At 42.3% G+C, this 115,343-nt stretch carries 107 protein-coding genes, 1 tRNA gene, 1 other RNA gene and 5 pseudogenes (2 of these 114 running past the window's edge); 69 read left to right on the plus strand and 45 right to left on the minus strand.

The genetic code is table 11. The annotated features are described in order from the left end of the window. From xerD to PTE_RS02475, 8 genes are all read left to right on the plus strand, one after another. Nucleotides 1-899, plus strand: partial view of a site-specific tyrosine recombinase XerD gene (xerD, locus tag PTE_RS02440; RefSeq protein ID WP_051477091.1) — the 3' portion only. It extends 13 nt beyond the left edge of the window; only the last 899 of its 912 coding nucleotides appear in the window; its start codon lies beyond the left edge, outside the window; its stop codon occupies nucleotides 897-899. Between the two features lie 23 nt (nucleotides 900-922). Next, nucleotides 923-1,624 (plus strand): bifunctional protein-disulfide isomerase/oxidoreductase DsbC, encoded by a 702-nt coding sequence (gene dsbC / locus PTE_RS02445; protein ID WP_036842905.1) that lies wholly within the window; start codon nucleotides 923-925, stop codon nucleotides 1,622-1,624. A gap of 5 nt (nucleotides 1,625-1,629) precedes the next feature. Continuing rightward, complete coding sequence (gene recJ, locus PTE_RS02450; protein ID WP_036842907.1) at nucleotides 1,630-3,363, plus strand: single-stranded-DNA-specific exonuclease RecJ; 1,734 nt, start codon at nucleotides 1,630-1,632, stop codon at nucleotides 3,361-3,363. Between the two features lie 136 nt (nucleotides 3,364-3,499). Further along, a protein-coding gene (gene prfB, locus PTE_RS02455) for a peptide chain release factor 2 (protein WP_110742751.1) occupies nucleotides 3,500-4,598 on the plus strand; the annotation gives its coding sequence in 2 pieces (ribosomal slippage) (nucleotides 3,500-3,574 and nucleotides 3,576-4,598; 1,098 coding nt in all). 9 nt (nucleotides 4,599-4,607) lie between these two features. Beyond that, complete coding sequence (lysS, locus tag PTE_RS02460; protein WP_036842912.1) at nucleotides 4,608-6,122, plus strand: lysine--tRNA ligase; 1,515 nt, start codon at nucleotides 4,608-4,610, stop codon at nucleotides 6,120-6,122. 152 nt (nucleotides 6,123-6,274) lie between these two features. Beyond that, nucleotides 6,275-6,348, plus strand: a tRNA-Gly gene (locus PTE_RS02465). 242 nt (nucleotides 6,349-6,590) lie between these two features. Then, the gene (locus tag PTE_RS02470; RefSeq protein WP_036842914.1) at nucleotides 6,591-7,223 is read left to right on the plus strand and encodes a CatB-related O-acetyltransferase; all 633 of its coding nucleotides are present in this window, start codon (nucleotides 6,591-6,593) and stop codon (nucleotides 7,221-7,223) included. 712 nt (nucleotides 7,224-7,935) lie between these two features. After that, nucleotides 7,936-9,609, plus strand: a complete 1,674-nt coding sequence (locus PTE_RS02475) for a cyclic peptide export ABC transporter (protein ID WP_036842917.1) — start codon at nucleotides 7,936-7,938, stop codon at nucleotides 9,607-9,609. Between the two features lie 196 nt (nucleotides 9,610-9,805). On the opposite strand, the gene PTE_RS02480 is transcribed toward PTE_RS02475, so the two are convergent. Continuing rightward, on the minus strand, nucleotides 9,806-10,138 hold the full coding sequence (locus PTE_RS02480; RefSeq protein WP_036842919.1) for an NUDIX domain-containing protein: 333 nt from the start codon (nucleotides 10,136-10,138) through the stop codon (nucleotides 9,806-9,808). Between the two features lie 144 nt (nucleotides 10,139-10,282). Between PTE_RS02480 and PTE_RS02485 the strand changes: the two genes are divergently transcribed. After that, nucleotides 10,283-10,543 carry an AbrB/MazE/SpoVT family DNA-binding domain-containing protein gene (locus PTE_RS02485; RefSeq protein ID WP_036842922.1) on the plus strand — a complete coding sequence of 87 codons (261 nt, stop codon included), beginning with the start codon at nucleotides 10,283-10,285 and terminating at the stop codon, nucleotides 10,541-10,543. Continuing rightward, entirely contained in the window at nucleotides 10,537-10,890 is a 354-nt protein-coding gene (locus PTE_RS02490) for a type II toxin-antitoxin system ChpB family toxin (RefSeq protein ID WP_036842924.1), read from the plus strand. The genes PTE_RS02485 and PTE_RS02490 overlap by 7 nt, the downstream gene beginning before the upstream one ends. Before the next feature lie 289 nt (nucleotides 10,891-11,179). On the opposite strand, the gene prpR is transcribed toward PTE_RS02490, so the two are convergent. Next, nucleotides 11,180-12,835 (minus strand): propionate catabolism operon regulatory protein PrpR, encoded by a 1,656-nt coding sequence (prpR, locus tag PTE_RS02495; protein WP_051477093.1) that lies wholly within the window; start codon nucleotides 12,833-12,835, stop codon nucleotides 11,180-11,182. Between the two features lie 300 nt (nucleotides 12,836-13,135). On the opposite strand from prpR, the gene prpB reads away from it, so the two are divergent. From prpB to PTE_RS02515, 4 genes are all read left to right on the plus strand, one after another. Beyond that, on the plus strand, nucleotides 13,136-14,026 hold the full coding sequence (prpB, locus tag PTE_RS02500) for a methylisocitrate lyase (protein WP_036842925.1): 891 nt from the start codon (nucleotides 13,136-13,138) through the stop codon (nucleotides 14,024-14,026). 51 nt (nucleotides 14,027-14,077) lie between these two features. Continuing rightward, nucleotides 14,078-15,244, plus strand: a complete 1,167-nt coding sequence (prpC, locus tag PTE_RS02505) for a bifunctional 2-methylcitrate synthase/citrate synthase (protein WP_036842927.1) — start codon at nucleotides 14,078-14,080, stop codon at nucleotides 15,242-15,244. Nucleotides 15,245-15,299: 55 nt separating this feature from the next. Beyond that, nucleotides 15,300-16,751, plus strand: coding sequence for a bifunctional 2-methylcitrate dehydratase/aconitate hydratase (locus tag PTE_RS02510; protein WP_036842929.1), 1,452 nt, complete (start codon nucleotides 15,300-15,302; stop codon nucleotides 16,749-16,751). Between the two features lie 70 nt (nucleotides 16,752-16,821). Then, the gene (locus tag PTE_RS02515; RefSeq protein ID WP_036842931.1) at nucleotides 16,822-18,708 is read left to right on the plus strand and encodes a propionate--CoA ligase; all 1,887 of its coding nucleotides are present in this window, start codon (nucleotides 16,822-16,824) and stop codon (nucleotides 18,706-18,708) included. A 346-nt stretch (nucleotides 18,709-19,054) separates the two neighbouring features. Here the strand turns inward: PTE_RS02515 and PTE_RS02520 are convergent, their stop codons facing one another. Next, a complete protein-coding gene (locus PTE_RS02520; protein ID WP_036842933.1) occupies nucleotides 19,055-19,234 on the minus strand; it encodes a hypothetical protein in 180 nt (59 codons plus the stop codon). A 71-nt stretch (nucleotides 19,235-19,305) separates the two neighbouring features. Here PTE_RS02520 and PTE_RS02525 point away from each other — a divergent pair, with 71 nt between their 5' ends. Then, complete coding sequence (locus PTE_RS02525; RefSeq protein WP_209435489.1) at nucleotides 19,306-19,977, plus strand: class I SAM-dependent methyltransferase; 672 nt, start codon at nucleotides 19,306-19,308, stop codon at nucleotides 19,975-19,977. A 134-nt stretch (nucleotides 19,978-20,111) separates the two neighbouring features. Here the strand turns inward: PTE_RS02525 and PTE_RS02530 are convergent, their stop codons facing one another. Further along, a complete protein-coding gene (locus PTE_RS02530) occupies nucleotides 20,112-20,789 on the minus strand; it encodes a hypothetical protein (RefSeq protein WP_036842935.1) in 678 nt (225 codons plus the stop codon). 405 nt (nucleotides 20,790-21,194) lie between these two features. Here PTE_RS02530 and PTE_RS02535 point away from each other — a divergent pair, with 405 nt between their 5' ends. Next, nucleotides 21,195-21,563 carry a DUF2946 domain-containing protein gene (locus PTE_RS02535; RefSeq protein ID WP_241826104.1) on the plus strand — a complete coding sequence of 123 codons (369 nt, stop codon included), beginning with the start codon at nucleotides 21,195-21,197 and terminating at the stop codon, nucleotides 21,561-21,563. Between the two features lie 154 nt (nucleotides 21,564-21,717). Then, the gene (locus tag PTE_RS02540) at nucleotides 21,718-23,829 is read left to right on the plus strand and encodes a TonB-dependent copper receptor (RefSeq protein ID WP_198539172.1); all 2,112 of its coding nucleotides are present in this window, start codon (nucleotides 21,718-21,720) and stop codon (nucleotides 23,827-23,829) included. A gap of 140 nt (nucleotides 23,830-23,969) precedes the next feature. Here PTE_RS02540 and PTE_RS02545 read toward each other — a convergent pair whose 3' ends face one another. The 3 genes from PTE_RS02545 to PTE_RS02555 form a co-directional block, all read right to left on the minus strand. Further along, entirely contained in the window at nucleotides 23,970-24,764 is a 795-nt protein-coding gene (locus PTE_RS02545) for a glycoside hydrolase family 16 protein (protein ID WP_036842943.1), read from the minus strand. 277 nt (nucleotides 24,765-25,041) lie between these two features. Next, nucleotides 25,042-26,316 carry a bifunctional O-acetylhomoserine aminocarboxypropyltransferase/cysteine synthase gene (locus PTE_RS02550; RefSeq protein WP_036842945.1) on the minus strand — a complete coding sequence of 425 codons (1,275 nt, stop codon included), beginning with the start codon at nucleotides 26,314-26,316 and terminating at the stop codon, nucleotides 25,042-25,044. Between the two features lie 95 nt (nucleotides 26,317-26,411). Next, nucleotides 26,412-26,822 (minus strand): hypothetical protein, encoded by a 411-nt coding sequence (locus tag PTE_RS02555; protein WP_036842948.1) that lies wholly within the window; start codon nucleotides 26,820-26,822, stop codon nucleotides 26,412-26,414. Between the two features lie 388 nt (nucleotides 26,823-27,210). Between PTE_RS02555 and PTE_RS02560 the strand changes: the two genes are divergently transcribed. From PTE_RS02560 to PTE_RS02580, 5 genes are all read left to right on the plus strand, one after another. Continuing rightward, nucleotides 27,211-28,569, plus strand: a complete 1,359-nt coding sequence (locus tag PTE_RS02560) for an MATE family efflux transporter (protein WP_036842950.1) — start codon at nucleotides 27,211-27,213, stop codon at nucleotides 28,567-28,569. 772 nt (nucleotides 28,570-29,341) lie between these two features. Next, the gene (locus PTE_RS02565; RefSeq protein WP_036842953.1) at nucleotides 29,342-30,088 is read left to right on the plus strand and encodes a Slam-dependent surface lipoprotein; all 747 of its coding nucleotides are present in this window, start codon (nucleotides 29,342-29,344) and stop codon (nucleotides 30,086-30,088) included. Nucleotides 30,089-30,182: 94 nt separating this feature from the next. Next, entirely contained in the window at nucleotides 30,183-31,670 is a 1,488-nt protein-coding gene (locus tag PTE_RS02570; RefSeq protein WP_036842956.1) for a surface lipoprotein assembly modifier, read from the plus strand. A 52-nt stretch (nucleotides 31,671-31,722) separates the two neighbouring features. Next, on the plus strand, nucleotides 31,723-34,722 hold the full coding sequence (locus tag PTE_RS02575) for a TonB-dependent receptor domain-containing protein (protein ID WP_036842959.1): 3,000 nt from the start codon (nucleotides 31,723-31,725) through the stop codon (nucleotides 34,720-34,722). Between the two features lie 74 nt (nucleotides 34,723-34,796). Continuing rightward, nucleotides 34,797-35,597: an energy transducer TonB gene (locus PTE_RS02580; RefSeq protein WP_036842961.1), complete on the plus strand. Its 801-nt coding sequence runs from the start codon at nucleotides 34,797-34,799 to the stop codon at nucleotides 35,595-35,597. Between the two features lie 12 nt (nucleotides 35,598-35,609). On the opposite strand, the gene PTE_RS02585 is transcribed toward PTE_RS02580, so the two are convergent. After that, nucleotides 35,610-36,047 carry a GNAT family N-acetyltransferase gene (locus tag PTE_RS02585; protein WP_036842964.1) on the minus strand — a complete coding sequence of 146 codons (438 nt, stop codon included), beginning with the start codon at nucleotides 36,045-36,047 and terminating at the stop codon, nucleotides 35,610-35,612. A gap of 445 nt (nucleotides 36,048-36,492) precedes the next feature. Here PTE_RS02585 and PTE_RS02590 point away from each other — a divergent pair, with 445 nt between their 5' ends. Next, nucleotides 36,493-38,421 carry an autotransporter domain-containing esterase gene (locus PTE_RS02590; RefSeq protein ID WP_036842965.1) on the plus strand — a complete coding sequence of 643 codons (1,929 nt, stop codon included), beginning with the start codon at nucleotides 36,493-36,495 and terminating at the stop codon, nucleotides 38,419-38,421. A gap of 70 nt (nucleotides 38,422-38,491) precedes the next feature. On the opposite strand, the gene PTE_RS02595 is transcribed toward PTE_RS02590, so the two are convergent. Beyond that, on the minus strand, nucleotides 38,492-38,947 hold the full coding sequence (locus PTE_RS02595) for a GNAT family N-acetyltransferase (protein WP_036842967.1): 456 nt from the start codon (nucleotides 38,945-38,947) through the stop codon (nucleotides 38,492-38,494). Between the two features lie 316 nt (nucleotides 38,948-39,263). Further along, entirely contained in the window at nucleotides 39,264-39,539 is a 276-nt protein-coding gene (locus tag PTE_RS02600) for a FaeA/PapI family transcriptional regulator (RefSeq protein WP_036843492.1), read from the minus strand. 733 nt (nucleotides 39,540-40,272) lie between these two features. On the opposite strand from PTE_RS02600, the gene PTE_RS22610 reads away from it, so the two are divergent. From PTE_RS22610 to PTE_RS02635, 8 genes are all read left to right on the plus strand, one after another. Next, on the plus strand, nucleotides 40,273-40,656 hold the full coding sequence (locus tag PTE_RS22610) for a type 1 fimbrial protein (protein ID WP_051477096.1): 384 nt from the start codon (nucleotides 40,273-40,275) through the stop codon (nucleotides 40,654-40,656). Nucleotides 40,657-41,428: 772 nt separating this feature from the next. Next, nucleotides 41,429-41,920 (plus strand): bactofilin family protein, encoded by a 492-nt coding sequence (locus PTE_RS02610; protein ID WP_165577070.1) that lies wholly within the window; start codon nucleotides 41,429-41,431, stop codon nucleotides 41,918-41,920. Nucleotides 41,921-42,136: 216 nt separating this feature from the next. After that, nucleotides 42,137-42,670, plus strand: coding sequence for a GNAT family N-acetyltransferase (locus PTE_RS02615; protein WP_036842971.1), 534 nt, complete (start codon nucleotides 42,137-42,139; stop codon nucleotides 42,668-42,670). Between the two features lie 82 nt (nucleotides 42,671-42,752). Next, a complete protein-coding gene (locus tag PTE_RS02620; protein ID WP_036843497.1) occupies nucleotides 42,753-43,232 on the plus strand; it encodes a YhfG family protein in 480 nt (159 codons plus the stop codon). Between the two features lie 11 nt (nucleotides 43,233-43,243). Beyond that, the gene (locus PTE_RS02625) at nucleotides 43,244-43,828 is read left to right on the plus strand and encodes a putative adenosine monophosphate-protein transferase Fic (RefSeq protein WP_036842973.1); all 585 of its coding nucleotides are present in this window, start codon (nucleotides 43,244-43,246) and stop codon (nucleotides 43,826-43,828) included. A 1,137-nt stretch (nucleotides 43,829-44,965) separates the two neighbouring features. Beyond that, nucleotides 44,966-45,349 carry a hypothetical protein gene (locus PTE_RS02630; protein WP_036842976.1) on the plus strand — a complete coding sequence of 128 codons (384 nt, stop codon included), beginning with the start codon at nucleotides 44,966-44,968 and terminating at the stop codon, nucleotides 45,347-45,349. 1,387 nt (nucleotides 45,350-46,736) lie between these two features. Further along, the gene (locus tag PTE_RS26780; RefSeq protein WP_274534103.1) at nucleotides 46,737-46,859 is read left to right on the plus strand and encodes a hypothetical protein; all 123 of its coding nucleotides are present in this window, start codon (nucleotides 46,737-46,739) and stop codon (nucleotides 46,857-46,859) included. Between the two features lie 689 nt (nucleotides 46,860-47,548). Beyond that, nucleotides 47,549-48,469 carry an IS982 family transposase gene (locus PTE_RS02635; protein ID WP_051477161.1) on the plus strand — a complete coding sequence of 307 codons (921 nt, stop codon included), beginning with the start codon at nucleotides 47,549-47,551 and terminating at the stop codon, nucleotides 48,467-48,469. An 80-nt stretch (nucleotides 48,470-48,549) separates the two neighbouring features. Here the strand turns inward: PTE_RS02635 and PTE_RS02640 are convergent, their stop codons facing one another. From PTE_RS02640 to PTE_RS02690, 11 genes and pseudogenes are all read right to left on the minus strand, one after another. Beyond that, a complete protein-coding gene (locus PTE_RS02640) occupies nucleotides 48,550-48,852 on the minus strand; it encodes a TA system toxin CbtA family protein (protein ID WP_036842981.1) in 303 nt (100 codons plus the stop codon). A gap of 36 nt (nucleotides 48,853-48,888) precedes the next feature. Beyond that, nucleotides 48,889-49,212 carry a type IV toxin-antitoxin system YeeU family antitoxin gene (locus PTE_RS02645; protein ID WP_036842984.1) on the minus strand — a complete coding sequence of 108 codons (324 nt, stop codon included), beginning with the start codon at nucleotides 49,210-49,212 and terminating at the stop codon, nucleotides 48,889-48,891. A 12-nt stretch (nucleotides 49,213-49,224) separates the two neighbouring features. Further along, nucleotides 49,225-49,695 carry a RadC family protein gene (radC, locus tag PTE_RS02650; RefSeq protein WP_036842985.1) on the minus strand — a complete coding sequence of 157 codons (471 nt, stop codon included), beginning with the start codon at nucleotides 49,693-49,695 and terminating at the stop codon, nucleotides 49,225-49,227. Nucleotides 49,696-49,765: 70 nt separating this feature from the next. Further along, nucleotides 49,766-50,587 (minus strand): DUF932 domain-containing protein, encoded by an 822-nt coding sequence (locus PTE_RS02655; protein ID WP_036842988.1) that lies wholly within the window; start codon nucleotides 50,585-50,587, stop codon nucleotides 49,766-49,768. A gap of 121 nt (nucleotides 50,588-50,708) precedes the next feature. After that, on the minus strand, nucleotides 50,709-51,161 hold the full coding sequence (locus tag PTE_RS02660) for an IrmA family protein (RefSeq protein ID WP_024531274.1): 453 nt from the start codon (nucleotides 51,159-51,161) through the stop codon (nucleotides 50,709-50,711). Further along, entirely contained in the window at nucleotides 51,158-51,610 is a 453-nt protein-coding gene (locus PTE_RS02665; RefSeq protein WP_036842993.1) for a YfjS/YafY family lipoprotein, read from the minus strand. Before PTE_RS02665 ends, PTE_RS02660 begins: the two co-directional genes overlap by 4 nt. 38 nt (nucleotides 51,611-51,648) lie before the next feature. Beyond that, on the minus strand, nucleotides 51,649-52,215 hold the full coding sequence (locus PTE_RS02670) for a hypothetical protein (RefSeq protein ID WP_036842995.1): 567 nt from the start codon (nucleotides 52,213-52,215) through the stop codon (nucleotides 51,649-51,651). Between the two features lie 5 nt (nucleotides 52,216-52,220). After that, nucleotides 52,221-52,596, minus strand: a pseudogene (locus tag PTE_RS26170) (WYL domain-containing protein); the annotation flags it as partial. A 3-nt stretch (nucleotides 52,597-52,599) separates the two neighbouring features. Next, nucleotides 52,600-52,761 (minus strand): hypothetical protein, encoded by a 162-nt coding sequence (locus PTE_RS25555; protein WP_165577064.1) that lies wholly within the window; start codon nucleotides 52,759-52,761, stop codon nucleotides 52,600-52,602. Nucleotides 52,762-53,478: 717 nt separating this feature from the next. Continuing rightward, nucleotides 53,479-53,811: pseudogene (locus tag PTE_RS02685) on the minus strand (transcriptional regulator); the annotation flags it as partial. 212 nt (nucleotides 53,812-54,023) lie between these two features. Continuing rightward, the gene (locus tag PTE_RS02690) at nucleotides 54,024-54,899 is read right to left on the minus strand and encodes a GTPase family protein (protein WP_036843000.1); all 876 of its coding nucleotides are present in this window, start codon (nucleotides 54,897-54,899) and stop codon (nucleotides 54,024-54,026) included. A gap of 347 nt (nucleotides 54,900-55,246) precedes the next feature. Here PTE_RS02690 and PTE_RS02695 point away from each other — a divergent pair, with 347 nt between their 5' ends. Continuing rightward, on the plus strand, nucleotides 55,247-56,986 hold the full coding sequence (locus PTE_RS02695; protein WP_081738134.1) for an LA2681 family HEPN domain-containing protein: 1,740 nt from the start codon (nucleotides 55,247-55,249) through the stop codon (nucleotides 56,984-56,986). 345 nt (nucleotides 56,987-57,331) lie between these two features. On the opposite strand, the gene PTE_RS02700 is transcribed toward PTE_RS02695, so the two are convergent. The 3 genes from PTE_RS02700 to PTE_RS25560 all read right to left on the minus strand — a co-directional run bounded on the left by PTE_RS02700 (nucleotide 57,332) and on the right by PTE_RS25560 (nucleotide 63,463). Further along, on the minus strand, nucleotides 57,332-58,210 hold the full coding sequence (locus PTE_RS02700) for a restriction endonuclease (protein WP_051477097.1): 879 nt from the start codon (nucleotides 58,208-58,210) through the stop codon (nucleotides 57,332-57,334). A 654-nt stretch (nucleotides 58,211-58,864) separates the two neighbouring features. After that, a complete protein-coding gene (upx, locus tag PTE_RS02705) occupies nucleotides 58,865-62,671 on the minus strand; it encodes an anti-phage protein Upx (RefSeq protein WP_036843003.1) in 3,807 nt (1,268 codons plus the stop codon). A gap of 624 nt (nucleotides 62,672-63,295) precedes the next feature. Then, nucleotides 63,296-63,463 (minus strand): hypothetical protein, encoded by a 168-nt coding sequence (locus PTE_RS25560; protein ID WP_157890181.1) that lies wholly within the window; start codon nucleotides 63,461-63,463, stop codon nucleotides 63,296-63,298. 173 nt (nucleotides 63,464-63,636) lie between these two features. Between PTE_RS25560 and PTE_RS02710 the strand changes: the two genes are divergently transcribed. From PTE_RS02710 to PTE_RS02725, 5 genes and pseudogenes are all read left to right on the plus strand, one after another. Further along, nucleotides 63,637-63,876 (plus strand): hypothetical protein, encoded by a 240-nt coding sequence (locus PTE_RS02710; RefSeq protein ID WP_036843005.1) that lies wholly within the window; start codon nucleotides 63,637-63,639, stop codon nucleotides 63,874-63,876. Nucleotides 63,877-63,927: 51 nt separating this feature from the next. Beyond that, nucleotides 63,928-64,218: a helix-turn-helix domain-containing protein gene (locus PTE_RS02715; RefSeq protein WP_036843007.1), complete on the plus strand. Its 291-nt coding sequence runs from the start codon at nucleotides 63,928-63,930 to the stop codon at nucleotides 64,216-64,218. Further along, the gene (locus tag PTE_RS26175; RefSeq protein WP_241826180.1) at nucleotides 64,199-64,534 is read left to right on the plus strand and encodes an RNA-dependent RNA polymerase family protein; all 336 of its coding nucleotides are present in this window, start codon (nucleotides 64,199-64,201) and stop codon (nucleotides 64,532-64,534) included. Before PTE_RS02715 ends, PTE_RS26175 begins: the two co-directional genes overlap by 20 nt. A gap of 43 nt (nucleotides 64,535-64,577) precedes the next feature. Beyond that, nucleotides 64,578-65,171 carry an RNA-dependent RNA polymerase family protein gene (locus tag PTE_RS26180; RefSeq protein WP_245218983.1) on the plus strand — a complete coding sequence of 198 codons (594 nt, stop codon included), beginning with the start codon at nucleotides 64,578-64,580 and terminating at the stop codon, nucleotides 65,169-65,171. A gap of 39 nt (nucleotides 65,172-65,210) precedes the next feature. Then, a pseudogene (locus PTE_RS02725) lies at nucleotides 65,211-68,610 on the plus strand (P-loop NTPase family protein); the annotation flags it as partial. Nucleotides 68,611-68,664: 54 nt separating this feature from the next. Here PTE_RS02725 and PTE_RS02730 read toward each other — a convergent pair. Further along, complete coding sequence (locus PTE_RS02730) at nucleotides 68,665-69,585, minus strand: IS982 family transposase (RefSeq protein ID WP_051477161.1); 921 nt, start codon at nucleotides 69,583-69,585, stop codon at nucleotides 68,665-68,667. Nucleotides 69,586-69,660: 75 nt separating this feature from the next. On the opposite strand from PTE_RS02730, the gene PTE_RS02735 reads away from it, so the two are divergent. After that, complete coding sequence (locus PTE_RS02735; RefSeq protein WP_036843009.1) at nucleotides 69,661-70,029, plus strand: hypothetical protein; 369 nt, start codon at nucleotides 69,661-69,663, stop codon at nucleotides 70,027-70,029. 43 nt (nucleotides 70,030-70,072) lie between these two features. Further along, nucleotides 70,073-70,873, plus strand: coding sequence for a hypothetical protein (locus PTE_RS02740; protein WP_245218984.1), 801 nt, complete (start codon nucleotides 70,073-70,075; stop codon nucleotides 70,871-70,873). Here the strand turns inward: PTE_RS02740 and PTE_RS02745 are convergent. Continuing rightward, a protein-coding gene (locus PTE_RS02745) for an IS3 family transposase (RefSeq protein ID WP_110742753.1) occupies nucleotides 70,853-71,964 on the minus strand; the annotation gives its coding sequence in 2 pieces (ribosomal slippage) (nucleotides 70,853-71,703 and nucleotides 71,703-71,964; 1,113 coding nt in all). The two genes, PTE_RS02740 and PTE_RS02745, sit on opposite strands and share 21 nt — an antisense overlap. On the opposite strand from PTE_RS02745, the gene PTE_RS02755 reads away from it, so the two are divergent. Continuing rightward, nucleotides 71,938-72,192 (plus strand): hypothetical protein, encoded by a 255-nt coding sequence (locus PTE_RS02755; RefSeq protein WP_036843014.1) that lies wholly within the window; start codon nucleotides 71,938-71,940, stop codon nucleotides 72,190-72,192. The genes PTE_RS02745 and PTE_RS02755 overlap by 27 nt on opposite strands. Nucleotides 72,193-72,242: 50 nt before the next feature. Here PTE_RS02755 and PTE_RS02760 read toward each other — a convergent pair whose 3' ends face one another. The 3 genes from PTE_RS02760 to PTE_RS23200 form a co-directional block, all read right to left on the minus strand. After that, on the minus strand, nucleotides 72,243-72,863 hold the full coding sequence (locus PTE_RS02760) for an inovirus Gp2 family protein (protein WP_036843016.1): 621 nt from the start codon (nucleotides 72,861-72,863) through the stop codon (nucleotides 72,243-72,245). 289 nt (nucleotides 72,864-73,152) lie between these two features. After that, complete coding sequence (locus PTE_RS26185) at nucleotides 73,153-73,764, minus strand: recombinase family protein (RefSeq protein WP_131601397.1); 612 nt, start codon at nucleotides 73,762-73,764, stop codon at nucleotides 73,153-73,155. A gap of 345 nt (nucleotides 73,765-74,109) precedes the next feature. Continuing rightward, nucleotides 74,110-74,322: an AlpA family phage regulatory protein gene (locus PTE_RS23200; protein WP_071992923.1), complete on the minus strand. Its 213-nt coding sequence runs from the start codon at nucleotides 74,320-74,322 to the stop codon at nucleotides 74,110-74,112. Nucleotides 74,323-74,621: 299 nt separating this feature from the next. Between PTE_RS23200 and PTE_RS25925 the strand changes: the two genes are divergently transcribed. From PTE_RS25925 to PTE_RS02780, 3 genes and pseudogenes are all read left to right on the plus strand, one after another. Beyond that, the gene (locus PTE_RS25925) at nucleotides 74,622-74,945 is read left to right on the plus strand and encodes a hypothetical protein (protein ID WP_051477106.1); all 324 of its coding nucleotides are present in this window, start codon (nucleotides 74,622-74,624) and stop codon (nucleotides 74,943-74,945) included. 60 nt (nucleotides 74,946-75,005) lie between these two features. Beyond that, nucleotides 75,006-75,434: pseudogene (gene tnpA / locus PTE_RS02775) on the plus strand (IS200/IS605 family transposase). Between the two features lie 81 nt (nucleotides 75,435-75,515). After that, nucleotides 75,516-75,911 (plus strand): annotated as a pseudogene (locus PTE_RS02780) (hypothetical protein); the annotation flags it as partial. A 59-nt stretch (nucleotides 75,912-75,970) separates the two neighbouring features. On the opposite strand, the gene PTE_RS02785 reads toward PTE_RS02780, so the two are convergent. The 3 genes from PTE_RS02785 to smpB all read right to left on the minus strand — a co-directional run bounded on the left by PTE_RS02785 (nucleotide 75,971) and on the right by smpB (nucleotide 78,301). Then, nucleotides 75,971-77,212, minus strand: coding sequence for an integrase (locus PTE_RS02785; protein ID WP_036843019.1), 1,242 nt, complete (start codon nucleotides 77,210-77,212; stop codon nucleotides 75,971-75,973). 192 nt (nucleotides 77,213-77,404) lie between these two features. Further along, nucleotides 77,405-77,768, minus strand: a transfer-messenger RNA (tmRNA) gene (ssrA, locus tag PTE_RS23210). Between the two features lie 50 nt (nucleotides 77,769-77,818). Beyond that, nucleotides 77,819-78,301, minus strand: a complete 483-nt coding sequence (gene smpB, locus PTE_RS02790) for an SsrA-binding protein SmpB (protein WP_015833415.1) — start codon at nucleotides 78,299-78,301, stop codon at nucleotides 77,819-77,821. Nucleotides 78,302-78,458: 157 nt separating this feature from the next. On the opposite strand from smpB, the gene PTE_RS02795 reads away from it, so the two are divergent. Continuing rightward, on the plus strand, nucleotides 78,459-78,893 hold the full coding sequence (locus PTE_RS02795; protein WP_036843021.1) for a type II toxin-antitoxin system RatA family toxin: 435 nt from the start codon (nucleotides 78,459-78,461) through the stop codon (nucleotides 78,891-78,893). Then, complete coding sequence (locus PTE_RS02800; protein ID WP_036843023.1) at nucleotides 78,886-79,179, plus strand: RnfH family protein; 294 nt, start codon at nucleotides 78,886-78,888, stop codon at nucleotides 79,177-79,179. Before PTE_RS02795 ends, PTE_RS02800 begins: the two co-directional genes overlap by 8 nt. A gap of 57 nt (nucleotides 79,180-79,236) precedes the next feature. Here PTE_RS02800 and bamE read toward each other — a convergent pair whose 3' ends face one another. The 3 genes from bamE to nadK all read right to left on the minus strand — a co-directional run bounded on the left by bamE (nucleotide 79,237) and on the right by nadK (nucleotide 82,326). Beyond that, nucleotides 79,237-79,584 carry an outer membrane protein assembly factor BamE gene (bamE, locus tag PTE_RS02805; RefSeq protein WP_036843025.1) on the minus strand — a complete coding sequence of 116 codons (348 nt, stop codon included), beginning with the start codon at nucleotides 79,582-79,584 and terminating at the stop codon, nucleotides 79,237-79,239. 113 nt (nucleotides 79,585-79,697) lie between these two features. After that, nucleotides 79,698-81,359: a DNA repair protein RecN gene (gene recN, locus PTE_RS02810; RefSeq protein ID WP_036843027.1), complete on the minus strand. Its 1,662-nt coding sequence runs from the start codon at nucleotides 81,357-81,359 to the stop codon at nucleotides 79,698-79,700. An 88-nt stretch (nucleotides 81,360-81,447) separates the two neighbouring features. Beyond that, nucleotides 81,448-82,326 carry an NAD(+) kinase gene (gene nadK, locus PTE_RS02815; protein ID WP_036843029.1) on the minus strand — a complete coding sequence of 293 codons (879 nt, stop codon included), beginning with the start codon at nucleotides 82,324-82,326 and terminating at the stop codon, nucleotides 81,448-81,450. Nucleotides 82,327-82,449: 123 nt separating this feature from the next. Here nadK and grpE point away from each other — a divergent pair, with 123 nt between their 5' ends. Continuing rightward, nucleotides 82,450-83,031, plus strand: a complete 582-nt coding sequence (gene grpE / locus PTE_RS02820) for a nucleotide exchange factor GrpE (protein ID WP_036843032.1) — start codon at nucleotides 82,450-82,452, stop codon at nucleotides 83,029-83,031. 51 nt (nucleotides 83,032-83,082) lie between these two features. Here the strand turns inward: grpE and ung are convergent, their stop codons facing one another. Next, entirely contained in the window at nucleotides 83,083-83,763 is a 681-nt protein-coding gene (gene ung / locus PTE_RS02825) for a uracil-DNA glycosylase (protein ID WP_036843035.1), read from the minus strand. A gap of 533 nt (nucleotides 83,764-84,296) precedes the next feature. On the opposite strand from ung, the gene PTE_RS02830 reads away from it, so the two are divergent. Together PTE_RS02830 and PTE_RS02835 are read left to right on the plus strand one after the other, a co-directional pair. Further along, complete coding sequence (locus PTE_RS02830) at nucleotides 84,297-85,310, plus strand: Tle-like phospholipase domain-containing protein (RefSeq protein ID WP_036843040.1); 1,014 nt, start codon at nucleotides 84,297-84,299, stop codon at nucleotides 85,308-85,310. Nucleotides 85,311-85,325: 15 nt separating this feature from the next. After that, nucleotides 85,326-85,913 (plus strand): ankyrin repeat domain-containing protein, encoded by a 588-nt coding sequence (locus PTE_RS02835; protein WP_036843041.1) that lies wholly within the window; start codon nucleotides 85,326-85,328, stop codon nucleotides 85,911-85,913. A 31-nt stretch (nucleotides 85,914-85,944) separates the two neighbouring features. Here PTE_RS02835 and PTE_RS02840 read toward each other — a convergent pair whose 3' ends face one another. Continuing rightward, the gene (locus PTE_RS02840) at nucleotides 85,945-86,133 is read right to left on the minus strand and encodes a hypothetical protein (protein ID WP_036843044.1); all 189 of its coding nucleotides are present in this window, start codon (nucleotides 86,131-86,133) and stop codon (nucleotides 85,945-85,947) included. Nucleotides 86,134-87,167: 1,034 nt separating this feature from the next. On the opposite strand from PTE_RS02840, the gene PTE_RS02845 reads away from it, so the two are divergent. The 9 genes from PTE_RS02845 to lhgO all read left to right on the plus strand — a co-directional run bounded on the left by PTE_RS02845 (nucleotide 87,168) and on the right by lhgO (nucleotide 97,246). Further along, on the plus strand, nucleotides 87,168-88,484 hold the full coding sequence (locus PTE_RS02845) for an aspartate aminotransferase family protein (RefSeq protein WP_081738135.1): 1,317 nt from the start codon (nucleotides 87,168-87,170) through the stop codon (nucleotides 88,482-88,484). Beyond that, nucleotides 88,474-88,971 (plus strand): GNAT family N-acetyltransferase, encoded by a 498-nt coding sequence (locus PTE_RS02850; RefSeq protein WP_036843047.1) that lies wholly within the window; start codon nucleotides 88,474-88,476, stop codon nucleotides 88,969-88,971. Before PTE_RS02845 ends, PTE_RS02850 begins: the two co-directional genes overlap by 11 nt. 11 nt (nucleotides 88,972-88,982) lie before the next feature. Continuing rightward, entirely contained in the window at nucleotides 88,983-89,465 is a 483-nt protein-coding gene (locus tag PTE_RS22625; protein ID WP_051477109.1) for an adenylyltransferase/cytidyltransferase family protein, read from the plus strand. A gap of 25 nt (nucleotides 89,466-89,490) precedes the next feature. After that, complete coding sequence (locus PTE_RS02860) at nucleotides 89,491-90,156, plus strand: HAD family hydrolase (protein ID WP_036843050.1); 666 nt, start codon at nucleotides 89,491-89,493, stop codon at nucleotides 90,154-90,156. Between the two features lie 9 nt (nucleotides 90,157-90,165). Then, a complete protein-coding gene (locus PTE_RS02865; RefSeq protein WP_036843053.1) occupies nucleotides 90,166-91,209 on the plus strand; it encodes an NAD-dependent epimerase/dehydratase family protein in 1,044 nt (347 codons plus the stop codon). Beyond that, entirely contained in the window at nucleotides 91,209-93,476 is a 2,268-nt protein-coding gene (locus tag PTE_RS02870) for a glycosyl hydrolase family 65 domain-containing protein (protein WP_209435490.1), read from the plus strand. The genes PTE_RS02865 and PTE_RS02870 overlap by 1 nt, the downstream gene beginning before the upstream one ends. After that, a complete protein-coding gene (locus tag PTE_RS02875) occupies nucleotides 93,460-94,674 on the plus strand; it encodes an MFS transporter (RefSeq protein WP_036843055.1) in 1,215 nt (404 codons plus the stop codon). The genes PTE_RS02870 and PTE_RS02875 overlap by 17 nt, the downstream gene beginning before the upstream one ends. Nucleotides 94,675-94,685: 11 nt before the next feature. Further along, entirely contained in the window at nucleotides 94,686-95,786 is a 1,101-nt protein-coding gene (locus PTE_RS02880; protein ID WP_036843056.1) for a DegT/DnrJ/EryC1/StrS family aminotransferase, read from the plus strand. A 269-nt stretch (nucleotides 95,787-96,055) separates the two neighbouring features. Beyond that, nucleotides 96,056-97,246: an L-2-hydroxyglutarate oxidase gene (gene lhgO, locus PTE_RS02885; protein ID WP_036843058.1), complete on the plus strand. Its 1,191-nt coding sequence runs from the start codon at nucleotides 96,056-96,058 to the stop codon at nucleotides 97,244-97,246. A 262-nt stretch (nucleotides 97,247-97,508) separates the two neighbouring features. Here lhgO and srmB read toward each other — a convergent pair whose 3' ends face one another. Then, entirely contained in the window at nucleotides 97,509-98,846 is a 1,338-nt protein-coding gene (gene srmB, locus PTE_RS02890; protein ID WP_036843059.1) for an ATP-dependent RNA helicase SrmB, read from the minus strand. A 136-nt stretch (nucleotides 98,847-98,982) separates the two neighbouring features. Between srmB and trmN the strand changes: the two genes are divergently transcribed. Further along, nucleotides 98,983-99,732 (plus strand): tRNA(1)(Val) (adenine(37)-N(6))-methyltransferase TrmN, encoded by a 750-nt coding sequence (gene trmN, locus PTE_RS02895; RefSeq protein ID WP_036843060.1) that lies wholly within the window; start codon nucleotides 98,983-98,985, stop codon nucleotides 99,730-99,732. 36 nt (nucleotides 99,733-99,768) lie between these two features. On the opposite strand, the gene nadB is transcribed toward trmN, so the two are convergent. Further along, on the minus strand, nucleotides 99,769-101,373 hold the full coding sequence (nadB, locus tag PTE_RS02900; RefSeq protein WP_036843063.1) for an L-aspartate oxidase: 1,605 nt from the start codon (nucleotides 101,371-101,373) through the stop codon (nucleotides 99,769-99,771). Nucleotides 101,374-101,576: 203 nt separating this feature from the next. Here nadB and rpoE point away from each other — a divergent pair, with 203 nt between their 5' ends. From rpoE to acpS, 11 genes are all read left to right on the plus strand, one after another. Beyond that, on the plus strand, nucleotides 101,577-102,146 hold the full coding sequence (gene rpoE, locus PTE_RS02905; protein WP_036843065.1) for an RNA polymerase sigma factor RpoE: 570 nt from the start codon (nucleotides 101,577-101,579) through the stop codon (nucleotides 102,144-102,146). Between the two features lie 40 nt (nucleotides 102,147-102,186). After that, nucleotides 102,187-102,843: an anti-sigma-E factor RseA gene (gene rseA, locus PTE_RS02910; RefSeq protein WP_036843067.1), complete on the plus strand. Its 657-nt coding sequence runs from the start codon at nucleotides 102,187-102,189 to the stop codon at nucleotides 102,841-102,843. Next, nucleotides 102,843-103,799: a sigma-E factor regulatory protein RseB gene (rseB, locus tag PTE_RS02915; protein ID WP_036843068.1), complete on the plus strand. Its 957-nt coding sequence runs from the start codon at nucleotides 102,843-102,845 to the stop codon at nucleotides 103,797-103,799. Before rseA ends, rseB begins: the two co-directional genes overlap by 1 nt. Continuing rightward, nucleotides 103,799-104,263 carry a SoxR-reducing system protein RseC gene (gene rseC, locus PTE_RS02920; protein WP_036843070.1) on the plus strand — a complete coding sequence of 155 codons (465 nt, stop codon included), beginning with the start codon at nucleotides 103,799-103,801 and terminating at the stop codon, nucleotides 104,261-104,263. The genes rseB and rseC overlap by 1 nt, the downstream gene beginning before the upstream one ends. Nucleotides 104,264-104,454: 191 nt before the next feature. Further along, entirely contained in the window at nucleotides 104,455-106,251 is a 1,797-nt protein-coding gene (gene lepA / locus PTE_RS02925; protein ID WP_036843519.1) for a translation elongation factor 4, read from the plus strand. A 20-nt stretch (nucleotides 106,252-106,271) separates the two neighbouring features. Continuing rightward, nucleotides 106,272-107,252: a signal peptidase I gene (gene lepB / locus PTE_RS02930; protein ID WP_036843072.1), complete on the plus strand. Its 981-nt coding sequence runs from the start codon at nucleotides 106,272-106,274 to the stop codon at nucleotides 107,250-107,252. Nucleotides 107,253-107,428: 176 nt separating this feature from the next. Next, nucleotides 107,429-108,109 carry a ribonuclease III gene (rnc, locus tag PTE_RS02935; protein WP_036843075.1) on the plus strand — a complete coding sequence of 227 codons (681 nt, stop codon included), beginning with the start codon at nucleotides 107,429-107,431 and terminating at the stop codon, nucleotides 108,107-108,109. After that, nucleotides 108,106-109,014, plus strand: a complete 909-nt coding sequence (gene era / locus PTE_RS02940) for a GTPase Era (protein WP_036843076.1) — start codon at nucleotides 108,106-108,108, stop codon at nucleotides 109,012-109,014. Before rnc ends, era begins: the two co-directional genes overlap by 4 nt. Before the next feature lie 10 nt (nucleotides 109,015-109,024). After that, the gene (recO, locus tag PTE_RS02945; RefSeq protein WP_036843078.1) at nucleotides 109,025-109,750 is read left to right on the plus strand and encodes a DNA repair protein RecO; all 726 of its coding nucleotides are present in this window, start codon (nucleotides 109,025-109,027) and stop codon (nucleotides 109,748-109,750) included. Nucleotides 109,751-109,819: 69 nt separating this feature from the next. After that, on the plus strand, nucleotides 109,820-110,551 hold the full coding sequence (pdxJ, locus tag PTE_RS02950) for a pyridoxine 5'-phosphate synthase (RefSeq protein ID WP_036843079.1): 732 nt from the start codon (nucleotides 109,820-109,822) through the stop codon (nucleotides 110,549-110,551). Further along, a complete protein-coding gene (gene acpS, locus PTE_RS02955; RefSeq protein WP_036843081.1) occupies nucleotides 110,551-110,931 on the plus strand; it encodes a holo-ACP synthase in 381 nt (126 codons plus the stop codon). Before pdxJ ends, acpS begins: the two co-directional genes overlap by 1 nt. 2 nt (nucleotides 110,932-110,933) lie before the next feature. Here acpS and PTE_RS02960 read toward each other — a convergent pair whose 3' ends face one another. The 6 genes from PTE_RS02960 to PTE_RS02985 all read right to left on the minus strand — a co-directional run. Continuing rightward, on the minus strand, nucleotides 110,934-111,194 hold the full coding sequence (locus tag PTE_RS02960) for a YfhL family 4Fe-4S dicluster ferredoxin (protein ID WP_036843083.1): 261 nt from the start codon (nucleotides 111,192-111,194) through the stop codon (nucleotides 110,934-110,936). Nucleotides 111,195-111,647: 453 nt separating this feature from the next. Beyond that, nucleotides 111,648-112,478, minus strand: coding sequence for a phage tail protein (locus PTE_RS26190; RefSeq protein WP_241826115.1), 831 nt, complete (start codon nucleotides 112,476-112,478; stop codon nucleotides 111,648-111,650). A 388-nt stretch (nucleotides 112,479-112,866) separates the two neighbouring features. Continuing rightward, the gene (locus PTE_RS02970) at nucleotides 112,867-113,301 is read right to left on the minus strand and encodes a tail fiber assembly protein (protein WP_036843086.1); all 435 of its coding nucleotides are present in this window, start codon (nucleotides 113,299-113,301) and stop codon (nucleotides 112,867-112,869) included. 44 nt (nucleotides 113,302-113,345) lie between these two features. Further along, a complete protein-coding gene (locus PTE_RS02975; RefSeq protein ID WP_036843088.1) occupies nucleotides 113,346-114,173 on the minus strand; it encodes a phage tail protein in 828 nt (275 codons plus the stop codon). 416 nt (nucleotides 114,174-114,589) lie between these two features. Then, complete coding sequence (locus PTE_RS02980; protein ID WP_036843089.1) at nucleotides 114,590-115,024, minus strand: tail fiber assembly protein; 435 nt, start codon at nucleotides 115,022-115,024, stop codon at nucleotides 114,590-114,592. A 1-nt stretch (nucleotide 115,025) separates the two neighbouring features. After that, nucleotides 115,026-115,343, minus strand: the 3' portion of a protein-coding gene (locus tag PTE_RS02985) for a phage tail protein (protein WP_036843092.1). It continues 510 nt past the right edge of the window; only the last 318 of its 828 coding nucleotides appear in the window; its start codon lies beyond the right edge, outside the window — the gene reads right to left on this strand; its stop codon occupies nucleotides 115,026-115,028.

Raw genomic sequence — 115,343 nt, forward strand, 5'->3', positions numbered from 1 at the left:
AAACTCAGTTGACAAATCCACTGATAGAACAGTTTCTTGATGCTATTTGGCTGGAACATGATCTTGCCGAAAATACCCTTGTTTCTTACCGGTTGGATTTACAGGCGCTGGATAATTGGTTGATACATTATGGTCATGATTTATTATCTGTCCAGGCGATTGATTTGCAGTCTTTTCTGGCAGAACGGGTGGATGGAGGGTATAAAGCCAGTAGCTCGGCACGTTTATTGAGCGCCATGCGTCAGTTGTTTCTCTATTTTTATCGGGAAAAAATGCGCGAAGATGATCCGACAGCACTTTTATCTGCACCGAAATTACCGAAGCGGTTGCCGAAAGATTTAAGTGAAAAGCAAGTAGAAGATTTGCTTAATGCACCTTGCACAGATCAGCCTGTGGAGCTAAGGGATAAGGCGATGCTTGAAGTGCTTTATGCCTGTGGTTTGCGGGTATCTGAGTTGGTGGGGTTGACACTGTCTGATATCAGTTTGCGTCAAGGCGTGGTGAGAGTCATTGGTAAAGGAAATAAAGAACGACTGGTACCTTTAGGAGAAGAGGCCGTTTACTGGCTGGAGAATTATCTGGAGTATGGGAGAGCCGGGTTGCTCAATGGTGCAACGCTGGATGTGCTTTTTCCCAGCAACCGGGGGCGGCAAATGACCCGACAGACTTTCTGGCATCGCATTAAACATTATGCCGTACTGGCTGGGATTGATACTGCACGGTTATCACCTCATGTTTTGCGCCATGCATTTGCAACGCATTTGCTTAATCATGGTGCTGATTTACGGGTTGTGCAGATGTTGCTGGGGCATAGCGATTTATCCACAACACAAATATATACTCATGTCGCAACCGAGCGGCTTAGATTGTTACATCAACAACATCATCCGCGTGGGTGAGCATGGATTTAAAGGAACTGAAAATGAAAAAAAGCGTGTTATGTTTCCCTCTTTTGCTGGCCTTATTTAGCGGAAATGCGCTTGCTGATGATGGTGAGGTTCATGGAGCGATGCAAAAGCTGGGGATCAAGGCAGAAAATATCCAGCCATCACCGATTGTTGGCTTGAATACGGTAGTGACCGAACAAGGTATCATTTATCTGTCTGATGACGGCAAGTATTTATTGCAAGGGCCAATTTACGATGTCAGTGGCAGCACGCCGGTGAATGTCAGTAATCAATTGTTGATGAAAAAGCTGGAGGCGATGAAAGACCAAATGATTGTTTACAAAGCGCCAAAAGAGAAGCATGCTGTTACTGTTTTCACTGATATTACCTGTGGTTACTGCCATAAATTGCATGAAGAGATGAAAGAGTACAATAAACTTGGCATTACTATTCGCTATCTGGCATTCCCGCGTCAGGGTATGCAGCATCAGTCCGCTAAAGATATGCAATCTATCTGGTGCAGTGCAACACCACAAAAATCACTGGATGCAGCGTTCAAAAATGAGGGCGTTTCGCCAATCAAGGATTGTAAGGTGGATATCGCTAACCATTACAAATTGGGAGTCCAGTTTGGTGTACAGGGAACGCCGGCAATTATCCTTAAAGATGGCAGCCTGTTAGGTGGATATATGCCGCCGGAAGCGCTGGCAAAAGCATTAGATCAGCGTGGTAAATAAGTTTAGTGAATATTGAAACACAACTCCGCCGCCGCCCGGCGGTGGATGATAGTCATCTTCCACAACAGATTCATCCATTATTGCGCCGTTTATATGCCATTCGTGGCATCCAGCAAGCTAATGAATTGGAACGCAGTGTCCAGGGATTACTGAATTACCAGCATTTGAGTGGTGTGGAACAGGCGGTAACGCTATTGCTGACCGCACTTCATGAACACTGGCGTATTGTTATTGTCGGTGACTTTGACGCTGACGGTGCAACCAGTACTGCACTGGCGATCCGCTCGCTACGGGCGATGGGCTACCGTAATCTTGATTATCTGGTGCCAAATCGTTTTGAAGATGGTTACGGTTTAAGTCCACAGGTGGTAGAAGAGGTTGTCAAAAAAGGCGCTGACCTGATTATTACTGTGGATAACGGTATTTCTTCCCATGACGGCGTTGTGGCTGCACATCAGCACCATATGAAAGTGATTGTGACTGACCATCACTTGCCGGGAGAAATTCTGCCCGCTGCTGATGCCATTATTAACCCCAATTTGTCCGATTGTTTATTCCCGTCTAAATCATTGGCAGGGGTTGGCGTCACATTTTATCTGATGTCTGCTCTAAGGGCTGCGCTGAGGAAAGAACAATGGTTTGAAAAACAGGGAATTGCGCTGCCAAATCTGGCAGAAATGCTGGATCTGGTTGCGTTGGGCACTGTTGCTGATGTTGTCCCTTTGGATACCAATAATCGGATTCTGGTTTATCAGGGATTAAACCGCATTCGCGCAGGGCGCTGCTGTGCGGGGATCCGCGCATTACTGGAAGTTTCCAAACGTGATGCTTATAAGCTGGCCGCCAGCGATTTGGGCTTCTTTCTCGGGCCAAGGTTGAATGCCGCCGGTCGTTTGGATGACATGTCCATTGGCGTCGCTTTATTGCTCACTGACGATATGGCAAAGGCTCGTCAGATAGCTTGCGAACTGGACAGCCTTAACCATACCCGTCGTGAAATAGAGCAGGGAATGCAGCAGGAAGCACTGCAAATCTGCGACAAATTTGAACGTACCCGCACTGAATTGCCTTATGGTCTGGCGCTCTATCATCCTGAATGGCATCAAGGGGTGGTGGGAATTTTGGCTTCCCGAATTAAAGAGCGTTTTCACCGGCCTGTTATTGCCTTTGCACCGGCAGGTGATGGTATTTTGAAAGGTTCTGGCCGTTCAGTTCAGGGGCTGCATATGCGTGATGCCCTTGAACGACTTGATACTTTAAATCCGGGGCTGATACTGAAATTTGGTGGTCATGCAATGGCTGCCGGCCTGTCACTTGAACAGGATAAATTTGAACAATTCCAGCATCATTTTTCCACGCTGATGTCGGACTGGCTGGATATTTCGCAACTTGAAGGTGTTATCTGGAGTGATGGCGAGTTGACCATTAATGAACTGTCATTGGACGTTGCTGAAATGCTGCGTGATGGCGGCCCTTGGGGGCAATCTTTCCCGGAGCCTGTTTTTGACGGTAAATTCAGGTTGCTACAACAACGCATTGTGGGAGAACGTCATTTAAAAGTGATGGTAGAACCATTAAATGGCGGGCCGATGCTGGATGGTATCGCATTCAATATCGATCCTGCCCGTTGGCCGGATAACAGCGTCCGTGAAGTGGAACTTGCCTATAAACTGGACGTTAATGAATTCCGGGGCAACCGTAATGTGCAGCTTTTGATCCAGCATCTTTGGCCTTATTAAAAAATAGTCACGTATTCTCATTTGAATACGTGACAAATCTATTGAAATGCTATAAACCCTTTGCCAAATCCGTTACAATGCGCGGTTCGAAAAATATCCCATTTATCTACGACTACACAACGTAAGACACTAAAATATGTTTGAAATTAATCCGGTAAAAAACCACATTCAGGACCTGTCTGAACGGACAATGGTTCTGAGGGGGTATCTTTGACTACGATGCCAAGAAAGAACGCTTAGAAGAAGTTAACGCCGAACTGGAACAGCCTGATGTTTGGAATGAGCCGGAGCGAGCACAGTCTTTGGGTAAGGAACGCTCCTCACTGGAAGAGATTGTCAAAACTATTGATCAGCTTGAACAAGGTTTGGAAGATGTACAGGGCTTGTTGGAACTGGCAGTAGAAGCTGACGATGAAGAGACGTTTAATGAAGCTGTAGCAGAATTGGAACAGCTTGAAGGCAAACTGGGTCAGTTAGAATTCCGCCGTATGTTCTCTGGTGAGTATGACAGTGCTAACTGCTACCTTGATTTGCAGGCAGGCTCTGGCGGTACCGAAGCGCAGGATTGGGCAAGTATGCTAATGCGTATGTACCTGCGCTGGGCTGAATCCAAAGGTTTTAAAACTGAAATCATCGAAGAATCCGATGGTGAAGTTGCCGGCTTGAAATCAGCGACCATCAAGATCATGGGCGATTATGCTTATGGTTGGTTGCGTACTGAAACCGGTGTTCATCGTTTGGTACGTAAAAGCCCATTTGATTCCGGTGGTCGTCGTCACACTTCATTCAGTTCTGCATTTATCTATCCCGAAGTGGATGATGATATTGATATTGAAATCAACCCGGCAGATTTACGTATCGACGTGTATCGCGCATCAGGCGCGGGTGGTCAGCACGTTAACAAAACCGAATCTGCGGTACGTATTACCCATATACCAACCAACATTGTGACTCAGTGTCAGAATGATCGTTCTCAGCATAAAAACAAAGACCAGGCCATGAAACAGTTGAAAGCGAAACTGTATGAGCTGGAAATGCAGAAGAAAAATGCTGATAAACAGGTTATGGAAGAGAATAAATCAGATATCGGCTGGGGCAGCCAAATCCGTTCTTATGTTCTGGATGACTCACGGATCAAAGACTTGCGCACAGGCGTTGAAACCCGCAATACACAATCTGTGCTGGATGGTGATCTGGACAAATTCATTGAAGCAAGCCTTAAAGCTGGCTTATGAGGAACTAATATGTCACAACAACAACAGGGCGCAGAACAGGCCCCCGATTTAAATAATGAACTGCAAACCCGCCGTGAAAAACTGGCGGCTTTACGGGAGAAAGGTATTGCTTTCCCGAATGATTTCCGTCGTGAAAACATGTCAGAAGAGTTGCATGCGCAATACGACGACAAAACTCAGGAAGAGCTGGAAGCACTGAATATCGACGTGACGGTTGGTGGTCGTATGATGACCCGTCGCATTATGGGGAAAGCTTCTTTCGTAACGCTGCAAGATATGGGTGGTCGTATTCAGTTATACGTTGCCCGTGACGATCTGCCGGAAGGTATTTATAACGAACAGTTTAAAAAATGGGATCTGGGAGACATTCTGGGCGCTCGTGGCAAACTGTTTAAAACCAAAACCGGTGAACTTTCCATTCACTGTACTGAACTGCGTTTGCTGACGAAAGCGCTGCGTCCATTGCCGGATAAATTCCACGGGCTGGCTGATCAAGAAACCCGTTACCGCCAGCGCTATCTGGATCTGATCGCTAACGAAGAATCACGCAAAACCTTCCAGATTCGTTCTCAGGTTTTGTCTGAATTGCGTAATTTCATGGTCAGTAAAAGCTTTATGGAAGTGGAAACACCGATGATGCAGGTGATCCCGGGTGGTGCGTCGGCCCGTCCATTTATCACTCATCACAATGCGCTGGATATTGACATGTATCTGCGTATTGCGCCGGAACTTTACCTGAAACGTCTGGTTGTGGGTGGTTTTGAACGTGTGTTTGAAATTAACCGTAACTTCCGTAACGAAGGCGTTTCTCCGCGTCATAATCCTGAGTTCACCATGATGGAACTCTATATGGCTTACGCGGATTACCAAGATCTGATCGTGTTGATCGAAGAGCTGTTCCGTACTTTGGCGCAAAATATTTTGGGCAGTACGTTGGTTAAATATGGTGAGCAGGAATTTGATTTCGGTAAACCCTTTGCCAAAATGAGTATGAAAGAAGCTATTTGCCAATATCGTCCTGAAACCAACATGGCTGATTTGGATGATATGGATAAAGCGGTGGCTATCGCTGAATCACTGGGTATTGCAGTGGAAAAAGGTTGGGGCCTTGGTCGCGTTCAGTGTGAAATCTTCGAAGAAACCGCTGAAAGCCACCTGATTCAACCGACATTTATCACTGAATACCCGGCAGAAGTTTCTCCGCTGGCTCGTCGTAATGATGAAAACCCGTTTATCACTGACCGTTTTGAATTCTTTATTGGCGGACGTGAAATTGGTAACGGCTTCTCAGAATTGAATGACGCTGAAGATCAGGCAGAACGTTTTGCTGAACAGGTTCGTCAGAAAGACGAAGGTGATGATGAAGCCATGTTTTATGACGAAGATTATGTCACTGCTCTGGAGCACGGCATGCCACCGACCGCAGGTTTGGGTATTGGTATTGACCGCATGGTAATGTTGTTTACTGACAGCCATACCATCCGTGATGTTATTTTGTTCCCGGCAATGCGCCCACAGAAATAATAGCCAGAATTCAGCTTCACATCGCAACTCCCTATGGCATAGCTGCCAAGGGAGTTTTTATTTTCAACTGCCTGAAATATAGACAACTTAAACAGATAATTACTTGCTGGTGCCTATGGAGTCGCTATAATAAAACGTATTACATCCAAAATGCGGGCGTAGTTCAATGGCAGAACGAGAGCTTCCCAAGCTCTATACGAGGGTTCGATTCCCTTCGCCCGCTCCATCCTAAAAATTCACACAAATAGTTCGCATTAAAAATATATCTATTGATATGATGTCAGTGAGATTAAAAGAATTTACGAATCATAATCGCTCTAAATTAATTATCAGTATTGTCTAATATGAAAAGAATTCCATTGTTAAATCAGCCTCGAGTCAGCTGGAAGTGATGTATTTTTTGGATGCGGATATATCACCATAGAGAGCATTCTATGGTAAATAAATAATTAATAGAGACTGTTTACCATGAAAGAAAAACATTGGTCAAAAACTCAACTTTTACATGAAGTTGTAACCAATCAAAATATTATCATCAAAGGAACCCATAGCTACTATAGTGATTGCTGGAGTGGTGGTTTTGAAGAATCTGTTGTTCGCTATTTGTATGGCGATAAGGTCAGCCTTCAATGGGAGTCTAAGTGGCCAATTGATAAATTGTATATTGGCGATTATGTTTGCATAGCCGCTGAAACTATCATTCTTATGGGTGGAAACAATACACACAGAGCAGATTGGTTCTGTTTGTATCCATTTATGGAATATATCGAAGAGGCCTATGTAGGCAAAGGCGACACGCATATTCATGATGGTGTGTGGCTTGGTATGCGTTCAATGATTATTCCAGGTGTTACCATTGGTGAAGGCGCTATAATCGCTGCTAATAGCGTCGTCACTAAAGATGTTGCGCCATACAGTATTGTGGCTGGAACGCCTGCGAAATTCGTTAAATACCGATTTGAACCGCATGTTATAAATGAGCTGCTTGGATTAAAAATATATGATTGGTCAGAAGAGAAATTTAATGTGTTAAAACCCTATCTCTGTTCTTCAGATATTAAGGCGTTGAAATCTGCTGTAAAATCATATTCAGAAAAATAGTTAATATGTGTTATTAGTGTATCGGCTATCTATCTGTTAGTAAAATCTGCCGTAAACTTTCGCTTAGCTCAGTCTCTTAGTCAGTTCTCCTGATTAAGAGACTGGATAAGGCGATAGTCTTCAACCATGTCCTATCACTTAAACCAACTTGTCTTTTTAATCGGTTAGATTAAACAGTAAGATGATATTTATTTACAGAGAAAGCTTAATACAGTTACGGGCAGGAAAAGATAAAATTATTATATCGTTACAGGATTATGTTACACAAACTATTATTTGTGGCATGGTGAGTGGGACCATTATTCAGTATTAAAACCGGTTGCTATTGAAATTTTAGTTGAAGTTATATTATTGAAATGCTCCGACAAGAACGTTTATTCAAAAAATCGAACTTAATATATCAGGAAATACTCGACATTATACAATATAGCTGTCAATATTTACCGACCTATAAGTGATGGCAATGGGGTGAAAAGCTTTATACCCGTTATCTTTCAAGTTGCCTCTTTGTTGGCTGCGCTCGCTCACCCCGGTCACATAGTTTGCTATGCTCCCGGGGATTCGCTCCCTTGCCGTCGCGATGCATCTTGAAATCTATAAGGTATATCATGTGACTTTCAATTTGTTGATCTGAGAGGATGTATCACTTTATGGCAAAGTAATGGTTGTTAAGGGTTAATGATAACAAAATATTATTTAAGGGTTAATGTTGATGATTTCTGATTTAGTTAAATCCAATCGGTTAAAAATTATTTTCAATAGTATTATTGGTGCTTTTAGTGCTTTCTTTAGTATTTGGTTAATCTCCTTGATTACCGATGATGCATTGGGGCAGATTAATACTGACTTGGTATTATGGGCAGTCAAGTTTTTATCTGGATTAGTTTGTTTATTCATTGTAAGTTCTTTTGCCAACTACCTAATGACAAAATTAAGCGTCAAAATTATTTTTGAAGTTCGCAACACCTTGGTGAGGCGTATTTTGAATACGCCATATGCCATTTTGGATAGAATTGGAGGGCATAGAGTTCAGGCCAGTTTAACATCTGATGTTAATGATATTTCCTGGGCTATTTCTATCATGCCGCAGTTTATTTATCATGTAATTACAGTGGTTGCATGCTTAGGCTTTCTGGCATTTAGATCGATTGAACTATTTATGGTAATTCTGGTAATTTTTCCATTTGGGATTTTGGTTTCGCGTTACTTCATTAATAAAGCTGAAGCTTATGAGAAGATATATCGTGATGATTATGATGATCTTCATAAACAATTCAAAAGTTTGGTGGATGGAGTTAAAGAGCTTAATAACAATAGCAAGCGTAAGAGTTCGTTTTTTAATCGCGGCGTTCTGCCAGCATTAAGAAAGATTAATGAATCTGATCTTAAATCAGAAATTTTTTGGAGGCTGAGTGAAAACTGGGGGCAAATATTATTATTTCTGGTACTTGGTTCTATTTTATTTTCTCATGCTATGTGGGGAATAGGGGAAAGTCACGATATTCTTACCTTTATATTTATTATGACTTTTTTACTGGGGCCTGTTGATTTCATTTTGTCCTCACAGGAGATCATAGTAAAAGCTTTCATCTCTCTGCGTAAGATTGATAGTTTGCAGTTTTCCGAAAATTTATCAATGGAGCCAACTTTAACAAACACAGAAAAACAAGAGGAATGGTCTCAACTTTCACTGAATTCTATAAGTTTTAAATATGTTGATGAAGAGAGTTGTTTTACTGTTGGGCCGATTAATCTGGCTATTCAGCGTGGTGAAATTATCATTATTAAAGGTGGTAATGGCAGTGGTAAATCAACTTTTGCCAAGTTATTGATTGGCTTGTTGAATAAAACTGAAGGTGATATTTTAATAGATGGTAAAGAGATTAATAAAGATAATCTAGAGAATTATCTGAATATGTACAGTGTTATTCACTCGGATTTTTATCTGTTTGATACTGTGATTAATCGCAAAGGTGAACCGGCAGATGATGAGCTGACTCGTCAATATCTGGAAAAATTGAATCTGGCAGAAAAAGTAACGGTTAAAGATGGCAAGTTGTCGACCACTAAGCTTTCTCATGGCCAACGTAAACGCCTGGCTCTTGTGATCTCTTATATGGAAGATGCTCCTATTTGTTTGTTTGATGAGTGGGCGGCGGATCAAGATCCTCATTATAGAAACTTTTTCTATCGTGAATTACTGCCTGAGATGAAGCGCAATGGAAAAACGATCATAGTTATTAGTCATGACGATAAATATTTTGATGCTGCGGACAGAATTATCACTATGGATAATGGTTTGGTAGATAATATTGAAGTCAACACATACCCCAATAAAGTAGAAAATGCTGTTTTAAATTCAGTACATTATACTATTGAATCATAATAGAAGATATATTAGAAGGTTATGATGTTTTAAATTTTTTAAAATCAACTAGATAAGATTCGGGAAAAGTATGGTGGTGATTTTTTACAGGGTCTTGTCTTGGGGACGATATAAATTACGGCTTGATTTTTTTAATTTTGTTTATTAGAAATGTCATGCCGAAATATAAAATCATTTCTTATTCCTTTACCAATTGTTAGTTAAAAGACACAATGTAGTTCGTTGTTTTTCCCAATATTGCGTCAATAACTATATTTGGCATTATTTTCAACGTATGAAGCTCTGTTATTGGCATCCAAATTAACTTTCTTCTTATTCCATTCTCTAAATAAAATGGAATGTCTTTTTCAATATTAGCTTTAAACATGAAGTTTATTTCATGAATAGGGACACCGTTATTTTCATAAAAATTTTCTATTACTTGATGAAATTCAAGCTGTTCTGCTTTCATATAAAGTCCAAGCTCTTCTTTTAACTCCCTGGATGCAGCTTCAATACGCGCTGGTTGATGGAATGCTGTCAGGCGCATCCATTACTGGCTGGATTGCGGCGTATTATGCTGGTGACGTCCACCGCGCCTTGGTTGTCTTTTTGTATATACAAAGTATAATTTTAATGTTGGCGTAACTCCCTAAAATTATACTATGTATAACCAGATTACATAGGAGAACTTATGAGCATAGCAATCAAACGGTGGGGCAATAGCAACGGGGTAATCATACCTGCCCACCTACTAAAACAAATTGGAGCCACTGTTGGTCAAGAACTAGATGTTAAAGTTAAAGATGGAACACTAGTTTTAATACCAAAGACACGTGCCAAACGCTATACATTAGACGAACTGTTACAACAGTGTGATCCGAATGCACCTCTAGAAACCGAAGAAAGTGTATGGGGTAGTAACCAAACGCCAGTTGGGAGAGAAGTATGGTAAGACGCAAAAAAGGATTTGGGCAAGGGGATATAGTCAAGCTATGCCTTAATCCTACCTCTGGACGAGAAATACAAGGAGAAGAAAGACCAGCGTTGATTCTATCACAACATGGATTTAACAATCTTGGTATGGTTCTAGTTGCCCCGATAACACAGGGTGGAAACTACTCTCGATATAACGGTTTTACTGTAACTCTATCGGGAACTGGTTCAAAAACTCAAGGAGTAATCTTAATGAATCAAGTCAAAATGGTTGATCTTGAAAGTCGTAATGGCAAATTTATAGAATCTGCAAATCCTATTGTTGTTGAAGATGCACTAGCTAAACTAATGGCTATTATTGAGTAAAAAAGACCATTCTTTGTTAGCTCCGTAATTAGCAAAAGCCGCCGTAAACCCTCGCCAAATGCGAGGGTGGGGAGCAGTCATATGAATTGACTATTTCAACTGTAATAATGATAGGTGTTTCGTTACCTTGAGATGAGTAACGCTTCTTAAGCAACTAAGTTCCCTGATGTTATTCAAACCATGAGATTTTCTTTGATCTGCCGACTCAATAAAAAACAGCCAGGGATAGCAGAATCATATGATAAATAGCGTTTTGATAAAAACGTTGAACTCTCGTTTTACATCACCATTAATTCCCGGCCATTTCCTGTTTCAATCGTCGCCACAACGTAGTACGGCTGATCCCCAGATGTTCCGCAGCCGCATGGCGATTGCCGGAAAATCGTTGCAGGGTTTTATGAGCTGAAGGTGGGGTAATAGGTGAAGGTGGCATCGCCAGAGGGGGCTTCATATTTTTTTCTATCAGCTTGAGTGCAGGTTGGCGCTCCGGTGAAAGAGCCAATATTAATTCAGGTGTCAATGTATGCTCAGTATGGGCGCTGAGGTATAACGCGATTCGCTCCATGAGATTACGCAGTTCCCGGACATTACCGGGCCAATGATAGGATTGCAATGCCTCCTGACAGGCAGAAAGCTCTTGTACTCTTGACTGCGATACCGGCAAATTCAATGCGGCAAACGCCCGTCGCAGATATTCCAGCGCCAATGTACCAATATCGTTGCCCCTTTCTCGGAGAGCGGGAATATTGATCCGCAATACACTCAGGCGATAGAACAGATCTGTCCGAAAACGTCTTTCTTGAACCCAGGTATCCAAATCGCAATGTGTGGCGCAAATGATCCGAACATCAACGGCAATGGGGCGGTGTCCTCCCACTCTGACGACAGATTTTTCTTCCAGCACTCTCAATAACCGTGTTTGAAGAGGCAGTGGCATTTCACCAATTTCATCCAGAAATAGTGTGCCCCGATGGGCAACTTCAAAAAGACCTGCTCGCCCTCCACGCTGTGAGCCGGTGAAAGCCCCTTCCTCATAACCAAATAATTCAGCTTCCAGCAGGGATTCAGCAATGGCACCACAGTTAACGGCAACAAACGGGCGCTGATGTTTGCCTGCAACCTGACCATACCGGAGGGCATATTCATGGTGAATGGCTTGTGCCACCAGTTCCTTCCCTGTACCGCTTTCCCCTTGTATCAGAACCGTGGCAGGCGAGCGGGCATATAACATGATGGTGTTGCGCACATGCTCAATCACGGCTGAACTTCCCCGGATATCATTGAGGGTGTGGCGGGTGCGCAAGGTCTCCTGTATTGGATAGGCAGAAATTGAAGCCTGGCTAAACTTGGTCATTCTGGCGATATCCAATGCATCATGGAATGCCCGACGAATAGAATCCGCAGAATAGACAAAAACACCGACAAGTTCAGCTTCATAGGCAAGATCGGTAATCAGCCCGGCACCGACAATGACTTTAATGCCGATGGCTTTTAATGCATTAATCTGAGCCCGCGCATCTTCTTCCGTGATATAGCTACGTTGCTCAATACGTAAGTTGAACCGTTGCTGAAATTCTTCCAGCGCAGGCAATGTATTCTGATAGGCGATAACGCCAATGCGGGAGCTGATTTGCCGTGCACGGGCCAGTGCCTGCATAAAATCAAATCCGCTGGCCTCTGCAATGATAACAGGCACTGACAAACGGCTTTTCAGATAGGCGCCATTAGAGCCGGCACAGATCACTGCATCACAATGTTCGATTGTCAGCCGTTTACGAATATGCTGAACCGCATTTTCAAAACCAAGTTGGATGGGAGTGATATTCGCCTGATGATCGAACTCCGGCGTGATGTCACGGAATAGATCAAAAAGGCGGGAAATGGATACCGTCCAAATGATCGGTTTGTCGCTGTTATCACGCCCTGTTGATGGTACTTCTGCCATTCCGTTCTCCTAATATTGTGTGCTGTTTTGTTTTTCCCACCAGAACAATTCTATGTTTCAAAAGTGTTTCAATTATGTTTTTTGAAACGAAATTAATCCATTATGAAACAAGGACGCTTTTGTATCAATGATGCTTTCCTACAAGATTAGTCAATGCGTTAGATATTTTTTTATTTTAAAAACAACATATTAATTTCCATTCCATCTTTATTTTTAAGTTTATTAGCCATTGTTTACTTTGTTGGCACACACATTGCTTTATAACAAATATATTTCATTCTAATAACAAGGAGGTTATGTATGCCGCTTTCCTCTGCTGGTTTGGCGTTTCGTCAGGCTATAGAAGTTGAATCTCCATTACAGATAGTTGGCACCATCAATGCCAACCATGCATTGCTGGCGAAACGGGCGGGCTATAAAGCTATTTATCTTTCTGGTGGCGGTGTATCGGCGGGTTCATTAGGTATGCCTGATCTGGGAATTTCAACGCTGGACGATGTGCTGACAGATATCCGCCGTATCACGGACGTCTGTGATTTGCCATTGCTCGTGGATGCTGATATTGGTTTTGGTTCTTCTGCCTTTAATGTGGCTCGCACCGTGCGCTCAATGATTAAAGCTGGCGCTGCGGGGTTGCATATTGAGGATCAGGTCGGTGCGAAGCGTTGCGGTCATCGCCCGAATAAAGAGATTGTGTCCAAAGAGGAAATGGTTGATCGCATTAAGGCTGCAGTCGATGCCCGTATTGATAAGCATTTCGTCATTATGGCCCGTACTGATGCCTTGGCTGTTGAAGGTTTGGCAGCGGCCCTTGACAGGGCTAAAGCCTATATCGAAGCCGGGGCAGACATGCTGTTTCCTGAAGCGATCACTGAATTGCACATGTATAAAACATTTGCGTCAACAACTGGGGTTCCAATACTCGCCAACATCACTGAATTTGGTGCGACGCCACTGTTCACTACCGAAGAGTTAAAAAATGTGGATGTATCCATTGCGCTTTACCCGCTTTCTGCTTTCCGGGCAATGAATAAGGCCGCCGAGCAGGTTTACACCACACTCCGCCGCGAAGGGACACAGAAGAATGTGATCAGCATGATGCAGACTCGCAACGAGTTATACGAAAGCATCAACTACTACGATTTTGAACAAAAACTGGATGCGCTTTTCTCCCAGAAAAAATCTCAATGACGGACAGCTTCATCACTTTATGTGGCATAAAAAACAGTCGAGGTGAGACCAATGAGCGAACAGAACACAATTACTGAGTCAACTACTTTCAAGCCTAAAAAATCTGTTGCCCTTTCGGGGGTCAGTGCGGGTAACACAGCACTCTGTACAGTTGGGAAAACCGGCAACGATCTGCATTACCGTGGCTACGATATTCTTGATCTTGCAACCCAGTGTGAATTTGAAGAAGTTGCGCACCTGTTGATCCACGAAAAATTGCCTTCCCGCGCTGAACTGGCCGCCTATAAAACGAAACTAAAAGCACTGCGAGGTTTGCCGGGTAGCGTCAAGGCAGCATTGGAAACATTACCTGCTGCCGCTCATCCCATGGATGTCATGCGTACAGGTGTCTCCGTTCTTGGCTGCACATTGCCTGAAAAAGACGATCACAATCTTGCAGGTGCGCGTGATATTGCTGACAAATTACTGGCCTCTCTTAGCTCCATGTTGCTCTACTGGTATCACTATAGTCACAACGGACGCCGTATTGAGGTAGAAACCGATGATGAGTCGATAGGCGGGCATTTTCTTCACCTCCTGCATGGTAAAAAACCCAGTGAATCATGGGAAGAAACTATGCATATATCCCTGATCCTTTATGCCGAACATGAGTTTAACGCCTCGACATTTACCAGCCGGGTTATCGCAGGAACCGGCACGGATATCTATTCCGCCATCATCGGGGCGATTGGTGCACTGAGAGGGCCAAAACACGGTGGAGCAAACGAAGTCTCTTTTGAAATTCAACAGCGCTATGAAAATCCTGACGAAGCAGAGGCAGATATCCTGGCGCGTCTGGCAAGAAAAGAGGTCATTATCGGCTTTGGTCATCCGGTTTACACCATTTCAGATCCCCGTCACAAAGTGATTAAAAATGTGGCTCTGCAACTTTCCAAAGAGGCAGGAACGACCAAAATGTTTGATATTGCGGATCGGCTGGAATCTGTGATGTGGGCTAACAAAAAAATGTTCCCGAACCTTGATTGGTTCTCTGCGGTTTCCTATCACATGATGGGCGTACCGACGGCGATGTTTACACCGTTGTTTGTGATTGCCCGCACATCGGGATGGGCTGCTCACATCATTGAACAACGTATTGATAACAAAATTATCCGCCCTTCGGCCAATTATACCGGGCCGGAAAATCGGGTATTTACGCCAATTGGTGAGCGTGGATAACGTTATTTTTGGTGTGGTGTTTCCTGTATTCATGTTTTTTTAACAAGGAATTATTATGTCTACCTCTGTTGTAAACAACCGTCCTGAATATGATCAGGTGATTGTGGATATCGTGGATTATGTTATGGAATACCCGATCACATCATCCATTGCCCATGAAACGGCCTATTACTGTTTTCTGGATACGCTGGGCTGTGGGCTGGAGGCGTTGGAATACCCGGCCTGCAAGAAACTGTTGGGGCCTATTGTGCCGGGTACGGTTGTGCCTAATGGGGTGCGTGTACCGGGAACACAATTCCAGCTTGATCCCGTACAGGCGGCGTTTAACATTGGTACGATGATCCGGTGGCTGGATTTTAATGACACATGGCTGGCGGCTGAATGGGGACATCCGTCCGATAACCTTGGTGGCATACTGGCGGTGGCTGACTGGCTATCAAGAAATGCCGTTGCTTGTGGCAAAAAGCCGCTCACCATCAAAGCCGTTTTGATGGGCATGATCAAAGCACATGAAATTCAGGGATGTCTTGCACTGGAGAATGCGTTCAATAAAGTCGGGTTGGATCACGTCGTTCTGGTAAAAGTGGCTTCGACCGCCGTTGTTGCTGAAATGTTGGGGCTGAACCGGGAAGAGATCCTGAGTGCGGTATCGCTCGCCTGGGTTGATGGGCAGTCGCTGAGAACTTACCGTCATGCTCCTAATACCGGTTCACGTAAATCCTGGGCGGCGGGTGATGCGACATCCCGTGCTGTTCGTCTGGCTTTCATGGCACAAAAGGGTGAGATGGGGTATCCCTCGGTATTAACTGCAAAAACCTGGGGATTTTATGATGTCTTGTTCAATGGGCAGCCTTTCAAATTCCAGCGTGCCTATGGTGCTTATGTGATGGAAAACGTGTTGTTTAAGATTGCTTTCCCGGCAGAATTTCATGCACAAACTGCGGTGGAAGCGGCAATGAGTCTGCATCAGCAACTGAAAGACACCGGCAAGACTATCAATGACATCACAAAAATCACTATTCGTACCCATGAGGCCTGTATTCGGATTATCGATAAGCAAGGTCCGTTAAACAACCCGGCGGACAGAGATCATTGTATTCAGTATATGGTTGCGGTTCCTTTGATCTTTGGCCGTCTCACCGCTGCGGATTATGAAGATAGTGTTGCGGCAGATCCCCGTATTGATGCACTGCGGGAAAAAATGGTGTGTGTTGAAGATGTTGATTTTACCTGTGATTACCACGATCCGGGAAAACGCTCTATTGCTAACGCATTAACCGTTACATTTGCAGATGGCAGCCAGCTTGATGAAGTTAAAGTCGAGTTCCCTATCGGCCATGCTCATCGTCGCCGAGAAGGCATTCCATTATTGCTGAAAAAATTCAGAACCAATCTGGCACGTCAGTTTCCTGAAACACAACAGAGGAAAATTCTGTCTGTTTCCCTTGACCGTCAGTTACTGGAAAACATGCCGGTAAACGAATATCTTGATTTGTACGTTATCTAATCTGAAATGCCGTCGGCGGTTGCTCTCCTTGAGTACTGCTCTATCATTTTACGCAGTACCAGGAGAGATTATGTTATTCAAAACTTTTTACCAGCAATCCATTGATGATCCCCACTCTTTCTGGGCTGATCAGGCTAAACGCATTTTCTGGCAACAACCTTTTGAACAGGTTCTGGATCACAACAATCCTCCCTTTGCCCGCTGGTTTTGCGGGGGAAAAACCAACCTATGTTACAACGCACTGGATCGCTGGCTGAAAAGCCAGCCTGACGCCAAAGCGCTCATCATGATTTCAACAGAAACGAATAGTGAAAAAGTATTCACTTTCAGGGAATTACATCGGGAAGTGAACAGAACGGCGGCTATGATGCTTTCTCTGGGCGTTAAAAAAGGCGACAGGGTTTTGGTTTATATGCCGATGATTGCTGAAGCGCTGTTTGTTTTGCTCGCTTGTGCCCGTATTGGTGCAGTTCACTCGGTTGTTTTTGGGGGTTTTGCTGCCCAGAGCCTTGCTACACGGTTGGATAATGCAGAGCCTGTGCTGGTGGTGTCTGCGGATGCGGGATCTCGTGGTGGAAAAGTCATCCCTTACAAACCGTTGCTGGATGAAGCTATCGAACTGGCGAACCACAAACCCCACCATGTACTGATGGTTAACCGCGGGATGGCTGACATGGTTTGGCTACCGGAAAGAGATGTTGATTTCGCAACATTGCGGCAAGAGTGTCTTGATGCTGACGTTCCTGTGACCTGGCTTGAATCAAATGAAACCTCCTGCGTGCTCTATACCTCCGGCACGACGGGCACCCCAAAAGGCGTTCAGCGTGATGTTGGGGGGTATGCTGTTGCATTGGCAACATCCATGGATATCATTTTTGGCGGTAAAGCGGGTGAAGTGTTTTTTTGTACGTCAGATATTGGTTGGGTTTTGGGGCATTCTTATATTGCTTATGCCCCTTTGATCGCAGGAATGGCGACAATTATGTATGAAGGGCTGCCGATACAGCCGGATGCTGGCATTTGGTGGCAGATAGTGGAAAAATATCAGGTAACACGCATGTTTTCAGCGCCTACAGCGATTCGTGTACTGAAAAAATACCCGGTTGAATCTATTGCACAATACGATATTTCATCACTGAAATCGTTGTATTTGGCGGGAGAACCGCTTGATGAACATACTGCCCGCTGGATTGCAGAGGCGATCAACACCCCTGTTATTGATAACTACTGGCAGACTGAGACAGGCTGGCCGATTATGGCTATCGCCCGCGCTCTGGATGACAGGCCGAATCGGTTTGGTAGCACTGGCTTCCCGATGTATGGCTTTCATGTCAAGCTGATTAATGAACTGACCGGTGAGGAGTGCGGCGATAACGAAAAAGGCCTGCTCGTTATTGAAGGGCCTTTGCCTCCAGGTTGCATTCAAACTATCTATGGTGACGATACACGTTTCATCAATACCTATTGGTGTCATTTTGACCAGCCTGTTTATTCCACATTCGATTGGGGGATCCGTGACAGTGATGGCTATTATTTTATTTTGGGACGTTCGGATGATGTGATTAATGTTGCGGGACACCGATTGGGAACGCGGGAGATAGAAGAGTGTATTGCAGGCCATGAAGACGTTGCTGAAGTGGCTGTTATTGGTATCAAGGATGCCATCAAGGGGCAAGCCGCAGTTGCCTTTGCCGTTCTCAAGGATGGAAGGGAAATCCAGAATGCTGAACATTTTTCCTCTCTGGAAAAGGCCCTGATGGGCTTGGTGAACAAACAAATTGGCAGCGTGGGCCGCCCAGCACGGGTGTATTTCGTCTCCCAGCTTCCCAAGACGCGTTCAGGAAAAATGTTGCGCCGAACTATGCAGGCAATATGTGAAGGGCGTGAGCCGGGTGATATTTCTCTGATTGAAAACCCTGCTTCACTGGAGGTTATTCGAGAAGCTGTTTTCCGGTGAATAGTTTTCCATGATATTGGGACGCTTTTATTTTTTCCTTGTTGATTTCTTGGAATAAAGAAATTGTTGTGGTCCACTCTATTTTCCGATTAATGAGTGAAATATTTGCATTTGATAATATAAATGGGTTGAAATATCTAGATTGTGAAGTTTATCCGGATGTGATAATAATGATTTTATATGTTAGATAATTAAGGACTAAAATGTTACCTGATGTAATTGTTACTGTGCTGGTTTTATTTGTTTGTGTGTTTTTAATTAGTAAATTAAGTAAGATGAGGCAGCGTAATAAATCAATTATAATTGCTAGTATAATAATCTTCACAGGAAGTACGAGTGAGATCGTTTATAATATTAGGTCTCGTTGTTCTATTGGGTTAGATTGTAACTGGCTTGATTTTGTTGTTTTTGGCTCAATAATGTTAACAGCGGTAGCAGCTTTATTTATATCATTTTCAGGCAGAGTAATTAACACGTCAAAGATAGGTTTTTGCACCCTAAAAGGTTGTAAAAGTACGTTAACCATTTGTGTGCCTGTCCCATAGCAATTGGCTGGTAGAGCATACTTATACTCTTTATAGAAAGTTGTTGACATCAATGAAAATTATGAGATTGCTTCGCACATTTGAATGGCGTGTTCTTCCCATTCTGGCGAAGGGCTTGATCGGAAGTGGTTTTCTCGCTTTGTTGTGTAGACAACGGGAAGATCGTTGGCTGGAGCGATGGCTTCCACTTATTCAAGCCCGAGCCATGGGTTTAGCAGTGCTGGAAATTGGTTGTGGAGATGGGCGCGACACTGCCATTATTCATCGTGCTGGGTTAAAAGTGAAGGCGATCGATATATCTTCTGCAATGGTTAAGCGGGCGAGTGTTCGTGTGCCTTCGGCTGTTTTTTTTGTTCAAGATTTACGAGCTCCTTTTCCAATAGATAGGACCGGCGTGGTGATTTCCAGTTTGTCACTGCATTACTTTTCTTGGGACGAGACTCTGGATATTATTCGGCGAATCAGAGCAGTTTTGTGGCCTGGGGGCATATTATTATGTCGACTGAATTCTACAAAAGACGTCAACTTCGGTGCGAAAGGACACGCTAAAATTGATAATGATTTCTACTTGGTCCATGGAACACCAAAACACTTCTTTGATCGTTCCTTAATATTTAAAGTTTTCTCTGGATGGAAAGTGTTGCATATAGAAGAAAAGGAGACACATCGTTTTATTCTACCAAAAACTATCTGGGAGGTGATTTTGGAAGTGGAGACAAAGTAAAGGGATTCCACTGCCATCTTTGATGTTTTTATGGCAGGAGAAGACATTATCTCTGCCTCGTCAGTGGGTAGATGGCTAGCATCAAAACTAAGCATATCAATTCCTTGATATGCTTAACTCGGTTAGTGAAATGGTTATTGCACCAGGTAAAGTGAATGTTTTGTTGGATAGGAATCGTATTCAGCTAACGGTACCATCTTAATGGATGATTTATTATCTCTGATTATTTTTGGTCCACTTACTGGCCATTTAGCAGACTCAAGAAGAAACGCTGCTGGTTGTCCAGTGGTGCCAATAACAGGAGCACCGACTTTTAATGAAGCTCCATATGGAATGGCGTGGAAAATCTCAGGTGTGACTTCAATGAAGTTCTTAGTTAAGAACTTCATTGGCCGAATTGAATCAACTTGAAAACGTGTTCCAGATACAACAAATGTTAACGGTAAACCAGCTGCTTTAATTCCATAACCTTCGTAGATGTTTGCAATCTGACTGGGGAGCATACTTTCACAGTTCATTCCAGCACTGACATCAATACCAATATGTGCCAAGTTTGTAGGCGACATGCGAGGGAAATTACGCGCAGTCGCATTGATAACATCGATTGGTAGTGTACTGCACTGCCCAGTACTTGAGGCAACTGAGTGCTTATCAGGTCTTGATACAATACCGGGGCCTTCTACAGTAGAGGTACTTAATTGGACATCGTTGTAGATTTTCGTAGAGAAGTCTGGAGGATAAAAGCTTAAAGATAGCCTGGAACCATCATTGTGAGCCACGATCCATGCATTGAGTGCATCTGAGAACTGCATATCGACGCTTACCCAGTAGTTTTGACGGTATTCGGTGTGATTCTCTTCCGTTTTTGTGACGAATCCATTGGGGGCAAGTTCTTCAACTTCACTTTGAAAGGTTGGATCGGGAGATCTTAAGACATATTGTCCACCGCCGCCGTAAATTTTATCTAGGGAATTTGCTCCAGTCGTATCGGTATTGTTGGAAATATGAGCATTATGACAGGCTGAAATTTTAGTCGAATTAATGAAAGCAATTGCGCTGGCTTTAGAAAAACATCAAATTTTGTCGTCAAAGCGACATTCCTGCATAAAGTGTTTTAACATTTGACTGTTAAATACGTACAATCCCCTCCCTGAATGTGTTCTCTACAGAATAGGCTTGGTTTGTCACTGATCCAGATTTACACATCGCGGAGCCGCTTGTCAGCCTGGCTTGGTATATTAGCGATATTGATGTTGTTCATTGCACCCGTGATCTCCCGGTCACTGGAACATGCGCGCATTGGTGAGTCTCATTCTGACATTGCTTCTGCATCACAGGGCACTAACCATCATGATGGTATGCAGATGGGTATGCATGCGGGTGGTGGCATGTCGATGCTGGATGATATTGCCTGTGGATACTGCGTCTTTCTTATCCATGTACCGATGCTAGATTTGGCGAATACACCGTTATTCTGGTCAACTTCGCTGACTTCACGGCCACCACCGGTTCAACCTGTAACTCTCTTCCTTGCGCATTTCATCTTTTCGGATTCGCTGCCTCGCGCTCCGCCTGAACAGATCTAATCTCATCGGTTTAAACATAATAAAACGCTTTGTCCTGCTAACTTTTTAGCCAGGAAAAGTTTGCTTATACCAAAAACTGTTTGGTTGGATTCTATAACGTATTCCGCTTTTGATAGCAATATCGCTTCGGAGCGCGGATGCACATTAAGGAAAGATGATGTTTGAAAAAAATGCTTCTTATAAAAAAAATACGCTAGCCCGTTGTATTAGCTCGGCAATGCCGATTTTTCTGCTGGCAGCTTTTAATGGATATGCGGTTGAAATCTCGCCAGATTCACACGATCATGCGAATGTCCTAAAAACCAATGACGGCGATGTGATTACCGTCACTGCGCCTTTGTATTCGCCTTTATCAATTGTCACGTCACCAAAAACGCCTCGTCAGCCAGTTCCGGCAAGTGATGGTTCTGACTATTTGAAAACCATACCCGGTTTTTCACAAATCCGTAATGGGGGTACCAATGGTGATCCAGTATTTAGGGGAATGTTTGGTTCAAGGCTTAAGATCCTGACTGATGGCGCAGAAATGCAAGGGGCCTGTCCTGGCAGGATGGATGCGCCTTCATCTTATATTTCACCGGAAAGTTATGATTTGCTGACACTGATTAAAGGGCCTCAAACCGTATTGTGGGGCCCAGGTGCTTCCGCTGGGACCATTAGGTTTGAGCGTGAACACCCTAAATTTAATGAGCCGGGGGTGAAGGTCAATGCCAGTGGGTTGACCGGTTCAAATGGTCGTTGGGATGGCAATGTTGATGCCAGTGTCGGCAATGAATTGGGATATTTACGTTTAATGGGGAATACCTCCCGTTCACATGATTATAAAGATGGTAGTGGGTATCGTGTCCCTTCACGCTGGGATAAGTGGAATAGCGATCTGGCGCTGGGGTGGACGCCGGATAAAGATACACTGCTCGAATTGACCGCCGGGAAAGGTGATGGAGAGGCCCGCTATGCGGGGCGTAATATGGATGGTTCACAATTTAAACGTGAAAGCCTCGGCGTGCGTTTTGAGAAATCTAACATCAGTGAGGTTCTTGATAAGGTTGAAGCCCAAGTTTATTACAACTATACCAACCATATCATGGACAATATAACCTTGCGTTCTCCGAACAGCCCTATGTCTATGGGATCGATGGGGAAGATGGGTATGCCTTCCGCGACCTGCAAGCATATGTGTGGTATGCATATGAATATGAACAGTGGTATGTCCATGCAACTGGATCGTCGGATTGTGGGAGGACGGGCGATGGGCACCTGGCTATGGCAAGATTTCAAGCTGGAAAGTGGTGCGGATACTCAAACTAATACCCATCGTAATAAATCAGGCAGCGTGTGGCAAAAGGATGCCCAATTCCGTAATTATGGCTTGTTTGGTGAGTTGACCTGGTATGCCACAGAGCAGAGCGAGTTGATAACCGGTGCCCGTCTTGATCGCAGTCTGGTGAAAAAATTTGCCGGCAATAGCGAGAAAGAACGAAATGATACTTTGCCAAGTGGTTTTATGCGTTTAGAGCATACTCTCACTGATGTTCCGCTGATGTTTTATGCCGGTATTGGTTATACCGAGCGCTTCCCGGACTACTGGGAGCTATTCTCGCCTAAACTCGGTCCGGCAGGCAGTGCCAGCGCTTTTGATGGCGTGAAAAGTGAAAAAACTACCCAGCTTGATATTGGGGCGCAATATACGGGAGAACGCTTTAATAGCTGGGTGTCAGCCTATGTAGGGCGGGTGAATGATTTTATTTTGTTTAGATATAGCCCAACCAATGCTCGCCTCAGCCAGGCTGATAATGTTAATGCCAATGTTATGGGCGGAGAGATGGGCTTTGGCTATCAACTGACAGATCATTGGAAAACGGATGCCAGCCTGGCTTATTCATGGGGTGAAAATACCACAGATAACAAGCCACTGCCTCAGATCCCACCTCTGGAAGCCCGTTTCGGATTGACTTATGAACGTGGTGACTGGAGCAGTACCGGTTTGTGGCGATTGGTTAGCAGCCAGCATCGGATTGCTATCGATCAGGGAAATGTTGTCGGCAAAGATTTTAAAGACAGCCCGGGTTTCGGCGTGCTTTCTGCAAACGTCGCCTATAAGATCAACAAAAATGTCAAAGTTAGCACAGGTATCGACAACATTCTGAATAAAGAATACAGCGAACACCTCAACCTTGCAGGTAATAGTACCTTTGGTTATTCAGCAAACACCTCAGTAAATGAACCCGGCCGAACAATATGGGCTAAAGTTAATGTAACATTCTAATGATAAAATGGCGTCCAGTGATTGGACGCCAATATTTTTCTTACTTGTTTAATATTCAAGGAGAATGATTATCACTGGCTAACCGTATTTATTTTTCCTACGGTCCTAATTTATTGCAGCGAATAATACAGTGTGGATTATTATTTCTGATTACCGACATACGGATAAACTTTCACATAATCAACGTCGAATGTGGCGGTTGTTTTATTTATCGGGCCGTAACCCTGAGCTGGATAACTGCGCGGTACTTCAGAGCTTAAAATAATGTATTGGTTTGCGATTGAAATAGGGACTTGTTCCAGACCAGACAAATATTGAGGAACATCATCAACATAAAATGTGTAGCCATTTGGTGTCCATGCCACCGCAAATTTATGGAATTTACCATCAGCAAGTTTACTCATAGACAATTTCTTTGACCATTGTTTATGAGCGTTGCCATAACCATTCCAGTGAATCGCATGATCATATTGATCTTGTTTAGCCTCAGCTAAGTGTTCAAATACATCAATTTCGACGCCTGATTTTTCTGGATTGGTTAGATCCTTACCCATGGTTGGTGACTGTACCCAGAATGCGACCTGATTACCTTCGGCGCGATTAAATCTGACAGCAGCTTCCCAATAGCCATATGTCTGTAGGAAACTTTTTTGTGTTGAAATCATGCCGCAATAATTTTGTAGCTTGCCGGAAGAACTATCAGAATAGGTTTTTATGGTTAAATATCCATTCCGTACAATAACGGCTGATTGAGTATTAATACAATTATTTCTGACACCTAAACCACGGTAATCCCATTTTTGGCTATTGAGTGTTGTGCCATTAAAATTATCCTCAAATGATGGCGTGGAGCTGAATTCACTTGGGATTTTTGCCGAAGCATACCCACAGAACAATGAGCTTAATAACAACGTATAGGCTAGCTGAACTTTCATCTGTTTTCCTTGTATTTTTTGACGTGAATAGTCGCCATTTGGACGTTATTACACGTTTTCGTAGGGATAGGGGGAGGCCACTTTATCGAATATTAGCGACAGGGTGACCGATTTAATTTGTTATCCCCTGCTTGTTGTTTTAGTAGGTAAAAATAAGGAAATAAAAGTCAGCGACGTTGATTAAGGGAAAATAATTAAAATAGAGACAGTAAAAGAAGCGGTTATAGCAGATAAATAGAACCCCGTTCACCAGAACGGGGTGTATGGCAGTTCTAAATTATTTCGATGCATCCAGAGCTTGGGCAAGATCGGTAATAATATCATCAATATGTTCAATGCCGATTGACAGGCGGATCATATCGTGTGGTACACCTGCTTTAATTAACTCCTCGTCATTTAATTGGCTATGAGTGGTTGAAGCTGGATGGCAGGCGAGTGATTTTGCATCACCAATATTAACCAGGCGCACAATCAGTTTTAACGCGTCAATAAAGCGGGCACCGGATTCCTGCCCGCCTTTAATACCAAAGGAGAGAAGGGCTGATGGTTTCCCATTCATATACTGCTGTGCCAGTTCATGTTCCGGGTGGTCTGGCAATCCTGCATATTTCACCCAACTAACTTGAGGATGATTTTGCAGGTAATGGGCCACTTTCAGGGCATTTTCAGTGTGACGCTCCATTCTTAATGCCAGCGTTTCCAACCCTTGCAAAATAAGGAAAGCATTAAAAGGCGATAGCGCGGCACCCATGTTACGTAACGGTACGACACGGCAATGCCCGATAAACGCGGCTTTACCGAACTGTTCGGTATAGATGACGTTGTGATAAGAGGGATCCGGGTTATTCAGAATGGCGAATCTTTGCTTATGTTTTTCCCAAGGGAAGTTGCCGGAATCAACAATGATGCCGCCAATAGTAGAACCGTGTCCTCCCATGTATTTGGTCAGAGAGTGAATAATAATATCGGCGCCGTGCTCAAAGGGCCGGCAAAGCGCAGGCGTGGCGACGGTATTGTCAACGATTAAAGGAACGCCATGACGGTGAGCCACTTCTGCGAACTTTTTCAGATCAACAACATTACCTGCCGGGTTACCAATGGATTCACAGAATACCGCTTTGGTCCGGTCATCAATCAGTGATTCCAATGCTGCAATATCATCATGGTCAGCAAAGCGTGTTTCAATACCGAACCGGGGCAATGTGTGAGTCAGCAGGTTATGGGTGCCGCCATATAACTTGGCAACAGATATAATGTTATCCCCGGCTCCGGCAATGGATTGAATAGCGCAGGTGATAGCAGCCATACCGGATGCGACCGACAATGCGGCTATCCCACCTTCAAGTAAAGCAACCCGCTTTTCCAGTACATCATTAGTCGGGTTCATAATGCGGGAATAGATATTTCCCTCGACCTTTAAATTAAACAGATCGGCACCGTGTTGGGTACTATCAAATGCATAGGATGTTGTTTGATAAATAGGGACAGCAACGGCTTTGGTGGTTGGATCGGGAGAATATCCGCCGTGGATCGCAAGAGTTTCTGGTTTCATTTTCGGTCTCTTCTCTATATCGGTAAGATTACATGTATCTTTGATGAATAGATGTAAGCGGCTTTTATCAAAACTACAGCGCCACTTACTGCCGTTCACAAGGAATTTAACGTGTACATTTGTTTGATTGATGAACCGTCGGAGTAGGTATCTATCAGCTTAAGGGAATTTCCGGTGATAGAAAATGTGATTTTTTCGTCATTTTCATCAATTCTCCAACGACCAATGTTATCGACGTTATTGGAAGCCCATTCGACACGATCGCCCTTTAAACGACATTTAATTTTCCATAGGGAATTATCACTGGGTCGAATGTAGTGCATATACGTCACATCATCGTTATTTTGACAAAATAGGATAGATGCGGTTGCCTGACAAATTTGACTAAGATGAGGATGAATTTGTACAGTCGTTTTGACAGGTTGAGAAGTCGTTTTATCGGTTGAAATTGTGTAAAGCCCCGTCGCCAGTATCGCTAAAACAATAAAGATTTTATTATTAGACATTATATTTCCGCTAATTCTTTATTAATCAAATAAATAATTTAAAAATGTTACTAATTCAGTGATATATCGGGTGTCGCTATTTTTTAATTATGTGGACATTATCACAAAAAGCAGAAGCTACTTAAGTCGAGTAACATTAACTATTAAAATGGAAAATGAGAACAAAAGACTTAAATAAATATCTAATCTTCTAGAAAGATCACAGAATTTCTTGTGAAGTAGTTCGTTTTCGTTAGGTTGCCTGATTTATTTCTTTCTATTTCCTGAACAAAAATAGAGGATATGCCCATAATTTTAAATTTTTAAAAATTTTTCCGCATGATTTTAGTGATAATTTATTGTTAGTATGATCAACATTGGAGCTAATCAATAAATTAACGGTATTTTTATGGCTAAATTTTCAAACTGGCAGGAATTAAGACAACTGTTCTTACTTTCTTTTCCCATCATTATTGCGCAGATAGCACGTACCGCAATGGGGGTTGTTGATATAGTGATGTCTGGTCACTATGCTACTGCTGATTTAGCGGCAGTAACGTTAGGAAGTAGTATTTGGTTCCCTATATTTGTGTTGGGATACGGGACTATTATCATGCTTGCGGCAGATGTCGCAAAGCACAAAGCGCAAGGTAATGAAGAAGGGGTCAAAGAGAGCCTTAGGAATTATTTGTTTCTATCGATGATACTTTCGATACCAATAATTTTATTGTTAATGTTAATTAGCAAACTTTTTTCATTTATAGGCTTAGATGATAATATCTTAGATATTACACGGGGCTATGTTATTGCTATGGCATTTAGTGTTCCCGGGGTGATGATATTTAATGTTTTTCGTTCATTTCTGCAAGGCTTAGAAGACACGAAAGTTGCTATGTACCTATCTTCTGGTGCCTTATTACTGAATATACCGTTAAATTACATGCTTATTTACGGGAAATTTGGTTTACCGGAAATGGGCGGCGTTGGTGCGGGTATTACAACGGCAATTATTAATAATCTCAGTGCTGTATGTTTAGTTGTTTATTTTTTGTTGAAAAATGAGTATCGGCGATATCGATTTCGTTTAAAATTCCCAAAATATCAAGATTTACTGAGGACTTTTTATATTAGCATTCCTAGTGGATTGGCTTTTTTTGTTGAAATGGTTTTTCTCGATGTGGTTGCTGTATCCGTTGCGCCTTTAGGCACTCAGACTGTTGCCGCACATAATATTATGCTTAATATCGTCACTATCATTTATACCGTCATTACAGGATTTGCGACTGCGACGACGGTAAGAGTGGGCTCCTATATTGGGCAGAGAGATAGAACATCATTAATGGGTGTTATAAGAGTTTCGATTTCTTTGGTATTATCTATCTCCGTAATTTTGGGTTTTCTAATATATTTCTTCGCGGCGCCATTGATTTCACTCTATACTAACGATGACTCAGTGATAATAATCGCACTTAGCCTGGCTTTTTTATTCTGTTTCTTCCAGTTCTTCGACTCTTTTCAGGGAACTTTAGCGGGTATTTTGCGTGGTTTTCATGATACCCGATCGGTATTTTACGCGCCTTTATTTGGTTATTGGTTAGTTGGTTTACCACTAGGGTTTATTTTGGCTTTGACAGACTGGGTAACCGATAGCATGGGAATTGTAGGGTTTTGGTATGGTTTGGTTTTAGGTCTTTTTGTGAACTCTGTTTTATTGTCTATCATATTGAAGATTAGGGCGAGAATGGTCGTTTCTCAATTAACTTCTTAATTTAGTGACAAAGTATCACATCCACATCAATTCCCTGCCAAAAGGTAGGGAATTGATGAACTTATGTAAATAACTTATTCAATTCTTTCATATAAGATAAAAGTAGTATCAATATTTTTATTTGAAAATTTACTTCATAAAAAATTTTCATTGTGAATGAAAGTTTACTTTTTAAATGTGTGGTTATTAAATCCATTTAAGAGGGAGATAATGTTGTAATTGTATTTTAATTCGTTTTGGTAATATGTCTATTTTAGTGTTTTTAGTAAATAATATATTAGTGAAAGTTTTCTGAATAATTATATATAAATTCTTTATAATAATTTATCCCTGCTTAAATAAGATAAATTATAGGCTCATCTTTATTGATTTTAGTTTTAAATTGTCAAATATTTTTTGATTAATTTAGAATCAATAATTATCATCTTATTAGTTACCATTAAAATAGTAACATATAAATTAATTACATTATTAAATAATAACTTGGAAATATATTCATGTGTATTGATTTTTTTACACTTATTGTTAGCTTTATCCACCCAAGATTATTTCCATAATTTTACTATGGTTATGGTAAATATTGATTTAATAATTAAATAGTTAGGTGTATTTATTGTCATTTTATACAAGTTCACATAATCATTTCATGATAATGATTATCATTTCATTTTTTATTAAAAGTACGTTAATATGCGCGTCAGTCTTCGGACAGTACTAAAACTATGTAATAAGCAATCTCTAACATTTAATTAGTTAACATAAGGAATATGCTATGAACAAAGTTAAAGTGTTAATTGCAGTATTAGGTACATGTGGATTAGTAACACAAGCAATAGCTACCCCTGGTTTTGGGCAAACTCAAAATTTTGATCAGAATAAACCCAGCATTAGGGTAAATGTGACTGAAAAGGGGGGGACTGGTCATGCAAGCTCTGGGGGAGAACCGGGGATTGGGGTGCAGTCTATAGCCGGAGGTAAAATTGTCAGCTTCTCGGGCCTTACCCGTTATGCCGCAGCGGATGCCAATGGTATTCATAAAATTTCTATGCCTGGATCAGGTAGCCATGGTGGTATGGGGGTCTTTAACTTTAGTAAAGTCGCTAATGCTGATGTCTACTTTGGTGAATGGTCACAAACCGGTCAGATAAACGATAAGACTCATACTGCCTATTATTCCGGTAAAGACATAACGACTAATTTACCTACTGGTGGCATAGCAACCTATACGGTTAAAGGAATTAACCAATATAGTGGCAGCAATGCTCTGCAAGGGACATTCACTGCTGATTTCGGCCAGAAAAGGCTTTCTGGTTCAATAGCAAATAGTGCATTGACTGTTGGTATTGATTCTAGAATTAGAGCAGATGGCTCGTTTGTTGGGACGGCGACAGCAGGAAATGTTGTCGGTACAAACAACGGCCACTTCTTTGGTGATAATGCGTCGAGTTTAGCTGGTGTGGCTAAATTTAATTCGGATCACAGTAAAGATACCGCCTTTGGTGGGACTAAAAATCCATAATATGAATTTGTGTTAACTGAATAAGGCAAAGTTCATATGGGCTTTGTCTTATTTTGTTTATTTATTGGTCCGACTATTAAGCAGTGATATTCCGATGTTAAATGCCCCCATTATCCGTTTTACCATACTGCTCAACTGTTTGTTTTTTTACCCTTCTTTGGCTCTGGCAGATGAAGATACCGGCAGAAGATTGTGGAATAACGTACAGCGAAATTTGCAGGAACAAGAAAAAGAGATCATCACTGATGAAACTGTGAATGAGAATACTGATCATTTATCGATAGTCCTTAATGGTCAGACTTTCAGTGTTGAGAATAATGTGAATGAGGTTGGTCAGGCGCTGTATTTATCTATTAATCATCAACAAGTTAAGGACGTAGAGCGCTTTTTATTGATGTATCAGAAGTTACCTGGGCATGATATGCAATTGGTACATTTTGCTCAGGCGAATCTTGCACGTTCGCAGGGTAATTTAGTGGCGGCAGAACAGCATTATCAGGCTATTTTGCACCAGCAACCTGATTTTACCCGGGCTAAATTGGAGTTAGCCAGGGTCTATTATGAGAACCAGAAAAATAAAGAGGCAGGTTTACTGTTTAATGAGATTTCTGCGGCGAATCACGATAACGAAAATAAATTACCACCAGCAGTCATTAAGAATATAACCAGCTATCAGGATGCGATTGAATTGCGTAATGCCTGGCGTGGGTCTTTTGCCGTAGGATATATTTTTAACGACAATACTAATATGTCACCAAATAAGCCTCCTGTTTGCCAGAAATATGCTGAAAATGGCAGTTGTATAGCTGAACGTGAGTTGCCTTTGGCAAAGAAGGCAAATGGTATCAGTTATGATGCTACGTTACGTAAGATATACCAGCTAAGTGGTCACCACGGTATATCCTTGCGTTCAATGACTTATGGTGAAAGTTATCGTCATCATAGTGAGGAAAATGAAAATACCACTTCCGCTTATTTGGGATATAATTATAAGGCACAGAAAAATGATTTTCTGATAGGTCCAATTATTGAGTTTAATCATGTTGGTAACCATTCCCGTTATCGCACCACAGGAGTGAAAACTGAATGGATGAATATTCTATCAAAAAATCTGGCATTGAATCTTGAAGGTGAATATAAACAGTTTCGTTATCATAAACTTTATAATCATAATGACGGTAATATGACTTCTGTTTATGCCACCTTATCTTATTATTTAACTGATCAGACAATTACCTTTACTGGTGGTGATTGGGTTAATAAAACCAGTGTTGAGAAAGCGGATGATTATCAACAGAAAGGCATACGAGCGGGTATTTCTACCCAGTTGTATCCGGGAATTAATGCGGTGGTATTTACCGCATTACGACAGAGGCAGTTTGGAGATTACAGTATGCCATTAAGTGCACGCCGTAAAGACAATGAACAACTCTATTCGGCAATTCTCAGTATGCCTAAATTTGATGTTTTTGGCTTAACGCCGGTCATCACTTATCGGTATAGAAAAAACAATAGTAATGTCGATTGGCTATACTCATATAGCAAAAACGAAGTGTTAATTAAGTTTGAAAAATATTTTTGATATTGATTGAAGTAATAGGTTATTTAAATCCGTACTATGGCAGATAATCACTATGCATAAATTAAATAATAAATACAGTAAAATAACATTGGTGGTGGTATTAACTTACAACCTGATACCTTACCGTGTTGATGCAGATACACCAATACCCCCTGTTCAATCAGTGAAACAGCCTGCTGGAGATAAGGCCGACTTAGGCAAAATTAACGTTTCAGCAACCAGTGAAAAAGATCAGGCAGGCTATGACGCGGTGTATGATAAAGATATTACCAATATTTACCTGGGTAAGGATTTGGTAGAACGCTATAAGGGTGCTTCACCTGCGGATGTTTTAAAAAGTGCAGTTGGCGTATTCAGTGGTGATTCCAGAAATAGTGGCGCATTAGATCCTAATATCCGCGGCATTCAGGGACAGGGGCGGGTTCCTGTTACCATTGATGGTACTGAACAGGCCATTACGACCTGGCGTGGTTATAACGGTGCTAATAACCGTAATTATATTGATCCTAATCTGATCAGCAGCATTGAAATAGAAAAAGGTCCGTCACTAACTCGGGGGGTAAAAGGTTCCATCGGTGGGGCCGTAATGATTAAAACCTTGGGCATAGATGATGTGGTACCGGCAGATGAGAGTTTCGGAATTAATCTGAAATTGGAGACCAGCAGCAATGCGGTGAAGGAACGTGTACCGAGTCTGCAATGGGGGCAAGATTATCGTGATATTCCTGGTTTTACTAAGGGATTTAACTATGTTGATCCTGCGTTAGAAATTACACCAAAAAATTCAAAAGATAATAAATTATTTGGTCTGAAAGATAATGCAATACGTCTGGCGATAGGTACTCGGCAGGAATACTTTGATCTCATGGCAGCCTATAGCTATCGTAGTAAGGGAAATTATTTTGCTGGTAAGGGGGGAGCCCATCGCTATGACGCTCCGATCAGTGATAAGGATAAAGTTATACTTGATGGTGGTACCCGGCCGTATGATCCTTATTTACCTTTCGCGGCACGTATATATCGCCCCGGCAATGAAGTGCCGAATACTTCCAGTGAAATGGAATCTTGGTTACTTAAAAATACTTGGCATCTGGCTAATCAACAGACTATCGAGTTTGGTATCCGCGATACCAAGACGACTTACGGTGAAATTATGCCTTCGCGCATTAGTTGGGTTCGAGCTGAGGAGAATATTGTATCGCAATGGCCTTTGGCTAATGTACATCAGCAGGCATTTAATGTGGACTATAAATGGAAGCCTGATGGGAACAAGTGGGTTGATTTTGATATGAAGTTCTGGGTTACCCGTACTATTAGTAATACTAATACAGCTGGGGGGTATCCTCGTGAGCCGCGGGAAAGGGATGAGGTCTGGGATGTGAATGGTAAGGAAAGAGATCCGAATAAAGATGGTAGCTTGGTAGAGACTGCTTCCACTAATGCGCATAATAACCGCTGGGGTGTTGATCTTTCTAATGCTTTCGCGCTGACTGCGGATTTGGATTTAACATTGTCGGCTAATCTGCAACGGGAACGTTTGGGCTCGCATGATGATTATGAAGCAAAGAGTTTCTCCAATTTTCGTGCATTACCAAGAAAAGGGCGTCGTCAGGAAAATAATATTGCCTTTAATTTCGACTGGCGCCCTACTTCATGGCTGGCATTAAGCGCTGGGGCTAAACGGGTGAGCTATTGGTCTAAGGATGATTTTTTAAATGAGCGTTTAGCGGCGCGTGATCATCGTTATAGTAAGGACAAAAAACTGGTTGGTCGGGGGCTGCAATATAAGAGAACACTTACTGAACGTGAAGCTGAATTATTTAAAAAATTTAATGATTGCTCATGGTGTTTGACTGATGATGAATTTGATAAATATTTTGAAAAGAATTTCTCGGAATCAGAAGAGCGAGATTCAATTCTTCGCCCTATGGTACCGGTAGATGTGCTTTGGCAATATCGTGACGATGGTAAGTTATATAAACAAGATAACCCCTATTTCAATGGCGAGCTTGATATGAATGAGCGTGTTATTGATCCTGTCACTAACAAAGAAGTATATAAATATGAATACAGTGATACCCAAGATAATAGCCGTTATAGTGATAGTTCAGGAGAAATATTGAGTAATAGTGATGGAGGTTTAGTTTATAAAGAAAAAAGTGAACAGGAGCGTTGGGCTAAACAACCTAAACGTAAAGATTATGCTTGGGCACCGGTATTTTCCGCAACAGCTTATGTGAGTGATAATGCACGTATCTATGCACGTTATGCCGAAGCGGTACGTATGCCGAGTATTTTTGAAGATACCGTCGGCTTTTCCTCTGGTTTGACTGATAAACCGGCCCGCTCTTTTAAACCTGAACGTAGCAAAACAGTTGAAGTGGGTTATGTTCATGATTTAAGTCAGTTGTTGGGGGCGGAGCATAATGCGGATATTAAATTCGCTTATTACAATACGGTCATAGAGAATGTTTTTGACCGTGATAGTAACTTTAAATTTACTCAATTAGATAAACAGAAATTATCGGGTTTAGAAGTACAAGGGCGTTATGACAACGGGGGATTCTTTACCCAGTTTGGCTTGTCTTACAATCTTAAAAATAAAGTTTGTGATAAAACCTCCGCAGGTATACTAGATCCGACTAATCGATTTGGTGTTCCAGAATGTATTGATGGCGGTTTTCCCGGTGGTTTTTTAAGAACGACTATTCCTCCCCGTTATTCTCTTAATCTGAATATTGGTGGCCGGTTATTAGATGAAGATTTAGAAATAGGGAGCCGGGTGTTGTATCACAGCAGTGTGGAGAATAAGGATGAAAAATGGTTGATGAAAAAAATGCCGGGCACTTATAAAGGGATAAATAATAACCCGATGCGCTGGAATCCGGTAATGACCGTAGATGCTTATATTAATTATAAGGTTACGCCAAATGTTGTTGTTGAATTATCCGGCACTAACTTAACCGATCGCTATTATCTGGACCCGTTAACCCGCTCCATGATGCCGGCGCCCGGACGGACGTTTAAGCTTAGTGTCACCAGTCAGTTCTGACTCTTGACGGGAGATTAACCTGCCTGTAAGAAGGTTAATCTCCGCAGATAACGAGCGGAAAGGTGGCTTGAATTATGATGAAAAATCGTCTTTATATTGGCTTGTTTGCTTCTTTGCTGCTACATGCAAGTGTCATTGTGATTATGGCATCTCATTTATTACGTGATGACAGCGCAAATAATCAATCAGTGAATTCGCCAATAATCAGTATCTCAATAGAAATGGTTGCTTCAGCGGCACCTGCTGGGCAGGAGCAGCCTACGAAGCAGGAACCTCTCCCGCCTCCGTTACCCCCCGAAGTGGTGGTAGCGGAATCACCGCTTGAGGCGAAAATAGCGCTCAATAAGCCAGCGGACAGGCCACGGAAACGAGAGCCGCGGAAACCGCCGGAAGAACATGCCGATGCCAAACCGAGGAACAAACCACAGAAAGAGCCAGTAGAAGATCCCCGGCCAAAACTGGCAGAGCGTGGGCGTAAACCGGAAACGGAGCAAGCAGCGGACAGTTCCCAGGTGGCAGGGAGAGATGTTGTGGATTCACAGGCCGGCGCACGTCAGGCGATGACCAGTCAACCGATGACGGGTTTGGGTTCCGATGATTTACAAGGTTATCAGTCTGCTTTACGTCGTGAAATTGAAAAACACAAACGCTATCCACGTCGGGCGAAAAAGATGAAACAACAGGGTATTGTACAGGTAAGCTTTAGTTTACTGGACAGTGGTGAGCTGACAAATCCTCAATTAGTACGGAGTTCTGGCGCTGATGAATTGGATCGGGCTGCACTTGCGGCTATCCAACAAGCCCGGTCCGTGGGGGTAAAACCGGCTGGTTTGCCGAGGGATCATACCTTAGCGATAGAGTTTAATTTGCATTGAGGAGGTGACTCCTCATGCTTGTTTTCTCATGTGTAATAACGGAAAAGGATTACCCTGGCCGTCAACTTCTGAACGGTTGAAAACGTTAAATCCCTGATGCAGATAGAAATCAACTGCTTGAATATTTTGTTCATTCACATCCAGTTCATTAATACCTAATTCGGTAATACCAAAATTCAGGAGTGTTTTGCCGATACCTTTACCACGGGAATCAGGGGAGATAAACAGCATCTCAATCCGATGCTGAGCAACACCCATAAAACCCTCAATTTCGTTTTTGTCATCTGTTGCTTTATAAACAGTAAGCATTGGCAGATAGGTATGCAGAATCAGTGGGCGCAATTCATTAATATTTTCGTCAGATAAAAAATCATGGGTTGCCCGTATAGAGGCTTCCCAAATTTCGATCAGATTATTGAAATCTGCTTTTATTGCTCGTTGGATTCTCATATTTATTCTGTTTAATTTCTTATTTTAACCAGTCTCTTAAATTGATGATGAATTGACTCTATCACATTTTTTGTGATGGATCGCTTCAGATGCTCATCAAACTCAGTCGTTATCCTAACCAGAATCTTTGATTGTTAAAATTGTTGCTATTTTGTGATCTATTTCATGAGTCGGAGGAGAGAGTTGAGTCTATTTGGTCTAATATTATTTTTTATAGTTAATTGAATTTTAAACGAATTGGTTAGTTGAACTGCCTGGCGACACTAAATTAAAAATGTAAAAAACAATGCAGTATATCTTCGCTTACTAACTATAATGAGGTATTGGTTAATCAGGGCAAGAATAGCGTCATATTTCATCAACGCAGGTTCTGTTTGGATTGATCATTTCAATTGAACGGATAGTTCAATGATAAATATAAAATTATTTTTTGAGGACAATGTTAATGAAACGGTCATTTATATTTGCACCAGGTATATTAGCACTTGCGATAAGTGCAATTTCGAACGCACACGCTTATGACAACCTATATGTTTTTGGCGATAGCTTAAGCGATGGCGGAAATAATGGTCGATTCACGACGGACGGTGAGACAAGTAAATTGTATAACGATTTTATCGCTAAACAATTAGGGATTGAGCTGACCAACTCTAAGAACGGAGGCAACAATTACGCTGCCGGTGGCGCGACTGCTGTTGCCAGTTTAAATAATAAAGACAACACACAGGATCAGGTAACTGGTTATCTGGCAAGTCACGGTGGACATGCTGACCCTAATGGTATGTATGTTCATTGGATTGGTGGCAATGATGTTGACGCTGCATTACGAAATCCAGCTAAAGCGGAAGAAATTATTACTAAGAGTGCGGTGGCGGCTTCATCACAGGTACATGCTCTTCTCAATGCAGGAGCTGGGTTGGTGATAGTGCCTACGGTTCCTGATGTGGGTACGACTCCGAAGATTATGGAGTTTGTTCTCTCTAAGGTGGGAGCTACTCCTGAATATCTGGCTAAAATTCATGTAGCAGTCAACGGGTATCCCACAATTGATAAAGACACCCGTCTTCAAGTTATCCATGGTGTTTTCAAACAGATTGGAGCCAATGTTTCAGGAGGTGACGCCCAAAAAGCTGAGGAGACCACTAAGCAATTGATTGATGGTTATAAAGAATTAAGTAGTAACGCTTCAAAATTGGTTGATAACTATAATCAATTAGAAGATATGGCTCTTAGCCAAGAAAATGGCAATATTGTTCGCGTTGATGTTAATGCCCTCTTGCATGAAGTTATCGCTAATCCTCTACGCTATGGTTTTCTCAACACCATCGGTTACGCTTGCGCCCAGGGTGTTAAGGCGGATTCCTGTAGTTCTAAAGATGTCGGTTTTGATGCCAGCAAGCCCTTTTTATTCGCTGATGATTTCCATCCAACGCCAGCCGCACAGCATATGGTTGGTGAATACACTGTTTCAGTCCTCAATGCTCCGTATCGGGTTATGCTACTGACGAACGCTAACAATGTGCCTGTGAAAGGGGCACTTGCTTCCCTCGACGGCCGTTTACAGCAATTGCGTAATGTGGGTAACGAGCAGGGTAAACTAGGTGTATTCGGTGGTTATAGTGGTAATCACAACCACACGCTGACATTGGGTAGCGACTATCAGATTACGGATAATATTCTGTTGGGTGGCATGATCTCGCGTTATCAGGATAATTCTTCTCCAGCCGATAATTTCCGTTATGATGGCCGCGGCAATGTGCTCACCGCTTACGGCTTGTGGCGTTACTACGATAAAGGTTGGATTAGCGGCGATCTCCACTATTTGGATATGAAATATGAGGACATTACTCGAGGTATCGTGCTCAATGAGTGGTTACGCAATGAAAACGCCTCGACTTCCGGCCATCAATGGGGCGGACGTATTACCGCTGGTTGGGATATTTCGCTGGCATCTGCCGTCACGACCAGCCCAGTCATTCAGTACGCTTGGGATAAGAGTTATGTTAAAGGTTATCGTGAATCGGGTAATAACAGCACTGCCATGCATTTTGGTGATCAGCGCTACGACTCTCAGGTTGGTACGTTAGGCTGGCGTCTTGACACGAATTTTGGTTATTTTAACCCCTATGCTGAAGTTCGGTTCAACCACCAGTTTGGTGATAAACGTTATCAGATTCGCAGTGCTATCAACTCAACCCAAACCTCTTTCGTTAGAGAAAGCCAAAAACAGGATACCCATTGGCGTGAATACACGATTGGTATGAATGCTGTTATTGCAAAGGATTGGGGTGCTTTTGCGTCAGTATCACGCAATGATGGTGATGTTCAGAATCATACCTATGCTTTCAGTTTGGGTGTCAGCGCCAGCTTCTAATCGTGCGTTGGTTAAAAAATTAAGTGATAATGCCCGATTAAATGATCGGGCATTTCCTGGCCACTCGTCATTATCTTTTTGAGCGTTTATAAATATCTGGTCGCGAAAGTTGCCAGAGAAAGTTTTCTTTATTCACTGGGGAATAGCCCAATTTTTCATATAACCAAGGTGCCATAGAAGTGACCAACATAATATCACGAAGTTGTGCTATTTGAGGATGTTCCAGACAACACTCCATTAGCCAGCGCCCTAATCCTAATCCCCGATAGTCCTCTAAAATAAAAACATCAATGAGATAGCCAAAAGTGATGAAATCAGTTATGACGCGTGCAAAGCCTATCTGCTGAGTATTTTTATATAAACCGAAGTTCAGGCTATTTTCTATCGACAGCCTGATTGTCTCTTTATCAATTCCCTCCGCCCAAATGGATTTTGTTAGAAACTGCTGTATGGTTGTAATATTTAGCCTTTTTTTATCTGTACTAATGATATATTCATCTTTTTCCCAACAATGCAATTTTTCCATCTTAGCTTCCTCTTGGGTTAAATAATATTAATTAGTTATTACTTCTCTGTGCTTAAATTATTTATTGAAACTCTTGTAATGAGAAAATAAAAAGTTGATGAATGTAATTATAGCAAAAATAATTGGGAAGATTATCCAGATAAAAATATATTCACCATCGTTAGTGTCAGAGTGAGTTGTAACGTAGTGTATACAAAGTTTCTATTTTAACGAAACATATAGAGTTGTATGTTGTTTTTGTAAATTTAGACTAATGATAGTTCCTGCTGTGCAGAGCAGGAACTTATTTTTTCAGATTTGTTTGAAAGATAAGTCGTTAGATAGGTTTAATTTTATCTTCTGATATATACCATCGAAGAGAATTTTTAATGGGAGACGGAGTTACCATAACTAATCCTTTGTCAGCCAGTTTCAATAGCAGATAACGAGCCTTGTAGATAGTGAAATTGCATTGCTCTGCGACATCACGTGTGCTGGGCCATGATTCTGGTGGTGGCGCCACTTGCATTTCCCGAACGGTGCATAATTTGGATATGACATTAAGTACTTGATCCGTCTGGGAAGGTTGAGTCGAATCTTTCCGGTTTTCCATATTAACTCCAGGCTTTATTGAATCCAGTTGAATACCTTGAGTTACTTGGGGCAATCCAACGGTTAATTTCAACATATGCGAATAATCTAAATGTCCGTTCATAAAGAATTGCTGGGCATTCCTGTTTTCCAAGGTTGGTTTTTGTACTAAGTAGATTGATTATATCGAAAAATTAAAATTTTAGATCTTTTAATTTGATAAATAAATACAATAAAGAATTTTATTCTTATGTAGATGTAATTTGCGACACTATAGATCGCAAATTATAGTATTGAAATGTTATCTAAGTATTTTGTTGTGAAGTTATTTGAATTTGTATTTTTTGTTTTTATTCGTTGAATTATTCTGTAATACTTTGGGCGTCAATAAGGATATTGCTTACGTATAAATGTTTATGGATGAACCGTGTTTTCATTAACTTATTTCTAATTATGATAAATCCAGTGGAGAGCTATCAATGACGTCATTTTTATTTCTCTGCGCTCAATGGATTTTTTATATGTCGTGAATTGTCTGTGGTTTTTTTAACAGCCATATCTATGTCAATGTATTTTGGCATCTCAACTATTTTAGTTAATGGATTCCATTCATAAAAAGCAAAAGATACTAATAATCACAATATCATTCATTTGGGAATTTAATCTGAAATTAAGATTGATTTTTATTATGTGATTTTATTAAGTGTTATAGAGTCTTTTGTGTTTTATTTTTGTCAAAATATTAAGGATTAGAGATGAAACTAAATAAAATTATGATGGTAACCATATTAATATTTCTCATTACCATTGTCAGCGGCTCTATGATTGATGTACCGTATTTCATCAATTCGAACACGTTCGATCAAACTGTGAATCTAGGGACGAATTCCAACTTATCGTTGAAAGGTGAAGGTAGCCAACTCCCTAAAAATACCAAAATTCGTTTGGAAAATTGCAGTTTGGAACCGGTGGTTCAGCGGTTATTGTCTCGGGTAACTTTAAAAGTGTTGCTGGCTCTACCCCGGATCATCAATAGGCCAGATAAACCGCCAAAGCCATGTCGGCGGGAGAAACTTCGTATGTTCAGATTAATGGTAAGTTTTATTCTTGAGTCGTTATCTTTTGATCAGGGACTCTGATTATAAGATAGAGAAAATCGGTCATTTTTAAGAGTAGCCTGGCGTTTAAATTATCCTTCCTATAGATATTCCATATTCCATTTTTAGTGATTGTCATATCAGTCTTATAACATGTACAGATTAATGTAAAGCCAATAGAAATATTATATTTCCTTTTTAAAATAGATTGTTAGTTTTTCATGAAATAATTTATTATTGAATGAATAATAAATTAAGGATGATGCGTGCAATGTATAAATAGCTTTATGAGTCTATTATATTAGGCAGAAAAACATTAGTGGATATTAATTGAGAAGGATTTTCATTGTTAGATTATTTGTAAATAAAATTAAACATTAATAACGTGACTTTATTGTTGAATAATGTTATTAAATACGAAGTTAAAATTTATATTTTAATATTAATTTTTTCTTACTGATTGTTATCTAGGGTCCTGATGGGATAGGCAGCAAGAAGGAATAATGGCGTTAACCGTTTAATAGCGTTACAAATATCGGCTTACCTTTAGCATTGATTGCTATTCGTTCTGTTAGAATAGTGATTTGGTTTGTATTTTCTAACGAAAAAAGTATGAAAAACAATAAGAACGTGAAAGAACATGGCAAAACATCGTTTTTCGGACAATATTTTTCTAAGCTGTATATGGGTCATGTGGAGCATTGCTCTGGGGTTCTATCTGGCGGGTAATCTGTTTAGCTGTACAGTGACAGCGATTCTATCTTTTCTGGCTTTAATATTTTGCTTTATTAACATGAGATCGAGATCAAAAACTATGTTTGGAAAAAAAACAGAAACAGTGGTTGTAGAACCAGTGTCTCAGGCTGGTGATGATAAAAAGAATGCCGGCGCAGAGGCCCGCCGTTGCACTATTGTTGCTAAAAGCTCAGTCTTTAAGGGCGATATTGATGTAGAAGGTGATATACAGATCTGGGGTAAAGTGATTGGGAATATCCGGGTGAAAGAGGGAGCAATCCGCATTATGCATGCCGGGCGGGTTGAAGGTGAGCTTAATGCTCCAGAAATCATAATTGACGGTAATGTTGAAGGGACTTGTTGTGCAGCAACATTGGATATTCTTGAACATGGTGAACTGCGTGGTATCAGTCGCTGTGGCAGTATGTCTATCAAGCGTGGTGGTTTATTCTTTGGGCAATCAGAACAGATTGAAAATAATGTAAAATTAACATCTGAACGTGTTGTACCAATAAAAGATACCAATAATGATAAATCTAAAGATAAGGCTACGGTAAAAACAAGTGCCTGATAAACCAGGCCCGTGTGATGTGTGATTCCGATGATTTCCGGCACGGGCCACTTCCCTGTTGATTTTTAAATTACGTTGTTTTATTCCTCTTTAGCTTTATTCACTATAGCAATTTATCTGTTTAATTGTTTTAATTCTCCTGATTGAAGTATGTGTTTTTCGCACATATAGGCATTTTTTTTAGCTATTGATATAGCTGATATTAAGGAGAATATGATGGTAACACTGGAAACAGAGAGACTAATAATGCGCGCCTGGAAAGAGGAAGATAGGGCACCGTTTTTTCATTTGAATAGTAACGCAGAAGTTATGGAATACTTTCCTGCCACGTTGACGGTTGAACAAAGTAATACAATGGTGGATAGAATTATCCAGAGATTTGAACAGCAGAATGGTTGGGGATTATGGGCCGTAGAGCTGAAAGAGACGGGGGATTTTATTGGTTTTGTCGGTTTGAATATCCCTGTAGCAGAATTGCCATTTTCACCTTGTACTGAAATTGGATGGCGTCTTGATAAGCCATTTTGGGGTAAAGGTTATGCCAGTGAAGCGGCATGTAAGGCACTGGATTTTGCTTTCACTGAATTAAAACTTGAGGAGGTAGTTGCATTTACGACAGTTTCCAATTTCCGATCTCAAAAAGTTATGGAGAGGCTTGGAATGGTGAAAGATGAGAATACTTTCTTGCACCCTTTATTACCGGATGGGCACCCGCTTCATGAGCATGTGCTTTACAGAATTCGCCAGTAATAACTCTATATTCTCTTTTCTGGTTTTAGCGACCTTGGTGTTTTATACTACTGTTGCATATATAAGTATTTTGGGAATTCAAATGAAATATGAATTAGCTGTTATGGCGGCTCTGACTAAATTAGAACATCCCAACACGCGTTCGATTGTGGAAGCGACTGGGATATCTGAGCGTAAAGTGCAACAGGTTTTGCAAATACTGCAACAAGACTTAGAGGTAAAAATTAATTGTATAAGAAACGGCAAAGCCAGCTATTTCGAAGTTATTTCTTGGGGAATATTTGAAAGTGGTCAGGCGATTAACTGTAAACTGACCGATTTAGATCTGGTTAAGTTTAAATATTCCCGTCAGCAAGAGAAAGATATCAGAAACCAAAAAAATAAAAAAACAATAATGACAACTTATAATGAAAAGAAACATTATTTTGACCGTGTAAAACTAAAGAACTATAGAGACAGTATGCGCCTTGAAGGAATAACTGTTGTTATGAACAGCTTGCCTGAAACCCAAAAAGGGCAAGAAAATCTGAGAGATCAATTAATCAGAAAATATAGTGTATAGTGGGGGGGATTATGGTGGATAAATATGGAGCGGGGCAAGATCCTTACACATATCCAGATACAGACACTCTTATTAACAAACTGGGTATTCGTGATTCAGTTGTTCTTGAACAGGCAGAAAGAGAACTTACTGAGCTTGCTATATTGAATATTTCATTCCAGGAACCACCTTACGATTTAGCCTTTTGGTGCTACCTCCATAAACAGATATTTTCTGATTTGTATGATTGGTCTGGTCAGTTGAGAACAATTGATATATCAAAAGGTAATACTCGCTTCTGTCATGCTAAACGTATTGAAACAGAAGGCAGTAAGATATTTAATATGTTAGACTGTGAAAATTTTCTCATAGGATTAAATCATCATAAACTCATTAAAAAGCTTGCTGAGTATTATGCGGAATTAAATGCGATTCATCCTTTCAGAGAGGGTAATGGAAGAACACAGCGCTTGTTATTTGAATATATTGTTATAAACTGTGGATATAATATCTCCTTTGCGTCTGTGGATGCTAAACAATGGATTGAGGCGAATATTTCTGCCTATCAATGTAATTATCAGCCATTAATGAAAATTTTCGGAAATTGTGTTTCTTAAATTATATAGGATGGAGATGATATAATGGTTAATAATTCTCCGGCATTCTGTCATTTAAGATTTTTAGCTACTTCAACTATTATTTATAGGCAGGAAAGTAGTTTTAATTGTGAACTTATTATTAAACATCATATAATAGATATTGTAAATGGATTTTTTCATCTGAGATAACTCGTTGTGGGTTATTTATTTTTTCTGTTATTAATATAATTTAGCCCGACAAGTTTGGCGATTAATTTTCTCACTTAAGTTGAATTAATTTTATTTAGAGTGAGAGGCTAATTAAACTAACTAAATCCATCTGTATTTTCTCTGGCATTTTTTGATAATATTTTCTGTTATTTCTGGTCAGATTGACATATATTTTTCTGTGTTACAGTAAAGTGACAAGAAAAAAATTATCCTTATCACTTTGTTTATTAAATATCTTATTGTTAACTGAATTAAAGACAAATTGTTGCTAGAAAAGGACTAAGGAGAATTACCGGTGCACATATTTTAGCACATTTACCTAGAGAATGTTCGGTTTGAAAACATATATTTGCAGACGCAAAGTTAGGTGTAAAAGAAGTAATACTCAATACTAAAAGACAGGCTGATAACTTTTTCATGGTTTGTACCTTATCAGGTGTTGATTGGAGCTATATAGTTTATCTGAGTTACTAATTATCGTTCAATAATTAACATTGAGTTAATTTTACGCTATTATTTTTGCTGTCTTGTTGAAAATCTGTTGAAGTTATCAAGCTTTCAATTTATTTTTTAATTAAATAAAATATATATTGTTTAGCCAGAGATATCTCTATTAACTCAAATTATTGGTCTATACAATCTACAGATCCAAATTATTTGAGTGAGTAAAAGGATAATTCACATTAAGAAATCAATCTGACATCTTTATTCATTTATAGGTATGGTTGTTAAGAATTAAGAATTAAGAATTAAGAATTAAGAATAAGTACAGATTGGCTACTATAACATTGTATTTAATAACATCATGTTTTATATGGTTTTGATTGTATAATGATATATTGATCTTCACTTATAACCACTAAAATAATAATAAAAATTTGTCATTTACATCATTACATTCATAAAAAAGATATTACTCTAATGAACTCAAGATAGGAGATAAAAATGAAAAAAAGCTTACCCTATATTGCCTTAATGGCTGGATTGATCGCCACGTCAGTTATAGCAGAGAAACTTCCTGAGAAAGGTGGGGTTGCTGCATTACAGTCTAACTCATGTGCGCAAGGTTACATTGCCCAAATCTATGTAACAGGTGCAACAGGAAGTTGGGGTATTCAAGTGACTCCAGAAACTTATCCAAGTAAGACGACACATTTTGTATCTGATGATTTAGTCACTGTAGATAAAGACGCAAGAAAAGCTTTGTTTTCTCTTGCATTAACTGCATTTGAAACACAAAAACGGATTAATATTATTAACCTCAATGATGTAATTAAAGACTGCACTCTACCGAATTCAGAATTCAATCATATTGTTGTATTTAGGTAAAATCGAATGATTCTTTTAAGGTGATTGGTTACTAAAAACAATCGAATAAGTCGTGAATAAGCCGGAATCAATTCCGGCTTAATTTTGACAGTTAGATATTAAAATTTATCAGTGATGTAAAAAGAATAAGATAAACGTAAAGAAAATAAATAGAACCTTTATTCAACAAAAGTCTTCGGTATTTTTTAGGTGATTTTTCATGTGTGGAATTGTTTGTATATGAAAACATTACTGATTGGAATTACCGAGAAAATGAATGTAATCGTTTTATTAAGATGAAAAGTGCGATTGTCATCAAAGTTGGCTAATAATATAAGTGTTATTGATCATTCTCCAATCAATTAAGGAGAATATCTATGTGTAATTGCTCTGGGTGTGATGAACCTCTGGGAAGAGCTAGGTGGAGAGATGGCCGTAAATCATGTCCTAGTTGTTCATTAAGTAGAGGATATCATGTTTTTTATGAGGATGATGCTTTCGGGATGAGAAATATGGGGGATGGTCGGAGGATACTCCAATCATATTGTCATTATTGTCGAGGAAGAGGACGTATTTATCATCCTGCATTTACCTGTAACGCTGATACCGATACTGACTAGTGTATCCTATAATTAGGCTATACAAAAAACGGTGTAGCTTTTTTACGCTGCTGGGTTAGTCTGGCCGGTATCCCATTTGTGGAAGATTGGCACCTGTAGGTTTAACGGTGACTGTCGGAGATTACAAATGCGTTTAGATAGACATAAAAAAAGCTTTCAGCATTGATTCTGAAAGCTTCTTCTATATCGCGTTCCGGTCGAGGTTACCAACCCGATTAATAGCACAAAGACGGATTGCTCTGCTTTTTTGTTTTTAGCCATCTATGATTTTAATCCATTTAATCATCTCAAAATAAACTTATAATCAACAGCTGTTAGTTTGGGATAGCATTCTGGCCTGTGTATCTCTTACGTAAGTTTTCTTAAGTTCTGATAGAGGGGGAAGCAAAGCGAGTTCAGGTAATAGCTTTAATTCTTCAGGCTTAAAGTAGTATAAATTATTTAAAAATGAGATACAAAGGAAAACGAAGCTTGGACGTTATGTCAAAATGGCGGAAGATTTAGCGTGGAATATCATACAGAGGAAATAGCAGGAGATGGAGAGGTAGTTCTCCGATATTATATATAAATAGCTGTGTATGTTTTTGGTATTCAGCATTATTTATTATAACTAATAATTTAATAATAGTTAATCACTATTGTTTATAAAAATAATTCATTGTGTTTTGTTTGAGAACGACTATAGATAAAGTGAATTATAAATACATACTTAAATTTATTGTATTAAATAATTTATTCGGCAGGTCCCTTTTGGAAATAATATTAATCATTAACTTTGAGGAGAACTCATGATTAATATCACTCAAAATACCGCATTAAAATCTGTAAACGGTTGGTGGAAATGTGGTGATACCGAAATAATTTATCAATGGGGATATAATCCGAAAGGAGGCCTTGGACAAATACAATAACATATCCGATCCCGTTTCCTACCGCATTCTTATCTATGTAAGTTAGTGTCTATACCAATGGTACTTCTGCGGATAACTATTCAACAGTTTATGAATTTAATTCTACCAGTGCTGTAATTGGGCGTGACGTTTTAGGTTCATATTGGTTTGCAATAGGATATTAGTTAATATATTTTTACAGTAAAAAATTAATACATTCTACCTTTAGATCTGAAATGAAATTATATTGAAAGCTAGTTAGTGAACTGCTCCCCAAATATTGGGCACTAACCCAAACATAGGGAGCAGTTTTTATGGGATATTCGTTAGAACCTAAATGAGCTACTGTCCGTTATTATCGGGTTAGGTATGAAGAAGAAGAGACTACAGCTAGAAAGTTTGGTGTGGAAAGAACCAACATTCGCCATTGGGTAGCGGCATATGAACATCATAGATTGGATTGATTGATCTCTAACTCTAATTTCTATAAAGAAAAGTGGTTGTGGGTATTAATGTGTTCTAGGTGGATGTGAAGTGGGCATTACCAAAGAAAAAGAGGCTACGTTTTCACGTGCGGCTGGGATTCTGAATTGGTTATGTAATTCATTGAATTTACTTTGGTAACTACTAGTTCAACTTTTCGCTGGTGCCTATTTAACCTGAGGTTTGCTTAAGAAGGGAACTAAGTGCCTGAGGCACGATCAAAGTTTTTGTCAAAGAAAACAAAATCGTGGAGATCCTCAGGCAGGTTTAATTTAGAAGAACTTTACTGCTGCGTCGATGACTTTTGCCAAAAATTTATTCCTCTCTGGTATCAACAGTTAATTGAAAATGGTTTGCTCAAACGTCGCCGCGAAGCTTCCCTTTCTCTCAGTGAAGTCATGACGATACTCATTTTATTCCACATGAGCCATTATCGTGATTTTAAAACGTTTTATATTCAGCATGTTAAACACTATCTTCAGGCCGATTTTCCCCAGTTGGTCAGCTACACCCGGATGTTAACCTTGAAGCAAAGGGCGCTCATTCCTCTCTGTGCTTTTCTTTCGTCACGCAAGGCCCAAACCCAGGGGATCGCTTTTATTGATTCAACCAAAATTGCCGTTTGCCACAATCTCCGTATTCCCCGTCATCGCGTATTTCAGGGCGTCGCACAGCGAGGGAAAACCAGTACCGGCTGGTTTTATGGCTTTAAACTTCATCTGGTTATCAATGATTGTGGTGAACTTCTGGCAGTGAAGTTGACCTCAGGAAATAAGGATGATCGCCATCCCGTCAAAGCGCTGGTACAAGGGTTAACCGGATGTTTATATGGCGATAAAGGGTATTTGTCGCAGGCTTTGTGCGATGAACTGGAAGCAGAAGGAATAACGTTAATCACTCATGTCCGTCATAACATGAAGGCAAAAGAATTATCTCTCTGGGATAAGCTGATGTTAAGAAGGCGATTTTTGATAGAAACGGTCATGGATCAGCTTAAAAATATTTCTCAGATAGCGCATTCAAGACACCGCAGTCAGCTCGGTTTTTTATTGGAAATCGTCGCTGGCCTAATTGCTTATACATTCCAACCTAAAAAACCGAGCTTGAATTTACGGGATTGTGATATCGCTATTTTTAAACGAAGCTGAGGTTATTTAGGTGCCTAAAAATTTTTTCACCCCTTTTTGAGGAGAAATAGAAGAGAGGTAGGGAAGAGGGCTAACATGATTTAAGTGCTCATCAGCCCGGTAGCTCGTCTGGCTCTGAGAATATCGGTCGCGGTCAGAAATGGTGTCTGCTCCTGCCATGTAAACCCTTTGCGGTCAGTGCGCACCAGTTCATAGCGTTCCACCAGGAAATTCACCGCATCAGCAAGTGTTATTCCCGCTTCAATATGTTCCTGAATGGCCGCGTCGTTAAGCGTCAGGCCGTAATGGTGATCCAGCAGATACGTTAAAAGTTGCTGCCAGACCTGTACGGGTGACAAGCGTGACGCAACCGGCACCGTGGCCGGTACAGATGAAATGTGCATGAGTTGAGTCCTAATAAAAGAAGAAGTGAGAAGGTGTCACTGGGTTGGATAAATAGAAATGTAAACGTAGCCGCAGCTACCACGGGTATCAGCTATGCAGGTTAAACTCGCAAGCTGAATGGTCACCTGATGTTGCTGACGTGGATTTAGCTCGTCAGAGCGCAGCAAATTTTCCAGTTGTTCTATAAACAGCGGGAAAGCCCGTTCCAGTTTCTGTAATTGTTCCGAGCTAAAGCTCCCCGTCAACCCGGCCCTGTCAGCCAGGTAATGCAGCCGGTTGCCTTCCTGAACCAATCTTGCGCCAAATCGTGGGGTGATATCGCTTTGTAAACCCCATTCATGAGGTGGTGTTAATGGCATGAAAACCTCCGTTTAAAGCAAACCCTGCTCAGCAAAAGAAACCACTTCATTCCCAACCACAAGATGATCCAGCACTCGCACTTCGACCAGTGCCAATGCTTTTACGATCCGCTGAGTAATATGTTTGTCCTGCTGGCTGATTTCTGTCGTACCTGACGGATGGTTGTGCGCCAGAATTACTGCAGCGGCGTTGTGGCGCAGAGCGGCTTTCACCAGCTCACGGGGATGTACTTCTGTATGGCTGATGGAGCCCGTAAACAACGCTTCGTGCTCAAGTAGGCAATGCTGGTTATCAAGATACATTACGAGAAATACCTCCCGCTCCTCGCGAGCCAGTTGTAGCTGCACCCAGCTTTTAGCAAAACTGGTGGCGGTAAACTGTTTACCCGGCTGGCGCTGATATTTCTCCAGCAAGCGAAGGGTTCGCCGGATAACACGCTGCTCATTTGCAGGAAATGCAGTGGATAAATGAAGTGTAGACATATCAGTTCCTTAAAACACAAAGCCCCGCCGGTTTATCGACAGAGCTTGAAGGGAGTGAGGGTAAAAAGATTCATGAAGCAAGCTGCAGCATATTCTCGGCCATAACCCAAAGGGCGCGGTTAAGCTTCACATCACCTTCGATACCTTTTACAGCACGGGTGTGGGCACGTTTGCCTTTGGTCGTTCTCCCCGACAGCCCGCCTTTAATCAGGTTTTCCTGAATACGCTGGTAAGTGGTCCACAGGTCATTGTTTTCGTCCTGCCAGCGGCGCGGGGAAAGGATCTGTGATTCCGTCACCGGCTGATGCTCTTCACCAAAGCGATAGGTTAATGCCGCTTTTGCCATTGCCAGTTGGGTCGGTGGCGGTAACAGCAGCGACTGCATGGCATCGCGTTTCTCTTCCACTCGGTCAAATATCCCCAGTACTTCGTAAGCCCCTTCAATGACTTTCTCCACCTCGTTACCCTTATGGGGAACACGCACCTCACCAAAACTCTCACCGCAAATCAGACCATTTTGGCAAACCGATCTAAATAGCCCCGGCAGCATCTGGTATGAGCTGGAGCCATCATGGCTGTTAAGCAGAATAATTTCTGGCACTTGCTTGCCTGTGATTTGTCCTTCGCGGCGCAGCCGCAGCATGTGCTTGGTGTGCTCACGCTTGCTTTGGTCCCGCACACGTGTCTGACAGGCAAAGAACGGCTGGAAGCCTTCACGTTGCAGATTATCGAGCAGGGTAATGGTCGGGATGTAGGTGTATCGGTCGCTGCGAGATTCATGCTTTTCTTCACTAAAGACACTCGGTACGTAATGCGCCAGTTCATCACGGGTTAGTGGGCGGTCGCGGCGTACAAGATTGACCGCACCAAAGCGGCTGGCTAATCGGGTCATGGTTAGTTCCTTATTCAGAGATTAAAAACGAAAAGGCCATGCTTCCCGAAGGAGGCATGGCCTGATTTTTAGCGAGGGGATTGTGTTAAGTTAAGGTTTGGTAGATGCAAAGCTAAGCCAGTTATGATGCCTTATTCCCAGCAACCGATACCGGCAGTGGCTGGTAATATTGTGGATCGAATATAGACAGCGGCAGGTCAACCTGATAGCCATTATGCTCTTCTGTTGCCTTCATTATTTCGACTGAACTGACGTTTTCCACGCATTCGTTTTCCAGTGATGCTTCCTGATCGCGCGTGGCATCGCTGTCACCAAACGCGGCTACCTCCATATTCCCCATCGCCAGTGTGTTGCCACTTTTGTCTTTCAGACGCAGGGAAAGGGTCAGCGGGCCGAAGCCCTCGCCGCTGCCGCCGTTATCCAGACGGAACTGGTAGACGCAAACATTGCCTGGCACCCAGACCGTATCCGTGTTGCGGATACTGATATAGCGTTGTTCATTGGCCTGCGCCTGTGCCAGCAAACTCAGAGTCAGGACTGCAACTGAGGTCATGCCTTTCAGCTTCTTATTCATGGATTTTTCTCCTGGTTCTCCGGCAGATAGAGTTTTCCCATTTCCTTGCCATCATGCGAATACACCACCGATTTTTCGCCAGTGTAGCTGTCGGTCTCAATCCGGAAACTCAGGGTGATGTTATCTGCCAGGCACAGGGCAGCCATCAGCGGCTGCACCGTTTTCTGCTGCATATCAGCAATGTAGTAATAATTACCTGACTTACAGTCCTCCGGTGACTGACGGGTTTTCAACACTGTGTATTGCGGTGTGCCAAAGGCATCCTTTTTCACCCACTCCTGAGCAATATCGGATTGATGCGATACAACCTTGCTGAATGGTGGTGGGGTGAGATCATTAAATTTGGCTATCGCTTTCACGCCAGCATCTTCTTTACTGTCGCAGCCAGAGACACTCATGGCACCGATAACTGCCAGAATGGCAAGCATATGCGGGTACAATTTCTTCATAGCGCTTATTCTCTGTTTTTAGTTTTGCTTCCATTGCGTCAGCAATTGCCGGTGCGGCGACATAGTTCAGCCAGACTCTGTTGGGCTACCCATTGCTGCAGTTTTTGATCTGATGCAGAACGCTTCGCAGCCAAAGCAGCCTGCTGCTTTTTGTTGACGCAGTTTTCTGGAATTGCGGCAAGCACCTGGGTGTTGTGCGGTTCATTCGCCAGTTCCAGCTGATACTGAGTGTCGATGATGGTGAAATAACACCCTTTCCCCTGATCCTCGCCCTGATAGACGGAGGTCAGATCCGAGTAGTAGCCGCTGGCAGGTTTTACATTCAGCTTGCGAACAGTATGCGTTTTCTTGTCGGCGAGAAAATAGGCTCCGCCGCCACGGACACGTAGCAGAAACTGCTTTGTCCACGGGTAGTTATCAATCACGCTGGCCTGATAGAGCATGTTGTGCAGCTTATTGTCATCCATGCCATCGGCAGATTTCCAACCGTCAGCCTGCATGTATTGCCAGGCTTTGACTGTGCCGACAGTGTTTCCAGCGCCAGCTGGAAAAACAGCACCAAGGCAAAAACTAGCGGCCAGCACTGTAGTGGTAAGCAATTTCATCGTGATTATTCCTTCTGAGGTATAAGTCCGCCGTCAGTTGCGACAAGCAATGAATGGAAAAAGCGAAAGTGGGGTAAAGCCTGAAGAAAATCCGGGTGAGAGAGGATGTCGCGCATCGCTATATCTGGAGCGAAGCTGCCGTTGTGGAGCGTGACCGCCCGAATATCGGTCAGGGGAAAAACGGCAATCCGGGCCTGATGCTCACCCGTCAGATACCATTCTCCCTCACGCACAACAAGCGATAGGGAGCAGGTCTGTGCAGCGACAACCGCTTCCCAGTAGCGTCACCTTCCGGTGTTCCGATACCGCGCTCACCAGTCGTGTGAACACGCCCAAGTCTGGGGATGACACTTGGGCCACTCCCTGCCAGATAAGCATAGGTATCTACACATCGTCGAACTGGCCCAACACACTTGCGGCTAACCGGGTCAGTTCCTCTGCCGAGTATTCCGACAACAACTGTAACGTGTTTAGCAGCAGTGATAAACCCGCCAGAATAGCCGGCGCGCTTTTGTCGCCCCCGTTTCTGTTGACGTGAAAAGACAAATAATCGCCTTGNCCGAGTTTTTATATTTCNCNCTGTANNCNNCACGATNNCNNNCNNTNCNCNNNATTAACCNCCGAAANCCNNNCGCACTGNGNTGANNCAGGNCCCACNNNATNACCNNCCCNNTNNATCANNTNAANNAANGNTTCNNNGTTCCANNGCCATCTGGTTNATACCATNGCTGNCANCNCATCNNGANNCNTTTCCTGGGGAAGCCGGTTCTCATCCAGCGTCGAGTGACATCCGGTATTGTCCGTCAGTGACTGTGCCACCGGGGCGATTGGCAGACCGGAAGCGGCATCAACCAGCAGGCTGGTTTGCAGCTCATAACCGATATCCCGGGCATGGGTCATCTGAAGACGCTGGGCTTTATGCGGATGTGAGGCAAAATGTAAGCGAGACCAGTCATGAACCACCAACGCATAAGCATGGGAACTCTGAGCGATGCCCTGTCGGGCCAGTTCAATCATCGGCTGATTAAGCTGGCTAAATGAAATACGGTCATTGTTGAGAAAACGCCAGACGGCCTGAGTGGTGGCAAAGGTCGTCTTCTGGGCACTGGCGATATCTTTAATCGCCGGCGCAAGGGAAGTGGCAGGGGTCATATGTTGTTTAACCAAAGATTGATATCGACGGTTGAGCCGGGCATCGAGCCCGGCGATAGAAAAGTTGAAAGCATACTGAATATTAATACCATTTCTGACGAGAATTGTGTAGATACCTATGCAGATAAGGCAGGGAGACTCACCAGGACCGCTCAACAGTGAAGCGACCAGATGGTTATCCATACCAGGAAACAGTGCTTCAACGCCCGACTGGCGAGCAAATGTCATCACAGCCAGCTCTCTCTGGCGGCCACCGGACAGCAAGCGACACTGACCCTTGCGATACTCTAGATCCAGATACATCAGCCGTTCCCGAAAGTCCCGGCGCAGGGTACGAACCGACACGCCAAATTCAGTTGCCAACGTTTCACCCGCCACCAGACGGCTGATAATTAACGACAGCCTGACGGCAAGCCGGTCATGACGGCGTTCAGCCTGAGTCATGAGACAGGTTCTCCAGTGAGATAATCAGCTGAAAATAAAACAGTTATTTTAACGAGGGGGTAGGACAGGGAATGGACACAAGAAGACGTATTTTTTATTGTTGCCGAAATCAACCGTGGCGGGGCGTAAAGAGAAAGTGGACCAAATCCGGCAGTTTATAAAACGTCAGAACGGACAGGGTATGTCCCTGTGATAACCGCAGGTAAGCCAGGTCAGAAGAAAATCCAGTCCCAAACGGCACGGGCAACGGATACTACGGCATCGCGGACTGTACGAATGACCGCTTTTAGTGGCGTGGGAATAAATGATGCCGCTTCCGCAGAATCAAACACCTCTCCCACCGCATCGCCAAACCCCTCACGTGCCTGCTTTTTTACCGATTCACTGCATAACCTCTCGTGCAGTTGCGTCGCCAATGGGCTGGTGGCACGGTCAGGCAGGCTGTACATCATAGTCTCTACCATCTCTTCAATCCTCCATCCGGTTCGGGCCGACACCATGCATACAGGATGGTGTGGCAAAAACAACTGCTGGACTGCGCTCCGCTTAGCTTCAATCGTTAACTGCTGTTCCGGGGAAGGTATGCTGTCGATGATGTTCCATTCGTGGCAGGGTTCAGCCTTGTCGGCCTGATTCACCACAAACACCACTCTGTGCTGATATGCCAGCATTACCTTTCGATAAAAGTGTTCATCCACCGATAGCGCGCGATCGTCAGCTTTGATGACCCACAATACCAAATCCAGTTCGGGTAAGATCCGGCGGTACAGTGCTGTGTACTCATCATCGCGTTGCTCGCTCTCACCGACACCAGGTAAATCGACAATCATCAGACTGTGAGTGCCACTTTTAAGCCGGAAACGCAGCACGTCACGGGTGCAGGGCTCAACATTACTGACTGGTGTTACCTCTCCCTGAAACAGGGCGTTGCAGAGCGACGACTTACCAGCACCGGTTTTCCCCATAATGCCGATCACCGGCTCGTACTGCGTAACTTTTTGAAGATGTTCAAGAATGTGATTGCGAAGGGTATGGGGAAGTGAAACCAGTGGTTTCTCAATGGCCTGAAGGCCGCCAAATTCTTGCATATGGAGTTCTCAGAGTGAAAAACAAAAAAATCCGCAATCCGGTTAGGGATGCGGAAGGTTCACTAAGATAATATCTATCTGAAATTATTTTGATCGACATGGTTATTTCGTGTAATACGAGCTTACGCTATCTGCCAGAAGCACATGTTGAAGCATGATGCTATGTTAATTTACGGTTAAGCGGTCACCTTTCATCATCCTTAACTTAAATGTTAGATTCGCAATATCGAACAAAATACATACATTTTGTGCAATAAATAATTCATAAAATAGTGTACTATGTATTTACCTTTAATATCGAAGTTTGCCATTAAGTATGTATGCATAGTTAAGGAGTCACTTTGTTTATGGTAAAAGATGAACTTGAAGAGTTCAGTAAACTTGCGGATCAATACATCATTACAGGTGATCACGCTTCTTTAGCTGCGTTAGTCGAGAGTTTTACAGAGCGGGAGTTTACTTTTACTCACCCCTTATACGAGGCTCATTATCTTTACTGTTTAGGAAATTGCTATTCAGAGCTTTATGAAAATCGCAAAACAGAGTGGTATTCAGACGATTTGATGAAGTCTGTCGTCTTTTTTAGAAAAGCTTTACATACGCTTTCAAAGATAGATTGGAGAGAAAACGAAAATAGCATACATGCGCATAATAATCTTAGGTCTATGATTGAGACAAATTTAGCTAATCGCCTTTCATCACAAGGTAGAGTACTGTGTTGCATTCCGCACTATGATAAAGCTATTTCTATAGATAATAATGCCGTAGCCATTATATCTAAAGCTAATAATGAACTATTCTTTGGTCATTCACTTTATGATAACGGGCATTCAGAATATCATTACTTTGTTGCTTATGAACTTGTAAGAAAAGGAATTGATAATATCAAGAAACTATATCCTGAACAAAGAATAACACTTGAGGAAGGAGGCCGACTATTTGACTTTAAAAAATGGTTCGAGGAGAATTTTGACACATCGGATTTCGATTATTTCAAAGAGTATACTGAAAGAATTACATCAAAAAAACAGAAAAAGTATTTAGAGTGGTGTGCTAAAAACAGATTATTTCTAAATGACTTGAATGATGCTTGTGAGTACGAGATTACTTATCAGGATGTTTTTGCTTTACCATCATTTATCCAATCACTTAATAGTTCTCTTACCATGCCTGAAGAACTATCCTATCATGGTAATTATGATGAATTAAAAAATGATTACTGCTATGCTCGGTATTTGATTTTTTCTTCAAAAGATATACCAGAAGATGCACCTCATATTTTTAACTCAACATACCAACATGTTGAAGATATGACTTACTCAATTAATAATTTGAAAGTTGCCCAGTATAAGTCAGCATTCAGAATAGTATATTCAATTTTTGACAAAATAGCATATTTAATTAGTCGTTTTTTTGATTTGAATGATATAAAGCATGACAAAAAAATCAGTATAGACAATTTATTTCGTGATTTCACCAGTAAGAATAATGAATGGAAACCCCATAAAAAACTGAAGGATAGCGATAATCATTTTATCCACGCATTATTCTATATATTAAGAGACATTCGAAAAGTAGGCAACTCCGATTTAGTAACTAAATGGTTAGACCCAAATGCGGTGGCATTTGCAGAAATTAGAAATGCGATGGAGCACCGTTCATTAAAGATAGTAGATGATTTTGGCTATGAGCTTGCAACATCACATAATACTTACAATGATGAAGAGTTTAGAAAGTTGAAAGAAGTAGTGAATACGATACCTGATGAAATTAGAGAGATTGAATTAAAGCTTAAACAAGCCCAAGAAAATAATGATTCACATCTATCCAGGCAGCTTAAAGAACAAATTAGTAAGTTGAGCTCAAGACTCATAAACCTAAAAGCAAAAATCTATGAAAAGGAAAAACTATCCTCTCACTCTCTGTTAATACCAATAAGCCAATTTGAATCAAGGCTTATGCAACTTATTGGATTAGCTCGAAACTCAATAATTTATTTATCGTTAGCTATCTATTTTGAAGAGCGCAGGCGTCCAAGTGATGGTATTTACATGCCAAGAGAAGTACCACTAAAGCAAAGTTTGTGATGGCTCCAAAAGCATTTACAATGCCAAGGTTAAACAAAATATTACAGTGGGGAATTAATGCCCCTGACCTTTTTGCTTTAAATTAACATACAACAAAGTTATGTTCGATCTTCGCTCATAGCTGCCGCTTGAGTCCTTCTTGCTGGCAGCTTAGTGCCATAAGTGGACGTACATCTGTTGAGGTTTCATGTTTTAAGGAATATGTCGAAGATGTTCGTCAGGTCCTTAAGCAAAACTAAGGGTGGGAACGTTACGATTTAAACCCCTCACATTTGCTGAGTTATAGCCATCTTCTGCTGGTGTTATTTGATTGCCACTGGTTTGTTAGACCTGTACGTGCTTTAGCTACTTTCTTTTTATATTTTTCAGCAATTTAATCGAACGGCCATCCATTAACTCATCAACTATTCTGGCTAAAGATAAGCCCTTTCTCTTAGGTTTGACAAAATAATCATCCGAGTATTCATTCTCTGTTATCTCAGAGATTAAATAATTATCTTTTAATGCATCAGGTGAGATTATTACACCACCATTATTTTCTGCATTACATGGAGAAGGCATTAAATAAAACTTCCAATCTTTAATCCTCCCAAACCCAATTAGAACCTCAAGATTTCGTTGGGTCAAACCTCTAATCGCGAACTTTCTTTGTAATTTCTTATTATTTAAAAAATAAATGGCGTCTCGCTTAGACAGGAAAAGCGGCATCGTACATTTTCCATCTAAATCATCATCTACCCCATAATATATTGCATCAACATTATCCAGATATTTCTCCATTAATATCCAAAAGGGCTGTCCTATATTATTTTTAGAAGGTAATCCTCCTGCTTTAGCTTGTTCAGCCGTAAGAATATTAAGAGAAGGGATGTCGTCGATGGTTTTCAACTCTATATCATAATGTTTAGCATATTCACATGCACCTTTCTGATATCCCAACTTGCTAACCATTATCCCTTGAATATTCCCTATATCTTCTAACCTACCCCGAAAAATCATTACATCTTTCTTTTCGACTGGCCTACTTAAATACTTGCATTCAATTGCTACCTTATGGATAACTCCGGCTCTTTCGAATTGGTAGAAAACATCAATTTCATGGTTTGTACTTTTCCCTTTCAATACTGCCCTTCGGCTAACAACAACACCCTCATTTTGAAGATTAAGTAAGCATGAGTAAACATATTGCATATAGCTTTCAAGGTCTGTCGGTGTTTCTATCATGATTGAAAGTTCTTACCCGTAAAAAGAATTTAAGATTGCATATCTAAAATAATCTTATTCACCCAAAAGATTATCACCTAATGCATGAGCCATTTCTTAGTAAATTTCATAATTTTGTCTCACGCTTTTATTGCCACCATTATCGCCTCCATCCAGTTGCAGAGGCAATAGTGAAATCAATAAAATAGTTTCAACACGGACAAAAGTGTAAGTATTCCGGCAAAAAACCATTAACTTTTAGATATCTTCCAGCCTCCTCCTGGAGGCAAATGTCAGCTCCTCGCTCAAAGTTGACGTCTTACCCCTCAGCCTGTCCCCTTTGCACCTAGAGCGATGTTACAAATGTCCGAGAGTCCTCCAATTGTGCCATTGAGCTGCTCCTAGGGTTTCGGCTCAGGGTCAGCAGAGAAGAAGTTCAAGGTCAATGGGATGGAAATGCCCTAGTGCAGGGCACCCCATCAACTTACTTGAACGATAACAACACGTGCTAATCACAGTTCGCAGCTTTTGATACTTGACTGATTGTTGCCTGCTTTCCTCCAAAGGAGTGCATATCAGATCATATTGATATGTGAAATACATTCTTACTACGAAGCTCCAATAGGAGGATCAAAAGGCGCGGTCACCAGGGCGTCTGACCGCGTAGCATCTATATCAAAAATTTAGAAGATCGTTTGGGCGACCAACATTGGTACCTGCCAGCGCCTCAATTTTGGATTGGGCATAAGCGATGGGAGAGGCACCACTGAAGACAAGCCATGACACAATCTCAGGATTCTCTACGGAAGTGAACTGGGCAAAATTAGCAATGTTTTCTTTGGCTAGTGATACGCGTTTCAGATGTTTTTTGAGTTTGTCCGGTTTGCCCTTTATATCATCGCCTTGATATTCAGATAGCTGCGAGGCAACTTCTGAGTAATTCCGAGCAAGTGAGAGATCCTTGCACTCGATGATGAGTATCTGATTTCGGTCTGAGCGCCAAGCAAGAAGATCAATGTCGCCCGGATCACCAGGTAGATTTCTGCGAAGAATTTCAGGAAAACCGATTCCGCGCCGAACTGTCCAACCTACTTCACGAAGTTCTGCCTCCAAGGTTTTCTCGAATGTGTGTCCTTCCCGTGCCCCACCTAGCCAAGTGTCTCTCATGCCTTCTGTGAGAAAGAAATCGCGCTTTAATTGCCCAGAATATGCCCCATCGAAGACGTATTTAAGGGACAATTTCAATAGTCCAGGTGCGATGACAATTAATGGATCGTGGCTCTCTTCAATCTGTAACAAGGGACGAACAGCAACTGAAAGACGTCGGCCAAACCTCCAGGGATAGATATCAGAAAGGTCAAATCCATCGGGCACCACATCCCATTTCGGACGCGCGCTGAGGATAAACTGGTTGAGGAACGCATCAATAATTTCATCTGCAAGCCCGGCCGATTTAGCAGCATTCTCTAGTTGGCTTCTTCTCATCTCGAAGATCGCTGATTTTTGCTCTATTCCGATGGACTCAAGGAACTGGATAAATCGCATTCCATCCTCGAGAGTGAAGCTCATCTCAGCCCTCCAGAATGCAAGGAAAATCTCGGTTTCGTTATCGATCGTTGCAACAGCAGAACTATCTTTTTTGTCTCCCCCGCCGGCAGTTATCACATAGTTCTGCTCGAATTGTGCCGCTTGTTCCTCAAATCGTTCGTTGGTAACTTTTGAAAGCATCGGTTCAAGCACCATTTCGCCGAGCTCATCGCGAAAGAGGAGATCTCCCAAGGGGGAGATGCGGATATCAGCTGGCAAAGCTCCGAAGCGCACGGCATCTGACATACCACCTATGCGAAAAAGCAGTGATGCACGCGCAAGAAGCTTACCGAGTGCCATGTCTGAAGGCTCAATTCCGCCGCTTGTCGGGCATGCGCAAACAGCCAGTTCAATGATTAGCCGGGAAGTCAACGCTGCACCCGCGTAGAGAGCCATTTGTCTAGCAATCGTCTCTTCGACAGCGCACTCTCCTGCATGTAAGCCGAGGACAGCTGCTGCCGTACTGCGCCAGTGCACCTCATCGCTACGTGCCTTTATAACGTTTTCAAGTAGACGCAGTACTGTCTGCTTACGGTCAAATCTTGAAAGTTCGTTCTGTATGTCTTGGAGGAGCACGTCAACAACATCATTAAGGAGCTTTCCTACCGCTTTTTTGCCCTGATATCGTGATGGCGCATCTGCCGAAACGGCCCGCCACCCGAGCTCAATCCGAGCTGCGGCTGAGTCAATATCTTCAATAGTTAAAAGGCGATGAGTCAGTGAGCTACGTAAATACTGGTTAAAGTCAAATGTCTGCATTATGTGGAAGCTGCGAGCTTTGTCATTGGGCACCGCCATCTGCTCAACTTTGCCCCCTTTGTTGACCGGCTCTTCCATCCGAATAAGCATGGCAAACGCCGTACCGAGTGCGCGTACAAGGGCTCGTTCTGCACGGTTGTCCGATGCACGAAAACCTGCAAGATACCCATCTTGAAGAACCACGCGAATCGCCCCATGCTCATGGATTCGTTCAAGTCGCCAAAATGTATTCAGATCATCAGGAAGTTTCTCACCATCGAATCGGTCGATATTGTCATTACCTTCAAAATGCAGATACACCTTTAATGATTTTTTTATTGGTTGCTTACTCAAGACCTCCAGTGCCTCGCCAATCCGCCCAATCCATGTTTGAACCATTTTGGCAAGTTCAACGAGGAGCATCCAATCTTCCATTTCTGGGGCTTCGAGCGTTACCCAAAGATTACCTTGCCCCTCATATACACAGGTCAGCCGTTGCGCTTCAAGATCATCAATTGATGCGTAGCACTTGCTCTCACGTTCGGTTGGAAAGAAATCTTCTGCCGAAGGCCTCATAACTCGATGCCATTTGCCATTGTTGTCACTAATGCGGTGTCGGTCATGCCCTGTGTCTGCCGCTATTCGTATATCACGGAGTAAATTCGTGGGAATCATTAGCATTAGCGGGTGTTCCGGCGTGATACGGTCATCTGGCAACTGGTCATGAGGAACCATATGGCCGTCATTGGCACGTATCCATCCAAAAAGGTTTAGGGTTCCGTTCATATTGAATAACCGAACACCAGCTTGCTCGATTGTTTCAGTCGCATCTTGCACACGCCAGAAGGCAATCGGTGACATACCGGATAATGACCCTAGCCGGACAAAGTCCGCACCAGACATCCATTCAAATTTCCAACCACTAGGTAGTTGGGGGGGCATACCTACAAAGCCTGCCCCCCACCCGCAACCAACACGCACGACCATACCGCGTTGGAAGCCGGGTTGTTTGGCGAGCTCAACTGTGGATTTTTCAACAGAGGCATCTAGAAATTGCGCGGTCTCATCATCAAGCTGAAGCATGTTGTTGAAACCTGTGTCGGTATGTTGCTGTATGGAAGGCAAGACGAACTGGAATACCATCAAATGGCCTGCATCTACTAAGGAGGTCATCATCACCGTTCGGGTCATCTTGTACTTCTGCCAAGTCAGTCTTAGCCTCCCGCCATTGCCGAAGACCGGCATCTCGGAGAAGGTACGTTTATAGGCGTTGGCTAACGCTTGGTCTAGAGCGCCCAATTCTTCTGTGCGCTTTGCAAATGTTATCACTGCCTGGCGAAGTGCTATGGTCATGGCAGTGGGAAGCACAACCACAAGACCACCGGGCGTGCGGAGCAGCGGCCGTTGTTCAAGTATTCCTTCCCCTGGGGCTTGATTGCCAAGTGTACTTATCTGAGATGAATCGAGAATGAAAGGTGCCAAGTCAGCGACTGCGACCCCCTCTGCCCGGAGCAAACGATCGGACAACATTACACGTGAACAGAGCGCTTTCGCATCAAGACCACCAGTGTCAAGAGAGCTAGGAAAATCGTCTGCTCCCCCCTGAAAACGGTGTAAGCCAGAGCGGGCACAAACGACATCTGAGAGGCGGAGGAATGCCTGTATCGCACGTTTAAGCGAGCGATAGCGGTGCGTATCCGGCATGGCGGAGACAATATCGACCATCAACTGCGTATAAAAACCTGCGGCCTCCCAAATCCCTTCCAGCACGCGGTAATCGCCCCTCTCGTTTCCAACAAGGGATACGAATACATCTTCTGCTGGATCCTCTCCAATGACACTGCTCGACGCCCCTATAGCAGCATGCCAGCGTCTCGCGTCATCGACCGAGGCTACCTGTTGGCCTTGGCAGTGAATTAGAGCAAGGGTTGTCAGGAGTTCGAAGCGCAAACACTGAGATTGGTGTGCGGGAAGAGTGAGAAGGCTAGCGAGTAAAGCTACCGTGCTGTCTCGCTCAAAACTGACAAGCTCAGCGACAACCAAGACGTTGTTCTTGGCTATATCGTCAAACGAGCGTTCAAACTTTACCCCATTAGTCTGCTCGCCCATTTCTTCAAATAAGGCATGCAAATCTAGGAGAGGGAAATCTTCATTCATGGGAACTCCTAACGAAACGGTTTTTCAAATAGGATTTGAAGACTAATAGCGAGAATGTGCACTTTAAGTCAATGTAAAACCGTTTTTTTACTAATTTCAGCCTCTTTTTCAGTACCTGTGAAAGACTCCTCTTAGCCTGAAGTAGCCTTTTGAAATCTTTTTTCAAATGGTTGGCATTGCTTTGTCAACTCATATCGGCTGGAGACAGTCAGCACGTGTCAGTGTTGGTCAAGGCCACGTGGATATGAGCGAACAACTCAGTTGCGTTTCAGAACTACCCTTGCAACAAAATATTCAAAGGCGACAGTAATAGCTTTGCTTCAGCTATTCATAACAGCTACGGACAACTACTTTGGCATGATTTAAATTTTGTGCCTGATGCTGAGAGAATACCTAACCGCAATATCAAAGAGCTCGGATACCGTAAGGCGATAACTGACCTGCTCGCCGTTGATTAAAATACGGCAATGTTAGTATGCCTATCTTGTACGAGAACAATTGAGAACTTCCGAACCTCGCTCAAAGCAGACCTGAAGCCACAGGCATGAGGTGTACTGAGCAGGCAATAAAATTTCACTGTCAGTGAAATTTTATTGCCTAAACTTGAAGTATATGGTTTACTCATCACAGGTCAGGCGTACCGCCTGAGCCGTGTTCTTTAAAATGATTGTTCTCATCGTAACAGCGAAGGTCTAGCGTAATTGCCTGCTTATCAGGCCGCTCCTTCATCCGGTGTTGGAGATTTTGACGGGCAGACCAGCGTAATCGGTCAGTCTGAAGCACGTTCGTCATGATGGTGATATGTAGCCAGTCGCGATATGCGGCTACTGGGCAACTGCACTATCGGAATAAACGGGGCTTCATCGTCGCGAAGACTGGTGTTGGGCTTGCGCATCGGGTTGGCTCCTTTCGGCCATCGCCTTGTTACGGGGCTTCGGCGTTTTGCCGATTCAAAGGAGAGCAATATGAAACACGATACTTTAAAGAACACCATCGCAACGCTTGAAAAGCTGCGCGATGCTCACTGCAGCCAACTCGATGCTGGCGCTCTGGCAGAGCTGGAAGATGTATTGCGTCAGTTACGCATTCATCGTGACAGCCCGGTAAAAAGCGGGTTCCGGTTTGACGATATTGTCTTCCGGGCACTACGTATTATTGACGTTGTGCTTCGTCTGATCACAAACATTGATGATTGGATGAAATAATGCAACAGAGCCAAGACGCAGCAGGCCCAATATTTATTTGCGGGGTTAATTATGAATATCGGAAAGGCCATCAAGTTATGTCGAACCAGAAGGGGAATATCACAGACGGATTTGGCGCAGAAGGCAGAATGCTCAGTTTCCTATCTTTCCATGCTTGAAAACAATAAGCGTGATCCAACGCTTTCAACTCTTAACAGCATTGCTACTGCTCTCAACATTCCTGTCAGCATTATATTCTTTATTGCTGCCGAGGCCGGTGATCTTAACGGTATTGATAAAGGACTCCAGGGGGAACTTGCACGTACCGCATTGGAGCTGCTTAATGATTCACACTCCGCTTGACTCACCCTTCTACAGTAGACGACGCATCAGCAGTATGACAGCGCTATCAAAAGCGCTGAACATATCTCTTATCGAACTCCTCAGCCTAGCCAGTCGGGCAGATAAGATGTACCGGCTCGCCAGCACAATAACTAAGCCTGACGGAAGTGCGCGCCAGACTTGGGATGCATATGAACCCCTTAAAAACATACAACGCAATATTAGGCGCAACATTCTGGATTATGTTGTATACCCGGCATATCTGACAGGTAGCCTGAAAGGCTGTGACTATAAAATTAACGCATCTTTGCACGCTGGCGCGACAAATTGTTATTAACGAAGATATCACGCGTTTTTTCCCGTCAACTTCAGCCGTAATAGTGCAAAGCATATGGCGGCATTTTTTTGGTTTCGATAAGGAAGTAGCTGAGTGTTTGGCCAAACTGACGACCCGGCAGGGGGAGCTACCTCAGGGTGCAATCACTAGTTCATTTCTGGCTAACCTGGCGTTTTGGAAAGATGAACCGGCACTGCAAGCCAGTCTTCGGGCTCGAGGACTAATTTACTCCCGCTACGTTGATGATATTGCCGTTTCTTCAGTAAACTTTCTTGATAATCCGACTAAAACGGATGTGATAGCCTGTGTTTATGGCATGCTTTTCAGACACGGTTACCAGCCAAAACGAACCAAACACGAAATCAAAACGTCCGGAAAACGGATGGAAGTTACTCGGCTGTCGGTGAACTCAAAGCCCGGTCTCTCTGCTGCCAGACAAAGCCAGATACGCTCGGCGGTGCATCATTTAGAGCTGGCTTTCCTGAGGGGCGAGATAATCGAGTTCGATAAAGGCCCTTATGCACAAACATTGGGCTTGGTACATCTATTCGCCCGGTTCCATCCCGGCAAAGCGAAAAAACTTAAACAGCGCTTACTTGCTCTTAAGAGCGAGGAACGGATGAATGAGTGTCCCTAGTATAAGAACCATGAAAGAAATTTTTACTAAGGTGAAGGCGTGGCAATCTTTGACATTGAAAAAGACGAATTACTTCGGCTCTCCGATACTCAGCTAGAAGAGTTGATTGCTCGGCTTGCGGAAGCTGAAGTGGCAATGCATGGTCATAGCCCAGCGTGTGTAAATTGGTCTGGTTCAATCACAGCCCCTGACGGAGGCGTTGATATCCAAGTTCAGGTTCCAGTTGACCAACTGAAAGTTGGCTTTCTTGTAAGGCCTGATACCGTGTTTCAGGCAAAGAAACATAAGATGCCAAAGGTTGCAATCAAGAAGGAAATGGGCACTGGCAAAGCGCTTTCATCGCTCATTTCTGAACAAGCCCAAAAGCAAGGCAGTTACATCATTGTCAGTTTGGGCGATGATTGCTCACCGTCAGGTAAGGCGGGCCGTCTCAAAGCAATGTGGGATGCAGTAGAAGATGATCCTAACAAAAGCAATCTTCATCTTGATTTCTACGACCGTTCCAAACTCATTCAATGGTTGCGCCAACACCCATCAGTCATGCTGTGGGTAAAAGGGAAGCTTGGACAAGGTGGCAACCGTACGGTGCGTGGAGCAATCCACCACAAGGTGTTACGGACACTTTAATCTCAGCCCCTGGTGTAAGCATTACTTTGCCATCGGGAAAGGGGCAAAAACTCAAAATTGATGAAGCAATTAGTCCAATGCGAGCCCTTATTCGGTCGACGAATAAGGAGGTTCGTATTACAGGATTGTCTGGTGTTGGGAAGACCCGGATCGTTCAGGCACTCTTCGATGAAACAGTTGGAACAGATGCGCTTGACCGGACAGTAGCTATTTATGTTGATACTGGATCTGAGCCAGTACCTTCTGCTACGGCGATGCTTGATAAACTGATCGCTGAGGGCCGACGAGCCATCATGATCCTTGATAATTGCCCATCAGAACTACACGCTTCACTTGCCAGCAAAGTATCAGCCGCTGGAAGAGAAGTAAGTCTCATCACGATCGAGTACGACATTAGGGATGACAAACCACAGACAACTGAGGTCATCCACATAGAGACAGATAGTCCGGAGGTGGCAGAGCAACTTCTTCTCCGTCGCTTTCCTGCTATTGGTCAGAATAATGCCCGTCGGATTGCTGAGTTTGCAGATGGGAATGCAAGAGTTGCTTTGGCTATAGCGGAGAGAGGCGAGGAAGGTGAGAGTTTGGCTCTGCTTTCTGATGCGCAGTTGTTTAATCGCTTGTTTGAACAACGTAATCAACCCGACGGGGATTTACGGGAGCAAGCTGAAATATTGTCTCTGGTATATTCGTTCTCGGTCTCTAGTCCAGATGCTGTTACCGACGAACTAGAAATATTGGGTGTGCTCTTAGGGTATTCCAAAATCCAGTTATTCAAAGCCGTTACGAAGCTGATGGAACGTCACGTTGTCCAGAAAAGAGCTCACTGGAGAGCTATCTTACCTCATGCCATTGCGAATAGATTGGCAGCATCCGCACTTAACAGTATTCCCGTTGCTCAACTTAGGGCGACTTTTGAAGCTCCGGATTGTGAGCGTTTATTAATGTCTTTTTCCCACCGCCTGGGGTTGTTGCACGACCATCCTGTTGCGAAAGAGGTTGTTGAGGCTTGGCTTCAGCCTGAAGGTATGCTGGGGGAATAATCGAATTAAATGATGTTTCGGCACGAATACTTGAGTATATCGGGCCGGTTGCACCTGAAGCATTACTCAACCGAATTGAGGCCGTACTCTCCTCATCTGATTTTAAAGGTATGGAACCGGGCCACAACCCGCAGCGGCGAAGCGTTCTCCGTCTTTTACAAGTATTGGCATACGAACCGAACGCCTTTGAGCGATGCGCTAGGCTCCTTATTCGAATGGCAGACGATGAAGCCGATAATAATGACCAGGATTCTGCTCGAAACATGGTCCCAAGGTTTTTCCAGGCGTACCTGTCTGGTACTCACGCATCCCTGAGTCAGCGTATTGCTTTAATGAACGAATGCCTTGCATCAAGCATGGTTACGCGTAGATCTCTGGGCTTCAAAATGCTGTCAACTGCCTTGGATGGCCCGCCGTGGTCAGGATTTGGGGTAACTGAGTTTGGAGCCCGACCCAGAGACTATGGATACGAACCCAACTATGATGAACTTATAGAGTGGCGCAGCGCCTTCATTGACATTGTGGTCCATTTAGGGACTTCCGGAAATCCTGAGCTTGAAGGGCCCGCACGATCAATCCTCGCTAACGAATTTAGGGGAATTTGGTTTCAAGAAGCGATGCGAGACAAACTCGTCGATGCTGCCCGTACATTAAATGCTTTTAGTCCTTGGGGGGAAGGTTGGAAAGCCGTTCGTTCAACGGTCTATTTTGACTATACCAAGCGTAGCGATGGAGATGATGTTGAGCAATTGCCGGACAATCTTGCTGCCTTAGAGAAGGAATTGGAGCCCACTGAGTTAATTCCAACAATAAAGACATATGTGTTGAGTACAAATCATGATTATTGGGCACTGGATGCGGATTTTGACCATGAGGACTCCAATAAATATGCAGCAGCCGGAAAACGAATGGAAGCCAAAGCACTTCAATTGGGACAGGACTTTGCCTTATCAAATCATGTGCTCGAGGAGTTAGGAGCAGAGCTGTTCTCCATCGGTGGAATGCCCTATCGTGCCGTCTTTGGTCGAGGACTTGCTCGAGGGGCACATGATCTACGTGTTTGTTGGCAGCGACTTGTTGAACAAATAGAAAAGCAGCCAGATGTTAATAAAGACTTTGGAGTCATAGGTGGCTTCATTGAAGAAGTTGACTCTGTCGATCCAGCATTAGCACAGGAGTTTCTCGACCAATGTGTGCAGCATCCTGAACTTAGACAGGTATTGGTTGGCTTGCATCCTTGGGGGAAATTTACGGTAAATGATTTGGATCGCTGCATGAAGCATTTGGATGATCCAGACATTCGCCCTTTCATGTATGAGCCGATTCTATGGCGAGAACAATACGCCAATTTGCCGAGAGTTCGTGTCCTCGATCTTGCTGAGCGGCTCCTAAGTAAAGTAAGCGGAGATAATGTCATTTTGCATGCGCTCTCCATGATACTGCATGGTAAAGATAAATCTGCAGATACACTTGGTGCAGACTTTCGATTGATCGGTCTTGCTGCAGCAATCCGGAGGATTAAAAACAGCGACAGAGGCCAAAGAGGGACAATTGATTATTACATGGAACGAGTTATCGATGCCGCGTTGCGTTTCGATGGTAATGAGGCAAAAAAAATTGAGTGGTTGGACACAATCTTCGGTGTCGTTGATGACTTCTATGGATATATGTTTGATTTTGATAAAACCATTGAAACGACAGTTTCGTTGATGCCAGAAGCATTTCTCAATCGCATTTTTGAAGGTACTGAGGAACAGCAGCGAAGAAGACAGTCTCATCGTCGTGCTGGCTTCGCACTTATCCCCTTGCAAAGATAAATAACCTCAGCTTCGTTTAAAAATAGCGATATCACAATCCCGTAAATTCAAGCTCGGTTTTTTAGGTTGGAATGTATAAGCAATTAGGCCAGCGACGATTTCCAATAAAAAACCGAGCTGACTGCGGTGTCTTGAATGCGCTATCTGAGAAATATTTTTAAGCTGATCCATGACCGTTTCTATCAAAAATCGCCTTCTTAACATCAGCTTATCCCAGAGAGATAATTCTTTTGCCTTCATGTTATGACGGACATGAGTGATTAACGTTATTCCTTCTGCTTCCAGTTCATCGCACAAAGCCTGCGACAAATACCCTTTATCGCCATATAAACATCCGGTTAACCCTTGTACCAGCGCTTTGACGGGATGGCGATCATCCTTATTTCCTGAGGTCAACTTCACTGCCAGAAGTTCACCACAATCATTGATAACCAGATGAAGTTTAAAGCCATAAAACCAGCCGGTACTGGTTTTCCCTCGCTGTGCGACGCCCTGAAATACGCGATGACGGGGAATACGGAGATTGTGGCAAACGGCAATTTTGGTTGAATCAATAAAAGCGATCCCCTGGGTTTGGGCCTTGCGTGACGAAAGAAAAGCACAGAGAGGAATGAGCGCCCTTTGCTTCAAGGTTAACATCCGGGTGTAGCTGACCAACTGGGGAAAATCGGCCTGAAGATAGTGTTTAACATGCTGAATATAAAACGTTTTAAAATCACGATAATGGCTCATGTGGAATAAAATGAGTATCGTCATGACTTCACTGAGAGAAAGGGAAGCTTCGCGGCGACGTTTGAGCAAACCATTTTCAATTAACTGTTGATACCAGAGAGGAATAAATTTTTGGCAAAAGTCATCGACGCAGCAGTAAAGTTCTTCTAAATTAAACCTGCCTGAGGATCTCCACGATTTTGTTTTCTTTGACAAAAACTTTGATCGTGCCTCAGGCACTTAGTTCCCTTCTTAAGCAAACCTCAGGTTAAATACGAACGTTTTAATTGCATGGTGCCACGCCAGAAATGTCCCAGTGCTGGGCCTGCTATAGCTGGTGGCGTAACTCTTTGGTCAAAGAATGGTGAACAGAGTGTACTGACCCTACACGAAGCTGCTATAGAACTGTTAGAGGCCTCACCTGAGCCACTAGCTGTACTGGAGTCTTTTGCTGAGCGCATTACTCCATCTTCCTGGACTGGTAGCCTGGCGAACATAATGCAAGCTAGATCTAGGGCCATCAGTACGTTGAGCAAACACGCGCGTCCAGATATCGCCGAGGCTGCCAAAGTTGTTTGTGAAAAAATGATTCAGTGGGTGGAACGCCAAAAAGAACGCGAACAACGGGAAGATAGGGAAAGGGAACAGCGGTTTGAATGAAGGCTACGAGCCTATACAAACGTTCTGCGATAAGGAGAAAGTGATGGAATCTGCTCGTGATAAACGCACCCGTGAGATCGTCGAGGCTGAGGATCTCTGGCTGCTGGATAGCGTTGATACTGAAGGCTACGTGTGCTGGGGATGTGGTATAACCATGCATCCTGCTGCATGGGAAAAAGATAAAAAAGTCAGAGCCTATTTTAAAAAGAAACGCCATATTCAACATCATCATGAATGTGATGCTGATGCTGAAAGCACAGTAATTCGCCAGGGCCAGAAGGAGAGTGTCCGCAACATACTGGACAGTGCTCCAGGTTTAATGCCCTCGGGATTAAAGTTGATTGAACAACGCCCGGTTGTTGAACCAAGTATCGCAGGTGATGAAAGCAAGTCCAGTTCGACGCGTTCAGCATCCTCAGCATCTGGTGAAGGTAATTCACCCGAACGACAATCCCGGCGTCAAGTGAATGCTATCCGCAATATTTGCCGTGCCTTCATCCGCTTCCCATATGATCGAGGAATATCGCTAAACGTTCCTGGTATCAAGGGGCAAACTTACTCAGAGGTGTTTAAAAAGCTCCAAAGTAAAATTCAGCCCTACCCGGAGCCAAAGATCTTTTATGCTGAACTACTCTGGAACAAATTTGTTGAAGATGATGAAAAACTCATCATCCCGTTGTCTGGCGAGTGGGCGGAAGACGAATCCGGAAAGCGTAAACCTTCCCGAAGTTACCAGATCCATATAAACTGGGCTGGGTGGTCAAAAGCCAAGCGGACTGTGGTACGCAAAGAGTTGGAAGCTGCTCTTGTAAATAGACCCGTTTTAGTTCCATACACTTTTTGAGATCCCGGCCTTGTTATGTTGCAGGCGGTATTCCTCCGGTGTCATGTTATTCAGCGATTCGTGCGGGCGTTCATTGTTGTATTCTGATAGCCATCTTTCCGTCATTTCCCGCACTTCATTCAGGGTTCTGAACAGATAAAAATCGAGTATTTCTGCGCGATACGTTCGGTTAAAACGTTCTATAAAAGCATTCTGAGTTGGTTTCCCCGGCTTGATAAATTCCAGCTTTACCGCATGCATCTCTGCCCATTCAGCCAGCGTCAGAGAGATAAACTCCGGGCCATTATCCATGCGTAGCATTATCGGATAGCCACGGTTTGCCGCTATCCGATCGAGTACACGGACCACTCGTTGGGCTGGTAGATTCAGGTCTATCTCGATCGACAATGCCTCTCGATTAAAGTCATCGACGACATTGAACGTGCGAAAACGACGACCGCAAATCAGAGCGTCATGCATGAAATCAACAGACCAACTCTGGTTTAACGCTTCAGGTGTAGCCAGCGGTGATGGATTACGCACAGGCAGACGCTGTTTACCTTTGCGGCGAAAATTCAGCTTAAGCAGACAGTAAATACGGTGGATCCTTTTATGATTCCACTGGTATCCCTGTCGCCGCAGAATCTGAAATAACTTTGGAAAACCATATCGTGGATACCGTTCGGCGGCAGCCTGTAATGCGAAAATGACAGGTTCATCACGAGTAGTATCCGGGCGGTAATGATAAACAGTTCTGCTCAGATTCAGACTCCGGCAGGCCTGACGAATACTGAGTCCGAATGTCGTTATCAGATGCGTTGCCAGCTCACGCTTAAAGGCTGGTTTCAAAGCTTTTTTTCGATAACATCTTTCAGTGCCCGGTTCTCAAGACTGAGATCGGCAAACATCTGTTTAAGGCGTCGGTTCTCGTCCTCGAGCTCCTTTATCTTTTTAATATCAGAAGCTTCCATGCCTCCGTATTTAGACTTCCAGTTGTAGTAAGTGGCTTCAGAGATACCGGCCTCCCGACAGACATCCTTAACTGTTCGTCCGGCTTCAACCGACTTAATCACGGCAATGATCTGATGCTCAGTAAAACGGGCTTTACGCATAGCGATCTCCTTCGTTGGCAGAGTGAGTATGCCGAAAGATCTCTAAATGTGAATGGCACGATTATGCGGGATACTTACACTCGGACAGAGGCACAGGAAGCTAAAGCAAAAAGATTAAAAGATAAGGCTTGGGTCTTCTTTATCTGTGAGCAAAGCGCTGATAGCCCGGAGATCTTCTACGTCACTGATTACCGGTTAATTTGTGCGATCGTGGGGCATATTACGTAACTCTGACGTAAAAAAAGGCCTTCCCACACAGAGAAGGCCTATTCAGATTGCTATTTCCGGCTACAACCGAAGTTCCTTTCACCCTTCTCGTAAATTTTACTTTCAAGTTTGGTCAGGTAATCCAGGCGCACAAACAGCATGCCATAGTTATAGAGATAATCAGGTGAATATTTGTCCAAAACATATTTGCAGTTCTCAGGAAAATGAACCAGCGCTGGGCAGTCATCCAGTTTCAGATTAAGCGCGCTGTACCAGGCTTTGGTGATCATCCCTTTCAACGAGTCTTCGCTTTTGCCGTCCCCTAAGTAGTAATAAGCCTGCTTGTTGAATACCAGACAGATATGAAAATGGCATTTCCCAGACTCACTGAATTCTTTGGCCCACATACTACGTAAGGTGTTGGGATGAACCCTAACTCCGTTGCGCTCCCTGCGCCACTCGTTGGCTTCCAGTATCTCATGCAATGAGTTAATGAACCGGGATATTGCTCCTGGTTCAAGATTGGGGAAACAAGACGGGGTATCACCTCGATCCCATATTTTTGGATAATGAAGATCAACACGCAAAGCCATGATGCTACTAAATTCGTTATTCGCGTTGTCAATTACCCCAATCATTTGATCAAGATTATCTTCGTTGTGTAATCCGTGTGTTCCTCTGTACGTTTTCATAGTATATACCTGTGTAGTGATCCTACGGTTTTCAGCAGACCGTATTTGTTATTGCCACACAGGCAGGGCTATACTTGCTCAAGATTAGAGGTATATACTGACATCAGATCTTAGTACTGGAATACTGTTATGATCTGACTGGTAATATATCTCTTAGCTAACTATTAACAGGTAGTAAGAGGATATAGCCATTATATTATAATACCTTTTCCTACATCTAAATTTAAGATGAAGTTAGCCCCAGCCTGTGATGACTGTTTAAAACTTACTCTGCAATTAGCTTGCTGAATTAACCGATAATTCCATTTTTCCAGTGACGTTTAACTGTTGAAATACTGATTCCTAATATTTTAGCTGTTTGTAATTGTGTGTGTCCTTTTAGCTTAAGTTTATAGACGCTCATCTCATATTTACTGCCTTTTTTTCTCCCTAGTGGTTTTTTCATTTTTCTGTATCTGCTCCTGGTTGATTTCAGATTGTGAATATCTACTTTTTTTTGAACGGTTATCAAAAATGACATACAGCATCCTTCTGTTGGTTCTATCCTCGTATTAGGGTGATAGCAGTAGATATTTATCTCTTTACGAAAACAAAAAAATAATGCTTCCTCAATGTCTGTGACATTTCTGCCGAGACAGCTTAAGTCCGTAATTATAATTGTGTCGCCACGGTTCATTTTTTCCCTGATTAGTTCCTTCAGTAGGCGTTGGTCTGCAAACGGTTGTTGAATATCAACAATCTCAATAACTACATTTTCTGATGGAACAGTAAAAAATTCGCAGATTTCCTGAAAGGTAAAGTGCTGTCTGACTTCTCTAGCACCATCCGTGTTCGCACAAGCGAAGTAAGCAAAAAAACGCATAGGCAAGATACCGGTATCATTAATTATTTTTTGACACACCAGACTTTTCTAACTTCGAAGGAATGCGCAAAAAAATGATGAAACGGTGATTGGCATACTCGCAAAGTGGTCTGTCTGATAACTAAAAAATTATTTGTCCTGAATATTTTTTGCTTAAGATCTCCTCTCCTCTCTTTACTCCTTAGTAGTGTCATTAATTGATTCTTGAGCTTGCTGAGTAATAGGTTTACTGATTTATTGCTGCTTGATAATTATTTTTCATTAACAGATGAAAGCATCACACCTACAGAGTTTGGTGATAATATCCTGTTTTGAAATGTATAAGTCCTAGACTATTATTGCCTATAAATCAGTTTGTTAAATTGATATGGCGATTAAAAAGACTCACGAATCTACTGGATTGCGAAGTAAAAGCCACTCGTCTAACTCTGCCTCCAGCCAGCCAATAGATTGTTTACCTAGGCGACGTCGTTTTGGAAAAGTTGCATCGTAGCGTGGAGATTTTGGATTTAGCCAATCATAGATGGTTGAACGGGCTATGCCAGTTTTGTTCACGACGTCGGACAAACGAAGGATTCTGACGTTAGATGTGTTCATGTTAAGTTACCTTTCATTAGTTCAGTTTGGTTACGGAAGAGTAATGGTAAATCTTTATACAAAAAATCCGGGTACCAAAAAAACATTTTTTACGAGGGTAACAAATTGATATATAACAATTTTATTTTTTCTTCTGCTGGGTTTTGTGAAGAAATTAGCCGAAAAAGCAAGGAACTCTCTGAAGAGATGTCACACTGTGAGTGGAAGGAATATGCTGAAGTGCTGGATGTTCGCTACCCAGTGATGCAAAAAGAGCTAGCCAGAATGAGGAAGCAATACTGGATTCTAAGAAAGTGGGGATGCGTGTAAAACTGTACTCAGATCCTCACCTCCAGGAATATAAAAATCATATAGTCAATGGTTCATTACAGACAAAAGATGAATACACTGAATTATACGACCCTATACAGGAATGCTGGCGAGACTTGAAAAATCGTATTTATCGAGAGACTTTCTTTCCTTTAATTCGTGAGCCTGTACGTATTGATGACGTCTTTGTCGCACATCTGATTTATGCCTCAATGGCGTATCAATGGGGACAGTCGGTAATGTCGGATAATGAACGCATTGCGTTTGAGGCATTAAATATCTCGTTTGGTTTATTTTTCCATATGAAAGGTTAAAACCACCGACTTTAGTCGGTCAGTTTTAGCTGCGATACTCTATTGCACGAGAGGTGCAATATGGATTACAGATATGGCAGCCACACGGTATTTCAGATTGAGTATCATTTCGTGTGGGTAACGAAATACAGATACAAAGTTCTGATAGGTGAAGTTGGCCTACGGGTACGAGAGTGAGTTCGTCAGACATGTGAAGCGTTTGAAATCAGGATAATAGAAGGAGTCGTGAGCAAAGACCATGTACACATACTGGTGAGTTGTCCTCCGACCTTAGCGCCCTCAGAAATCATGAGGCGAATAAAGGGAAGGACAGCGAACAAGTTGTTTGAAGAGTTTGCTCACCTGAAAAATCGTTACTGGGGTCAGCATTTTTGGGGCAGAGGCTATTTTTGTGCGACGGTAGGTCAATTAACGGAAGAGATGATAAAGGCCTATCTGGAGCATCATTTTGAACCAAACCCGAATGATAACTTCAGGCTGGATAATTGACGCATCGTTCAGTCGATGCGTATCCGGACTTTCAGTCCGTTAATCACTAACCCACCGACTTTAGTCGGTGGTTGTTGAGTTAATAAATGTATCGGAATGGTCTGGTTCAAGGTTTATGCTGATAAACAAAAAGAACTATCACGCACTAGAGTTAAAGTTGGAAAGAAGGGCGGAGAAAGCAAAGCTGAAGTCTACATCATCATTCAGAACAAACTAGTAGATCTTATTAATACGTTTGCCCCAACAGGTGGTTGGAAAAGTAAAGCTGCGGCAGTTAATGCCCTCATTGACCCTTTATGGGAATTCGTTGAAGAGTCGAATTTTGTAATTAATAACCAAAGTAAAAAATACCGATTATCAACTACTAGTCAGGATGCCTTAGCTGATACTATCTTAAAATCTTGGTCAAGAGATGTTGAGAGTGTCAGACAAGCTTTTGATAATAATGTAAGCAGAAAAAAAAGAGTCAGCGAGTAGTAGTAATATTAAATTTGAACTAAAAATACAAGCGCCCATATTAGGCGCCTGTATCTATGTCATCCAACAAGTCTTATTCCCCTAACCCCGTCTTGAATAATGCTCCCACGGTCCGCTGCCATAACAAAATCACCCCACCACTGCATCATCGGACGACGCTGTTCGAGGTAATCGCTACGATTATAAGCACGACGAACCTCATTCTTATCCACATGTGCCAGTGCTGCTTCAATGACATCAGGCGGAAAGCCTTGTTCATTAAGGGCCGTACTGGCAATAGATCGCAGACCATGTGAAACAAGGACGCCACCAAAACCTGCGCGTTTTAGTGATGCATTAACGGTTTGACTGTTCATTGATTGAGTCGGTTTGATACGACTGGGAAAGACAAACTCTCGATTTACGCTTAGCGGTTTCATCGTTTCTAAAACGGCCATTGCTTGATCTGACAATGGAACAGTATGGTCACGGTTCATTTTCATCCGTGATGCGGGGATTTTCCATTCTCGCGCTTCCAGATCCACTTCATCCCAGCGAGCCTCAGCCGCTTCGGCAGGGCGGGTAATAGTAAGAAGTTGCCACATGAACAGGCACCGTGTTGACTGGCTGATGCTGGCTGTCCGCATCGTTTGCATCAACTGAGGCAATTGATCCGGACGAATGCTGGGCATGTTCTTCTTCTGCGGTTTTTCGAAGGCTTTGCCAATATTAACACTTGGAACAGCATCGATCAGACCCGTGTTCTGGGCATATATCATGACTTCATTGATACGTTGGCAAAGTCGACGGACGGTTTCAAGAGCTCCTCTGGCCTGGACAGGTTGAACGGCCTGAACCAGTGTATGAGCTTTAATATCTGTAACGCTGACGTCGCCAATCGCAGGAAAGACATCTCTCTCTAGAGAGCGCCAGATATCATCTGCGTAGCCTTCTGTCACACTGGCTTTCTTCACATTCCACCAACGTTCAGCGACGAGTTGGAAAGTATTGGTTTTGGCTTCAAGCGAACTGCGCAGTTGTTCTTGCTGATGCTCCTGAGGATCGATTTGTTTCGCCAGGAGAGAGCGAGACTCTGCCCGGTGGTTTCTGGCATCGGCAAGGGTAATTGACGGGTAGGGGCCAATACTCTTCTTCGCACGCTTTTTGGTAACAGGGCGAATGTAGCGAAACTGCCAGATTTTGCTGCCGCTGGATTTGATGAGTAACTCAAGGCCATCACCATCATAGAGAACGTAGTCCGTTTCCTTAGACTTGGCGGATTCGATTTCTTTAACGGATAGAGGTTTGGTTTGTCTTGCCATTGCCGGGTTTCCATAGTTTTAGGCACTTCAAAAACAATAATGCTTTATGAGGTGCCTAAAAGGTTCGGATTTAATTAGTGGGTTTCGGACTTCACGGGACAAACTGGAGGCATAAAAAAGCCCGCAGGGCTTGTGCTGTGCGGGCTTTCAGGACTTCATCGGATGACTCTGGTAATCACCGATGGAGAATTTTGGTGGAGCTGGCGGGAGTTGAACCCGCGTCCGAAATTCCTACATCCTCGGTACTACATGCTTAGTCTAATCTTTACATTCGCTTGCCAGCTGCGGACAGACACGCCACTAACAAACTAGCCTGATTAGATTTAACGCTTCAACCCCAGGCAAGGCATCCACGCGATCTCTTTTGGGTTTGACCTCTCTTGATCCCCGTCCTAAGAGCGGAGGCTAGGGAGAGAGGGCTATATGCAGGTTATTAAGCTGCTATTGCGTATTGTTCGTCGTTTGCGACTATTTTTTTGCGGCTTTTTACGAGGCCAACCGCCCCTCGGCATGCACCTTGGGTTTCGCGAATCCCGTCGAATCCAGAATCAGCCCCAAGTATGTTAAAAACAAGTATATCAGAATATTAAACTATAATGCCAGAGATTATCGTCCGGCATTCTTCATAATACGTGCTTTGTCTAATTTCCATTCACGTTCTTTGATATCTGAACGTTTATCGTGCGCCTTCTTGCCTTTTGCTACGCCAATTTTGACTTTGCACCAGGCGTTTTTCCAATAGAGAGATAAGGCAACAACGGTATAACCTTCACGATTGACTCGACCATATAATGAGTCAAGTTCGCGCTGATTAAGTAAGAGTTTGCGTGAACGCATAGGATCACAGACGACATGGGAAGAAGCTACATTTAACGGAGTGATGGTGGCACCAAAAAGATAAGCGTCGCCATCTTTGAGTAAAACGTAACTGTCGCTGATATTTGCTTTACCAGCGCGCAGTGATTTGACTTCCCATCCTTGTAACGAGAGGCCAGCCTCAAATTCTTCTTCAATGAAGTATTCGTGACGGGCTCGTCTATTCATGGCAATGGTTGCCGAACCGGGTTTGTGTGCTTTTTTCTTTGTCATAGTGTATGCATTATACTGAATGCTTTGATGAAAGAAATCTTTTCCCGCAGCATATTTGCTGATTAATGAGTATTTATTGCATTATACGCTGACAGGTTTTTCTTTAATCACGTATAGGTGATATTATTTGCCACAATTGAGCCTTACAGGAAATGATATGCCACAGATTAGTCGCTCTGCGTTAGTACCGTACAGCGTGGAACAAATGTACAAATTGGTCAATGATGTGAGTTCTTATCCGGATTTTCTTCCGGGGTGTGTCGGCAGCCGTGTGTTGAGTATCAGCCGTCATGAGATGACTGCTTCAGTCGATGTTTCCAAAGCGGGTATAAGTAAGACTTTTGTTACCCGGAATATCCTGGCTGATAACCAAAGCATTAATATGCAACTGGTGGATGGGCCTTTTCGTAAGTTGATGGGAGGTTGGCAGTTCATACCTCTGAGTGAAGATGCCTGTAAAGTTGAGCTTCACCTTGATTTTGAATTCACTAATAAGCTGATTGAATTAGCTTTCGGCAAGATTTTTAAGGAGTTGGCCGGAAGTATGATACAGGCTTTTACTCTACGTGCACGCGAGGTTTATAGTGCCTGATATCAATATCGAAGTTGTTTATGCATTGCCTGACCGCCAATATCTGCGTACTGTGAAATTGTCCCAAGGTGCGAATGTTGAGCAGGCGATAGTTGCGTCAGGTTTGCTGACTTTGCGTAATGATATTGATCTGCAAAAAAACAAAGTTGGAATTTATAGCCGTCCCGCCAAGCTGACGGATATTTTGGAAGAGGGTGATAGGGTGGAAATTTATCGTCCATTGTTAGCCGATCCAAAAGAAATGCGTCGTAAGCGTGCTGAACGGGCTAAAAACAATGCTCAATAATTTGTCAATAGACAGCCAGTCATCTGCTTTTATGACTCGCTGTCTATATCTCTTTGATTATTGAAGATTCTCAGTAAATGAGTTTTCGTTTTTAATGTCAGTCAGTACACCTTTACTGTCAAACGTCAGTGTTAGGGTTTGCTGAGTCACTTTTTCATGCCCAGGTTGCTGACGAAACACATAAAACCATGTTTGAGTACTAAACGGGTCCTGTAACATGGGTGTTCCTAATGTATAGGCTACCTGTTGCTGGGTCATCCCCTTGTGGATTTTTGATACATTAGCAGGTGTCAGATAGTTCCCCTGATTAATGTCAGGGCGATAAACAACCCGTTCCAACGTAGAGCAACCCGCAATCAGCATAACGAATGATACAGCAGCGGCAGTCAACATTTTACAGCGCATGGTAATTACATTCCTTTAGGAGTCAGGGTGTTGATAATAATAGACCTTGACGAGATTGAAAACCTCTACAAGTTTTAGCTATGACCCTAAATATCCGTAAAAGTTGTGTCATATTATGCTGCCAGCAGCTCTTTTGCGTTCGCCAGGGTATTTTTTGTGACTTCATTGCCTGCAAGAAGCCGCGCCAGCTCTTGTAATCTGGCTTTTTTGTCCAGTAATTGCATTTGAGTTTCAGTTTCTTCACCATCGGTCTGTTTACTGACATAAAAATGCTGGTGACCGCAACCGGCTACCTGGGGCAGGTGAGTGACGCACATGACCTGTGTGGATTCGCCTAATTCACGTAACAGACGACCGACAATTGCGGCTGTTGGGCCACTGATACCCACGTCCACTTCGTCGAATATCAGGGCTGAGGTTTCCATTTTCTTAGCCGTTATAACCTGAATTGCCAGTGCAATACGGGAAAGCTCACCACCTGAGGCGACTTTTGCCAGTGATTGGTGTGGCTGACCAGGGTTAGTGGTGACATTAAATTCAACTTTATCTGCGCCATCAGCATTTAAGTGTTCAGGCGCAAAAGAGACATCAACGGTCAAGCGACCATGAGGCATGGAAAGCTGATGCATACTGTTAGTAATTAGCTCACTTAACTCTTTAGCGTATTGCTGGCGAACCAGATGTAGCCTTTCTGCTACTCTTAATGCTTGTTTATGGTGTCTGTTAACCTGCTCGCAGAGATGAGCACAATCATCTTCTTGTTGTGCCAGCAGTTGCTGTTCTTCCTGTAATTGTTGATGTAGTGAGGGAAGCTCTTCCGGTACAACATGGTGTTTACGGGCTACTCTGATTTGCTGCGAAATTTTCTGCTCCAGTTCAAACAGGCGATTTGGATCCATATCCAGTTGATCACCATAGTGGCGGAGTTCGTCGCTGACTTCATTAATTTGGATGGATGCTTCTTCCAGCATAGTCAGCAGGTTACCGAATTTATCATCCATTGTGATGAGTTCTGCCAGTTCGTGTTTAGCGTAATTCAACAGACTGATAATATTTTGCTCATCATTATCACTCAGTAGCTGGAGGGCATTCTGACTAACCGATAGGAGCTGACCACGGTTTGCCAGCCGTTTGTATTCATTATCTTGCTCTTGATATTCACCTGGCTGTGGGGCTAATTCATTTAGCTCTTTCAGGTGATATTCCAGTAATTGTTGACGAGATTGGCGCTCAAGAGCCTGTTGCTGGAATTGTGCCAGATCCTGACAGCTTTGGTGCCATTTCTGATAGGCCTGTTTCATCTCATTTTGCAGATTGAACTGATTAGCGTAAGTATCGAGCAGGCGTTTTTGGTGACCACTCTCCAAGAGTAATTGGTGGGCGTGCTGGCCGTGAATCTGAATAAGGTGAGCACCCAGTTCACGTAATTGCGAAAGTGGTACAGCTGTACCATTGATAAAGCCTCTTGAGCGGCCATCTAAAGTTATGGTACGGCGCAATAAGCATTCATTACTGTCATCAAGTTGATGTTCTTCCAGCCATTGACGGGCAGAAGGTGCATCAGAAAGAGAAAAATGGGCGCAAATATCAGCACGGGAAGCGCCGTTACGTACCATGTTGGTCTCACCGCGATTGCCCAGACATAAGCCTAATGCATCAATTGCGATGGATTTACCGGCGCCGGTTTCACCCGTGATGGCTGTCATACCTGACCGGAAATCAATTTCAAGCTCACGAACAATGGCAAAGTTGCTAATAGTTAACTGGGTGAGCATCATGTCTCTCCTGTGTATAAAAACACCCCTGTATTTTCATACAGTATAAACTGGTTTTTTATACAGTAAAGTAGTGAAGCCTGTTTTTTTAGAACATTTTTTTAGACCAGCTTAGTTTTGTGCTTAATGTATTGAAGTAATTATAATCTTTAGGGTGAATGAGATTGAGCTTCTGTTTGCTGCGGCTAATAATAACATCCTCGCCATCCTGTATAGGCAGAACTATTTGGCTATCGCAACTGACTTCATAATCGTTGCTGTTTTGGGAAAATTTCAGTCTGATACTGCTTTCGCTACTGATAACCAATGGGCGGGCAGATAATGTATGCGGGAACATCGGCACCAGAACGATAGCATCCAGGTTAGGTGTTAGAATCGGCCCCCCGGCGGAAAGTGAGTAAGCAGTTGAACCCGTTGGTGTTGCGATAATCAATCCGTCAGAGCGTTGGGAAAAAGCAAAACGTTCATCAATATAAACTTCGAATTCAATCATGTGAGCCACTTTCCCAGGATGGAGAACGACTTCGTTGATTGCGGTACTGATACGGGGTTTCTGGCCGTTTCTTCTGACCTGTGCTTCCAGCAAGAAACGTTGTTCATTCCGGTATTCGCCATCCAGTACTTCAGAAAGTTGTTGCAGAGCATTATCAGGATCTAAATCCGTCAGAAAACCCAGATTACCTCTGTTAATCCCAATGACTTTAATGTCATAACGGGAAAGAACCCGGGCAGCCCCCAGCATATTGCCGTCGCCACCAACAACGACGGCTAAATCAGCTTGTTTACCAATTTCAGTCAGGCCGCCGGTCTGTGCATCTTTTAAACCAATATCTTTGGCTACCTGGCGATCAACAATGACGCAGTAACCTTTGGATTTTAACCAATGATAAAGCATCTCATGAGTGGCGAGTGCTTCTGGGTGACGAGGATGACCAACAATACCAATGCATTTGAATTTTTTATTCATCGTTGTAATTTCCTTCAGCAAGAGGTTTTGTCCTCACAATATGACGGGTTCCCTTGAATCCCCAGTTTAGATCCCCATAATAAGCTAAGTAGCGAGATTAATGCCAAATACGCGGAGATATTCATGAGTAGTAAAGAACAAAAAATGCCTGACGAGCAAGTCTCGGAAGATATGGAAGTTGTATCTGAACAGCAAAGCAGTGCGGATAAAGCAGAAGCATCAGAGACTGAAAGTGTTGTTGAGCCACGAGTCGCAGAGCTGGAAGAACAGCTCAGACAGGCACAACAGCGTGAACGTGACGCCATTTTGCGTGCTAAAGCTGAAGTTGAAAATATCCGTCGTCGTACTGAGCAAGATATAGAAAAAGCCCATAAATTCGCGCTGGAAAGATTTGCTAATGAACTGTTGCCGGTGATTGACAATCTTGAGCGTGCTCTGGAGGCAGCAGATCGCACCAATACCGAAATAGCGCCAATGATTGAAGGTATTGAACTGACGTTGAAATCCTTCCTGGGGGCTGTTGGTAAATTTGGTATTGAAGTTGTCGGCGACACTGATATTCCTTTTAATCCTGAAGTTCATCAGGCTATGACCATGATGGAATCCGATCAGCATGAGCCGAATCATGTCATGATGGTCATGCAGAAAGGGTATACCTTAAATAGCCGTTTATTGCGTCCGGCAATGGTAGCCGTATCAAAGTAATTTTAGCTCAGTGTAGATAATTAATGCCGCTCCAACCGGGGCGGCATTTTTTTACTGTGGCAACTCAGGTGTCCAGTTAATTGGCACCATTCCTTGTTTTTCCAGCAATTCATTGGCTTTTGAAAAGTGTTTACAGCCAAAGAATCCTCTGTGGGCAGACAGCGGAGATGGATGAGGTGCTTTGAGAACATGGTGTTTATTGGTATCAATAAAGTTGCCTTTTTTCTGGGCGTGAGATCCCCAAAGAAGAAAAACTACGCCTGAGCGGTGCTCGTTAATCGCGGCAATGACTTTATCAGTGAAAGTTTCCCAGCCCAGATTTGCGTGAGAGTGAGCGTTACCACGTTCTACGGTTAATACGGTATTGAGCAGGAGCACCCCTTGTTTGGCCCAACTGATGAGGCAGCCGTGATTTGGGTTTTGGAAACCGGGTATATCGGATACCAGCTCTTTGTACATATTGACCAGTGAAGGTGGCGCAGGAATACCAGGTTGAACTGAGAAAGAGAGGCCATGTGCCTGATTAGGGCCGTGGTAAGGGTCTTGCCCAAGTATCACAACCTTAATGTCAGCCAATTCGGTGTAGCGGAATGCATTAAATACATCCTGTTGCGGCGGATAAATGGTTTTACCTGCCTGACGTTCTTTTGCGACATAAGCCAGTGTGTCGAGAAAGTAAGGTTGTTTTTTCTCGTTACCGATCACGTCGTGCCATGTGAGAGATGCGGACATAGCAAATCCTTTTTATATAATTACCAGATGGACGTTAGCTTACCGATTCCAAAATCAGAGGGAAACCTTTAATGAACACTAAAACGAAATTTTTGATAAATATTTCAATATCGTAACGTGTTTTTGAAAATTTATTAAAATAATTTCTCTGTAATTGGGTATAAATATTTATTTAAACCATAAGGTTACAATATATTTATAGTAACTATATGAAATTAACTGAGCTGAATCAATAGGTATCCTCATTCGTGTTGGTATACAAGCATCAGAGATATTGGTTTGACCAAATAACCAGGATGATGTTCTTGATGATTTGGTTTGTTGCATGAATGTGGAGATAGAAATGATGACTGGTATCCAAGTTGCTGATAAATACTAGGTAGAAATTGCGCTAATATCAGAGATGGAAATCACAATTCATTATTTTTATTAACAAAATTTAAACATTTATTCAACCTTATGTTGTTTCCTGCCGATAGATTAATTGCACCAATTAAATAGCTAATTATTTTCAACTATCGTTAGGGAATTTTATGAGTTTATCAATTGGTATCAATCTATCAATAGGTTCAGATTTTCCTGTTTTAAATAATCTTCAGCTTGTTACATCACCTTCTGTTCCAACCGAGAATATTAAGAAAGCGGCCACTGAAGTCTCTTCTCTCTCAGAAACGACTAAAAATAACAATAGAATTTATCAATCGTTAGTTAATGAACAGAGTATTAACATCAATTTAAAATCAATGACAGGAATTAAAGCGGAACAGATTAATGGTAAACAATCTCATGAAATTGATTATATGTTGGCTTTGATTTCTGATGATGTCTATATAAGAACCACTATGGGAATTGGTGATTATGTCCGTCTTTCTGATAGCGAGTTATTAAATGCAGGGATAGAACCTGCAAATTTGAGAAATGAAACAACGGGTTTTCAGGCAGGTATTTATCGTAATGGTGATCTCCATATCGTTGCTTTTGCGGGTACTAACGATTTGAAAGATATATTGACTAACTTACGGCAAGGTTTTGGGTTTGATGAAGCGCAATACCATCAGGCTGTTGATTTAGCCCGTACTGCCAGAATGACGTTTGGGGAAAATATGTTATTTACTGGGCATTCTTTGGGGGGAGGATTAGCGGCAACAGCGGCATTATCAGTTGGAAAGCCTGCGGTGATATTTAATTCAGCTGGTGTTTCCGACAGTATGATGAAAAATCTGGGGCTTTCACCACAAGAGGGCAGAAATAGAGCTGAGAATGGATTGATACGGCATTATGTTGTGGAATATGACGTGCTTGATTCATTACAACAGAAACTGCCAGTGTCTCAGCCGATAGGACATAAAATTTTACTGAAATATAATGGTGATTGGGGCGAATCGAACAAATGGTTTCCTTCTCTGATGCGTGGATTCAATGCACATTCTCTTAAGAAGGTGTTGGAATTATTAACGATATATAAACCTTGGATATCTTTAAATAATGAACAACAAGAGGAGTCTTTGGTGATACTTAACGAACCAAATATAATCGTTTCTGCATAATTGCAAAGGGATATTATGAAAATCTGTGAAGTCGTTGAGTTTGAATCTGAACTGAATTTTCAGCAGGATGTAGAAAATATAAATCCGTTGCAATGGGCGATATTCAATCAGCGAATGAATGATATTAATACTTTGCTGAAAGAGGGAGCTGATCCTGCTCAACCGGGTTTACAACAAGAAAGTGCTTTACATACGGCTGCAAAAATCAGCAATCCTGATTATCTCAAATCTTTATTATCATTCTCGCCTGATGTGAATATTATTCATCCTGTCACTTTAGCAACACCTTTACATGCTGCGGTTCAGGTAGGGAGAAAGATTCAGGTTAAATTACTGCTGATAGCAGGAGCTAACCCCAACTTGGCTAATCGGGTTGGGGATACTCCGTTACATATTGCAGCTAAAATTAATTCACCGGAACTGGCGTTGATATTGTTGAAGTCAGGCGCTGATCCCACATTACAGAATAAGCAGCAGTCAACGTTCCAGATCTATTTCAATCTCACACCACTGAAAATACGTAGCCGTGAGATGCAGGCTGAATATGATAAAGTCAATCATTGGCTGAAAGCGCAGCAAGTCAGCCGATATTATTTAAAGTAAGATAAAAACGGGCTATTTGTCCTAATGCCAGTCAGTTAAGCTGACTGGCCTCTCTTTTTACCGGGTATTTTTGCGGTTTACGCCTCATTACTCTCGGATATTTTCTGTCAGGAAGCTTCGCTGGTAATTCAAACATGCTTAATGTTTCCAATAAGTAAGCATAGCGCTTAGGTAAATTACCTGCACTAGGATATTTTTGCTGAGAAGAGCGAATCATCATGATGAGGTTACCTTGTCAGGAACGACATTGTTTGTATTTTACTCAATTTCGCGATTAAGGGAAGTATTTAGAGGTTCTCGTAAGTTGTTTGGCGTAGAATGTTAAATTATTTATTTTTTCGAGAAAATGTTTCTTTATTTATGACTAATAGGGAAAATATCAAATTAATTTACTGATGTAGCATGTTTTTGTGAAAAATAAATAATAGAACTCGTAATTAACATTAAATAATATTCACTTATTTAAATTATCTTTGATCTTTATCTCAAAAAAACAGTTCATATTTATTTGAGTTTGACTTTGATTTAAATTAAAGGTAAAAAAATAAACTTGTGATAAGTGTTATATTTATATTGCATTCACGCATATAAATTGGCGGTAGCGTGGTTGTTTTGAAAGTAATTTTTCTCTAAATAACTGTTAGCTGTGAAGCGGAGTTTATGGTCTCTTTAAGATTGCTCATTTATTACAGATGATCAAAAATTGGCGTGATTGCCAAAATAAACTTACTAAAATTTAAGGAATTCATTATGGACAAATTTGATCTGAAATTTAACAATAATCTGAAAGAAATTCTAAAACTGGAAAGAGGCATGAGTGAACCTGGTGACATAAATAGCTTTCCATAATACCGATACACCTATGCCTTTTGTTTTATTTTTAAGCAATGTTGGTTCTGTAGCCTATCTCACTGATTCTACGGACTGCTTGGATGAAAAGACTGCATGTCTTAGTACACAAGGGCTGGTTGGAGATGGAGCATAATTATGAAAACTTATTTATTCCTTTGAGGTTATTATATTAATACTTGCTGTTTTTTAAAGAAACCATGTTCATCCATAAGTGAATAGAAATTGGAGCTAAAGTAGTGAACCAAGTAGTAAATTAGAATTATTAAATAGCATACTGAAATAGTAGCTAATTAATTTACTTCCATTAGCGTTGGAAAGAAGAGCTTCATAATTATGAAGCCTTATTTAATTACATGAGATCTCTATTTTGAATAGTTTATTCAGGAGTATTTATGAGGAATTATGATGACAAGAATTAACGAAACACGTGTAGGTAACGTATTGGCTGGTTGGAACCATTTGTCTGTTATCGGACCAATACAAATTCGCAATGCTTCTGGTCCTAGGATACAGCTATTATCGGGTGAATGGTGCGATGATTATATCATGGGATGGGGTTCATGTTTTCTTGGTCATGATAGCTCTGTTATACGAAAGGCTATTACTCATGCACTATCACGTGGTTTTCTTCAACAATATGAAACTGAAAAACATCAATTGTTGAGTGAACGCTTCTGCGCTGTGGTACCGTGCGCAGAAAAATTACGTCTTGTAAATTCAGGGCTAGAAGCCACTATGTATGCAACTCGAATAGCTCGAGCCGCAACAGGTAAACGCATTATTTTTAAATTTGAAGGCCACTTTCATGGCTTAAATGACACTCTTACATGGAATATAGATTCCTCTCCACGAAGTGGCGTTGTTTTTGCAAATGGTGAGCTAGAACGTCTTGAAGGTACTACCGGTATTCCTGCCGAATTAGGTCAATTAACTGTGCCATTGCCATGGAATGACCTAAATGCAGTGCAGAAAGCATTTGAAACATATTCTGGTGATGTGGCTGGCATCATTCTGGAACCGGTGGCTCTGAATATCGGTTGTATCAAACCAGATGAGGGATTTCTGCAAAACCTGCGTGCACTTGCGACAAAACATAAAGCGTTACTTATATTTGACGAGGTGTTAACAGGATTTAGGGCAAATATTGGTGGTGCTCAAAAAGACTATGGTGTCATTCCGGATATAGCGACTTATGGTAAGGCATTTGGTGCTGGAATGTCGATAGCTGGAATTGCTGGTAAAGCTGAATATATGGACATGATCGCTCCGCGTGGGCCTGTACAGATAAGTGGCACAAATACGGGAAGATATCTGTCGGTTTCTGCTGCTTTGGCAGTTCTCGAGCACTTAGAAGATGGCATCCTCTATCAACATGTTGCAAATTTAGAAAGCCAACTCATAAAAAATATGAGAGAAATTTTTAAGCAACACAATATTCCTTGTCATATTGATGGTTATGGCGGAAGAGTTGGGGTTCATATTGGGTCTTCAGTGCGCCCAAAAACAATGAAAGATATAGAAAATACCTACCCTGTGAAATTCGCACATAAATTATTCCGCTTGTTGTCAACAGAATATAAGTTATACGGATTTCTATTACCTCTAACATATTGCCCAGAGCCCGTGACGTTATCTGCTTTGCATACTACCGAAATGATCGATAGCGCATGTGATCGGTTGGATTCTGCTCTGATTAGGCTGGAATACCATGACAATTAAAAGCGCGCGCGCAATTCTTATTCGACGTTTTAATATCTCTGATATGGAAGCGGTTCTTAAACTCATAGCACAAATTGGTTCAGAGGATGATCTAACCCAATCTGCGAGTATTCAATTCATACGTGAATTGGAAAACCCGCATCAAGAGGAGATTCGGTTTGTTGCAACTGAGGGTGAGGAGGTTATCGGGACAATGGGGTGTAGTTTGGGAGCAATACCATCAAAGTATGTTCTTTGGGCTGACTGGTTGGTTGTTGATCAAAGTTATCGTCGATACGGTGTTGCTTCGTTGCTCTATAGCGAAATTGAGGCATTTGCATTAAGTCTCAGGAAAAAATACCTGTGTCTAGATATTGGTAACATTGACAAAGAGCGTGCTGCATATCTCTTTCATCTTCGTAATGGATTCCAAATAGTCGGGCAAGTACCAGATTATTGGGGGAAATCTGAACACCTAAACATAATGGCAAAATATCTTATTTCATAGGAGGCATTGACATGACCGTTTTGAACAGCGTCACCGAGTTAAAAGCTCTTGCTGAGAGCTATCGAAAAGATGGCCTGACAATTGGATTGTGTCACGGATGTTTTGATATCGTCCATATTGGTCACATACACCATTTACGACAAGCCAATTTACTGATTGATCGTCTTTTTGTGTCAATTACCGCTGATAAGTATGTCAACAAAGGTTCTGAGCGTCCCATTTTTTCCGATTATCATCGTGCCAAATTTATGGCATCGATTCGCTACTGCCATCATGTAATAGTGAGCGATTCACCTACTGCCGAACATATCCTCTCCGCTCTTCGTCCTCATGTGTTTTTTAAAGGTGCGGATTACGGTACTAGTACAGATTTAAGACTGAATGCAGAACGAATATTTGTTGAAAGCCATGGAGGACGCATGGCTTTCACTGATGGAAAGGTAATGGATTCAACTTCTCGGATCGCAAACATAATTATGAGCAAGAGTATGTAAAACTCTTAAAAATAGTGGAGCAAAAATGCAAACACTTCTATTGATTGATCTCGACGGGACACTCATTGATACTCCGCACTACGAAGCTTGGTGTAACGCTGCTCATCAGTTCGGGCTAACGGAGCTTACTCATGAAGAATATCTTGCCAATATCGCAGGACGACCTCGATTAGAAGGTGCTTCCAGCCTTTTGGATTTAAAAAAGGCTGGATTGCTTTCGGGTCTGGATAGATTAAACAATGGCAACATAAGTATGCTTGCGGAAATCAAACAGGCTGAATTTCTTAGGCTTTCTGTATACACCCGACTTTTCGATGACGCAGTACGACTTTTAAAGCGAGTAGAATCGTCGTCTCAGGAGGTTAAATTTTATACGGCCTCACAAAATGCATCTTCCCTATTCGACGATATGCTACGTAAGGAAAGCATAACACTCAATCAACAAAGCATAGTAAGGCAAAAACAAGATCAGACTCGAGAGGAGCTGTTTTTGTCTCTCATTGAAGAACGTATCCCAAAAGAGATCACGCTGATTGATGATTCTCCACATTCTATTGACGTAGCCTGTAATCTTGGAATCCGAGCTTATCAGATACATCGCAATGAACTCCTGCCCATGGCTACCGACCAACGCGCTTTTATTATTCCATCCCTCAATGACATCGCTATTCCGATTATCGAAACAATATAAGGAAATGATATGCAAACTAAATATGAAACAATTCTTGTAACTGGTGGAGCAGGATATATAGGTTCGCGACTGGTGCCTAAATTATTGGCTGCAGGCTATAAAGTTAGAATATTGGATGCCCAATTCTTTCCTAACGGACTTAATTTATTTCTTGAACATCCCCATCTGGAATTCGTTAAGGGGGATATTCGTGATAAAACTATTGTTGAAGATTCATTACGGGGAGTAACAACAGTAGTACACCTTGCTGCAGTAGCAAATGACCCTAGTTTTAACTCAGATCCGGAAGTCAGTCGATCTATAAATATTGCTTGTCTTCCTCATCTCATGACAAGTGCCAAGAATCTGGGGTGTCGGCGTTTTATCTACGCATCATCAGCGAGTGTTTATGGTATAAATGATCAACCTATCGTCGACGAAAGTCAGCCTTGTGTTCCTATCACGGACTATAACCGATATAAATCAGCAGGCGAGGAGGTTCTTTTCGGTCTAACGAGCCCAAATTTTGAAACCATTGCAGTGAGGGCAGCAACAGTTTGCGGTTGGTCTCCCAGACAACGTTTAGATTTGACCGTAAATATTCTGACTGCTAGTGCACTTTCACAAGGAAAAATTACCGTTTTGGGCGGGAATCAATACCGGCCTAATGTCCATATTTGCGATTTAACTCGCCTGTATGCAACACTTGTTCAACGTAATTCTCTTGGTTCAGTCAGCGGGCGTGCCATTAACGTCGGTTATGAAAACCATACTGTGAGCGATATAGCATTGCAGGTTAAAGATGTTGTTGATCGTTATTTCAATACCAATGTACCTATTGCTACAACAGCTTCTAATGACACAAGATCTTACCGATTAGATTCTCGTTTAGTACAAAATGAACTGGGTTTTCAATTTGTTTATACAATTCGGGATGCTGTTTTGGAAATATGTGAGAAATGGCAATCGGGTTGGTTTATTAACAGCACAAATGTTCTTATAGATCCTTGCTACCATAATGTGCTGAATATGAAATACACAGATTGGTCTTTCAATGTATTAAGGAGTCTTTGATGCTGACCATCACTTATGGAAGAAAAGAAGAAAATATATCTGAAGTCGGCCCTGATTCGTCAGCATTTATTTCATGTGTGACAACATTAGCTAATAGTTTTATGGGACTGCGACCACACGTACCAAAAGCATCTGAACGAGCTCAGCGGGTTCAGTTACTTATGGACAGGGTATATACATCAGGTGTTGGGGTTTTACGTGAAATAGTATCATTGCCAGCACCAAAAATTCTCCGGCTTTATGATGTCGAAACTGGTGAACCAGCAATTCACAAAAATGGCCGAGCCGCGAAAATTATTTTATCTCTCGATACAGCATTTGTGACCAGCACTGAATATTTGTGCGTAAGAGGAGGAGAATTCGAGTTAATCATAAGGCAGTTTATTGATGTTCCCAATAAGCTTGAAGTCTCAACTGTTATTGAATTACGTCAATTAAATACTGAAATTGGTCCACGGAAATTACGGTTGGATTACGGGCTTGATATTTCTGCAGGTAATGAATACCTCGGTACGGCTCCTTGGCTAGTCGCTCGTCATTATGATATTACTCAATGTTATTCCAATAAAAATGGTTTTAGCGCTATAGTCACAACCACAGAACAAAAATTGCACTATGATGTTCAATTATTTTCTGCCAGATACGCAAGCACATGGTCATGTCTGGGACAGAGTTGTGCAACATCCGTAACCTTCGATTTTTCCCAGAATGAACATCACCCTTTATTTATACATTGGAAGGTACGTTCAGAGGATTGCAGTGTGGGACTTGAGATATCCCCGGAGCCATTTAACTTCATCTCCTCCCAGAATGAGCATCAAGCAAGGTGGGACAAATTATGGGAAGAGCATGATGTGACAATCAATGCGTCCTATAAACCCATTGAACTCGGTATTAAATATGCACTTTTCCAACTTTTACAGCATGGTATTGGTGCATATAACCATGAGTTAGGTTTTATTTCACCAGCTCGGGGGTTGACCAGCCCTTATCATTCAGGAGCGACTTTTTTTGATACTGAACTTCATAAATGTATATTTTGGGCTTGGAATGACCCACGTGTAGCAAAAGCATTCATTGACTACCGATACCATAGTATGGAAAAAGCGATTGAATTTGCAAAATCCACAGGATTTTTTGGGGCGCGTTTTCCAGAGGCTTCTAATGATCATGGTGCTGAAAACGGACCTCACTATGTCCTTTCCTATCCTGATGCTGATATCGTGCGTGAGTGGAGTGTCGATGAAGTATTACACATTTCTGCAGATGTCTGTTACTCCCTATACAGATACTGGTCTGTAACCTACGATGATGCTTATATGAACGCTCGTGGTTATAAAATAGTTGCAGAATGTGCAAGATTTGCTGCATCTGTATTTAAGTGGTCCGATAAAAAACAGGCATATGTCATTAACTCTGTAATGGGACCTGATGAATATCATTATCATGTCGACAATAGTTTTTTTACAAACTATCTTCTCAGATGGTGCATGAAATTTGCACTATCGCTAATTAGCTACAAATGCTTCCCCGAGATTTCTGCAAACGAGATCAAGAATTGGAAAACAATTAGTGAAAATGTCTATCTTCCTTGGATGGTTATTGATGGCGTTTCCATTCCGGAGGAATTCGATGGGTATGCAATTCTTCAAGATACTGAGTTAAGAAACGAAAAAAAACATGGGCCACAGTTCATAGATGAACATGAACGGTATTCTGCCGAAAAACTGCAAAATTTCACATCCAAAATCATAAAACAGGCTGATGTTGTTCTGCTTATGTCTTTATTCCCTGACGATTTCTCTGATGAAGTCAAGCGAGTAGCATTCAACTTCTATGAGCCCCGTACTGTTCATGAATCATCACTCAGTTATGGCCCTCATGCCGTGCTTGCTGCAGATATAGGTAAGATAGATGTCTGTGCCGATTTTATATCACGTGCAAGTCGATATAATCTGGATTTCACTCCTATATTAAATTACAGCAATGGATTACATCTTTCAGCTTACGCGGGTGCATGGCAAGGGCTTGTTGAAGGTTTAGCCGGGCTACGTGTCGCAGAGAAAAGACTCTATTTTCGCCCTCGGTTACCATCCGACTGGGATTCCTATCGGTTCATGCTTTATTTTTGTGGGCAACGACTTATGGTCAGTGTACTTGCAGACGGTATCATTGACATCTACTGTGGAGGGAAGAAGCTCACTACCGAATGTTGTCCAGATGGACGTATCTATATTTGCGGAGAAACAAATGACTTCATTCGCTGAACGAGCATCGTCTTATTCCGAGGCATTACGCTCCTCATCATTCCGGAAATTGCTTATTGGTCAAGGCTTGTCAATGATTGGTGATGCAGTCTGTTTAGCTGCCCTTCCTGTTGCGTTGATTCATGCCAAACTTAGTGGGGAGGTTTTTGGTGTCGTTATGGCTGCGGTAGGATTAGGGACGGTCATTGGGGCTGTCGCTGGAGGTCTGCTAGCAGACAGAAAGTCACCAAAACACATTCTCATTGCGACAGATACTGCCAGAGGGTTGGCGCAAGTTGCTGCAACTATGTTACTTGTGTTAAACGCTCCGTGGTGGGGATTAGTACTTGCCTATTTAATATTTGGTATTGGCATTGGCGTCTCTCGCCCATGCGCTCAAGTTCTGCTTGTAAACTTGCTACCTAAGCAAGCCTTAGTGGCAGGAAATGGAGCTATGAATTTTATAGATAACTTTGTGGCAGTAGTCTTTCCTGCCACAGTAGGAGTTATGATCATATTGTGGGAACCAGCATGGGGAATACTGGTTGATGGTATTACGTTTTTCGCAGCAGCTCTTTTTACTGCCCTGATACCCGATATAGGGATTCGTGGTTCCGATGATAAATTCTCTATACGTGAGGTATTCAACGGTATCACAGTCATTACTGATAACTCTGTATTGTTACTCGGATTTATCGCGACATTGATCCTGAATGTGTTGTGTTTCCCTATTTTCCTAGTCATCGCTCCATACGCAATCAGTGATCGATTCAGCGATACGATGTGGGGGTTTTGTCTGGCAGCTTCGGGAGCTGGTGCATGTATTGGATCTGTTATCACAGTACTTACTGCTGGTCACCAACGTCTAATACGACTTGCTGTGATCTGTGGTTTATTTCTCTGTAGTGCAATGCTTTTATTGGGTATGGGGGGCTTTGCTTGGATGGTCATTCTGGGGGCAATGTTTGTTGGGATTGTTGAAGCATCCTGGCTTACTGGTTGGGCTACTGCTATGCAAACCCTCTCTCCGGAAAAAGACCTTGGAAAAGTTGTAGCGGTAGATACTTTTGTTACCAGTGGTGCTCACCCATTCATTTATCTTGGAGCAGGAATCATCGGTGCAATGGTGGGATATTCTGAAACACTAACATTGACTGCAATTGTCAGTGCTATTGGAATCACAGTCATCACACTTGCTGCTGTCACTCGAAAAATTTAAAAGGCAATAACATGATTAAATGTAATAATATTCAAGAGCAGGCTATCGATTTGTCCGAACTAATTTTCAAACAATGGCAAAATGTTTTGACAACTGGTGATTTTGTGCTTGGTGGAGAGGTTTCAAGATTAGAAAAATGGATGTCACAATGTTGTGGAGGAGCACATGCCATCGCACTCAATTCTGGTACAGACGCTTTGCTACTTGCATTGCAAGCTTTAGGTATAGGTTCGGGTGATGAAGTTATTACTTGCGCTAATACGTTTATAGCAACAGTTGGGGCAATAGTTGCTGTTGGCGCTAAACCAATCCTGGCTGATATTGGAGAAGATGAGCTCATTAATGTTGACACCATTGCCCCTCTGATTACTGAACGAACAAAGGCTGTTATACCCGTTTATTTGCGCGGACGCCCCGTAGATATTGCTCCGATTGTCACGCTGTGCCACATGAGGGGAGTATATGTTATCGAAGATTGTGCTCAAGCTATTGGAACTACTATCAATGACCAGCAAGTCGGTACATTAGGTGATGCTGCGGCTTTTTCGCTACATCCACTGAAAACGCTCGGAGGTTTTGGTGATGGTGGGATTCTCATCACTACTAACTCGAAAATAGCTGAGTATGCAAAATTTGCTCGCAATCATGGATTGCAGACACGTAATGAATCTATTTTATTTGGTATAAATTCACGCCTTGATACTTTACAAGCAGCTGCATTAAATATCAAAACTCAGTATCTAAACCAGTGGTTACAACGTCGCAAGGAAATTTCAGCTTTTTATGACAAAGAATTGTTCAATACAAAAACTGGAACAGATTTAGGAGCAGGAAAACCAGGAAATGCTTATTATCATTATGTGGTAAAATCAAAAAACCGAGACAAATTGCAGCAGCATCTAGCTAAACATGGTATTGAAGCTGCTATCCATTATCCAATACCGATTCATCGACAACAAGCATGGCTGCGTAGCCAGCCTCAAATAGCTCTTCCCACTACTGAACGTTTAGCGCAAGAAATTCTCACTATTCCCTGTCATCACCATCTTTCTGACAGCGATATTGAGAAGATAGTAATGTTGATAAAGCAATTCGATTTAATTAAGGTTTAATAGAGTTGTACGGACTTACATAAAATTATAATAAACAGAAAACTCCATGAGGTGTGTGTTTTTCATTCGATTATTATTGCCATATATCTTTTTCGTGTATTTAAATAGTGTTTGATGGAGTTTAATATCTTTAAAAAATGAAAGTTTATGTATACTTAAATATTTGTTTAATCTTGACATGAATCGTTTTAAATAACATATATGGACACCAACTTTAATTTTTGTCGGCGTCCATATATTATTTAGGTATAAATAAGGAAAAACTAAAAATGTACGACGTTATCATTATTGGAGCGGGATTGGTTGGTCTTGGTGTTGCAAATGCTTTGCAAGAACATAATCCACAATTACATTTATTAATATTAGATAAAGAAAATAGAGTAGCTGCCCATCAAAGTGGACATAATAGCAATGTTGTCCACTCCGGTATTTATTATTCTCCCGGAAGTTTAAAAGCACGTTTAGCAAAACAAGGAAACCAAACTATATATCACTTTTGTCAGGAACACGGATTATATTATGACCGCTGCGGTAAAGTAATAGTGGCAACAAATCAAAAAGAGCTTCCTTTGCTCGAGAATATCTATCAGAGGGGCTTACAAAACGGGATTGAAATTAATCGATTATCACGATCTGATTTAAAAAAGCGCGAGCCTTATGTCAATGGGTTGGAAGCTATTCTGGTTCCGGATGCAGGAATTGTGAATTACCCAGAAATTGCGGAAAAACTAGCTGAGATTATTCAAAACAGAGGTGGGAATATTTATTATCAACAGCAGGTGTGTTCAATTCATGAATATACCGACTACGTTGAAATACAAACCTTACATGCGAGTTATAAGGCCAAACAGATTGTGAATTGTGCTGGATTGCATAGTGATAGAATTGCTAGGTTAGCGGGGTATGAAACAAGAATGAAAATTGTACCATTCCGTGGTGAGTATTACGTTCTGGATAGTAGTAAAAATTATTTGGTCAATCATCTGATATATCCTGTTCCTAATCCTGATTTTCCATTCCTTGGTGTGCATTTCACACGAATGTTCAATGGCAAACGGGATGTTGGTCCAAACGCGGTATTAGCTTTTAAACGAGAGGGATATTGCAAAACTGATTTTTGTCTGCAAGATATGATGGAGATACTCACTTATAAAGGTTTTTGGAAGATTGCTACACGTTATTTCAGTGAAGGTATAGCAGAAATTCGACGTTCGTTTTCGCTCCAACTTTTTACCGAAAATGCTCGTCAGCTTATTCCTGATTTGCAATCAGAGGACATCTCTTTGGGGGCAGTTGGAGTTCGTGCCCAAGCATTGACAATTGATGGAAAATTGGTAGATGATTTTCATTTTGTAGTTGGTCATCGTTCATTACATGTTTGCAATGCACCTTCACCAGCTGCAACGGCATCAATAGAAATTGGACGAGAGATTGTAAGAAGATATTTTCCAATTTTTTGAATATAGTAGAACGGTAAAAGTAATCATCAATCATCCCCCAGACGTCTGCTTTTTAACCTTATACTTTGATTATCACTTTAACAGGGCGATAATCAAAACAGAAAGTTGGTAGATTTTGAAAAATATCACCGGACATTCCTGAATTGGGTGAGGAATGTCGAATTTAAAAAAACATTTGTTCGGAGCCTATTTACTCACAGAATAATCTGACTATGAGAAACTGCATATTATAATTAACGGGCCAACCGGCCCGTTTAAAGATTTACTTATCGCTGCTGGTTGGGGCTTCAGGTTTTTGGTTACCAGAAGGTTTACGGCGCTTACCGATATTTTTGCTATCCCGATGGCGTATTTTGACTTTTTGCTTCGATTCTTCCGCTTTCTTTTTCTCTTTGCGTTTAGCCAATACTTTCTTCGATGGCTTATTACTGGTTTTCTCACTTGGTGCTTTGGTTGTTGGGCGAAGTTCATCAACAATCCGTGATTTCAGTGGTTCGTTCAGATAGCGGCTTATTTTACCCAATAAAGCATTATCATGTGCTTCTACTAAGGTAATTGCGGTACCTTTGCGACCAGCGCGAGCCGTCCGGCCGATACGATGCAGGTAAACATCGGCGGTACGTGGTAAATCGAAGTTGAAAACATGACTGATGTCATCAATATCTAATCCGCGGGAAGCAACATCAGTGGCAACCAGAACATTGACACTGCCATCATTCAAACGCTTAACAGCTTCTGTTCTTTTAGCCTGTACCATTTCCCCTTCGAGGAGCCAGGCTTTGATACCGGCTTGACGCAGTCCGTCTACAAGCTCATGTACACGTTCACGTTTGCGAACAAAAATAATGGATTTAGTGACATCCGATTGTTTCAGTAAATGGCAAAGCAGGGCTGTTTTGTGTTCCAGATTGTCTGCACGGTAGTAGAATTGCTGAATTTTTTTGCGTTCACGACGTGACGGCTCTGCATCAATTTCAACCGGATCTTCCAGCAAGCGCTCTGCAAAATCACGGATGGCTTCCCCTTCCAGCGTCGCAGAGAACAGCATGGTCTGTTTACGCCAACGGGTTTCACCCGCGATGGTTTCAATATCATTGGCAAAACCCATATCCAGCATACGATCAGCTTCATCAAGGATGAGTGTTTCAATTGCCCGGCAATCAAAGTTTTCTTCTTTGATATATTGCAGCAGACGGCCAGTGGTGGCGACGACAATATCCTGATTCTCGCTGAAAACTTCTGCGTGGTTCATATAGGCCACACCGCCGGTAATCGTAGCAACATCCAGATTGGTATGTGCAGCCAGTTCTTTTGCCTGGTCTGCCACTTGCATTGCCAGTTCCCGGGTTGGTGTCAGGATCAAAATGCGTGGCGGGCCAGATTTTTTGCGTGGAAAATCGAGTAAGTGTTGCAGAATTGGCAGCAGGTAAGCTGCGGTTTTACCTGTTCCAGTTGGCGCGGAACCCAGAACATCACGTCCATCCATTGCTGCCGGAATAGCAGCAGCCTGAATCGCTGTTGGGCGGGAGTAACCTTTATCATTTAGAGCATCAAGCAGGCGTTCATCAAGATCGAGCTCAGAAAAGTTTGTTGCAGTCATATATACCTCTGTTTAGGCCGCCGATTATAAACAGGTTGGACGTATTGTTCATCTATTTAAGCTGTCAGTGAGGCAGATAGCTTTTATCGAAACGTAATAACCTTTATCCTATGGCGAAATTTTTTTGTGCTGACAGATGCAGGTTATTAATTTGAAACAGAAACAATCTCTGCGCCGGGGAGGATTCACTTTTAAGCAATTTTTTGTCGGCCATGACCGATGTGCGATGAAAGTAGGAACCGATGGTGTTTTATTGGGCGCGTGGACTTCGGTTAGTGGCAAAAAAGCAATTTTGGATATCGGTTGCGGCAGCGGGTTAATTGCTTTGATGTTGGCACAGCGTACAGATGAAAATACCAAAATTGATGCAGTGGAACTGGATACTGATGCTGCATTACAGGCTCAAGAGAATATAGAGCAATCTCCGTGGCAGAGAAAAATAAATGTTTATCAGCAGGATATCGGTGATTTTGCTGATCGGTATTCACAATGTTATGACTTGATTGTCAGTAATCCACCCTATTTTGAACCGGCTGTTGCCTGTCGAAATGAGGCAAGGGAACAAGCTCGTTATACCGGTTCTCTAACTCATCAGCGGTTATTGCAATATGTCGGGAAGTTGATGACATCTGATGGTCTGTTTTGTGTGGTATTGCCGTATGTTATTGGTGAAGTATTTGAAACAATGGCATGCCAGATGGGTTGGTTTTCTCATCATCGAATCAATATCCGCGACAGGCAAGGTAAGCCATTACACCGGGTGTTATTGGCATTTTCCCGTAAGGAAGAAACAAGCTTAATCAGTGAATTGGTCATTCGTCAGCCAGATGGTGTCTATACGCGGGAATTTCAGCAACTCGTCACGGATTTCTATCTCTATTATTGAAATAACCACGCTGGAGCGTGGTTATACCGGTAAAAATCAGGGGGTTAAAATTGTTGGTTTCGATTCTGACAGTAAATCGGGATAATCCAGCGTGAAATGCAAGCCCCGGCTCTCTTTCCTTTCCAGCGCACAACGTACGATTAATTCAGAGACTTGCACCAGATTTCGTAATTCCAGCAAATTGTTAGAGATTCTGAAATTGGAATAATAATCATGAATCTCCTGTTGCAGCATGTTAATACGACGCAATGCGCGTTCCAGGCGTTTGGTTGTACGCACAATACCAACGTAATCCCACATAAATAGACGTAATTCGTGCCAGTTGTGTTGAATGACGACTTGTTCATCTGAATTGTCAACGCGGCTCTCATCCCAGAAAGGGAGTTCTGGCACTTCTTCGATTTTTTCAATTTGTTGTTGGATATCTTCCGCCGCAGACCAGCCATAAACCAGACACTCCAACAGGGAATTGGATGCCATACGGTTTGCACCGTGCAGGCCAGTATAGCTGACTTCACCGATAGCATATAAGTTGTTGAGGTCAGTACGGCCCCGATGATCGACGACTATGCCACCACAGGTGTAATGCGCGGCAGGAACGATGGGAATCGGTTCTTTTGTCAGATCAAATCCCAGCGTCAGCAGTTTTTCATAGATCATCGGAAAATGCTGGATAATGAAATCAGTTGGCTTATGGCTGATATCCAGAAACATGCAGTCAGCACCAAGGCGTTTCATTTCATGGTCAATAGCCCGTGCGACGATATCGCGGGGTGCCAGTTCAGCGCGCTCATCAAAATCAGGCATAAAGCGGCTGCCATCGGGTCGTTTCAGATAAGCACCTTCGCCTCGCAGGGCTTCTGTCAGCAGGAAATTACGCGCCTGTGGGTGAAAAAGACAGGTCGGGTGAAACTGATTAAATTCCAGATTGGCGATCCGGCAGCCCGCGCGCCATGCCATTGCTATGCCATCACCGGATGAGATATCGGGATTTGTCGTGTATTGATAGACCTTAGCTGCACCACCGGTTGCCAGTACAACAACCTTAGCGCGATAAGTATCTACCTGTTCCTGCTGGCGGTTCCAGATATAAGCGCCAACGACCCGGTTATTACCATCGAATTGGGCTTTATTTGAAGTAATTAAATCAACGGCATTGCAACGCTCTCTCACTGTGATGTTCGGATGAGACATAGCTTTTTCAACCAGTGTGGTTTCGACTTCTTTGCCGGTTGCATCAGCGTGATGCAAAATACGTCGATGACTGTGCCCACCTTCACGAGTCAGATGATATTGTGTTTCGCCATCTTCGCGGGTTTCTGTATCAAATAAAACACCCTGATCAATCAGCCATTGCACACAATGACGAGCGTTGCTGGTGATAAACTCAACGGCGCTTCTATCGCAAAGCCCTGCTCCGGCGATAAGGGTATCTTCAACATGAGATGCGATACTGTCTGTTTTATCGAATACCGCAGCGATGCCCCCCTGTGCATAATAGGATGCGCCTTCGCTCAGAATACTCTTACTTAATATAGTGACTTTATATTGTGGGGCCAGCCGTAAAGCCAGAGACAGGCCGGCTACACCGCTGCCTATGATAAGTACATCGCTGTAATGTTGCGGGAATAATGATTGCATAATTGATGATGTATGAAGAAGATGAGTAAAATCATGTTAGCCTATCAGATAGGATAAAGGCTATGATTGCAACAAAATGATGGCAGAAATTGAACTTCGCAGAATTTTATTACTCAAAGCCATGCTTGCTTAGAAAAATGGGACATCATGGTTGGTTCAATAAATATAAATGTGGAGCTTTGCTTCAGGAGATTTAACCTCGGATGAGCGAGCAGTTAACGGATCAAATGCTGGTTGAGCGAGTGCAGAAAGGTGATCAAAAGGCGTTTAACCTACTGGTAATCAGATATCAGCATAAAGTGGCGAGTCTTGTGTCCCGCTATATTCCGCAGGGTGATGTTCCTGACGTTACGCAGGAGGCATTTATTAAAGCATATCGAGCATTGGCATCATTTCGTGGTGAGAGTGCTTTTTACACTTGGTTGTATCGAATAGCAGTTAACACTGCTAAGAACTATTTGATTTCTCAAGGGCGGCGTCCGCCATCCAGTGATTTGGATGTCAATGACGTAGAAAATTATGAAGCTTCAAATGCACTAAAAGAAATTTCGAACCCTGAGAATTTAATGTTGTCAGAAGAATTAAGGCAGGTGGTTTTCCGAACCATTGAGTCTCTTCCCGAAGATTTGCGAATGGCAATAACGCTAAGGGAATTAGATGGGTTAAGCTATGAGGAAATAGCTGCTGTTATGGATTGCCCGGTAGGTACTGTTCGTTCCCGTATCTTTCGTGCAAGGGAAGCTATTGATGATAAAATTCAACCACTGATTTAAAATTAAAATATAGTGGAACAATACTGAAGGGTACTTTGGCATGCAAAGAGAAAAACTTTCCGCACTGATGGATGGCGAAACTCTTGATAGTGAAGTCGTTAGTATTTTATCTAAAGATTCTGCCATGCAGAAACACTGGGAAAATTACCACTTGATACGTGACGCATTGCGTGGTGATGTGACCGAAGTATTGCATATGGATATTGCGAGCCGGGTCGCATTAGTGCTTGAAAAAGAGCCTGTGCATTTTAACCTTGGGGCTGTTCTTGAATCTCAGCCTCAGCCTGAAAGCTGGCAGAAAATGCCGTTCTGGCAAAAACTTCGCCCTTGGGCGAGTCAAATTACTCAAGTGAGTGTTGCAGCCTGTGTTTCGCTGGCAGTATTGATAGGTGTGCAACAGTACAATAGTCATAATGTTGTCGATCTTGAATATCAATCTGATACGCCGGCATTTAACACATTGCCAATGATGGGATCTGCTTCTCCGGTGAGTTTGGGAGTACCTTCCGGTGATGATATGTTTGGCGATGATCAGCGTATTCAGGTGCAGGAGCGTAATAAACGCATTAATATTATGTTGCAACAATATGAGTTCGACCGCCGTGTGCATTTTGAACAAAATGATAGACGGAGAATTCCATTACCGGTTGCTATTCCGGTTCCCGGAACGCAATCTTTAGGAACGCAACAGCAGTAATGAAGCATATCTGGTTCTCCGTTTCTTTGCTGGCGGGCAGCCTGTTTACTCCTTTACAAGTCTCGGCGCAGTTCAGCAGCGCTGAGGCTTTGTTGCAGGAGATGGGTAATGCCACTCAGTCCCTGACTTACGAGCTTGCTTTTATTAATCTCAGTCAGCAGGCTATTGTCTCAGTTCGTTATCGTCACGCCATTATCAATGGTATTCCAATTGCTCAAATCATGCAGATGGATGGCTCCCGCAGGGAGATTGTCCAGCGTGGTAATGAGATCAGTTATTTTGAACCTGGATTGGATGCTTTCAGTCTTAATGGCGATCATATTATTGATTATTTGCCTGCCGTTATTTTTGCTGACTTCACTCAGTTGAAAAAATACTACAATTTCATCGACGTTGGCCGTACTCATATAGGCGACAGACCTTGTCGGGTTGTACGCATCACTTCCAAAGATGAAGTGCGTTATAATTATATTTTACTGATCGATGAAAAAACGCATTTGCCATTACGTATCGATTTACTTGATCGTGATAGTGAAACACTTGAGCAATTTCGGGTTGTTTCCTCCATAATAGGTGGCGATATCGATAATGCAATGCGTGTTATTACCCGCCTGAATATGCCACCAATGCTGGTAATTCCATCGTTAGAGAAGGTGGTATTCAACTGGAAAGTAGGGAAATTGCCGGATGGTTTCACCGAGGTTTCACGTAACCGGCGTAAACTCTCAAATGCTGACTCGCTTGAGTCCATCATGTTCAGCGATGGTCTATTCAGTTTTTCAGTGAATGTGACTAACGCTGATAAAACCGGTAAGTTGGAACATCCTCTCCGTCGCGGTCATCGAACAATCTATAGTGTAATACGTGGAGCGAATGAGGTGACAATTATTGGTGAATTACCACTGGCAACTGCCAAGCGTGTCGCTGCGGGTGTCGCGTTTATAGGAGCTAACTGATGGTTAAAGAATGGGCGACAGTAATCCGCTGGCAACAGGGGAGGGCATTATTACGTTATGGTTCCTCTTCTGGTTGTGGCAGTTGTCAGGCACGCGTGACGTGTGGTTCTTATTTACTGAATAAATTGGGGTCTGATGGTATACATCAGCTCGAACTTGAGATTTTACAGCCGTTGCAGCCAGGGCAGAAAGTGGAAGTCGGGATCCCAGAAGGGAGCTTATTGCGTTCGGCGTTGCTGGTTTATTTGACACCACTTATCGGGTTATTCCTGGGGGGCGTACTTTTTCAGTTATGGGTAACCAATCAATTATGGGTGTTTTGTGGTGGTGTTTTGGGAGGTGCGTTAGGGTTCTTCCTTGCCCGCAAAATTGCTACTTATTGGGATAATCAGCAGGAATATCAACCTGTCGTTTTACAAATAGGCTTGCCTCCTGATGCAATTCATATTCAGCATCAGGAATAAATCTGTTTTAATCATCCAGAACTTTTAATGCCTCATATTTAAAGCCACAGGCATGACTAGGTTTTCGTAGATTTGGCATGTAGAATACAGCCTTTCCGGCCGGTGGCCGGCCTATAAACCGTCGCTTTATGTCCCTCTGTGTGTCCATTAGGCGAATGATTCAGAAATATCAAGGCAGAAAAATATTTATAATGAAGCAAATACGAAATTTCTCCATTATTGCTCACATTGACCACGGTAAGTCGACGTTATCTGACCGTATTATTCAAATTTGTGGTGGTTTAACAGATCGTGAGATGGCAGAGCAAGTGCTGGATTCTATGGATCTTGAGCGTGAGCGTGGTATCACCATTAAAGCACAAAGTGTCACTCTGGATTACAAGGCGAATGATGGTCAACTCTATCAATTGAACTTTATCGACACTCCGGGGCACGTAGACTTCTCTTATGAAGTTTCTCGCTCGTTGGCTGCTTGTGAAGGGGCGTTGCTGGTGGTTGATGCTGGACAGGGCGTGGAAGCCCAAACACTGGCTAACTGTTATACCGCGCTGGATATGGATCTGGAGGTTGTTCCTGTTCTAAACAAAATCGATTTACCGGCGGCTGAACCTGAGCGTGTGGCGGAAGAAATCGAAGATATCGTCGGTATTGATGCTACTGATGCCGTGCGTTGTTCAGCCAAAACGGGTGTAGGCGTACAAGACGTCATTGAGCGTTTAGTTAAAGAGATTCCGGCACCGGAAGGTGATTCTGACGCGCCATTACAGGCACTTATTATCGACTCATGGTTTGATAACTACCTTGGTGTTGTCTCTCTGGTTCGGATTAAAAACGGTACCCTGCGTAAGGGTGACAAAATCAAGGTGATGAGTACCGGTCAGGTGTATAACGCTGATCGTCTTGGAATTTTCACACCTAAGCGTGTTGACCGCGATGTACTGGGTTGTGGTGAAGTGGGCTGGCTGGTGTGTGCGATTAAAGACATTCTTGGTGCGCCCGTGGGGGATACATTGACGCTGGCCCGGCAGTCAGCGGAAAAACCACTCCCAGGCTTTAAGAAAGTCAAGCCACAGGTTTATGCCGGGTTGTTTCCTATCAGCTCTGATGATTATGAGGGATTCCGTGATGCATTGGGTAAGTTGAGTCTGAATGACGCATCCTTGTTCTATGAACCGGAAAGCTCGACTGCACTCGGTTTTGGTTTCCGTTGTGGTTTCCTTGGTCTGCTACATATGGAGATCATTCAGGAACGTCTGGAACGTGAATATGATCTTGACCTCATTACCACTGCGCCAACGGTTGTGTATGAAGTGGAAACGACCAGCCACGATATTCTCTATGTGGACAGCCCATCTAAGCTGCCACCGCTGAATAATATTGAAGAGTTACGTGAGCCGATTGCCGAGTGTCATATGTTGTTGCCCCAGGAATATTTGGGGAATGTCATTACGTTGTGTATTGAGAAACGTGGGATGCAAACTAACATGGTTTACCACGGTAAACAGGTTGCACTGACTTACGAAATACCAATGGCTGAGGTGGTTTTGGATTTCTTCGACCGATTGAAATCTACATCCCGCGGTTATGCTTCACTGGATTATAATTTCACTCGCTTCCAGGCATCTGATATGGTTCGTGTAGATGTGTTGATTAACGGTGAGCGGGTTGATGCATTAGCGTTGATTACTCACCGTGACAATGCACAGTACCGTGGCCGGGAACTGGTGGAGAAGATGAAGGAACTCATTCCTCGTCAGCAGTTTGATATCGCCATTCAGGCTGCGATTGGTAATCACATTATTGCTCGCTCAACAGTGAAGCAATTGCGTAAAAACGTCTTAGCGAAGTGTTATGGTGGTGACGTCAGCCGTAAGAAAAAGCTATTGCAGAAACAGAAAGAAGGTAAGAAACGCATGAAACAAGTGGGTAACGTTGAGTTACCACAAGAAGCTTTCTTAGCCATTCTTCATGTTGGTAAAGACCATTAATAAGCTTGTAAGGAGTCTAAATGGCTAACACTTTTGCCCTGATCCTAACGCTGGCAACGTTAGTCACCGGCATTATTTGGTGTATTGATCGTTTCAAATGGGCCCCAGCGCGTAAGAAAAAACTTATCAGATTGCAGGAGCTGACTGAAGGTACAATGGATCAGGAGCATCTGGCTGAGACTATTAACAAACCAACATGGGTGGATACTTGTTCATCTATTTTCCCTGTGTTAGCCGTGGTTCTGCTCCTGCGCTCTTTTGTTTATGAGCCATTTCAGATCCCATCGGGTTCCATGATGCCAACTTTATTGATTGGTGATTTTATTCTGGTCGAGAAGTATGCATACGGATTGAAAGATCCCATTACGCAAACAACATTGATTAAGACCGGTGAACCAAAACGTGGTGATATCGCGGTATTTAAATATCCGCTGGATCCAAGTTTTGACTATATCAAACGGGTAATTGGCTTACCGGGCGATAAAATTGTTTATGATCCGGTAAAGAAAGAGCTGCGTGTTTTCTCTGGTTGTGGCAAAACAGAGAGTTGTCAGGAAGAATTACCGGTTTCTTACGGTTCACTGTTCCCAAGTGAGTGGACAATGCAGCAGTATGGCGTTAATTCCAAGGGTGAAGGCCTGAAAAAGATAGGTGTTTTCCAAATACCGGTTGAAGAAACGTTACCACCTTACAGTCGGCGACAAGGTGAGCGGATTGAGAATTTGGGAACGGCGACACACCATATTCTGGAGATCCCGGGTTTATTGCCGATGCCTAATTTCCGCCAGCCTGGTTTGCCAGAGGGAATGTGGATTGTACCCGAGGGCCACTATTTTATGATGGGTGACAACCGTGATAATAGCGCGGATAGCCGTGAGTGGGGCTTTGTTCCTGAGAAAAATCTGGTTGGCCGCGCTTCAGCGATTTGGATGAGTTTTGAGAAACAGGAAGGGGAATGGCCTACCGGAGTTCGCTTTAGCCGTATTGGTGGAATTAATTAATATTTCTATATTAGCGAAGCATTAATTTTACTCACAGTGTAGAATATCCTTTCAAACTTAATAACTGGCTCCTTTAAGGAGCCAGTGCAAACGCAACAGTTTTGTCAGAATTTCCTGTAACAGGTCTGTTGCGTGTGCGTTTTTATTTGACGAATTCTGACCTATATTGGTAGCACATGAATCCCATCGTAATTAACAGATTGCAGCGTAAGCTGGGGTACACTTTTGATCAGCATGATCTGCTGGTACAAGCGTTAACTCATCGTAGTGCCAGCAGTAAACATAACGAGCGGCTGGAATTTCTTGGTGACTCAATTCTGAGCTTTGTCATTGCCAATGCACTGTATCATCGCTTTCCTCATGTAGATGAGGGGGATATGAGCCGGATGCGCGCCACATTGGTGCGTGGTAATACTTTGGCTGAATTGGCAAGGGAGTTTGAATTAGGTGAATGTCTGCGTTTAGGGCCGGGTGAATTGAAAAGCGGCGGTTTCCGTCGTGAATCTATACTGGCTGATACGGTTGAAGCGCTGATTGGTGCTATTTTCCTTGATAGCGATATTCAGGCCATTGAAAGAATTATTCTCAGTTGGTATGAAACCCGCTTGAATGAAATCAGCCCTGGCGACAAACAGAAAGACCCGAAAACCCGTTTACAGGAATATCTGCAAGGGCATCATCTGCCCCTGCCATCATATCTGGTTGTTATGGTTCGTGGTGAAGCCCATGACCAGGAATTTACTATTCACTGCCAAGTGAGTGGTATCGAACAGCCGGTTAAAGGAACAGGCTCCAGCCGCCGCAAAGCGGAGCAGGCTGCGGCCGAGCAAGCATTAAAACAATTGGAGCTTGAATGAGCGAACAAGAAACCTATTGCGGATTTGTTGCAATAGTTGGACGGCCTAATGTGGGCAAATCCACATTGCTGAATCAGCTTTTAGGTCAGAAAATATCTATCACTTCCCGCAAACCACAGACTACCCGTCACCGTATTATGGGTATTCACACTGAAGGTGCTTATCAAACCATTTATGTAGATACCCCTGGATTACATATTGAAGAGAAACGGGCGATTAACCGGTTGATGAACCGTGCGGCCAGTAGTTCTATCGGTGATGTGGAGCTGGTCATTTTTGTTGTTGAAGGGACTCACTGGACCGCCGATGACGAAATGGTTGTGAATAAACTGCGTAGCTTGCATTGCCCGGTTTTACTGGCTATCAATAAAGTAGATAACGTGACGGATAAAGCCACCTTGTTGCCACATATTGGTTTCCTTAGCAAACAGATGAACTTCCTTGATGTTGTACCGATGAGCGCTGAAAAAGGTATGAACGTAGATACGATCGCAAAAATTGTGCGTGGACATATACCGAAAGCAACTCATCATTTCCCGGAAGATTATGTTACTGATCGCTCCCAGCGTTTTATGGCGTCTGAAATTATCCGTGAAAAGCTTATGCGTTTTCTTGGTGATGAATTGCCCTATTCTGTCACTGTTGAAATTGAGCAGTTCGTAGTGAATGAACGGGGTGATTACAAGATCCACGGTTTAATTCTGGTTGAGCGTGAAAGCCAGAAGAAAATGGTTATCGGTAATAAAGGCAGTAAAATTAAAACGATTGGTATTGAAGCCCGTCAGGACATGGAAAGATTGTTTGATGTTAAAGTCCATTTGGAACTGTGGGTTAAAGTTAAAGCGGGTTGGGCTGATGACGAGCGGGCACTGCGTAGCCTGGGTTACGTTGATGATTTGAAATAAGGTCTCACCTGTGGACGGTTGGCAGCGTGTTTTTGTTCTTCATGGGCGTCCTTACAGTGAGACCAGCCTGTTGCTGGATCTGTTTACTGAAAATGAAGGGCGGATCAGCGTGTTGGCAAAAGGTGCGCGCAGCCGTCGTTCCAATCTTAAAGGCTGCTTGCAGCCATTTACCCCGTTACTGGTTCGTTGGAGTGGGCGGGGGGCAATTAAGACGCTGCGTGATGCCGATCCTATCTCTCTAGCCCTTCCTCTTACCGGCAGCGTGTTGTACAGCGGTTTATATATCAATGAATTGCTGTCAAGAGTGCTTGAACCGGGGACGGCTTATCCTGCTTTATTCTTTGATTATCTCCAATGTTTGCAGATTCTTGCTGCCAGTGAATATACACCGGAACATGCATTACGCCGGTTTGAGCTGGCGCTGCTGGCAAATCTTGGTTACGGCGTTGATTATCTTCATTGTGTAGGAAGTGGCGAACCTGTGGACGATACGATGACTTACCGTTATAGAGAAGAAAAAGGATTTATCGCCAGTCTGGTTGTTGATCATTACAGTTTTACTGGGCGTGAATTAAAATCATTGGCAGCCCGTGAATTCCCTGATTTGGTAACATTAAAAGCAGCAAAGCGTTTCACCCGTATTGCTCTAAAACCTTATCTTGGTGGCAAGCCTCTGAAAAGTCGTGAGTTATTTCGGCAGTTTGTATGTAAAAAGCCTGAAGAGAAAGAAAACTAATGAATTTGTTTCTCTTCATAATGGAAAGTGTAAACTTGTTACCATTCTATATAACTACAGGAGATAAATATGGCTGAGGTATTGTTAGGTATTAACATCGATCACATTGCGACAGTGCGTAATGCTCGTGGCACAGTTTATCCGGACCCTATTCAGGCTGCTTTTATTGCAGAGCAGGCGGGTGCGGATGGGATTACTATTCATTTGCGTGAAGATCGCCGTCATATTACTGATCGGGATGTTGAACTGCTGAATGAAACTATCCAGACCCGGATGAATCTTGAAATGGCCGTGACAGATGAAATGTTGGATATTGCCTGTCACTTTAAACCTAAATTTTGCTGTCTGGTGCCTGAAAAACGTCGGGAAATAACAACAGAAGGGGGTTTAGATGTTATTGGTCAAAAAGATAAAGTGGTTGAGGCGATTAAGCGTTTATCTGACGCGGGTATTCTTGTTTCGTTATTTATCGATGCGGATCACCAGCAGATTGATGCTGCTAGTGAGGTTGGTGCACCGTTTATTGAGATTCACACAGGTGCTTATGCTGATGCAGAAGGTGAAATAGAACAGGAAAAAGAGTTCCAGCGTATTAAAGAAGCTGCTACTTATGCTGCTGGCAAGGGACTGAAAGTTAATGCGGGTCATGGACTAACGTATCATAACGTACAACGTATTGCGGCTCTGCCGGAAATTTATGAACTGAATATTGGTCATGCAATAATCGGGCGTGCGGTATTCAGCGGCTTGGCTGCTGCTGTGGCAGATATGAAAACTGAGATACGGAAAGCTCGCCGTTAATGGCTATTATTGGGTTAGGTACAGATATTGTTGAAATCGCCCGTATTGAGGGTGTTGTCGGACGCTCAGGTGAGCGTCTGGCAAAACGCATTCTCAGTGAATCAGAATGGCAGAAATATCAGCAACATGAAAAGCCGGTTCGTTTTCTGGCTAAACGTTTTGCGGTAAAAGAAGCGGCAGCAAAAGCGCTGGGAACCGGTATCCGTAATGGGCTGGCATTTAACCAGTTTGAAGTGCTTAACGATGATTTGGGAAAACCCATTTTGCGGCTCTATGGTGCAGCCGCAGAATTAGCACAGAAACTGGGAGTAACCTCTTTGCATGTCACATTGGCTGATGAGCGTCGTTACGCCTGCGCGACAGTTATTCTGGAAAGTTAATTTCAGATTTTATCGGCATGATGTAATAGCACAAATTTATCCCACAGTTGTTCTTCTGTTTCCTGGTGGTCTGGATCGGTAATAATGGTATTGTTTATCGGACAGACTGACTGGCAAGTTGGAGCATCATAATGACCGATGCATTCAGTGCAACGATCAGCATCGATTTCATAAATTTTATCTCCCATTGATATAGCCTGATTGGGACATTCGGGTTCACACATATCACAATTGATACAGCTTTTTTTGATTAATAACGACATTTTAATAACTTAGTTTATTTTTCATTTTATACCAGTGTGTTATCGTCAGTTTTAATTTCTTACTATTACACACTTATTGTATTTTTATACGGTATAAATTACATTGAAAAACCAAATCTGGCAACCCAAAACCATAACACATGAGATTTTTTCTACCTTAGAAAACCTTTATGTATGAGCTTTATTATCTGGTTAGCTATATAAGGAATTTCAATAACGTGCAAGGTCACCAATATCTCATGGGTTAACAAGTCGTGGGGGAGAATAGTTCTAATTATAACAAAATATTTACTGATGTAGTATTAGCAATAATAAAATAATTAAGACCGGGCGCTATCCTAATCCCGGCCTTTTTGTTAATTACGATAATGGCAGAATTGACCAATCAAATGCCGATGCTTTATCGAGATAATTCTAAAATCTGGGATAGATAACAACTATGAATGTTGAAAGTTAATTATCTGATATCCCTACTACAAATATGCGTACAGGCGGAAAGGTTGTATTGCGATACTGCCAATGTGATATTATTACTAGATTTTCTTTATTGATTTTTAATATATCAGCTCCTTCACCATAGTTGCCGCCACTGATATATCCACCCATACTTGAAAGTATAGCATGAGGTTCATAAGAGTATGCAATTGGGTATGTGATAGTGAATTGCCCCTCGTTAGCTAAATGTGGAGCCTTTACATATACAGACTGGAATAAGAGATATTTTCTCTTTAATCCATTCAAAAATGGAATTTTAAAAGTCATGAAATTATCCCCTTGTGTAAACAGAGGAGTACCTGCGAATAATAATTCCAATAAACCGAGATTTTTCACAAACTCATTTTTATTGGGAATATCTGCACCATTTTGGTTTTTGGCCAATCTGCCGTTAGCATTATCATTTACATCGGAAACAAGCTTCTGAGTTGCTGTGAGTGTATTGCTATTGCCAATGATATCTGTGAATTGAACAATACCTTTTTGTGTTAATGAGGCATCAGGAATTTTTGTTGTGATTTTTTGTTCTAATGCTTTATTTAATTGTGCCGTGAGTTTGGTGATATTACCATCATCCAAAACATCACTGCCAGATTCTGTCGCAATAAAATCAGCTACAACAGATGATATTGTTGATGACTGACGTAATGCCTTATTTAATATATGGGTGATAAAACCGTCTGGTGAAAACCCAGTCTGCAACTCTGGACTATTTTCATATAAATTTTGATCCACCACATTAGCACCATCTTTAATAGAAAATGCTTTAAAATCATTCTTGTGACTCATATCAATTTTCCTAATATTTAATAGTTGGTTTATAGTAATATCTTAAATTATTGTAAGGATAATTTACTGATTCTTATAGTTTAAGGATAAAAAATAATAATTAAATGTTTTTATAAATTATGGTGTTAATGATTTTTGTATGTTTTTAGTAGTAAATAATTCGATACTATATAAGTAATTAATGCTTATTTTATAGAAGCTGCCTTAAATAATTTTTCTATTGAAAGATTTATTATGGCAAGTAGATTTCAATAATGTTCGTGGTCACTAATATCGTATGGAGAATAGTTCGGATGATAACAGAATATTTGCTGCTATAGTGCTGGCAATAATACAATAACAAAATGATAAAGACCGGGTTCTACTTGAATCCCGGTCTTTTTATTAATTACGATAGTGGCGTAATTGGCCAGTCAACTTCTGGTGTTTTTGAAGTATCAACCCGGTTGAGCATCACACGATATTTTTTCCATTCTTTAAGTGATAGAATTTCTTCATCTGTTGCTATATCAAGTTCTACCGCATCGGCAAGCGGCGTTATTTTTTTATTTGCGAGAGATATAAATTGCTTTCTTTGGATTTCCGCAATAGATATCAATTCCTCTTTCGTTGGTGATGGAATATCTTCCCAACAAGGAAGGCCATCTTCGCCAGAGGAAAGTATTTTCCCAGTGGGAGGTATTCCCGAGAACTTATTGAATATGTCATCAGTTACAGATATGGGGTCGTTAGGCCATGAACCTGCTTCAATATAATCCTGCTGTAATGATAGCGAATAAAATGCTTTATTTAATGCGCTAAATACATAGTTTTTGTTATTCATAATTCTTTTCCAATTTTCATTAAATAATCATAATAATTTTTTAATTAATGTCCTATTGCCATAAAAAATGTGAAAGTAGTGAGTTTATGGTAATTAAGATTTTTATAACACCGAAATTGATGCTGATTTTCTATCGTTGCTGAGAATATACCTGCTGCTTGAGGGTCATTACCACGGTGAGTTAACGTGATACTAAAACATGCGTTTGGGAATGGTATTGGAAATTTATTTAAATACCCAGATTGAGGATCGCTATGGTTATACACTTGTGCTAATCCCCACATTAAAATTAAACCCGAAGGCAATTTTTGCCAGCCATTCTTAACCAAGTTTGCGGTGAAAAATGACATATCTGGAACTTGATTAGTTCCATTTCCCACTTTCAGGTTTGCAGCTTTATCTAAACCTAAATTTTTCACAAACTCATTTTTATTAGGAATATCTGCGCCGTTTTGCGTTTTTTCTAGTCTGTTATTGGCATTATTGTTTATATCGGAGACAAGCTTCTGTGTTGCAGCCAGTGTATTACTATTGCCAATGACATCTGTGAGTTGAACAACACCTTTTTGTGTTAATAAGGCATCGGGAACTTTTTTTGTAATTTTTTGTTCTAGCGCTTTATTTAATTGTGCAGTGAGTTTGACTATATTGCCATCATCCAAAACATCACTGCCAGATTCTGTCGCAATAAAATCAGCTACAACAGATGATATTGTTGATGATTGACGTAATGCCTTATTTAATACATGCGTGGTAAGACCTATTGGAGGAAATCCAGTCTGCAATTCTTGAGTGCCTTCATATAAATTTTGAGCCACCACATTAGCACCATCTCTAATAGAAAACGCTTTAAAATCATTTTTGGGACTCATATATATTCTCCTAAAATTCAATAGTGGGTTCTATAGGTGATTTTTTGATTTATTGTAAGGATAATTTTCCATCTCTCATAGTTTAGAGATGAAAAATAATAATTAAACATTTTTATAGGTTATGGGGTTAATTATTTTCGTATATTTTGAGTAATAAACAATCCGATATGTTTAAATTGAAAGAACATCTGAGTAATTAATGCTTTTTTATAGAGGGTATATTAAATAATTTTCATGTTGAAAGATTTATTCTGGAAAATAAATTTCGATGACGTACAAGATCACTAATATCGTATGAACTAAAAAATCTTGGTGGAGAATAGTTTTTATGATGACGGAATATTAACCATTGTAATATTAGTAATAATAAAATAATTAAGGCCGAGATTCTACCTGAATCCCGGCATTTTTATTAATTACAATAATGGCACAATTGGCCAGTCAATTTCTGGGGCTTTTGACGTATCAACCCGGTTAAGCATGACTCGGTATTTTTTCCATTCTTTGAGTAATAGTATTTCTTCGTCTGTTGCTATATCAAGTTCCATAGCATCGGAAAGTGGGATTATTTTTTCATTTGCAATAGATATAAATTGCGTTCTTTGGCTTTCCGCTATGGATATTAATTCCTCTTTTGTTGGTGGTGGAGTGTCTTCCCAACAAGGAAGACTATCTTCGCCACAGGAAAGTATTTTTCCGGTGGGAGGTATTCCCGAGAACTTATTGAATGTGCCATCAGTTACAGATATGGGATCGTTTGGCCATGAGCCTGCTTCAATATAATCCTGCTGTAATGATAATGGATAAAATGCTTTATTTGATGCGCTAAATACATAGTTTTTATCGTTCATATTAATACCCTATTGCTCTATAAAATGCTGCTACAGGAATTTGTAAATTTGGAATACTGCTAAAACATTGGAATTGGGCATTATTGACCATCATTATTGAAAATGTGCCAGCATGTTGAGGGGCGTTACCAACGTGAGTTAACGTGATGTTGAGACATTTATTCGGGAATGGGATTGGTAAATTATTTAAAGCACCAGGTTCGGCGTAAGCATTGCCTTTAACTGATGCTATTCCCCACATTTCAATTAAGCCCGAAGGTAATTTTTGCCATCCAACCTGATTCAGGTTAGCGGTGAAAAATGACATATCAGGTACCTG

The organism is Photorhabdus khanii NC19 (assembly GCF_000517265.1).
In the GTDB taxonomy this organism is placed as follows: Bacteria; Pseudomonadota; Gammaproteobacteria; order Enterobacterales; family Enterobacteriaceae; genus Photorhabdus; species Photorhabdus khanii.

Excerpts from the sequence above, each read along its gene's own strand:
- dsbC (WP_036842905.1), top strand. The coding sequence starts at position 923 with ATGAAAAAAAGCGTGTTATGTTTCCCTCTTTTGCTGGCCTTATTTAGC.
- lysS (WP_036842912.1), top strand. The coding sequence starts at position 4,608 with ATGTCACAACAACAACAGGGCGCAGAACAGGCCCCCGATTTAAATAAT.
- PTE_RS02470 (WP_036842914.1), top strand. The coding sequence starts at position 6,591 with ATGAAAGAAAAACATTGGTCAAAAACTCAACTTTTACATGAAGTTGTA.
- PTE_RS02475 (WP_036842917.1), top strand. The coding sequence starts at position 7,936 with ATGATTTCTGATTTAGTTAAATCCAATCGGTTAAAAATTATTTTCAAT.
- PTE_RS02480 (WP_036842919.1), bottom strand. The coding sequence starts at position 10,138 with ATGCGCCTGACAGCATTCCATCAACCAGCGCGTATTGAAGCTGCATCC.
- PTE_RS02485 (WP_036842922.1), top strand. The coding sequence starts at position 10,283 with ATGAGCATAGCAATCAAACGGTGGGGCAATAGCAACGGGGTAATCATA.
- PTE_RS02490 (WP_036842924.1), top strand. The coding sequence starts at position 10,537 with ATGGTAAGACGCAAAAAAGGATTTGGGCAAGGGGATATAGTCAAGCTA.
- prpR (WP_051477093.1), bottom strand. The coding sequence starts at position 12,835 with ATGGCAGAAGTACCATCAACAGGGCGTGATAACAGCGACAAACCGATC.
- prpB (WP_036842925.1), top strand. The coding sequence starts at position 13,136 with ATGCCGCTTTCCTCTGCTGGTTTGGCGTTTCGTCAGGCTATAGAAGTT.
- prpC (WP_036842927.1), top strand. The coding sequence starts at position 14,078 with ATGAGCGAACAGAACACAATTACTGAGTCAACTACTTTCAAGCCTAAA.
- PTE_RS02510 (WP_036842929.1), top strand. The coding sequence starts at position 15,300 with ATGTCTACCTCTGTTGTAAACAACCGTCCTGAATATGATCAGGTGATT.
- PTE_RS02515 (WP_036842931.1), top strand. The coding sequence starts at position 16,822 with ATGTTATTCAAAACTTTTTACCAGCAATCCATTGATGATCCCCACTCT.
- PTE_RS02520 (WP_036842933.1), bottom strand. The coding sequence starts at position 19,234 with ATGGTTAACGTACTTTTACAACCTTTTAGGGTGCAAAAACCTATCTTT.
- PTE_RS02525 (WP_209435489.1), top strand. The coding sequence starts at position 19,306 with ATGAAAATTATGAGATTGCTTCGCACATTTGAATGGCGTGTTCTTCCC.
- PTE_RS02530 (WP_036842935.1), bottom strand. The coding sequence starts at position 20,789 with ATGCAGTTCTCAGATGCACTCAATGCATGGATCGTGGCTCACAATGAT.
- PTE_RS02540 (WP_198539172.1), top strand. The coding sequence starts at position 21,718 with ATGATGTTTGAAAAAAATGCTTCTTATAAAAAAAATACGCTAGCCCGT.
- PTE_RS02545 (WP_036842943.1), bottom strand. The coding sequence starts at position 24,764 with ATGAAAGTTCAGCTAGCCTATACGTTGTTATTAAGCTCATTGTTCTGT.
- PTE_RS02550 (WP_036842945.1), bottom strand. The coding sequence starts at position 26,316 with ATGAAACCAGAAACTCTTGCGATCCACGGCGGATATTCTCCCGATCCA.
- PTE_RS02555 (WP_036842948.1), bottom strand. The coding sequence starts at position 26,822 with ATGTCTAATAATAAAATCTTTATTGTTTTAGCGATACTGGCGACGGGG.
- PTE_RS02560 (WP_036842950.1), top strand. The coding sequence starts at position 27,211 with ATGGCTAAATTTTCAAACTGGCAGGAATTAAGACAACTGTTCTTACTT.
- PTE_RS02565 (WP_036842953.1), top strand. The coding sequence starts at position 29,342 with ATGAACAAAGTTAAAGTGTTAATTGCAGTATTAGGTACATGTGGATTA.
- PTE_RS02570 (WP_036842956.1), top strand. The coding sequence starts at position 30,183 with ATGTTAAATGCCCCCATTATCCGTTTTACCATACTGCTCAACTGTTTG.
- PTE_RS02575 (WP_036842959.1), top strand. The coding sequence starts at position 31,723 with ATGCATAAATTAAATAATAAATACAGTAAAATAACATTGGTGGTGGTA.
- PTE_RS02580 (WP_036842961.1), top strand. The coding sequence starts at position 34,797 with ATGATGAAAAATCGTCTTTATATTGGCTTGTTTGCTTCTTTGCTGCTA.
- PTE_RS02585 (WP_036842964.1), bottom strand. The coding sequence starts at position 36,047 with ATGAGAATCCAACGAGCAATAAAAGCAGATTTCAATAATCTGATCGAA.
- PTE_RS02590 (WP_036842965.1), top strand. The coding sequence starts at position 36,493 with ATGAAACGGTCATTTATATTTGCACCAGGTATATTAGCACTTGCGATA.
- PTE_RS02595 (WP_036842967.1), bottom strand. The coding sequence starts at position 38,947 with ATGGAAAAATTGCATTGTTGGGAAAAAGATGAATATATCATTAGTACA.
- PTE_RS02600 (WP_036843492.1), bottom strand. The coding sequence starts at position 39,539 with ATGGAAAACCGGAAAGATTCGACTCAACCTTCCCAGACGGATCAAGTA.
- PTE_RS22610 (WP_051477096.1), top strand. The coding sequence starts at position 40,273 with ATGAAACTAAATAAAATTATGATGGTAACCATATTAATATTTCTCATT.
- PTE_RS02610 (WP_165577070.1), top strand. The coding sequence starts at position 41,429 with ATGTTTGGAAAAAAAACAGAAACAGTGGTTGTAGAACCAGTGTCTCAG.
- PTE_RS02615 (WP_036842971.1), top strand. The coding sequence starts at position 42,137 with ATGGTAACACTGGAAACAGAGAGACTAATAATGCGCGCCTGGAAAGAG.
- PTE_RS02620 (WP_036843497.1), top strand. The coding sequence starts at position 42,753 with ATGAAATATGAATTAGCTGTTATGGCGGCTCTGACTAAATTAGAACAT.
- PTE_RS02625 (WP_036842973.1), top strand. The coding sequence starts at position 43,244 with ATGGTGGATAAATATGGAGCGGGGCAAGATCCTTACACATATCCAGAT.
- PTE_RS02630 (WP_036842976.1), top strand. The coding sequence starts at position 44,966 with ATGAAAAAAAGCTTACCCTATATTGCCTTAATGGCTGGATTGATCGCC.
- PTE_RS26780 (WP_274534103.1), top strand. The coding sequence starts at position 46,737 with ATGATTAATATCACTCAAAATACCGCATTAAAATCTGTAAACGGTTGG.
- PTE_RS02640 (WP_036842981.1), bottom strand. The coding sequence starts at position 48,852 with ATGCACATTTCATCTGTACCGGCCACGGTGCCGGTTGCGTCACGCTTG.
- PTE_RS02645 (WP_036842984.1), bottom strand. The coding sequence starts at position 49,212 with ATGCCATTAACACCACCTCATGAATGGGGTTTACAAAGCGATATCACC.
- radC (WP_036842985.1), bottom strand. The coding sequence starts at position 49,695 with ATGTCTACACTTCATTTATCCACTGCATTTCCTGCAAATGAGCAGCGT.
- PTE_RS02655 (WP_036842988.1), bottom strand. The coding sequence starts at position 50,587 with ATGACCCGATTAGCCAGCCGCTTTGGTGCGGTCAATCTTGTACGCCGC.
- PTE_RS02660 (WP_024531274.1), bottom strand. The coding sequence starts at position 51,161 with ATGAATAAGAAGCTGAAAGGCATGACCTCAGTTGCAGTCCTGACTCTG.
- PTE_RS02665 (WP_036842993.1), bottom strand. The coding sequence starts at position 51,610 with ATGAAGAAATTGTACCCGCATATGCTTGCCATTCTGGCAGTTATCGGT.
- PTE_RS02670 (WP_036842995.1), bottom strand. The coding sequence starts at position 52,215 with ATGAAATTGCTTACCACTACAGTGCTGGCCGCTAGTTTTTGCCTTGGT.
- PTE_RS02690 (WP_036843000.1), bottom strand. The coding sequence starts at position 54,899 with ATGCAAGAATTTGGCGGCCTTCAGGCCATTGAGAAACCACTGGTTTCA.
- PTE_RS02695 (WP_081738134.1), top strand. The coding sequence starts at position 55,247 with ATGGTAAAAGATGAACTTGAAGAGTTCAGTAAACTTGCGGATCAATAC.
- PTE_RS02700 (WP_051477097.1), bottom strand. The coding sequence starts at position 58,210 with ATGATAGAAACACCGACAGACCTTGAAAGCTATATGCAATATGTTTAC.
- upx (WP_036843003.1), bottom strand. The coding sequence starts at position 62,671 with ATGAATGAAGATTTCCCTCTCCTAGATTTGCATGCCTTATTTGAAGAA.
- PTE_RS25560 (WP_157890181.1), bottom strand. The coding sequence starts at position 63,463 with ATGACGAACGTGCTTCAGACTGACCGATTACGCTGGTCTGCCCGTCAA.
- PTE_RS02710 (WP_036843005.1), top strand. The coding sequence starts at position 63,637 with ATGAAACACGATACTTTAAAGAACACCATCGCAACGCTTGAAAAGCTG.
- PTE_RS02715 (WP_036843007.1), top strand. The coding sequence starts at position 63,928 with ATGAATATCGGAAAGGCCATCAAGTTATGTCGAACCAGAAGGGGAATA.
- PTE_RS26175 (WP_241826180.1), top strand. The coding sequence starts at position 64,199 with ATGATTCACACTCCGCTTGACTCACCCTTCTACAGTAGACGACGCATC.
- PTE_RS02735 (WP_036843009.1), top strand. The coding sequence starts at position 69,661 with ATGGTGCCACGCCAGAAATGTCCCAGTGCTGGGCCTGCTATAGCTGGT.
- PTE_RS02740 (WP_245218984.1), top strand. The coding sequence starts at position 70,073 with ATGGAATCTGCTCGTGATAAACGCACCCGTGAGATCGTCGAGGCTGAG.
- PTE_RS02755 (WP_036843014.1), top strand. The coding sequence starts at position 71,938 with ATGCTCAGTAAAACGGGCTTTACGCATAGCGATCTCCTTCGTTGGCAG.
- PTE_RS02760 (WP_036843016.1), bottom strand. The coding sequence starts at position 72,863 with ATGAAAACGTACAGAGGAACACACGGATTACACAACGAAGATAATCTT.
- PTE_RS23200 (WP_071992923.1), bottom strand. The coding sequence starts at position 74,322 with ATGAACACATCTAACGTCAGAATCCTTCGTTTGTCCGACGTCGTGAAC.
- PTE_RS25925 (WP_051477106.1), top strand. The coding sequence starts at position 74,622 with ATGCGTGTAAAACTGTACTCAGATCCTCACCTCCAGGAATATAAAAAT.
- PTE_RS02785 (WP_036843019.1), bottom strand. The coding sequence starts at position 77,212 with ATGGCAAGACAAACCAAACCTCTATCCGTTAAAGAAATCGAATCCGCC.
- smpB (WP_015833415.1), bottom strand. The coding sequence starts at position 78,301 with ATGACAAAGAAAAAAGCACACAAACCCGGTTCGGCAACCATTGCCATG.
- PTE_RS02795 (WP_036843021.1), top strand. The coding sequence starts at position 78,459 with ATGCCACAGATTAGTCGCTCTGCGTTAGTACCGTACAGCGTGGAACAA.
- bamE (WP_036843025.1), bottom strand. The coding sequence starts at position 79,584 with ATGCGCTGTAAAATGTTGACTGCCGCTGCTGTATCATTCGTTATGCTG.
- recN (WP_036843027.1), bottom strand. The coding sequence starts at position 81,359 with ATGCTCACCCAGTTAACTATTAGCAACTTTGCCATTGTTCGTGAGCTT.
- nadK (WP_036843029.1), bottom strand. The coding sequence starts at position 82,326 with ATGAATAAAAAATTCAAATGCATTGGTATTGTTGGTCATCCTCGTCAC.
- grpE (WP_036843032.1), top strand. The coding sequence starts at position 82,450 with ATGAGTAGTAAAGAACAAAAAATGCCTGACGAGCAAGTCTCGGAAGAT.
- ung (WP_036843035.1), bottom strand. The coding sequence starts at position 83,763 with ATGTCCGCATCTCTCACATGGCACGACGTGATCGGTAACGAGAAAAAA.
- PTE_RS02830 (WP_036843040.1), top strand. The coding sequence starts at position 84,297 with ATGAGTTTATCAATTGGTATCAATCTATCAATAGGTTCAGATTTTCCT.
- PTE_RS02835 (WP_036843041.1), top strand. The coding sequence starts at position 85,326 with ATGAAAATCTGTGAAGTCGTTGAGTTTGAATCTGAACTGAATTTTCAG.
- PTE_RS02840 (WP_036843044.1), bottom strand. The coding sequence starts at position 86,133 with ATGATGATTCGCTCTTCTCAGCAAAAATATCCTAGTGCAGGTAATTTA.
- PTE_RS02845 (WP_081738135.1), top strand. The coding sequence starts at position 87,168 with ATGATGACAAGAATTAACGAAACACGTGTAGGTAACGTATTGGCTGGT.
- PTE_RS02850 (WP_036843047.1), top strand. The coding sequence starts at position 88,474 with ATGACAATTAAAAGCGCGCGCGCAATTCTTATTCGACGTTTTAATATC.
- PTE_RS22625 (WP_051477109.1), top strand. The coding sequence starts at position 88,983 with ATGACCGTTTTGAACAGCGTCACCGAGTTAAAAGCTCTTGCTGAGAGC.
- PTE_RS02860 (WP_036843050.1), top strand. The coding sequence starts at position 89,491 with ATGCAAACACTTCTATTGATTGATCTCGACGGGACACTCATTGATACT.
- PTE_RS02865 (WP_036843053.1), top strand. The coding sequence starts at position 90,166 with ATGCAAACTAAATATGAAACAATTCTTGTAACTGGTGGAGCAGGATAT.
- PTE_RS02870 (WP_209435490.1), top strand. The coding sequence starts at position 91,209 with ATGCTGACCATCACTTATGGAAGAAAAGAAGAAAATATATCTGAAGTC.
- PTE_RS02875 (WP_036843055.1), top strand. The coding sequence starts at position 93,460 with ATGACTTCATTCGCTGAACGAGCATCGTCTTATTCCGAGGCATTACGC.
- PTE_RS02880 (WP_036843056.1), top strand. The coding sequence starts at position 94,686 with ATGATTAAATGTAATAATATTCAAGAGCAGGCTATCGATTTGTCCGAA.
- lhgO (WP_036843058.1), top strand. The coding sequence starts at position 96,056 with ATGTACGACGTTATCATTATTGGAGCGGGATTGGTTGGTCTTGGTGTT.
- srmB (WP_036843059.1), bottom strand. The coding sequence starts at position 98,846 with ATGACTGCAACAAACTTTTCTGAGCTCGATCTTGATGAACGCCTGCTT.
- trmN (WP_036843060.1), top strand. The coding sequence starts at position 98,983 with ATGCAGGTTATTAATTTGAAACAGAAACAATCTCTGCGCCGGGGAGGA.
- nadB (WP_036843063.1), bottom strand. The coding sequence starts at position 101,373 with ATGCAATCATTATTCCCGCAACATTACAGCGATGTACTTATCATAGGC.
- rpoE (WP_036843065.1), top strand. The coding sequence starts at position 101,577 with ATGAGCGAGCAGTTAACGGATCAAATGCTGGTTGAGCGAGTGCAGAAA.
- rseA (WP_036843067.1), top strand. The coding sequence starts at position 102,187 with ATGCAAAGAGAAAAACTTTCCGCACTGATGGATGGCGAAACTCTTGAT.
- rseB (WP_036843068.1), top strand. The coding sequence starts at position 102,843 with ATGAAGCATATCTGGTTCTCCGTTTCTTTGCTGGCGGGCAGCCTGTTT.
- rseC (WP_036843070.1), top strand. The coding sequence starts at position 103,799 with ATGGTTAAAGAATGGGCGACAGTAATCCGCTGGCAACAGGGGAGGGCA.
- lepA (WP_036843519.1), top strand. The coding sequence starts at position 104,455 with ATGAAGCAAATACGAAATTTCTCCATTATTGCTCACATTGACCACGGT.
- lepB (WP_036843072.1), top strand. The coding sequence starts at position 106,272 with ATGGCTAACACTTTTGCCCTGATCCTAACGCTGGCAACGTTAGTCACC.
- rnc (WP_036843075.1), top strand. The coding sequence starts at position 107,429 with ATGAATCCCATCGTAATTAACAGATTGCAGCGTAAGCTGGGGTACACT.
- era (WP_036843076.1), top strand. The coding sequence starts at position 108,106 with ATGAGCGAACAAGAAACCTATTGCGGATTTGTTGCAATAGTTGGACGG.
- pdxJ (WP_036843079.1), top strand. The coding sequence starts at position 109,820 with ATGGCTGAGGTATTGTTAGGTATTAACATCGATCACATTGCGACAGTG.
- acpS (WP_036843081.1), top strand. The coding sequence starts at position 110,551 with ATGGCTATTATTGGGTTAGGTACAGATATTGTTGAAATCGCCCGTATT.
- PTE_RS02960 (WP_036843083.1), bottom strand. The coding sequence starts at position 111,194 with ATGTCGTTATTAATCAAAAAAAGCTGTATCAATTGTGATATGTGTGAA.
- PTE_RS26190 (WP_241826115.1), bottom strand. The coding sequence starts at position 112,478 with ATGAGTCACAAGAATGATTTTAAAGCATTTTCTATTAAAGATGGTGCT.
- PTE_RS02970 (WP_036843086.1), bottom strand. The coding sequence starts at position 113,301 with ATGAATAACAAAAACTATGTATTTAGCGCATTAAATAAAGCATTTTAT.
- PTE_RS02975 (WP_036843088.1), bottom strand. The coding sequence starts at position 114,173 with ATGAGTCCCAAAAATGATTTTAAAGCGTTTTCTATTAGAGATGGTGCT.
- PTE_RS02980 (WP_036843089.1), bottom strand. The coding sequence starts at position 115,024 with ATGAACGATAAAAACTATGTATTTAGCGCATCAAATAAAGCATTTTAT.